The organism is Mesorhizobium tamadayense (assembly GCF_003863365.1).
Classification (GTDB): Bacteria; Pseudomonadota; Alphaproteobacteria; order Rhizobiales; family Rhizobiaceae; genus Mesorhizobium; species Mesorhizobium tamadayense.
In genome coordinates, this window is record NZ_RQXT01000028.1 from 1 (window position 1) to 89806 (window position 89806).

Consider the following 89806-nt stretch of genomic DNA (forward strand, 5'->3'; position numbering starts at 1 on the left):
CGTCAGCCGAGCGAAGCGGAGGCTGGGTGAGGGGAAACGCCAGATGCGATGGCCCTGCCACACAAGGGGCCAATTTTGTCAGACATAAGCCGCAAAATCCGCCGTTTCTCCCTTGCCCCCGGGGCCGGCATGGCTAGGATGCGCGCCGGCCAAGCGGAGAAAAAAGATCATGATGCCATCGGCGCGTTTCGCCGATCTCGACGGTGCCTCGGTGCTGATCACCGGCGGCGGTTCCGGCATCGGTGCCGCGCTGACCGAGGGCTTCATGCGGCAGGGCGCCAGGGTCGCCTTCATCGACATTGCTGACCGTCCGAGCACGGCGCTCGCCGATCGCCTGGAAAAGGAGCTTGGCCGGCGCCCGCTCTACCTCAAGACCGACCTGCGCGACGTCGAGGCGCTGCGCGCCGCGGTGGCAAAGGCAGCGGAAGCGCATGGCGATATCACGACGCTGGTCAACAACGCCGCGCTCGACGATCGCCATGAGGTGAAGGACGTCACGGTCGAGTTCTGGGACAACAACCTTGCGATCAACCTGCGGCCGCATTTCTTCACCGCGCAGGCGGTGGCGCCGGGCATGAAGCGCGCCGGCGGCGGCTCGATCATCAACTTCACCTCGACATCCTATCTCATCAACCATCCAGACATGCCGGCCTACACCGCCGCCAAGGCCGGCATACTCGGCCTCACCAAGGGCCTTGCCGGCAAGTTCGGCGCCGACGGCATCCGCGTCAACGCGGTCGCGCCCGGCTGGGTGATCACCGAGCGCCAGCGGGAGCTGTGGGTCACCGAAGAGGCGCTTGCCGCCCATGTCGCCAAGCAATGCATCAAGGATGCCATGCAGCCCGACGACGTTGTCGGCACCGTGCTGTTCCTAGCGTCCGACGCCTCGCGCATGCTGACGGCGCAGATGCTGATCGTCGACGGAGGCGTGCTGTGAGCGGCGCGCCTGCGGTCGCGGCGCTTGATTGGGGCACGACAAGGTTGAGGGCCTGGCTGCTCGACGGCGCCGGCAAGGTGCTTGCCGAGCGGCGCGGCGACGACGGACTGATTACCGCGCGCGAAAAAGGTTTTGCGACTGTGCTGGAAGGCCATCTCGCCGCCATGGGAGCGCCGGAGGCACTGCCCGTCATCATCTGCGGCATGGCGGGCTCGCGCCAAGGCTGGATAGAGGCGCCATACGTCACCGTGCCGTCGCCGATCGGCGCCATTCTTGCCGGCGCCGCCCGCATCGAGGGCCAGCGCCGCGATATCCGCATCGTGCCTGGCCTCGCCCAGCGCCTGGCCGACGCGCCGGACGTCATGCGCGGCGAGGAAACGCAGCTCGCCGGCGCCGGTTTGCCGGCAAAGGGCCGTCATCTCGTCTGCATGCCCGGCACGCATTCGAAATGGGTCGCGGTCGAGGATGGCGCGGTCGCCGGCTTCGGCACCTGGCCGACCGGCGAATTGTTTTCCGTATTGGCTTCGCATTCGATCCTGAAGCATTCGCTGGGCGAGCATCCGGCTGCCGTCGGCGCGGACAATCCCTTCTTCCACCAGTGGTGCGAGCGGGCGCTGGGCGAAGGCGGCGACGTCACTTCGAAACTGTTCGCGATCCGCGCCGCCGGGCTGCTGCAGGATTTGAAGTCCGACGAGGCGGCGGCCTGCCTGTCCGGACTGCTGATCGGCGGCGAGATCGCTTCGGCCAAGCGCCGCTATGGCGCCAGCGAAGCCCCGGTGGTGCTGATCGCCTCCGGCGCGCTGGTCGCGCTCTATGGCGCCGCTCTCGGCTTGGCCGGCCTTGCCTTTCGGGTTGTCGACGCCGATGAAGCGGTGCGCGCCGGCCTTGTCGAAGCCGCGCGCGAGAACGGCATGATTGGAGGCGCCGCATGACTGAGACTGCACCTTTCCCGAAACTCAGGCGTGGCCTCGTCGCCATCCTGCGTGGGCTGAAGCCCGGCGAGGCGGTGGCGATCGGACAGGCGGTCCATGACGCCGGCATCGAGGCGATCGAGGTGCCGCTCAACTCGCCGCAGCCGTTCGCCTCCATCGCGGGCATCGCCGAAGCGCTTCCCACGACCGCGCTGGTTGGTGCCGGCACGGTGCTGACGGCCGCCGATGTCGACGCCCTGCATAAGGCCGGTGGCCGTCTGTTGGTCAGCCCCAACGTCGATGCCGAGGTGATGGGCCGCGCGATGCACTACGGCATGGTCACCATGCCTGGCGTGTTCACGCCGACCGAAGCATTCCAGGCGATCCGGCTCGGCGCCTCGGCGCTGAAATTCTTTCCGGCCAGCGTGCTGGGCGCAGCCGGTATTGCGGCAATTCGCGCGGTGCTGCCGGCCACGACCCTGATCGGCGCCGTCGGCGGCGTTTCCGACAAGGACTTTGCCGGCTACAAGGCGGTTGGCGTCAGCGTGTTCGGTCTGGGATCAAGTCTCTACAAGCCGGGCGCCAGTGTCGAGGACGTGGCGCAGCGCGTGCGCGCCGCGGTCGCCGCCTGGGACGAAGCCTTCGGAGGAGCATGATGGATAGCGTTTCGGTTCTCAGCGACCATATCTGCGAGCTCGGCGAGGGTCCGAGCTACGATCCCGCCACCGACACGCTGTTCTGGTTCGACATTGTCAACGGCAAGCTTCTGGAAAAGCCACTCGCCGGCGCTCTGAAGATCCACGATCTCGGCGTGATGGCCAGCGCCATCGCGATCATCGACGATGCCCGCCAGCTCATCGCCACGGAGGTCGGCCTGCAGGTCCGCGATGTCGCGACCGGCAAGCTGACGCTGCATACGCCGATCGAGGCCGACAATCCACTCACCCGCTCCAACGATTCCCGCGTCCATCCCTGCGGCGCCTTCTGGACCGGCACGATGGGCAAGGCCGAGGAGAAAGGCGCCGGCTCGATCTACTGGTTCTTCAAGGGCGAGCTTCGCCGGCTGTTCTCCGACATCACCGTCTCCAACTCGATCTGCTTTTCCGAAGACGGAACGATCGCCTACTACACCGATACCTCGACCGGACTTTTGATGCGCGTCGCCTGCGATCCGGCAACCGGCCTGCCGACAGGTGAGCCGAAAGTGTTCGTCGATCACCGCTCGTCCAAGGGCTATGTCGACGGCTCCGTCGTCGATTGCGACAGCGTGCTGTGGAACGCGGTCTGGGGCGGCAAGGCGGTGAAGGCCTATGCGCGGGACGGCACGCTGCTGCGCGAAATCGCGATGCCGGTGACCCAGCCCTCATGCCCGGCCTTCGTCGGCCAAAAGGCCGACCGCATCGCTGTGACATCGGCCTGGAAGGGCAAGGACGAGAAACAGCGCAAGCTCGACCCGCAGGCCGGCATGACCTTCCTCCTCGATATTCCGGTCAGGGGCCGCTTCGAGCCGCGCGTGCTGATCGCCTGATCAAGCTTGCCACTGTCAAGCAATCGCCCGGCCCGGTCGATTTCCCGCAAGCCGATTGCAGTGGCCATGCGATGGTGGCGCCTGATTTTGCTGGAGCATACCAATCCATGCAGCCGACGCTGATCCTTGTCCATGAGCCGGAGAAGGCTTGCTTCGACCGGCTCGTCGCCGACGGCTACCCGGCGGAACGCGCCACCGAGATATCGTCCTATCTGGCGCAGTCGACCGACCTCGCGCCTGAATTCGACCAGCTCGCCGCCGCCTGCGAAAAGCGCGGCCTCGCCTTCGTTGCCGTCGAGCTGGACGCCGCCGCCACCGTGTTGGCAAAGGCCGATCCGGCCAAAACCCTGGTCTGGACGCTGACCGACGGCATCGCCTATTTCCGTGGCGGCGCAGCACCCGCTATGGCGCGGCTGAGCGGGCTCAAGACCATCGGCGCCGACGATTCGCTGTTCGCGCTCTGCCAGGACAAGTTCCGCTCCGGCGCGGTGCTCGGCGCGCTCGGACTGCCGGTGCCGACGGCAGGCTTGGCGCGAAACGGGGAATGGCTGGTCGAGCCGCCGGCCTCGCCCGCCGGCTGGTTCGTCAAACCCAACCGGCTCGGCGCCAAGATCGGCATCTGGCCGGATTCGCGCATCACCGAACTCGGCCATGCGCTGAACCTTAGCCGGCGTGTATTTTCCCATTACCGCGACGACGTCGTCGTCCAGCCCTATGTTGCCGGCCGCAATGCACGGGCAAGCTTCCTCGGGCTGAAACCCGAGACCGGGGTCGAGGCGCTCGGCGTCGCCTTCGTCGAGTCCCGCGGTGACTTCCAGACCATGGCCGACAGCATGGCGCTCTATGGCGATGCTGGCCGGGCCGCCAGGGCCGCGGGAGCCTATGCCGAGCCGGAGCTTCAGCCAGTCGCCGCCAGCCAGCCCGCGGCCGATCGGGCGATCCGCGTCCTGGTGCAAAAGCTGATAACCGGGCTTGGCCTCAAGGACGTCTTCTCCGTCGATCTCAGGGTCGAGGCCGACGACACCATCCACCTCATCGAGTTCGAAGTCTGTCCCGGCCTGCCCTGCTTCGATTTTCGCGATTATTGCCGCAGGCAATGGGGCATGAGCCTGGCGGACGCTATGGCCGAGACGGCTGCGAGCCGGTTGGGGTTATGACCTTCGAGATCGGCCGAAGCCGTCTCAGCGTCGTCGTCTCAGGGCGCAGCAGGAGCGGAGCTCCCATCAAACCCCTGCGCCGACGAACTAAATCCCCTCGACCAGCACGATCTCGCCGTCGGCCACTTTCTGGCGGATGGCGACGGCGCGCTGGTATTCCGGCGAGTGGTAGCAGTCATGCGCCGCGGCAAACGATTCAAATTCGATGATGACGTTGCGGGCGCGCCCGGGTCCCTCGGCCTTCTCGTGCTCGCCGCCGCGCGCCAGGAATTTCGCGCCGAAGCGGTCGAAGGCGAGCTTCGCGGCGGCGACATAGTCTTTGTAGCCCTCGGCATCACGAACATCGACGCGAGCGATCCAGTATCCCTTTGGCATGATTTTCTCCTTTTTGCCTTGCGCGCGAGGATCGGCGTTATGCCGACAGCATCTCTGCCAGGATCGCCTCGGCCGCAGCGCGCCGGTCCGGCGCCGCGACGATCGGCCGGCCGACGACCAGGTGGCTGGAACCGTTGCGGATCGCTTGCGCCGGGCTCACCACGCGCTTCTGGTCGCCATGGTCGCTGCCGCTCGGCCGTATACCCGGCGTGACGACAGCCATGTCGGGACCGACGATCCGGCGTACGGCTTCGGCCTCCTCGGCCGAGCAGACGATGCCGCCCATGCCGGCGTGCAGCGCCTGTTCGGAGCGCCTGAGCACCAGCGTGTGCGGATCGTATTCATAGCCGGCGTCGATGATGTCCTGCTCGTCCATCGAGGTGAGCACGGTCACCGCGAGCAGGCACAGCTCGCTGCCCCGCGCCGCTTCCACCGCCGCCTTCATGGCCTTGGGGTAGGCATGGAGCGTCAGCATCGTCACGCCCATTTTGACGATGTTCTCGACGCCCTTGGCCACCGTGTTGTCGATGTCGAGCAGCTTCATGTCGAGGAAGACTTTCGTGCCGCCGCTGACCAGCTCGCGCGCGAAATCGAGCCCGCCGGCAAAGGCGAGCTGGTAGCCGATCTTGTAGAAGGAGACGGTGCCTTCGAGCTCGCGCACCGCCTTTTCGGCGTCTTTTAGCGTCGGCACGTCGAGGCCGACGATCAGCCTGTCGCGCATGGTGTCGCCTTGTAGCAAGGTGCCGGGGTGCATCAGGCCTCGATCCGCACGGAGAGCATGCGCGAGGTTTCGATTAGTGTACGGCATAGGCGCTCCATCGATTGGTGTAGTCTGGCGTCCCTGAACTGCCCGTCCTCGGCGAAGGCTTCGCCGGCGCCGGAAACCGAGCATTCCGGTGTGATCACTTCCATCTGGCAGCGCACCAGCACCGCGCGCAGATGGTTGATGCAACGTATGCCGGCAAACTTGCCTTCGGAGGAGGAACAGAGCGCGACGGGCTTGCCGTAAAGTGGGCGGAACGAGCGGCTGTCGTCGCGCCGCAGCCGGCTCACCCAGTCTATCGAGTTCTTGAGCAGCGGCGGGATCGAGCCGTTATATTCCGGCGTCGCGATCAGCAAGCCGTCGTGAGCCGCAATCTGCCGGCCGAGCTTAACGGCGTTTTCGGGGACGCCTTTTTCCGTCTCCAGATCCTCGTCCATGATCGGCAGCGGATAGTCGCCAAGCGAGATGCGGGTCACCTCGGCGCCCTGCATGGCGAGCTCCTTCTGCGCCACGTCGGCCGTCCGGCCGCTGAAAGCGCCGGTACGGACCGAGCCCGCGAAGACGAGGATTCTTGGGATTACCGCCATTGGCCACCCTTGTTTCGGGACAGGTACAGCCAAGGGTCGCTCAAATCAACGCGCTGGAGCTAGAAAACGCTTAGGATTGGCCGAAGCCCTTGGGCGGAGCAGGAGCGAAGCTCCGTCGCGGAGACCCTGGGATCCATTCCGTTACCTGGCCATGGGAGAGCAGTGGAGCAGAATTCTGCACCGCAGCGGCGCCTAGAAGTCACGGCATGGATCCTCGGGTCTGCGCTGCGTCGCTGCGCTCCTTGCTCCGCCCGTGGATGACGATGGCAATCGCCGAGCGACCAGAGAAACTAATGCGCCTCGCGCCGGTAGATCCACAACTGCGTCGGCGGGATGTTGCGGAAGACGAAGTGGAAATGCTCGACCGTATAGTCGCCGCGGCCGGGGGGGATCGGCGACAGCGGACCGTAGGTCAGCTGCACGACCGGCCGGCCGGCCGGGATGCGGTCGAGCAGGCTTTCGAGATAGGCGATGCGCCGGGCGACCGGGAAGTTGAGCAGCGGCACGCCGGAAACGACCGAATCGAACACCATGCCGCGCCTGTCGCCGAGCGTGGCGTCGAGATTGAAGGCGTCGCCTTCGATGACGTTGACGCGCGGATAGAGCCGGCGCAGATGGCGCACGAAATCGGTCGAATATTCGACCGCGTAGAGATTTTCCGGCTTCACGCCCTGGGCCAGGATGGCGCGGGTGATGACGCCGGTACCGGGACCGACCTCGAGCACCGGCAGCCCCGATTTCGGGTTGACGATCGAGGCCATCTTGCGGGCGGTGATGGAGCTTGTGGGAACGATTGAACCGACGGCCTTCGGCTTGTCGATCCAGCCTTTGAAGAACTTCAGCTCGTCGTCGAACTTTTCCGCCAGCGCTTTGCGCAATCCGGGACCACGTGCCATGCGAGCTCTCCTCAACGCTCCCCGAACCGCTACTTATCAGCTAGGTGGGGCAACGCAAGATATCAATCTGGCATAAGGTGTTGATGACGCTCGGGAGCTTGCAAACCCAAGTCGCCCAAAACTGCGAGGCAATTTTGGGACAACGACTTGCGCCGGGAAAAATCAATGTTCGCCGAAAGACTCGAAAAAGTCCTTCATGCGGGCGAAGAAGCCGCTCGACTGGGGCGAATTGTCCTTCGAGGAGAGCTGCTCGAACTCTTCCAGGAGCTCGCGCTGGCGGCGCGACAGGTTCTGCGGCGTCTCGACCGCCGTCTGGATGTAGAGGTCGCCTATGTTAGGCTGCCGCAGTATCGGCATGCCCTTGCCCTTCAGCCGGAACTGGCGGCCGTTCTGGGTGCCTTCGGGCACTTTCACCTTGGTCTGCGTGCCGTCGAGCGTGGTGACCTCGAACGAGCCGCCCAGGGCGGCGGTCGTCATCGAGATCGGCACCTTGCAATAAAGGTCGGCGCCGTCGCGCTGGAAGAATTCGTGCGGCTTGACGGCGAGGAAGATGTAGAGATCGCCTGAAGGACCGCCGCGCAGGCCGGCCTCGCCCTCATTGGCAAGCCGGATACGGGTGCCGTCCTCGATACCGGCCGGGATGTTGACCGACAGCGACCGCTCCTCGGTGACGCGGCCCTGGCCGGCGCATTTCGGGCAGGGGTCCTTGATCGTCTGGCCGCGGCCCTGGCATTGCGGACAGGTGCGCTCGATCGAGAAGAAGCCTTGCGTGGCGCGCACCTTGCCGTGACCGTGGCACATGGCGCAGGTGACCGGCTGCGTGCCTGGCTTGGCGCCGCTGCCGGAGCATTCCGAGCAGGAGATGGAGGCCGGCACGCGGATCTGCGCCGTCTTGCCGGAAAATGCTTCTTCCAGCGTTATCTCCATGTTGTAGCGCAGGTCCGCCCCGCGCTCGCGGCCGCCCGACGAACGGCGCTGGCGGCCGCCCATCATGTCGCCGAAAATGTCTTCGAAGATGTCGGCGAAGCCGCCGGCGCCGAAGCCGTGCGCCGCGCCGTTCATGCCGCCCTGCTCGAAGGCGGCGTGGCCGAAACGGTCATAGGCCGCGCGCTTCTGCGGGTCCTTCAGCGTCTCGTAGGCTTCGTTGATTTCCTTGAACTTGTGCTCGCAGGCATGGTCGCCGGGGTTGCGGTCGGGGTGGAACTGCATGGCGAGCTTACGGAAAGCGCTCTTCAGCTCCTTGTCGTCGGCACCTTTGTGCACACCCAGCGTTTCGTAGAAATCAGCTTTCATTTTTTCCCGCTGTCCGGATGCTCAATGTCTTCAAGCATTGTTGCGTCGTCGCCGGCACGTTGTTCGATTTAGGAGCGATGCCGCCCGGATGCCAGAGCCAGCGCATGCCTGGCCTGTGTTTTCCGTCACTTTTTCGGTCAGGCCGGCACATTTTTGTTCAAGTTTGCAAAAAAGCCCGGCCTTGCGCCGGGCTTTTCGCATTATTTCTGCCGTCAGCCGGCTCAGGCCGACTTCTTCTTCTCGTCGTCTTCGTCGATCTCCTCGAAGTCGGCGTCGACCACGTCCGAGTCCTTGGCGGCGTCCGCCTTGGCGTCGGCTTCGGCCGCTTCCTTCTGCGAGGCCTCGTACATGGCCTGGCCAAGCTTCATCGAAACTTCGGCGAGCGTCTGCGACTTGGCCTCAATGTCGGCCGCGTCGTCGCCCTCGGCAGCAGTCTTCAGCGCCGCAATCGCGTCGGAAATCGCCGTGCGGTCGGCCTCCGAGACCTTGTCGCCATAGTCCTTCAGCGACTTCTCAGACGAATGCACCAGCGATTCGGCCTGGTTGCGGGCCTCGACGAGGGCACGACGCTTCTTGTCGGCGTCGGCATTGGCCTCGGCGTCCTTCACCATCTTCTCGATGTCGGCGTCGGACAAGCCGCCCGAAGCCTGGATGCGGATCTGGTGCTCCTTGCCGGTGCCCTTGTCCTTGGCCGAGACGTTGACAATGCCGTTGGCGTCGATGTCGAAGGTGACCTCGATCTGCGGCACGCCGCGCGGAGCCGGCGGAATGCCGACCAGGTCGAACTGGCCGAGCATCTTGTTGTCGGCCGCCATCTCGCGCTCGCCCTGGAAGACGCGGATGGTCACCGCCGACTGCGAGTCCTCGGCGGTCGAGAACACCTGGCTCTTCTTGGTCGGGATGGTGGTATTGCGCTCGATCAGCCGGGTGAACACGCCGCCCAGCGTCTCGATGCCGAGCGACAGCGGCGTCACGTCGAGCAGCAGCACGTCCTTGACGTCGCCCTGCAGCACGCCGGCCTGGATGGCAGCACCCAGCGCGACCACCTCATCCGGGTTGACGCCCTTGTGCGGCTCCTTGCCGAAGAACTGCTTCACGATCTCCTGGATCTTGGGCATGCGGGTCATGCCGCCGACCAGCACCACCTCGTCGATCTCGCCCGCCTTCAGGCCGGCGTCCTTGAGCGCCGCCTTGCAGGGGTCGATCGTGCGCTGCACGAGATCCTCGACCAGGCTCTCGAACTTCGCCCGGGTGAGCTTCATCGTCAGGTGCTTCGGCCCGCTGGCGTCGGCGGTGATGAAGGGCAGGTTGATCTCTGTCTGCGTCGTCGACGACAGCTCGATCTTGGCCTTCTCTGCGGCTTCCTTCAGACGCTGCAAGGCGAGCTTGTCGGCCTTGAGGTCGATGCCCTGCTCCTTCTTGAACTCGGACGCCAGGTATTCGACCAGGCGCATGTCGAAGTCCTCGCCGCCAAGGAAGGTGTCGCCGTTGGTCGACTTCACCTCGAAGACGCCGTCGCCGATCTCCAGCACGGAAATATCGAAGGTGCCGCCGCCAAGGTCATAGACGGCGATGGTCTTGCCTTCCTTCTTGTCGAGGCCATAGGCGAGCGCGGCGGCCGTCGGCTCGTTGATGATGCGCAGCACCTCGAGGCCGGCGATCTTGCCTGCGTCCTTGGTCGCCTGGCGCTGGGCGTCGTTGAAATAGGCCGGAACGGTGATGACCGCCTTCTCGACCTTCTCGCCGAGATAGGCTTCCGCCGTTTCCTTCATCTTCTGCAGGATCATGGCCGAGATCTGGCTGGGCGACAGCTTCTTGCCGCCGGCCTCGACCCAGGCATCGCCGTTGTCGCCCTTGACGATCTTGTAGGGGACAAGCTTCTTGTCCTTTTCCGTCACCGGATCCTCATAGCGGCGGCCGATCAGGCGCTTGACCGCGAAGATGGTGTTTTCAGGATTGGTCACCGCCTGGCGCTTGGCCGGCTGGCCGATGAGGCGCTCGCCGTCGCCGCTGATAGCGACGATCGAAGGGGTCGTTCGCGCGCCTTCAGCGTTCTCGATGACCTTTGAATCCTTGCCGTCCATGATGGCGACGCAGGAATTAGTGGTTCCGAGGTCGATACCGATTACTTTTGCCATTGTTCTAGTCTCTCCTCTAAGCAGGCTCTCAGGACCCTGATAAGGCGTTCCGACGAAAGCCCCTGTTCACAAGAAATTCCGCCACGGTCCCCGGTTCTAAAGGCCGGACGGCTGGCGCGTATATAAGAACAGGCGGCACGGGGCGCAAGCATTCTGCGCAAGGTGGCTGCTATCCGGCAGGGGCTCGGGAAACGGACAGGCCCGTCATAAGCCGGGGTCGAACCGGATTTGCCCTATCTAATTGTCCAGGCAGGCTTTTTCCCGAACGTAACATCGTCGTCATACGTCAGTCGCATGTCGGGCGGGGGGAAGCTTTGCCCTGGGGGCGTGACTTAGGGTCGCGAATAGGTCCGAAAACATCTTTTGCCGTCATGTGGCCGGCAATCAGCCGGCGGAGACAATGGAACGCTTGGCAAGAGAGGCATGCGGGACTACGAATAAGGCGAGATGCGGCAAATCGCTGGCACGAGCGCCGGCTTGGATCATGCGCGCGAAATCGATCCTGATCATGGTATTTGCCGGGATGCTCGCATTCTCCGGATGTACCGTCGGCGGCGGGCTGCAGAGTTCTCCCTTAGCCTATGGGGGCTTCACCGACGCTGGTTTCCGCATTCCGCCGGTTCCGATCTACAAGGTCGACCAAAAATTCCATCGGCAGACAGTGCCCTATGCGACCGACGAGGCGCCCGGCACCATCATTGTCGATACAGGAGCGAAATTCCTCTACTACGTGCTTGGAGACGGTCAGGCGCTACGCTACGGCATCGGCGTCGGCAAGGCGGGCTTCGAGTGGCATGGCACCGCCCACGTCGAGAGGAAGCGCGAATGGCCGGATTGGAGCGCGCCGTCGGCGATGATGGTGCGCGAGCGCAACCGGGGCCACATCATACCGGCCCATATGGAAGGCGGACTTATGAACCCGCTCGGCGCGCGGGCGCTCTATCTCTACAATGAGAAGGGTGACACGGGATATCGCCTGCACGGTAGCCCCGAATGGTGGTCCATCGGCAAGGCCGTGTCGGCGGGCTGCATTCGCCTCATGAACCAGGACATCATCGATCTCTACGACCGCGCCCCAATCGGCACCAAGGTGATCGTTATTTAGAGCAACTCCAAGAAAAGTGTGCCTTTTGCGCCGGCAATCACCAACGCTCCCTCCTGCAGCACGGTTTTCGGGTCGGGCCTCAAGCCGCTTGCGACAGCGATCTGTGCGCGTCCGCCAAGATTTCGAAGGAGCGCACCCGCGCCGCGTGGTCGAAGATTTGCGCCGTCACCATCAATTCGTCGGCGCCGGTGCGGCGCGCGAAGGCGTCGATGCCTTGGCGGACCGTTTCCGGCGAACCGACGACGGCGCAGGAGAGCGCCTGGGCAAGCATGGTCTTGGCGACCGGATCGAGGTCGCGGTCGTAGTTCTCGACCGGCGGCGGCAATTGCCCGGGCCGGCCGCTGCGCAGATTGACGAAAGCCTGCTGCAGCGAGGTGAACAAAAGCTTCGCCTCGGCGTCGGTGGGTGCGGCAAAGACATTGAGGCCCAGCATCACATAGGGCTTGTCGAGCCCAGCCGACGGCTGGAAACGCGTGCGATAGACCTCCAGCGCGTGGTCGAGCTCGGCCGGCGCGAAATGCGAGGCGAACGCGTAGGGCAGGCCAAGCAGTGCCGCAAGCTGCGCGCCATAGAGGCTGGAGCCCAGGATCCAGACCGGCACGTGCTGCCCTTCGCCTGGCACCGCGCGGATGCGCTGTCCATCCTCGGCCGGTTGGAAATAACCCATCAGCTCGACCACATCCTGGGGGAAGTTGTCGCTGGCCTCAAGATTGCGGCGAAGCGCCCGCGCCGTCATCATGTCGGTGCCCGGCGCGCGGCCGAGGCCGAGGTCGATGCGGCCCGGATGAAGCGCGTTGAGCGTGCCGAACTGCTCGGCGATCACCAGCGGAGCATGATTGGGCAGCATGATGCCGCCGGCGCCGACGCGGATGGTCTTGGTGCCGCCCGCCACATGGGCGATGACAACGGAAGTCGCCGCGCTGGCGATGCCCGGCATGTTGTGGTGCTCGGCGAGCCAGTAGCGCTTGTAGCCCAGCCGCTCGGCATGGCGGGCAAGGTCGAGCGAGTTGGCGAGCGACTGCGAGGCATTGCTGCCGAAGGTTATCGGCGACAGGTCGAGAACCGAAAGGGCCGTCATTGATCAGGTCTCCACGATTTGCTTCTGCCGCAGCCTCGCCTCGAAGGCGGCGCGGTCGGGGATGATGATGGCGAACTGGCTCTCCAGCACGTCGGCGAGTTCGGCAGCCGTTGCGATTTCCCGCTGCTCGGTGCGCCCGCCAACGTGATGCGTCGACAACCGGTTGTTGCGCAGCGCGTAGCGCCGGTCGGGCATGGCGCGCGCCGCGACCAGGGTCGATAGGAAATGCGAGCTCGGATGCGTCGACAGGAAATGGCTGCTCACCTGATAATCGACCTCGTAGGCCCGATGCATGTCGAAGCGGTAGAGCGTGCGCCAATCACCGCCGATATTGGCTTGCAGCCGGAAATGATCGGCCCCCTCGACGATGCGGAACATCTCATGCGGCGTCTGCTGCTCGCGATCCGGCTCCAGCAGCAGCGGCGCCGTCAGCGTCAGGCCGCCGAAGCCGACGTCGGCGATCCAGGTTTTTCCATCGAGCTCGACGCGCAGCAGCATGTGGCTGCGCGCCGTGATGGCGTCGTCCGGTTGGCCCCACAGCACGCGGGCGGCGAGCCCGCTGACGGTGAAGCCCAGCGCTTCAAGCGCATGCTTGAAGATCAGATTGTGCTCGAAGCAATAGCCGCCGCGGCCGCGTTTGAAGACCTTATCCTGCAGCGAGGCGGAATCGAGCCCGACCGAAACGCCCATCAGCGCATCGATGTTCTCGAACGGGATCGCCTGCGGATGGGCGGCGTGCAGCGATTTGAGCGTGGCGAGCGAGCGGTCGGCCGGCCCGCCATAGCCGATGCGGGTGAAATAACCATCGAGATCGAAGTCGCTCATGCATGCAGGTCCGGCTTGACCGGACCGATATAGGCACTCGCCATGGGTGCCGCAAACAACCGACCGGACACGGGATTGGGCCAGCTTCAGGCGGCGGACTTGTGGTTGCTTTCGGCAGCCTCGTCGTCGATCGCCATGGTCTGCTGCGCGGCCAGGAAATTGCCGACATGGCTGAGCCCGTCGAAATGGTCGCAGAACACCTTGATGACAACCAGCAGCGGCACCGCCATCAGCGCGCCGACGAAACCCCACAGCCATGACCAGAACGCGATGGCGATGAAGATCGCCACGGCATTGATCTCGAGGCGCCGGCCGACCACCGTCGGGGTCACGAACTGGCCCTCGACGATGTCGCACAACAAAACGAAAGCGGGCGCCAGCAGCGCGTAGGAGATCGTATCGAAGCTGATCAGCGCGATGACAGTGACCAGGAGGATAGTTATCAGCGCGCCGACATAGGGCAGAAAATTGAGGAGTGCCGCCGCGGCGCCCCAGACCATCGGATTGGGCATGCCGAGCCCCCACAGGCCGAGGCCGATAACCGTGCCGAGACCGGCATTGATGAGGGCGACGGTGAGCAGATAGTGCGAGATCTCCTGCTCGACATCATAGACCACACGCAGCGCCCGCTTCTTCTCGGTGAAGTTGGGGAAGGACTGGACGATCTTCTCGTAGAACAAGGTGCCCGACGCCAGCAGGAACAGCGACAGCACGAAGACGATGGTGATGCTGGTTCCCGCCGACAGGATATTGCTAGCTGCTGTGGACAGGACACCTGACGGCGCCACCGCGACTTTCTGCACGCCGGGTTCCTGCGCGGTCTCGGTCAGCGCTTCCAATTGGTGCGAGATCTCCATGATGCTTTCGAGCGGACGCTTGAACGGCGCCAGCCTCTCGGTCAGCCGGAGGCCGATCGACGAGCTGTTGTTGATGAGGTCGATGACCGGGCCGCTGAGCAGGTAACCGGCGCTGGCGAAAACGAAGACGGAGAGCAGCACCAGGAGCGTCGCGGAGACCACTTCCGAAATGCCGCGCTTGCGCAGGAAGCGCACGATCGGCGTCAGCGTCAGCGCCAACAGGAACGCAAGGATCACCGGCATGAAGAAGGCGCGAGCGAAATAAAGCGCGGCGACGGTCATCAGGATGAAGATGCCAATCATGAGCGATCGCATCAGCCGCAATTCGGCGCGTGCTCCGGCGCGCGAATCCGGGCTTTCGGCAACGCTCGCGCCCGAAGCGGTCGTTTCGGCTTTCATCGGTTTCCCCTCGCGATCGTCGAGCAAAACGTGCTTGCCGCGCCAAGGTTCCGTTAGCCGGCGGTTATAGAAGGCCTCGGCCGTCGGACGGGCGCCGGCACTGCCGGCTCGGCCTTCGCCGCTTCCCTGCGCACGATCGGCGCCACCTTGGTGCCGTAGAGCTCGATCGCCTTCATGATCTTGGCGTGCGGCATGGTGCCGATCGCCATCTGCAAGAGGAAGCGGTCGTTGCCGAAGATCTTGTGCTGGGCGACGATCTTTTCCGCCACCTGCTCGGGATTGCCGACGAACAAGGCACCACCGGGACCCCGCGCGTGGTCGAAATGCGCCCGCGAGGTCGGCCCCCAGCCGCGTTCGCGGCCGATGCGGTTCATCACCTCAGCCTGCGGTGCGTAGAAATCGTCGGCCGCCTTCTCCGTGGTCTCGGCGATGAAGCCGTGCACGTTGAGGCTGGTGGCGAGTGTGGCGGGATCGTTGCCGGCGCGCCTGGCCGCCTCGCGATAGATCTCGAACAGCGGCGCGAAGCGTGCCGGCTCGCCGCCGATGATGGCAAGCGCAAGCGGCAGGCCGAGTGCGCCTGCGCGGGCCGCCGATTGCGGCGTGCCGCCGATCGCAATCCAGACCGGCAGCTTTTCCTGGAAGGGCCGCGGATAGACGCCGCGGCCGTTGATCGGCGCGCGCAGCTTGCCCTGCCACGTCACCTTCACCTGGTCGCGGATGGCAAGCAGGAGATCGAGCTTCTCGGCGAAGAGCTCGTCATAGTCCTCGAGATTGTAGCCGAACAGCGGGAAGGATTCGATGAAGGAGCCGCGCCCGGCCATGATCTCGGCGCGGCCGCCGGACAGAAGGTCGAGTGTCGCGAATTGCTGGAAGACGCGCACCGGATCGTCGGAAGAGAGCACGGTGACCGCGCTGGTGAGCTTGATGCGCTTCGTCCGCTCCGCGGCAGCCGCAAGGGCAACGACCGGCGCCGAGGCCGCATAGTCGGGGCGGTGATGCTCGCCGAGGCCGAACACGTCGAGACCGACCTGGTCGGCCAGCTCGACCTCCTCGATCAGGTTGCGCAACCGTTCATGCGGTCCGATGGCGCCGGGGCCGGGTTCCGGGCTGACATCCGCGAAAGTATAGAGGCCGAGTTCCATTTTCATGCATCCTGATGCCCTGCTTGGGCGTTGATCGTTGGCGCTAGAGGTAGCGATCGGCCTTGCGAGCCGCCAGAGGCGCGATTTGTGAACGGTGCATCGCCTTTCGTGACGTAGCCTCGCGGCAACAGTGCAGATTTTCATGGCTGGCATACCGTTTTGGCGCTTGAACTCATCGCTTTCGCGCGTATGTAAGCGTCGCGAATTGACTTCAGGGAAGTGGACTTGGCTATCTACAGGGAAAAAGACATATTCGAACGGCGCAACGCCGCGAACGAGGCAAAGAAGGCGCTCCTGGAGCGCTTCAAGGCAAAGCCGGCGGCGGACGATCCAGAAGTGCTGGCGCGTCAGGCGGAACGCAAGGCGATTCTCGAGGCCCGTGCGATCCGCGAGGCCGAGAAGGCCAGGCTGAAGCAGGAGAAGCTGGCGCGCGAAGCGGCCGAGAAGGCAGAGCGCGAAGCCGCTGCGGAAGCGGCCCGCCGTGCCGCCGAAGAGGCGGCGGCTGCCGAGGCGAAGATCCGCGAGGCCGAAGAGACCGAGCGCATCGCCCGCGTGCTTGCTGAAGAGGCCGAGCGCAAGGCCAAGCGCGACGCGCGCTACGCCGCTCGCAAGGCTCGTACCGGCAGGGCGCCGCCGGGCTTCTCCGCCCGCTAACGAAGGTTTCGTTCCATGATGTTGCAGGGCCGCCAGGGGCGGCCCTGAGCGCGTGCGTCCTGTGTCAGGCGACAAGTTTGAGCCCGACGATGCCGCAGACGATCAGGCCGATGCAGGCAAGCCGCACGACGCTCGCCGGTTCGCCGAGCAGCCAGATGCCGAGCGCGGCCATGCCGACGGTGCCGATGCCCGTCCACACCGCATAGGCCGTGCCCACCGGCAGCGTCTTCAACGCCAGCCCGAGCAGGCCAAGGCTGACGACCATCGAGGCGACGGTTAGCACGGTCGGCAGCGGCTTCGAGAAACCATCGGTATATTTGAGGCCGATCGCCCAGCCAATCTCGAACAGGCCGGCGAAGAAGAGAAAGATCCAGGACATCGCAAACGCTCCATCGATCAAGCATCGAGCGCTCGATGCTTGACGCGGCGGGTCGTCCCGGCCGGTTTTTCGGGGAAGCGAGGTCGTCCTCGCGGCGCTGATATGGGGAGTTCTGGCCCCCGATCAACAAAACACCGGCAGCATTCGGCATGCCGCCGGTTCAAATCCGCATCGAGACGGATCGGCCGCGCTGGCGGCTTACTTCTCCTTGATGCGCAGCGCCTTGACCGGCGGCGCCTTCGGAGCCGGGGCCGCGGCTGGTTTCTTCGCGTCCTTCTTCGGCTTGCGGGCTTCCTTGCTCGCCTTCATCGCACCTTTAGCCATGATTCGCTCCTCCGATTGTGGGCGGCCCAAGTGAAACAAGAGAAGCGCCGGACCGCAAGAGGCCGCTTGCCGCTTCGAAAGCCGGCCTCCCTGATGTTAACCGTTTTCCCTTGATCCACCAGCCTCGAAACATGTTTCGGGCGTTGGGCGGGGTGCGTGTCTGTGAATCCTTGAACCTCGGAACGGCTGGCGCATTGTCTGTGGAGCTTCAGCCACCGGGTCGCTAAGCTCGATATGTCGGTGAGGGTCAGAATCGAATGGCAGGGCATGCCGGGTCGAAACGGGTGATCTACGCCGCGTTCGCCGGCAATCTCGCGATCGCGCTGACCAAGTTCGCCGCAGCAGCCTTTACCGGCTCCTCCTCGATGCTGTCGGAAGGCGTGCATTCGCTGGTCGACACCGGCAATGGCGCGCTTCTGCTTCACGGCATGCGTCGCGCCGCGCGCCCGCCCGACCGCACCCATCCGCTCGGCCATGGCCGCGAGCTCTATTTCTGGAGTTTCATCGTCGCGCTTCTGGTGTTCGCGTTGGGCGCCGGTGTTTCCTTCTATGAGGGCGTCATCCACATCATGGCGCCCGAGCCGGTCGTCAACGCCCGGATCAACTACATCGTGCTTGGTCTGTCCTTTCTGTTCGAGGGCAGTTCCTGGCTGGTGGCGCTGAAGGAGTTTCGCCAGCAGAAAGGCGAACAGGGCTGGTTCCAGGCGGTGCGTTCAAGCAAGGATCCGACCGTCTACACCGTGCTGTTCGAAGACAGCGCGGCGCTGCTTGGCCTGATCGTCGCGTTCGCGGGCATCCTTGCCTCCGAGCTGCTGGAAATTCCGGAACTCGACGGCGTCGGCTCGATCGGCATCGCGATCATCCTTGGCGCCACCGCGATCTTCCTGGCGCGCGAGAGCAAGGGCCTGCTTCTCGGCGAGCCCGCCTCGCCCGAGGTGCAGCGCAAGGTTCTGGCGATCGCCGAGCAGGATCCGGCGGTGCAGCGGGCGAACGGCATATTGAGCGTCCACATCGGTCCAGCGGAAATCGTCGCGGGCCTCAGCATCGAATTCGAGGATCATCTCAGCGCGCCTGATATCGAGGCCTGTGTCGAGCGCCTGGAGGCGCGGTTGAAGACGGAGATGCCTGAGATCGCCAGGCTGTTCGTCAAGCCGCAGGCAACTGGCACATGGGAGCAGCGGCACAAGGCCATCGCGGAAGCGCCCGGCGGGGATTAGGCTAAAGCATGTCTCCCGAAAGTGTGCTGCGGTTTCGGGACAAAGACATGCTGAAAATCAAAGACCTAAAGCAGGTCGTGTGAAACCTTTTTCACGCGACCTGCTTTAGGCGGAGAGAACTTTCCAAGGAGGAATGCCGATGAAAATCGACGGCGGGTGCCATTGCGGCGCCATCACCTATGAGGCGGAGGTCGATCCGGAAAAGACCTCGATCTGCCACTGCACGGATTGCCAGCAACTCACGGGCACAGCGTTCCGCGTCACGGTGCGGGTGCCGGAGGAGGATTATCGCATCACCAAGGGCGCGCCCAAGGTCTACATCAAGACCGGGTCGAGCGGCGCCAAACGGGCACAGGGCTTTTGCGGCGATTGCGGCTCGCACCTGTACGCCACGTCTGCGGGCGATGGGCCGAAAGTCTACGGCGTCAGGACCGGCACGGCCCGCCAGCGCGACCAGCTGGTGCCGAGAACACAGTACTGGCACCGCTCGGCGCTGCACTGGCTGCCGGAATTCGAGGGCACCAGGGTTATCGAGGAGCAGTAGCGATCAGTCGTCGCCCTCGACGACACGCAGCCTGAGCTGGCCTGTCTTGGAGTCGGCCACGCGCGCGCCGGCCTCCACCTTGGCCGGGCTGCGCGGCGGCTCGGCTTCCCCTTCGGAGAACTCCAGCGCCTCGATCCTCTGGCCGCGCTTGGTCACTTTCGATGTCGAGACGAGGATGTCGTCGATGTCCTTGGCCGCCTGGCCGAAATGCGTCTGCAGCCGGCGCACGCGCTCGTCGACGCGCGCCACGTCCTCCATCAGGCGGATGACCTCGCCCTGGATCAGATGCGCCTGCTCGCGCATGCGCGCGTCCTTTAGGATCGACTGGATGACCTGGATCGACAGCATCAGCAGCGACGGCGAGACGATGACGACGCGGGCGCGGTACGCCTTCTGCACCACTACTTCGAAATTCTCGTGGATCTCGGCGAATACCGATTCCGACGGAACGAACATGAAGGCGGTGTCCTGCGTCTCGCCCTGGATAAGGTATTTTTCGGCGATGTCGCGGATATGCACCTCGATATCGCGCCGGAACGCCTGCGCGGCCGCCTTCTGCAAGTCGGCGCCTTCGGCGGCGCGCATGGCGTTCCAGGCTTCCAGCGGAAACTTGGCGTCGATGGCGAGCGCGGGCGCGCCGTTCGGCATCCGCACCAGGCAGTCCGGCCGGCTGCCGTTCGACAGGCCCGCCTGGAACTCATAGGCGCCGTGCGGCAGTCCATCGGCGACGATCGCCTCCATGCGCGATTGGCCGAAGGCGCCGCGAGTCTGCTTGTTGGAGAGGATCGCCTGCAACTGCACGACCTGGCCGGCGAGCGACTGGATGTTGCCCTGGGCGGTGTCGATCACCGCCAGCCGCTCCTGCAGCTTGGCCAGGCTTTCATGCGTCGACTTGGTCTGGTCGGCCATCGTCTGGCCCAAGCGGCCGGTCATGGCGTCGAGCCGCTGTCCCAGCGACTGGGTGAGCTCGGCCTGCCTGGCGCCGAACACCTCAGCGATCGCGCCCATGCGCCCTTGCATCTCTGCCTGGGACTGGAGGATGTCGGCCATCCTGGCCTCGGTGTCGCGGGCATGGTCGGCGGTTTCCGCCGCCGCCACCATGCGCGCCTTCGCCGCGCGCCACAACGCCATGACGAGCGCCAGGAACAACGCCAGCAGCAGCAACGCACCGAAACCGAGCGCCTGGCCGAGCGTGATCGTGGTGGCGCCGAGCCGCGCGAGCGGTTCCGAAAGGATGGAGGTCATGTCGTTCATGTCGGCAGCATAACCGATTCGGCCCGCCGGCTCAGATCAAAACGTGAACAGGCGAAAGATGTCCCGGTTGACGCTTTTGTGGCGAGGTCTTAGGTGAGACGCCATGTCGATCAAGCCGCTCATCATCCTTCCCGATCCGATCCTGCGCCAGGTTTCCAAACCGGTGGAGCGCGTCGACGGCGATTTGCGCAAGCTCGCCGACGACATGCTGGAGACCATGTACGACGCGCCCGGCATCGGGCTTGCGGCGATCCAGGTCGGCGAGCCCAGGCGCTTGCTTGTCATCGACCTCGCCAAGGAGGACGAACCGCCGGCGCCGCATGTCTTCATCAATCCGGAAATCCTCGAAAGCTCCGAACAGCGCTCGGTCTATGAGGAAGGCTGCCTGTCGATTCCGGATTACTATGCCGAGGTCGAGCGTCCTGCCGCCGTGCGTGTGAAATATCTCGACCGCGACGGCAAGCTGCAGGAGATGCAGGCCGAAGGCCTGATGGCGACCTGCCTGCAGCACGAGATCGACCATCTCAACGGCGTGCTCTTCATCGATCACATCTCGAAGCTGAAGCGCGACATGGTGGTGAAGAAGTTCAAGAAGCTCGCCAAGGACAAGGCGCCGGGCAAGATGGTGGGGTAGGGGTTATGCCCCTCCGCGTCATCTTCATGGGCACGCCGGAATTTTCCGTGCCGACGCTGCGTGCGATCGCCGAAGCCGGTCACGACATCGCCGCCGTCTACACGCAGCCGCCGCGCGCCGCCGGCCGGCGCGGGCTGGAGCTGACGCCCTCGCCGGTTCAGCGCGAGGCGGAGCGGCTCGGCCTCGAGGTGCGAACGCCGGCATCGCTGAAGAGCGAGGCCGAGCAGCAGGCCTTTGCCGCCTTGCGGGCCGACGTCGCCGTGGTCGTCGCCTATGGCCTGCTCCTGGCGAAGCCCGTCCTGGAGGCCACCAGACTAGGCTGCCTCAACGGCCATGCCTCGCTTCTGCCGCGCTGGCGGGGTGCTGCCCCCATCCAGCGCGCCATCATGGCCGGCGATGCCGAGACCGGCATGATGGTGATGCGCATGGAGGAGGGTTTGGACACCGGTCCGGTGGCATTGGTTGAAAAATGCCCCATCGCACCCGATATGACCGCCGGTGAATTGCATGACAGGTTGATGGACATAGGCGCTTCGCTGATGGTGGAAGCGCTGACGCGGCTGGGGATAAATTGTCTGACATTTACCCGACAGGCGACGGCGGGGGTGACCTACGCCCGAAAGATCGATAAATCGGAGACACGCGTAGACTGGACGCGGCCTGCCGGCGAAGTCCACAATCACATCCGCGGCCTCTCGCCCTTTCCGGGCGCGTGGTGTGAGGTCGAAATTGGCGGCCGCATGGAGCGGCTGAAACTGCTTCGCTCGACGCTTTCCAACGGCGTCGGCGAGTCGGGAGGAATTCTCGATGACCGGCTGACGGTCGCCTGCGGGTCAGGCGCGGTCCGGCTGGTCGAAGTTCAACGGGCGGGCGGAAGGCCTGCCGCCGCGCAGGAGTTCCTGCGCGGGGCCAAGATCGAAAAAGGAATGAAACTCAAATGAGCATGATGTCGATACGCGCGGCGACGCCGCGGGATCGCGAGGCGATCCGCCTCGTCGAAGAGCATGCCTTCGGCCAGCGGACCGAAGCGGGTTTGGTCGATGCGCTGGTCGCCGGTGGCGACACCGTCGTCGAACTGGTCGCGGAAGAAGACGGCCAGGTCGTCGGCCACATCCTGTTTTCCAGGCTTTTCGTCCAGTCGGGCGGCAAGCGCTTCGCCGCCGTGGCGCTGGCGCCGCTGGCGGTCGAGCCGTCCTTTCACGGCACCGGCATCGGCGGCGCGCTGATCCGCGAGGCGCACATCCGCCTCAAGGAAGCCGGCGAGACGCTGGCCGTGGTGCTCGGCGATCCGGCCTATTACGGCCGCTTCGGCTACACCCACGCCCGCGCCGAGAAGTTCGAGAGCGAGTACCAGGGCGAGGCGCTGCAGGCGCTGGCCTGGGGCGACGCGCCCGAGACAGGCAAGCTGGTCTATGCTTCGGCGTTCACCGCGCTGGCCGCCTAGAGCATGATCCCGAAAAGTGGGAACCGGTTTTCGGGAAAGATCATGCTCGAACGAGAAGACAAGGCCTCGTTTCGATCGCAGGCAGTTGTCTGAGCATGCCGCGTTTTCGTCTCGACATCGAATATGACGGCAGCCAATTCGCCGGCTGGCAGCATCAGGCGGATCAGCCTTCCGTGCAGCAGGCGATCGAACAGGCGGTCGCGAAATTCTGCGGCGAAGAGGTAAGATTGCGTGCCGCCGGCCGCACCGACGCCGGCGTGCACGCCACCGCCCAGGTGGCGCATGTCGATCTAGCCAAAGCCTGGCCGGGCGACAAGGTGCGCGATGCCGTCAACGCCCATCTGCAGGCGGCCGGCGCGCGCATCGCCATCCTCAAGGCGGCGATCGTCGCCGACGATTTCGACGCGCGTTTTTCGGCCACCGGCCGCCATTATCTCTATCGCATCCTCAACCGCCGCGCGCCGTCGGCGCTGGAGAAGGGCAAGGTCTGGTGGGTGCCGAAGCGCCTCGACGCCGCGGCCATGCACGAGGCGGCGAAGCTGCTGCTCGGGCGGCACGATTTCACCACCTTCCGCTCCACCCAGTGCCAGGCCGAGAGCCCGGTGCGGACGCTTGACCGTCTCGATGTCAGCCGCGTAGGCGACATCATAGAGGTCAGAACCTCGGCGCGCTCCTTCCTGCATAACCAGGTGCGCTCGATGGTGGGCTCGCTCAGGCGCGTCGGCGACGGCTCCTGGAGCGCCGCCGACCTCAAGGCGGCGCTCGAAGCGCGGAACCGCGCTGCCTGTGGGCAAGTTGCCCCGCCCGATGGGTTGTTCCTCGTCGGTGTCGATTATCCCAAAACGGTCGACAATCTCGTCGTCACTAAGGACACCGACAGCTAGCCGGTCGTACCGTCCGGTATGTCGATGCCGAGCAGCGCCTGCAGTCCGAACAGCACCAGCAGCGACGCTACGAACATGCCGACGAACACGGCGGTGCCGGCCGCGGCGCCTTTGCCGATCGTCGTATTGGTCATACGCCAGGTCAGCACCATCGACAGCGCGAATAGGAGCAGCGAGACCAGACCGCTGATCTCGTTGGTCGACGGCAGGAACAGCCTCAGCAGCGCCGACGGCAGCATCAGCCAGGCGATGATGGCGGAGGCCCAGTTGGAGGCGACGACATAATGGACGAAGCGTCCGCCGATGCCGGCGCGCGGCGCGACCAGGGCAAGCGCCACCAGCGGCAGCACCCAGGAGCCGATGTCGACGGTTGCCAGCCGGATCAGCATGCTGAGCCGCCCGGCGAACGCGTTCGGGTCGCCGATCTCGTTGGCGATCCCGACCCAGCCGACGATCAGCGCCGGCGCCGCCACGACGATGGCGAAGAAGGAGTTCCAGAAACCGTCCGCCGAAAGGTCGAGCATACGAAGCCCGTCGGCGTTGCCGAGCATCAGCCGCCAGGCGCCGGCCAGCGAAGCAAAGGTTTCGTCCGTTGAGAGCATGGTCACGTCTGACCTTGTCCGAACCAGTCCTCGATAAAGCGCTCGTAGATACGCGTCAGCGTCTCGAGATCGGCGACCGCAACGCGCTCATCCACCATGTGCATGGTCTTGCCGACCAGCCCGAACTCGACCACCGGGCAATAGTCCTTGATGAAGCGTGCGTCCGACGTGCCGCCGGAAGTGGAGAGCGCCGGCGTCTTGCCGACCACGGCCGCAACCGATCCGCCCATCGTGTCGATCAGCTTCTCGTCGCGGGTAAGGAAGACATGGCTCGGCCGGTCGCGCCAGACAAGCTCGTAATCGACCGCGGTCTTCTTGCCCGGCCGGTATTTCTTGCGGCCCGCCGCCTGGTCGAGCCGGTTGTGGATCTCGGCCTGGATGGTCTCGGCATCCCAAGTGTCGTTGAAGCGGATGTTGAAGGTGGCGGTCGCCTTCGCCGGGATGACGTTGGTCGCCGGATTGCCGACATCGATCGACGTCACTTCCAGATTGGTCGGCTGGAAATCCTTGGTTCCCTTGTCGAACACCGGATGGAGCAGCGCGTCGACGAGGCTCATCAGCCCGCGCACCGGGTTGTCGGCAAGCTGCGGATAGGCGGCATGGCCCTGGCGGCCGTTGACGATGACGCTGCCGGAGAGCGAGCCGCGCCGGCCGATCTTGATCATGTCGCCGATCGCGTCCGGATTGGTCGGCTCGCCGACGATCGAGGCATCCCATTTCTCGCCCTTGGCGGCCGCCCAGACGAGCAGCTTCGTAGTGCCGTTGATGGCCGGCCCCTCCTCGTCGCCGGTGATCAGCAGCGAGACCGAGCCCTTCGGCCCGCCATTCTTCTCGACGTGGCGCGCCACCGCGGCGATGAAGCAGGCGATGCCGCCTTTCATGTCGACGGCGCCGCGGCCATACATCTCGCCATTGGCGATCTCGGCGCTGAAAGGCGGATGGGTCCAGGCTGCCTCGTCGCCGACCGGCACGACATCGGTATGGCCGGCAAACATCAGATGCGGGCCATTGCCGGAGCGGCGCGCATAGAGGTTCTCGATGTCCGGCGTGCCGTCCTCTGAGAACACCGGCCGTTCGACCGAGAAGCCGAGCGGCTTCAGCATGTCTTCCAGCGTTTGCAGCGCGCCGCCTTCGGCGGGCGTCACGGAAGGACAGCGGATCAGGGCGGCAAGGTTCCGGGCGGGATCGGTCGGCAATTTCATGGGCAAAGCGATAGTCGAAAGCAACGGGCCTGTCACGGTCGGACATGGTGGGCGATCACGCCGCCGACATTATGGTTTTCATGTCGTATAGTTGCGGCCAAGGCAGAGTGATTGCATGGCCGGGCAAGAAAAGACGATTGCGATTGCCGGCGCCGGCAGCATCGGCTGCTATGCCGGCGGCTGCCTGGCCCTCGCCGGGCGCAAGGTCGTCTTCCTGGGCCGCGGGCGCATCGTCGAAGCCATGCGCAAGGGCGGGCTGCGGGTCAGCGACCTCGACGGCCGCGACCGCCGCATCGCCGCGGACGCGCTTGTGGTCACCGACGATCCGGCAACTGCGCTGCGCGACGCAGATATTGTCCTTGTGGCGGTGAAGAGCGGCGCGACGCAGGAGATCGCGACTGAGATCGCCGCTCACGGGCGCCCGGACGCCGTTGTGATCAGCCTGCAGAACGGCGTCGACAATGCCGACCGGCTGCGCGCCGGGCTTCCCGGCCGGCGAGTGCTTGCCGGCATGGTGCTGTTCAACGTGGTTCAATCGCCGGATGGAGAGACACCGTTCCGGGTCCATCGCGCCAGCGAGGGCGAGGTGATGATCGAGGAGGGGGTCGACGGCCTCATCGACGCGCTCGATGTCGAGGGGCTTGCCGTCGAAGCCCGCGCCGACATGAAAGCGGTGCAGTGGAGCAAGCTGCTCTTCAACCTGAACAATGCGCTGGTGGCGCTTTGCGGCCTGCCGCTGGCCACGCAACTGGCCGACCGCCGATGGCGGCTGATCCTTGCCGGCCAGATCGACGAGGCGCTCGCCGCGATGAAGGCTGCAGGCATCAAGCCGGCGCGGATTGCCGCCCTGCCGCCGGCGCTCTTGCCGCTGGTGCTGAGGTTGCCGGACTGGCTGTTCAAGCTGCTGGCGCGGCGCATGCTTGCCATCGACCCCAACGCCCGCTCCTCGATGTGGGACGACCTCCAGCGCGGCCGGCCGACCGAGATCGGCGAATTGCAGGGCGCGATCCTGCGGCTCGCGGAAAAGACCGGCGCGCCGGTGCCTCTGACAAAGCGCGTCATCGCGCTGGTGCGTCAGGCGGAAGCGGCCGGGCGCGGTCCGCCCGGATTGACGCCCGACGAGGTCACTGGCGGTCCTCGATCAGCGTGATCTTCTGCCAGATCTTGCGCGACAGGTTCGAGCTCAAATTCTCGATGTCGTTGACGCCATGGATCACCACGTCGTCGTTGACCGACTGGGCGAACAGCGCCGCGATCTTGCCGGTGATCGACAGCATCTCCGAGCAATAGTCGAGATAGCGGGCAAGATCGGCGGCATTGGTCATGCGGGCGGGCGAGTGTGGCGTCGGCTTGAAGTCGGCCGACAACGCGGCCGGATCCTTCGTCAGCTGGTGCATATCTATGACATGGATCAGCGAGCGCAGCCCGTGCAGTTGCCGGAAGACCTTCTTGCGGTTTATCCGCTCCTCGGTGCGGATAGCGCCAGGAAGCCGAGCACCGCCAGGATGACCGTGTTGCGTCGCCTCGATGCCTTGCATCGACTGCACGGCATCGTCGGCACCCGAGATCCGGTCGAGCGGCAGGATGGTACCGACGAGCAGGAACATCGCCACTCCGGCAATGAAGGCCGCGACGATGACGCCGCGCAGCCACCAGATCGGCGCCTCCAGATCCTTGGCGGCTTTTGCCAGATCGCGCGACAGCGAGACCAGCTCGCCGGCGACGCCGCGCAGGCCGGCTTCCGGAAAACGCTCGGCGACCCGCTCTTCAAGCCGTTTGGCGGTCTCGATGATCAGCTGCGAATCGAGCATGCGGTAACGCATGGCCGCTTGGCGCTCAGCGGTCGGCCGGCGCGTTGGTGCGGCTGCCGTAGCGATTGGATCCCGGTTGTCCCGGAAACAGGCAGAGCACCAGGAAGGCGATGATCGACACGACGGGGACGAACAGCACCAGCGCCGCGATGCCGGGCTTGTCGAGGTCGTGCAGCCGCTTCACCGCCAGCACGATGTTCGACCATAGCGACGCGAGGAAGGTGAGGAAGAAGACGAACGACCACATGTTGCTCTCGGCCGAGCCTTCCGGCACCAGCGTGAAGCGGTAGAGCGGGAAAGCCTGGACGAGCGCCACCAGCAGTCCGCCGAGAAAATAGGCCGCGCGGCTGACGCGGCCCGAGGTTTTGAAGAAGAGCCAGATGAAGTCTGCTTTTTCAGGCAAGCGGGTCCGGTCCGTATTGATTGGCGCCTCTGGTGCCTTCGAGGATGCCGAGCTCGATCAGTAGCCAGATGCCGCCGATGATGGGGATAAGGCCGATCAGCGTCCACCAGCCCGACTTGTTACGGTCGTGCCAGCGTTTGGCATAGAGAGCAATCGCGAAATAGATCGATGCCAGCGCGACGAGGATGCCGACGACGCCGATCTGGGCGCCGCTGTCGGTGGTGAAACGTGTGCCCAGGATCGAATCGAGAATGAACGCAACGATGGCGACGACGATGAATATGCCGATGCCGGCCCAGAACTTGGCGCGGTTGATGCGGCCGTCGAAACTCGTCAGCAGATACTTCCAGTCCATGACGCCCCTCCGTTGAACCAGCGCGACCGAATGTCGCGCCGGCGGAAGGTGCGTCCGTTTGCGGAAAAGATCAATCGCGCAGCAATTCGTTGATCGAGGTCTTGGAGCGGGTCTTGGCGTCGACGCGCTTGACGATGACGGCGCAGTAGAGGCTGGGACCTGGCTCGTTGTTTGGGAACGGCTTGCCCGGCAGCGAGCCGGCGACCACCACCGAATTCGGCGGCACTTCGCCGTAGAAGACCTCGCCGGTGGCGCGGTCGACGATCTTGGTCGACTGGCCGATGAACACGCCCATGCCGAGCACCGAGCCTTCGCGCACGATGCAGCCCTCGACCACCTCGGAACGCGCGCCGATGAAGCAATTGTCCTCGATGATGGTCGGACCGGCCTGCATCGGCTCCAGCACGCCGCCGATGCCGACGCCGCCGGAAAGATGCACGTTCTTGCCGATCTGCGCGCAGGAGCCGACCGAGGCCCAGGTGTCGACCATCGTGCCTGTATCGACATAGGCGCCGACATTGACGAAGGACGGCATCAGCACCGCGCCGGGCGCCACATAGGCCGAGCGGCGCACGACCGAGGACGGCACGGCGCGGAAGCCGGCCTTCTCGAAATCGACGGCGCCCCAGCCGTCGAACTTCGACGGCACCTTGTCCCACCAGACCGCCTGGCCCGGACCGCCCTTGATGATCTCCATCGGGTTCAGCCGGAAGGAGAGCAGGACCGCCTTCTTCAGCCACTGGTTGACGTGCCACTTGCCGTCATCCTGCCGCTCGGCGACACGCGCCACGCCGCGGTCGAGCAGGTCGAGCGCCGACTGGATGGCGTCGCGCGTTTCGCCGCGGGTCGCGGTCGAAATCGTGTCGCGCTCCTCGAAGGCCTTTTCGATCGTCTTTTCGAGGCTCGCCAGATCGGGCTTCGACATGAAATTGCTCCATTACAAAGCTGTTAAGGGCTGCGCCTTAACCTGTTTTGAAATCGCGCGGACCCTATGTGAAGCCTTGATGAGGGTCAATCGCTGCTGCGTCACGGGACGGCGCAAGTAAGGGAATTGGAACGGTGGACTCAATGACACCCATGGAAAAGGCGGGCTGGACGCCGCTGCCGCATTCGGACGAGGATCTGGAGCGGTCGAAAAGCGTGCCGGACACGCCGCAGACGCGGGCTGAAACCTATCGCCTGGCCTGGAACGATCCCAACTTCATGACGCGGCGCGAATTGCGCCCGGTGCGCCTGCAACTCGAGCTGCTGAAGCCGGAGATGATCCTCGCCGAACGCGGCATCGATTCGACCGTCATCCTGTTCGGCGGCGCAAGGCTGCCGGAGCCGGGCGGCGTCGCCTGGGCGGCGAAGAACGAGACGCAGAAGACGAATCTCGAGCTGAACAGCAAATACTACGAAGAGGCGCGCATGTTCGCCCGCCTCTGCTCGCAGCAGTCGGCGACCTCCTACTACCGCGAATTCGTCGTCGTCACCGGCGGCGGTCCCGGCGTCATGGAGGCCGGGAACCGAGGCGCCGCCGATGTCGGCGCGCCGTCGATCGGCCTCAACATCGTGCTGCCGCACGAGCAGGCGCCGAACGCCTATGTGACGCCGGAGCTTTGCTTCAACTTCCATTATTTCGCGATCCGCAAGATGCACTTCGTCATGCGCGCCAAGGCGGTGGCCGTGTTTCCGGGCGGCTTCGGCACGATGGACGAATTCTTCGAGACGCTGACGCTGATCCAGACCGGGCGCATGGAGCGCGTGCCGGTGATCCTGTTCGGCAAGGCGTTCTGGGAAAGGGCGATCGATCTCGATTTCCTCGCCGAGCAGGGCACGATCTCGCCCGGCGACCAGGACATCATCGACTTCGTCGACACCGCCGACGAAGCCTGGGACATCATCCGTCGCTTCTACAGTCTGTGAGGCGGCGGACCATCCGCTATTGCAGTTCGGCCAGCCAGCCATTCGATTGCGCGAAGCGCACGATCGCCGCGCGGGAGTGGAGTTCCAGTTTGTCGGTTGCCCTGGTCCGGTAGGTTTCGATGGTTTTTATGCTGAGGTTCAGACGCGAGGATATCTCCTTGTTGCTGTAGCCGAGCGCAACCAGCTGGATCACCGACCGCTCCCGCTCGCTGAGATTCCCCGGGTCGCATTGTGTGCCATGGCGGGGGCTCAAGATGCGCGCGGCAAGCGCCGGGTCGACGTAGTTGTCGCCGGCCAGCACGCATCGGATGGCCTGCAGCAAATCCGTCGCGGTCGACCGTTTGAACACGAAACCGCGCGCATTGCGCCGAAGGGGCGGCTGCTCCTTCTGGCGTCGTGTCGGCAATCTGGAGTTGGTTCAGGCCGTGACCTCGACGATTGCCGACAGGAAGCCGGCGAGGTCGTCGGTGACGAAATCCACGTCGTCCTCATTCGCCGGATCGCGCTCCCAGATCTCCGAGAAAGTCGGCTCGAAATTGCGCGGCACAACCAGCACCGTCGTCATGCCGAGCGATTTCGGCACCGAGAGGTTGCGCGCCAGATCCTCGAACATCACCGCGTTGTGGCCGGTGACGGAATGCAACTCGGCGAACCGTTCATAGGTCTGGCGCGCCGGCTTGGGGTTGAGACCCGCCGCGACGATGTCGAAGATGTCGTCGAAATGGTCCAATATGCCGAGCTGGCGTGCCGTGCGCTCGGCATGCTTGCGGTCGCCATTGGTGAAAATGAACTTGCGGCCCGGCAATTGCCGGATCGCGGCGCCCAGCACCGGATCGGGCACCAGCCAGGAATAGTCGATGTCATGCACCTTCTCGAGGAAGTCGTCGGGGTCGATGCCGTGGCGCGTCATCAGCCCGTTCAGCGTCGTGCCATACTCCAGGTAGAGCTCTTTCTGCAGCTTGCGCGCCTCCTCGCGCGGGAGCGTCAGCAGCTCGCCGACATAGGCTGTCATCTTCACGTCGATCTGCGCGAACAGATTCGAATGATGCGGATAGAGCGTGTTGTCGAGGTCGAACACCCAATCCGTGACATGGGCAAAACGGGCGGGGTCGGGTGTCGTTGTCATGGCTTCCTTATGGCATGGGGGCGCAGACTTTATCCACAACTTCTGCGCGTCGCCTGTGGTGAAAATGGCCTCTCGCTTCAAATTTTAACCGTCCCGGAAAGGTCGCCTTCAGCGCTTGCTGGCACAGAGGCAGTCCCCTTGGGAGTCAGCGATGAGTCGCATAATTTTGAAGTCCGCAGCCGTAGCGTTCGCTTCGGTCGCCGTCTCGCTTTTGTTGACCCTGGTTGTGGTCCCGGCCATGGGCTTTGCGATCAGCCGCAGCGTTTGGCTGGCGTCCACGGTTTGCCCTTTGATGCTTGCCTGGGTCGCCAGCGCGGGCACCTTCTGGCAAAGCGACCGCCTGAAGAACGCGCATCGCGAGCTTGCCCGCGCGCACGCGCAGCTCGCCGCCGCCCACAGGCGCCTGTCGGAGAAGGCAAGCCGCGACGACATGACCGGCATGCTCAACCGCGAGACCTTCTTCGCCGCGCTCGACGGTTCGCGTCGCAAGGCCGATCGCGGCGCGCTGCTGATCATCGACGCCGATCACTTCAAGACCATCAATGACAATTACGGTCACCTGACCGGCGACGATGCGCTGCTTCTGATCGCCAGCGCCATCGAGCGCGGCGTGCGCAGCGGCGATGTGCTCGGCCGCATCGGCGGAGAGGAATTCGCCGCCTTCCTGGTCGGCGCCACCGAGCCGGAGGCGAGGCGTGTCGCCGAGCGCATCCGCCGCGAGGTCGAGCTGATCCGCTTCCGTCCGGTCGACGAGCGGACCGTGCCGTTGACCGTCTCGATCGGCGGCATCACCTGCGGCGAGAGCGCCACCGTGTCGGAGCTGATGCGCGCCGCCGACCGCAGGCTCTATGAGGCCAAGCATCGTGGCCGCAACCTGTCCATTCTCGACCGCGACATTTCGGAAGCCGCCTGAGGCCTTGGGTGGGCGTTAGCAAATTCCTAACCCTTTCCAAATTCAACCGCGGCGATTGCGCGGTTGAAACGGGGTTTTCATCTAGACTTGGCACGGAATTCGCCTCTTCGGCGGCATCTCGTGCCGTCCGGGAACGGCATGCGGATCGAGCCCCATCGAAAGACGTGTCATGAGCTATTTCATGAAAAGGATGTCGCGCCGCGCGATCGTTCAGGCGCTGATCGCGCTGTCCGCGCTGCCGCTGTTCCGCAACCGGCCCGCCGTCACCAACCCGAACGAGATCGCCCCAAACGCGATCGATCCTGACGAGATCGTCGAGATCAACGGGTGGATCCTGAGGCGGAGCGACCTCGCATGATCTTCAGCAGCTACGCGGCTTACAGGCAGGCGAGCTTCAAGCCCAAGGTCTGCATTCTCGGCTCCGGCCCCGCCGGCACCACGATTGCCAGGAAACTGGGCGCCGCCGGCATCCCGGTGGTCGTCCTGGAGGCAGGCTCGCGCGAATTCAGCGACGAGTCGCAGGATTTTTATCGCGGCAACACGGTCGGCGATTTCTATTTCGATCTCGACATCACCAGGCTGCGCTTCATGGGCGGCTCGTCCAACCATTGGGCCGGCTGGTGCCGTGTGCTCGACAAGCACGACTTCGAGCCCAAGGCCTGGGCGCCGGACACCGGCTGGCCGATCAGCCGCGCCCTATCTGGGCGAAGTCCACGACATCCTCGAACTGCCCGATTTCCGGCCGGATGTGCCGATTTCGGACGACATACGCTGGGTCCAGCTGATCAAGAGCCCGGCCGTGCGCTTCGGCGAGAAGTTCGCCGCCGAGCTCGACCGGAGCAAGAATATCGCGGTCGTGCTCAATACCTATGCGACCGAGCTTGCCGGCGACGGCAGGCGCGTCACCGGCGCCAGATTGTGGTCGAACGGACAGGACGCCGGCGCCTTCACGACCGATTACTTCATCACCTGCACCGGCGGGCTGGAGAACTCGAGGCTGCTTCTGTGGTCGAACCAGCGCTCGAACGGCAGCGTCGTGCCGAACGCCGCCGCGCTTGGCCGCTACTGGATGGAGCACCCGACCTTCCAGGGCGGCAACGCCATCCTCGCCAACTACGGCGAGTTCGAGGTGGACGCCTCGAAGGAAGCCTTCTTCTCGCCGACGCTCGCCGCGATGGAGCGGCTGCGGATCCTGAATTTCGGCATCCGCCTGATCGAGTCGCCTTATCCCCATGTCAAGCGGCTGATCGCCGACCTCGCCTGCACGGCTCCCGATATGGCGGAGTGGATGTCCTTCCAGCTTGACCAGCGCCTGCGTTGCGCAGCGCAGCTCTACGTCGCCTGGGAACAGGCGCCGCTCGCCTCGAACCAGATCGAGCTGTCGAAGAGCGATGTCGACCACGCCGGCGTGCCGCGCATCGAACTGCACTGGAAGAAGTCGCCGCTCGAGCGCCGCACGCTGCTTGAAGGACTGAGGCTCTTCGGCACCACATTGGCGCAGAAGAATGTCGGCCGCGTCCGCATCGACGACTGGATAAGCAATGGCGGCGATTACCCGACGAACGATGAGACGGCCGGCCACCACCATATGGGCGGCACCCGCATGGGCACCGATGTCCTGAAGAGCGTCGTCGACGCCAACTGCAAGGTGCATGGCATGGACAACCTCTATGTCGGCGGCTCTTCGGTGTTCTGCACCTCCGGGCAATGCAACCCGACGACCACCATCACCGCGCTCGCCTGCCGGCTGGGCGATCACCTGAGCAAGGTGATCACGGTTTGAACTCCAAAAAGCAGGCGGCGTCGGCGCCTGGAATGGCGCCGGCGCCGCCCCGGCGCGCCTTTCGGGGAATCGGACCTACAGCCCGTAAACGGCGACGCGCACCAGCACGGCGGCGGCGGCAAGCGCCACCAGCAGAATGCCGAGGCCGATGGGCGAGCCCCAGCCATACCATTCCATCGCCAGCTTGGCGTATTTGTACTCCTCCTCATTCGAGAGCGGGCTGCGCTGTTGAATCAAGCTCATTGTTCACTCCTTGTCGGCGACTTTGCCCTTGCCTTGCAAAGGCTGACGTCACATATTGATACCACAGTCTGAATATTCGACAAATTGATAGTTAGATTATCGAAATGAATTCGTCAAGAATGAATCGAGCTGAAATGACAAAGGCCGTCAGCCTCGCCATCATGCGCTGGCAGGATGCGACGCAGGCCTATGACGAGGCCGTGGGGGCGCGGCTCGGGCTGATCGCGGCCGAGCGTCATTGCCTGGCCCTTCTCTATGGCGGACCACAGTCTGCGGGGGCGGTGGCGACGGCAACCGGATTGACCCCGGCGGCCGTCACGGCATTGATCGACCGGCTGGAGGCGCGCGGGCTGGTCACCCGAACCCGCAGCCTGGAAGACAGGCGCAAGGTGGTGATCGAGGCAACAGGGCTGACCAGGGAATTGTCGGAGCGCTACTACGGCCCCATCGCGCGGGAAGGTGAAAAATTGGTCGCGAGCTTCAGCGATGCCGAGCTGGCGGCCGTGCTGCGCTTCATCAACGCCGCGCTCGATTTGCAGAACAAGCAGCTTGCAAGGTTGAAGGCCGAGCCGGCTTGATGCCGGCTAGTGCCGACAGATGCCGGACCGGCGAAGAAACGCCGGCGGCTTGTTTTCCGAAAGGACACAGAACGGTCCAGCCGCCGTGTCGGCAACTGGACCGCTCTGAAGGCCGGCTGGGCGAAAGCCGGCTTTGGCTAAACCGTGGCCGGATCGAGCGCCGGCTGGCCCTTGAACCGCGCGATGATGCCGGCAAGGTCGCCGCCGGCGAATGCATCGCGCAGAGCGTCGAAGGACGGCAGCACGAAATAGGCGCGCTGGAACTTGTCGATCTCATAGCCGGTGCGCATCACCGTCTCGAGGTCGAACGGCACATGGTGCGCGTCCTTGCTTTCGACCGCGAACTGCAGCTCGGTGAAGGACGACATCAGCCCGGCGCCGAAGGCCTTCAGCGGCTGGCCTGGTTCCTGGATGAGGCCGTATTCGGCGCTGTACCAGTAGAGCCGGGTAATCATCTCGTCGCCGCCGAGCGCGATCATGTCCTCTGACTTCTCGCCATACATCTGCATGAAATCGGCGAACACGGGCTGCGTCAGGATCGGCACATGGCCGAAGAAGTCATGGAACATGTCCGGCTCGACGATATAGTCGAGCTCCTGCCTGGTCCGCAGCCAGTTGGTGACCGGGAAGCGGCGATTGGCCAGATGCTCGAAGAACGGGCCGGCAGGGATCAGGCCGGGCACCGCCACGATCTTCCAGCCGGTCAGCTTGCTCAGTTTCTCGCCGACCGCGTCGAAATCCGGAATCCTGTCGAGCAGGCCAAGCGCCGCGACGCCGTCGAGATATGAGCGGTGCGCGAGCTTCTGGGTCAGTTTCGTCTGGCGGTCGCAGAGCGTGCGCCACACCGCCTGTTCCTCGGCCGAATAATTGTACCCTTGAGCCACAGTAAAGTCGGCGCGGCAAACCGAATAGTTGCCGCGAAGGCCTTGCGCCGCGCATTCGCGGGCATAGTCGGCAACGCTGATGGTCATGGCTGTTCCTCCTCAAAATCATGATCCGTCGATCTTGAGCCGATTGTATCGGCAGATGGCGGGGCAAATCAGCTTTGTTGGTGGCTTGATCGCTGGTTTTGAGATAAAGATCGCTCAAGGTGGCGGGGTAAGGAGCGGAAATGCCTCAACTTGACGATTTCGAAATAAGGATGCTCGACATCCTGCAGCGCGACGGCCGCAAGCCCGTATCGGAAATCGCGCAGGAGATCGGCCTTTCGACCACGCCCTGCGCGCGTCGCTTCGAGGCGCTGCAAGACGCCGGCTTCATCAAGGGCTTTGCCGCCGTGCTCAGCCGCCGCGCGCTCGGCCTCACGGTCGAGGTGTTCATCCAGGTCCGCCTGGTGAGCCACAGCGACGGCTCTCCGGAAAGCTTCATCGCCGCCGTGCAGCGCATGGATGAGGTTTCGTCCTGCTGGACGATGACCGGCGACCACGATTTCCTGCTGCATGTCATGGTGCCGTCGGTGGACGACCTCAACGCCTTCGTCATGCACCGGCTGATGCGGCTCCCGGGCGTCCGCGACGTCCACACCCAGCTCGTGCTGCAGAACATCAAGGGGCCAGGCCACGTGCCGCTCAGCCATCTGCGGCGTTAGATGGTGCCCGAAACCGGGTTTCTGCGAAAACGACCCGACAAAATGTCCGGCGTAAATTCAAATCCGAACGATTTCCCCGGTATTAACTGAAATTAAGGTTATGCAAACCTTAAGAAAAGACATGCCTGGTGATTTTCGCTAGCATTGACGTTACGTTCGTCTTCTTGCGAGCCGGAAGAAAGTATGACCGCGCATTATTCGGTAGCTCCAGATTGTTGCATGGAATCCTGGACGGTCGCCAGGCCGGCTCGGCCGCACAATCCGTTTACCGCCGGTTAGCAACATTAGTGTCTTATAATGGATCAGGCTTGCCTTCGTCCTTGCGTGAGGACTTGACGGACTTCGCTTGCTCGAACCGTTCATGCGGAGGACGATCGCACAGGAGCGTTGCATGCAACTGACGGAGGATGTGGCACAGAGGGTTACCGAAGCGATTTCACGCCCGCCGTGGAAATCCGCCGATCCCACGCTTTTTGCGATGTTGTTGCACAAAAACGCGGATCAGAATCGCAAGGTCGTGCGCTGGGGCATAGCGGCGGCCGTGCTGAGCTACATTTGCTACGGTGCCTTCGACTGGTTTCTTTTCCCGGACCTTGCGGACCGTCTGATCCTGACGCGCCTGACGTTGGGACTAACCTTCCTGGTGCTTGTCGAACTCGTTGCTCGACGCGGTTTTGCCGTCACCACTCTGCACTATGTTGCCGCACTGGCGATCGTGGCGGGCGCAATCGGCTGGCTGCTGTCGGCGCTCGGGACGACGCATCAGGAGGCGCTGTCCCATTTCATGATCTTCGGCACGGTGTTCATTCTCGGCGCCAATCTTTTCTTCAATTTCCGGCTATGGCTCTCGGCGCTGTCGTCGGCGACCGTGACGGTCGCCTTCGTAAGCGCAACGCTGTTCGTCCTTCAAGCCGACTTTGCTACCCGCCTGGTGCTTGCAACCTATTTCGCGAATTGCCTTGTTTTGTCGCTTTATCTCTCATGGCGCCTGAGCATGGAGCGCTACCAGACCTTCCTGCATGCGCTTCAGGCGCAGATCCAGGAGCAGGTTGCCTTCGAGAACGGTCAAAAGCTCATCGAGATCGCTGACACGGATCCGCTTACCGGACTTAAGAACCGCAGGGCGATCACGCGGGAATTCGCGGAGTTGTGCAGGGAATGGGCCACGGACAATGACGAGATAGGCGTCATTCTCATGGACGTGGACTACTTCAAGCGGTTCAACGACCGGCTCGGCCATCAGGCCGGCGACGACTGCCTGATCGAGCTCGCCCGCGCCTTCGACGAAACGGCGGCTTCCAACCATGCCATCGCAGGGCGCTACGGCGGCGAGGAATTCGTTGTGCTCTGCAAGGTCGCCGGACGTGATCATCTGCGCGAGGTGACGCATCAATTCTGCCGGGCCGTCGAGAATTTGAAAATCTCCCATCCCGACCGGGACGACAAGCTCAACATCGTCACCATCAGCGCCGGCGCCTCGTTGACGCGCGCCGACCAAAGCGTAGAGCTTCGGATCCTGCTGCAGGAGGCCGACCGCGCGCTCTATGCGTCGAAATTCTCGGGGCGCGCCACCTCCACCATCTATGATGCGCAAGCCATCGACCAAAAGCGCGCCAGCCAGAATCTTTCAGAACTGCTCAAGCATGCCGTTGCGGAACGACTCGTCTCCGTCGTCTATCAACCGATCTGCGATGCGACATCCGGCCAGGTGCTTGGTCACGAGTCGCTGATGCGGCTGCGCGACTTCGACGGCAGCGCGATCAGCCCGTCCGTGTTCATACCCGTCGCCGAGCAGACCGGCGGCATCGAGGAGCTCGGGATGTGGCTCATCGATCGGGCCTGCGGCGACATGGTCGAGCACGGATTGGGGGCGGTCGTGTCCGCGAATGTGTCGGTGGTCCAGCTCAAGGCGCCGAATTTCCCGCTGCACATCGCCGAGATCCTTGGCCGGCACGGTATGGCGCCTCAGAAACTGGCGCTCGAAGTCACCGAAGGCAGCGATATTTTCCTGGAGGCGCAGGCCGCCAGAAATATCGAGCAGCTACGAAACCTGGGCGTTCAAATCTGGCTGGATGATTTCGGAACCGGGTTTGCTGGCCTTGCGTGGCTCCGCCGGTTCAAGTTCGACGTCGTCAAGATCGACCGAAGTTTCTTGCACGACTGCCAGACGATTCGCGGCCTGAGCCTGTTGCAGGACATGGTCAGGCTTCTGCGCAACCTGGGCCATACGGTCCTGGTCGAGGGTGTCGAGACGAAAGAGCAGCAGAATTTGCTGCAGCACATGGGCATTCAGTCGGTCCAGGGTTTCCTCACCGGGCGCCCGGTTCCGATCGACGAGATCAAGCAGGCCAGGCGGGAACTCGTCGCTTAGAATTCCAGGAAAGTGTGAACAGTTTTTCCGTTCGGAATCGCGTCAAACAAAGAGATGGAGCGCGTCAAGGCTCCAATAAAAAAGCCGGGCCGTGAACGGCCCGGCATGAAAGCAGCTCCACTGTCCCCTATGCCGTCGCTGCGAAATCTCAACGCCTGCGGATCTTGCCGTAAACGATGTTCCTGTTCGACCCATAGAAGACCTCGGCATCGACGTGGTTCTTGTCGACCGCGGCATTGATGATGTCCCACATGTCGCTGGCCGAGCGCAGGATGAGCGGCCAGTCCATGAAGGTCTCCATGTAGCCGTCGGTCGTGATCTCGTCGCTGAAATTGGCGAAGAGGAATTCGCCGTCCGGCTTGACCAGCTCCATGGCTCGCTGAAGCAGGCGCGCGCCGACAGGGAGCGGCAGGTAGTCGTACAGGCCTGACGCATAGACGAGGTCGAACGTGCCAAGCGGGTAGGCGCGCCGCAAAAGGCCGCGCACGGATCCGTCCACGGCTTCCACCACCGTGCCGGCGAGGTCGCGGTTGACCGTGCCGACGCTCATCGGGTCCTGGTCGAGGCCGACCCAGCGCTTAAGTCTTTTCTCGGCCAGCGCCTTTGAGAGCTCGGCTTCCCGCAAATGGCCGCAGGCGATTGCCAGCACCTCCGCGTTCTCTGCCCGCGCAGCCGTTTCGTCGACCGTTCTGGCCAATATCTCGCGACGCTCGCGCCCCGCCACCGAACTTGCCGCCTCGCTCGTATAGGCAAAGATCTCGCGGCCAAGCTCGCTCGATGATGCCACGATCTCGTTGGCGCTCGGGTGCTTGTAGTAGATGTCCAGCAGCGTCGCGTCGCCCGAATAGCCGCGCGGCTTCTCGAAGGACCAGCGCGTGAACGGATCCTGTTTCAGATATGCCGCCACGCGATGCTGCTGAGCAATCGGGATTAGCTCCTGCCAGAGAGCTGGGGCGGCATCGCGGCGCAATTCGTGCAATCGACCCGCCAGGCGTTCGACTATTTGCCCTGCGGGCTCCTGGCGCGCGAAAGCCTGGTGGGCGAGGTCCAGCACAAGCGCCAGCTGGCCCGCTCGCGCCTTGAGCTCGACGGCGTCGACCGTCTCGCCGGACGCCGCCTTATGCTTCTTGATCAACGTCGATGTGATGAGGCTTGCTTCATCAATTTTCAGGTCAGGATTGAGCGCCATCTGGCAATTCCTTGTGGTCCCCCGGCGGCGATTATAAATACTTAGAGTTTTAATAAAAGTTTAGGACAGGCTGTATTAGAGATCGCTAAATAGATGATTATCCGGAGGTTTGAACCGCCGGGAGCGACGACCGCGCGACGTCGAGGGCGGCTCGTCAAATCTGCGGCAAAGCTGCGCCGAAACTGCTGAACCGCGCCAAGGCAGCCGCGACATTCGCGGCTAGGACCAGCGGACCGACACGGGAGGTCCGCCATGAACATCGTGCTGGTCAACCCGCCGCATACGGCCATCGGCAGCCGCGTGCCGGACGACCATCTGCCGCCTTTGGGTCTATTGGCGATCGGCGGTCCGCTGCTGGATACCAGCCATCGGGTGCGGCTGGTCGACGCGGAGTTCGGACCGATGCCGCTTTCCGTGCTCGTTGACGGCGCCTTGAGCGGCGATCCGGATTTCGTCCTCATCGGCCATTCAGGCTCGACCTCGGCGCACCCGACCGCGCTGCGGATCGCTGAGACGATCAAAGCCCGCGCGCCTGGCGTCATCATCGTCTATGGCGGCGTCTTCCCGACCTATCACTGGCGCGACGTGCTCGCCGCAACGGACGTCTTCGACTTCATCGTGCGCGGCGAGGGCGAGGCGACCGCGGCGGCGCTGGTCGAGGCGCTGGAAATGCGCCGGCCGGTGGCAAGCGTCGCCGGCATCGCCTATCGCGACGATCTCGGCCGCCCCTTCGCCACGCCGCCGGCCACGACGATCGCCGATCTCGACGCCTGTCGCGTCGGCTGGGAGCTGATCGACCATGGCCGCTACAGCTATTGGGGCGGCAAGCGCGCCGTGGTCATGCAGTTCTCGCGCGGCTGCCCGCATCTGTGCAACTATTGCGGCCAGCGCGGCTTCTGGACTCGCTGGCGGCATCGCGATCCGGTCAAATTCGCCAAAGAAATCGCCTGGCTGCACCGCGAGCACGGCGTCGAGCTGATCAACCTCGCGGACGAGAACCCGACCTCATCGAAGAAGGCCTGGCGCGCCTTCCTCGATGCCATGATCGCGGAGGATGTGCCGGTGCTGATCGTCGGCTCGACGCGCGCCGACGACATCGTGCGTGACGCCGATATCCTCAATCTCTACCGCAAGGCCGGCGTCATCCGCTGGCTGCTCGGCATGGAGAACACCGACGAAGAGACGCTGTCGTTGATCCGCAAGGGCGGCAGCACTAAGTCCGACCGCGAAGCGATCCGGCTGCTTCGCCGGCATGGCATCCTGTCGATGGCCACCTGGGTCGCCGGCTTCGAGGATGAAGGCTTTCGCGATCTCTGGCGCGGCTTCCGTCAGCTCATCGCCTATGACCCAGACCAGATCCAGGCGCTCTATGTCACGCCGCACCGCTGGACGCCGTTCTTCCGCATCGCGAGCAATCGCAAGGTGATCCAGAAGGATATCCGCCTCTGGGATTACAAGCACCAGGTCCTGCATATGACCAGGCTGAAGCCCTGGATGCTGTTCTTCGCCGTCAAGCTGATCGAGCTTGCCGTGCAGTCGCGGCCGAAGGCGCTGGCGCGCGTCCTCTTCCACCCCGACCCCGAGCAGCGCCATTCGATGCGCTGGTATACGAAAATGGGCCGCCGTGTCTGGTTCCGCGAGGTCTGGGGTTTTCTGGTCCGCGACCGCCGCCTGACGGACGGTACGACGCTCGCCGAATTCTGGGGCGCGCCGCAGGACGAGGAGGAAGAATCGATGATCTTTCAGCGCCCGGCGCGCAAGCCGGCCAGGCCCATCGTTGAAGACGCGCGCGTGTCGGATGAAAGAAGATTAGCCGGCTGATTATGGCAGTTCACCGCTTCATGGAAACGGTGAACTTGCCCTATCTCATTGTTCTGACGCAATTCCGGACGGAAAACCGTGTCACACTTTTCCTGGAATTGCTCTTGTTACGGCACGATCAGCGTGCCGGCGCCGTGCTCGGTGAAGAGCTCGAGCAGCACCGAATGCGGCGTCTTGCCATTGAGGATGACGACGCCTTCCACACCGCGCTCGATCGCCTCGATGCAGGTCTCGACCTTCGGGATCATGCCGCCCGATATCGTGCCGTCCTTGATCAGCGCCTTGGCTTCGGGGACCGTCAATTCGTCGATCAGCTTCTTGTTCTTGTCGAGCACGCCGGGCACGTCGGTGAGGAAGAGCAGGCGCGAGGCACGGCAGGCGCTAGCGATGGCGCCGGCAAACGTGTCGGCGTTGATGTTGTAGGTGTGGCCGTCGCGGCCAGGCGCTACCGGCGCCAGCACCGGGATCATCTCCGAGCGCGCCAGAAGGTCGAGCAGCGTGCGGTCGACCTCGACCGGCTCGCCGACGAAGCCGAGATCGAGCACCCGCTCGATGTTGGAATCCGGATCGATCATGGTCTTGCGCGCCTTTTCGGCGAACACCATGTTGCCGTCCTTGCCGCACAGGCCGATCGCCCATTCCCCCTCGGCGTTGATCAGCGCCACGATCTCCTTGTTGATCGAGCCGGCCAACACCATCTCGACGATCTCGACCGTCTTCTGGTCGGTGACGCGCAAGCCGCCCTCGAATTTGGATTCGATGCCCATATTGGAGAGCATGGCGCCGATCTGCGGCCCGCCGCCATGCACGACGATCGGGTTGACCCCCGATTGCTTCAAAAGCGCTATGTCCCGGGCGAAGGCCTTGCCGAGCTCGTTGTCGCCCATGGCATGGCCGCCATACTTCACCACCACGGTCTTGTTCTCGTAGCGCTGCATGTAGGGCAGGGCTCTCGAAAGCAGCGCGGCCTGCATTTCGGCGGTGGCGGCGATGTCCGTCATCGTGCGTTTCCCAAAGTGGCAAGGATGCGCGGCGTCTTAGCGGGAATTGCCGCAGGCCGCAAACGGCTTTGCGGTCACAATTGTGAAATCGTGCTCCGTCTTTTAAGCCGGCACCTTGAGCGGCGCGCGCCGCTTCAGCCATCCGGAAAGCTTCTCCATCTGCGCGGCAAGCGACAGCAGCGTCTCCTCGTCGCCGGGCCGCCCCGCGGCCTGGATGCCGAGCGGCAGGCCGCCCGCCGTGACATGCACCGGCAGCGCGATCGAGGGCTGGCCGCTGACATTGTGGATCGCTGGCCAATGGGTGAACCACAGGCTCTTGTCCATCAGCTGGCCGAACAGCGGCTTGATCCTGAGCAGCCCGGTGAGGCGCAATTTGTCGAGCATGTTTTCGATGAGTTCGTCTCCGCCCTTCGGGTCCATCGCGCCGCAGGCGAGCGGCGGGTGGGCAATGATCGGCATCAGCACGGCATCGAAGCGCGCGGTCTCTTCAATCATCCGTCGCGCGGTGGCGTTAAGCCGCTGCACCGCGTCATAGACTTCGCCGGCGGACAGCATTTCGCCGAGGCGGCCGAGCACGCGCGTGGCCCGCTCGACCTCGCCGGTGACGGGGCGGCCGACGCGCAGCGCCTCGGCCCGCATCATGCCTGCGACCGCCGAGGCGACGCTCTTGCAGAAGTCGGCCATGAAGTCGCGGCCGATATAGGGCAGGTCGATCTCTTCCACCGTGTGCCCGCCCTCGCGCGCCAGCGCCACCGCCGTGTCCAGTGCGGCAAGCGTCTCGGCCGAGATCGGCAGGCCGAGCGGCGACTTGCGATAGACGGCGAGGCTGAGCTTGCCGGGATCGCGCGCCGCGGCAACCGCGAAGGAGCCCTTCGGCGCTCGCGCCGCATAAGGCGACAGCGGATCGGCGCCATGGGTCAGGTCGAGCAGCAGCGCCGTGTCGCGCACCGAGCGGCTGACGGCGTGGTCGACGACCATGCCGTACCAGCTTTCGCTTACCAGCGGCGTCAACGGCACGCGGCCGCGCGAGGTTTTCAGCCCGACCAGCCCGCTGCAGGCCGAAGGCACCCGGATCGAGCCGCCGCCGTCGGAAGCGTGCGCTGCCGGCACCACGCCCGCCGCGACCAGCGCCGCCGAGCCGCCCGACGAGCCGCCGGTGGTGTGGCCGGTATTCCAGGGGTTGCGGGTGACGCCGAAGCGCGCCGATTCCGTCATCAGCCGCAGCCCATGCTCGGGCGAGGTGCTGGTGGCGATCGGGATCAAGCCGGCAGCCAGATACCGTTCGACCATCACTGAGTTGAAATCGGCGGTGAAGGCCGGAATGCGGCTGCCGCCATGGATCGGCACGCCCTTGATGCCGAGGCCGAGGTCCTTCAGCGCGAAGGGCACGCCGGCAAGCGGCAGCTTGCGGTCGACCGCTTTCGCCCGCGCCCTGGCGTCGTCATAGAGCGGCGTGGCTATGGCGTTGATGTCGGGCCTTGTCGCCTCGGCGCGCGCGATCGCTGCGTCGACCAGCTCCTGCGGCGAGATTTCCCCCTTGTGGACGAGCGCGGCAAGTCCAGTTGCGTCCTGTTCCCAAAGCACGCGCTCGATCGACATAGCCGCCCCCTCTTTGAAGGAAGGCTAGCCTATGACCTGGCAAATCGAAATCGATATTTGCTTCGCTGATCTTCGACGCGGAAGGTAAATCGCACGCGTGAGCGGCCGGCTGACGCCGCGGCAGCCTTTGGTGGACAATACCGCCGGCGCCGTTGCAAATAAATCGCAATCTTCTAATTTGCCCGCATGGGGCCTCAGGACATCAGCAAGCTGATTGTCCGGACTTCGATGAAGGACCGGGCTGCGTTCGATCTGCTCTACAAGCAGACCAGCGGGAAACTTTTCGGCGTCTGCCTTCGTGTATTGAGGGACAGGGGGGAGGCGGAAGAGGCGCTGCAGGAGGTCTTCGTCAAGATCTGGACGAAGGCGGACCGCTTCGCGGTTTCCGATCTGAGTCCCATTTCCTGGCTGGTGGCCATTGCGCGCAACCATTCGATCGATCGCATCCGGGCCCGGCGCGGCCCTTCTGCCAACATCGATGCGGCTCTCGACGTCGCCGACCCGACGCCGGGACCGGAGGCCATGGCTGTCGCGGGCGGCGAGACCGAACGCATCCACCATTGTCTCGACGAACTGGAGAAAGACCGGGCGGCGGCCGTCCGGGGCGCCTATCTCAACGGCGAAAGCTATGCCGAGCTGGCGGAGCGCCACAAGGTTCCGCTGAACACGATGCGGACCTGGCTGCGGCGAAGCCTGCTCAAACTTAGAGAATGTCTGGAAAGATGACGCTGGCGGAAGACAACGGACCGGAACGCGGAGGCGACGACCTGCTCGCCGCCGAATATGTTCTCGGCGTTCTGGCAGCCGACGAGCGCCAGATCGCGTCCCGCCGCATCGACACCGAGACGGCTTTTGCCCGCCTGGTCGATGCCTGGGAGGTCAACTTTGCGTCGATGGCGGCCGCCTATGCCACGGTCGAGCCGCCGGCCTCGGTAAAGACGGCGATCGACCGGCGGCTCTTTGCCTCTTCAGCTCCCACGTCCGCCGCGCCCAGCGCCGGCTTCTGGTCGAACCTTGCCTTCTGGCGTGGCCTTGCGGCCGCCGCGATTGCCGCTTTGGCGGTCTATGTCGCCCTGCCCTTCGTCAATCCGCCGGTCTCGCGGCCCGAGACCAGGCTGGTCGCCTCGCTCGCCGCCGACAACAGCAACGTCAAATACCTCGCCGTCTATGACGCGGCCCGCCACGAGGTCGACCTGTCGCTCGTTTCCGGCGAGCGCGGCACCGGCAAGGACTTCGAGCTGTGGATGATCGAGGGCAAGAATGCGCCGGTCTCGATGGGCGTCATCCCCGCCGGCCAGACCGCGCGCATGGCCGTCACGGCGGCCGTCCAGCACAAGCTGGCGCAGGGCGCCGTGCTTGCCGTCAGTCTCGAGCCGACCGGCGGTTCGCCGACCGGCCAGCCGACCGGCCCGGTCGTCGCCGCGGGTGACCTGAAGGGCATCTGATATTTTTCAAAGGTTAGTTAAAGTCTATCTGCCGATCGACTGCAGCCGCAATGCGCTTAAGCACGGTATATCAGGCTTCATAGCGGCGAAAAAAAACTTCGAGGTTCGCGAAACTAAGTTTTTTCGTGGTCCGTATTTCCTCGCGTTCCCAAGAACGGGAAAAACAAACCCGAGGAGACTGACACTATGCGTAAGCTCGCCACCCTTTTGCTCGCCTCTACGATCGGCCTTTCGGCGCTCGGCGCCGTTGCCTATGCCGCCAATCCGATGGTCGGCGGCGCGCCGATGTATGCCAAGAAGAACATCATCGAGAATGCCGTCAATTCGAAGGACCACACCACGCTGGTCGCCGCCGTCAAGGCCGCCGGCCTTGTCGACACCCTCCAAGGCGCCGGTCCGTTCACCGTCTTCGCGCCGACCAACGAGGCGTTTGCTGCGCTGCCTGCCGGCACGGTCGAAACGCTGCTCAAGCCCGAGAACAAGGACAAGCTGACCAAGATCCTCACATGCCACGTCATCGCCGCCAAGGCGCTGGCCGCCGACGTCGCCAAGATGGCCAAGGCCGATGGCGGCGCGCATGAGGTCAAGACCGTCGGCGGCTGCGCGCTGACGCTGAAGTCCGCAAAGGGCAAGGTCACCGTGACCGACGAGAACGGCAACGTCGCCCATGTCACTATAGCCGACGTCCGTCAGTCGAACGGCGTCATCCACGTCATCGACAAGGTTCTCTTGCCGAAGATGTAACAAAGCCCAGGCGGCCGACGAAGATAAGACTGTCCCCGCCGGCCGCAGGTCTTTCTCCCATGATCAGCGCTGCCGGCAAGCGCGCTCCGCATCGCCAGGGCTTGGGTCGATGCGGAGCAGCGCTACAACGAGCGTCACCGGCTTTTGATTTCCGGATGGCGCTGTAATTTGGCAGAAGACCTTAGGAGGAACGGCCAATGAACCGTCGCGACTTTCTCTGGGGCGGTACCGCCGCCACCGCTTTGATCATCGGAACCGGAGCGGCGTTGCGCATGGGCGGCGCGAAGCCGGCTTTAGCCGCCGAGACCTTCGAGGTCACCAAGACCGATGCCGAATGGCACGCCATCCTTTCTGACGCCGCCTTCGACGTGCTGCGCAAGGAGGGCACCGAGTATCCGGGCACCAGCCCGCTGCTCAACGAGCACCGCAAGGGCATCTTCGCCTGCGCCGGCTGCGACCTGCCGGTCTATCCGTCGGAGACGAAATTCGATTCCGGCACCGGCTGGCCGAGCTTCTGGCAGGAGATTCCCAACGCGATCGGCAAGACCGAGGATCGCTCGCTGGGCATGACCCGCACCGAGGTGCACTGCCGCCGCTGCGGCGGCCATCTCGGCCATGTCTTCGACGACGGCCCGCCGCCCACCGGCCTGCGCCACTGCATCAACGGTGTGGCGCTGAGCTTCAAGCCGGCCGCGGCCTGAGATTAGATTACGGTCTGTCCAAAAAATGACCCCGGAAATCTTGCCGATTTCCGGGGCCACGCTTTGAGGATGCCAGGCGGGGGTTCCGGCTCCTCAATGGCCTCCGCCGCCTCCGCCGCTCTGGTCGGCCGGCTTGTTGATGAACAGCACGAACAGTCCGAGCGTGGCGAACAGCGCCGTCAGCATGAAGAACACGTCCATGAAGGACAGCAGCGCCGCCTGCTGCTGGACCATTCCGGACAGCTTCGAGATCGCCGCGCTGCCCGCGTCGAGGCCGGCGGTCTGCTCGAAGTTCAGTGTCATGTTCTGCAGCTTGGCCTGGGCTGCCTCGCTGCCCCACTGCACATGCTCGGAGAGCCGTGCGTAGTGGAAGGCATTGCGGTCGATCAGCACCGTGTTGATGATGGCCAGGCCGACGGCGCCGCCGAGGTTGCGGGTCAGGTTGAACAGGCCCGACGCATTCTTCAGCCGCTCCGGCGGCAGCGTGCCGAGCGCGATGTTGTTGATCGGCACCATGCACAGCATCATCGAGCAGCCGCGCAGGATCTGCGGAACGAGCAACTCGTAGAAGTCCCAGTCGGCGGTCAGATGGGTCATCCACCACGTGCCGGTGGCGAAGCCGAAGAAGCCGATCATCATCATCAGCCTGAGATCCATCTTGCGCGACAGGATGCCGGAGATGGGCGCGGTGAAGAACATCGCCAGGCCGCTGACGAACAGCGCCTCGCCGATCATCATGGAATCGTAGCCGCGGATGCGCCCGAGGAACACCGGATAGAGATAGGTGAGCCCGTAGAGCCCGATGCCGATGACGAAGGAGAACATCGAGCCGAAGGCGAAGTTGACATTACTGAAGGCGCGAAGATCGACGATCGGCTCCTCGGCGGTGAACACACGCCAGAAGAACACGACCGCGCCGATGGTCATGATGACGGCGCAGATGAACACTGCCTGGTCCTGCAGCCAGTCGTTGTTCGGGCCTTCCTCCAGCACATATTCCATGCAGCCGAGGAAGGCGGCCATACCGGCCAGGCCCCACCAGTCGAACTTGCTGAACAGCTTGAGGTTCGGCTTGTCGAAGTCGATCAGCGACCAGGCCGCCGTCGTCACCAGGATGCCCGGCACGACATTGACCAGGAACAGCCAGTGCCAGGACATGGCGTGGCTGATATAGCCGCCGACCGTCGGGCCGATGGTCGGCGCCAGCGTCGCCACCAGGCCGATCATCGGCGAGACGACGGCGCGGCGGGACGGCGGGAAGATGGTGAAGGCGGCCGCGAAGACGCTCGGGATCATGCCGCCGCCGATAAAACCCTGGATGGCGCGGTAGACGATCATCTGATCGATGTTGGTGGCCGTCGCGGCAAGCGCGCTGGCCGCGGTGAAGCCGGCGGCGGCGATCGTGAACAGCACGCGCGTCGACAGCATGCGGCTGAGGAAGCCGGATAGCGGGATCATCACTACTTCGGCGATCAGATAGGCCGTTTGCACCCACGGGATCTCGTCGGAGCTGGCGCTCAGGCCCGCCTGGATCTCGGCCAGCGATGCCGAGACGATCTGGATGTCGAGGATCGCCATGAACATGCCGAACACCATCGCCAGGAAGGCGATGACGCGGCGCACCGGCATGTGGTCGGCGGGCGCGGCGGCTGCCGACCGTGCCGGCACCGATCCTGCGGTGATGGTTGTTGCGGTTGCCATTTCATGGCCTCCCTAAGGCAATTCCAGGAAAGGCGCGGAGCGGTTTTCCGTCCGGAATTGCGTCAAAACAAATGCTTAGAGCGGGTCGGCGATTCCGGGAAAATTTGAACCGCTCTGAAGCTTGGGCGGTTCAGCGCTCTATCGGCCGCTGAACCGCCCCCCAAAGTGCCTAGTTCGTGGTCGCTGTCGGCGCGGTGCGGCTGTCGGCGGCGACGATGACGCTTAGGCCGGCGCGCAGCTTGCCTGCCTTCAGCACGTCGGCCGGCACGTCGATGCGGACCGGAACGCGCTGCACGACCTTGGTGAAGTTGCCGGTGGCGTTTTCCGGCGGCAGCAGCGAGAACACCGCGCCGGAGGCCGGCGCCAGCGACGAAACCGTGCCTTCGAAGGTCTGGCCGTCGATGGCGTCGACCGTGATGCGGACCTTCTCGCCGGGCAGCAGCCGGCCAAGCTGCGTCTCCTTGAAGTTGCCGACGATGTAGAGCTTATCCATCGGCACGACGACGGCGAGCTTCTGGCCCGGGCTGACGAGATCGCCCTGCTCGACCGAGCGGTTGCCGACGACGCCGTCATAGGGCGCCTTGAGCACGGTGAAGGAAAGGTCGCGCTGGGCCTTGTCGCGGGTGAGCTGCAGCGAGGCGAGCGTGCTTGCCTGCTCCGCGCGCTGGGCTTCCAGCACGCCGATATTGGCTTGGGCCGCGGCGATCTGCGCGTCGGCGCCGGCAAGTGCTGCCTTGGCCTGGTCGAGCGCGGTCTGAGCGTCGTCGAGCTGCGCCTGCGTGCCGACATGGGTCTTGACCAGTTGCGCCGCACGGGCCTGGGCGCGCGCCGCATTGTCGGCCGCCGCCTGGTCGGCGATCTTCTGCGCTTGCGCTTGCGTCAGCGAGGCCTGCGCCGCCTTGGTCTGCGCGTCGATGCGGTCGAGCGTCTTCGCCAGCGTGGCGATCTGGGCCTCGGCCTGGGCGACGGCGATTTTGTAGTCGCCGTTGTCGATGACGAACAGCGGATCGCCGGCCTTGACCTTCTGGTTGTCGCTGACCAGCACCTTATCCACATAGCCGGAGATTTTCGGCGACACGAACGACATGTCGGCCTGGACATAGGCGTCGTCGGTGGAGATCATGAACCGGCCGTCGGCCCAGTAATTGTAACCATACCAGGAGCCGGCGCCGAGCAGGGCAAGCCCGATGATCGGCAGGAGCAGAGAACGAAGAGAGCGCTTCTTCTTGGCCGGCGCTTCGACAGGCGCGACGGGTGCGGGCTGCAGGGGCACTTCCGGCGCTTCGGTTGACGGCTGGACCTTGGCGGCGGGAAATGTGCGGACTTCGGCGGTGGCGGGCGCGTTCGAGGACATGATAATCTCTCTGGGTAGGTCAGTCAGACTGAACCGTTCGGTTCGAATTGGTGATTGACATAGCGCGGAAAGAGGCCCATATCAAGAGCAAATCGAACCGCCTGGTTCGAAATATTTCGTGAGGTGTGACTTTAATGGTCGAAACGACAGCAGACAGCGATCTGCTCGACCTGCGCAAAGGCCGCCCGGCGGCCGGGCAGGATCCGGTCAAGCGGGCCCAGATCATCGAAGGCGCGCGCCGCGTCTTCATCGATAAGGGCTTCGAGGCCGCCTCTATGAACGACATCACGCGCGAGGCAGGCGTCTCCAAGGGCACGATCTACGTTTATTTCGCCAACAAGGAAGAGCTGTTCGAGGCCCTCATCGAGGAAGAGCGCGGCAGCATCTTCAAGAACATGTATGAGGTGCTCGACCATTTCGACGATCTGCGCAAGACGCTGGTGAAGTTCGGCATGGTGCTCTCCGCCAAGATCACCTCGGCCAAGGTCATCCAGGCGCAGCGCACCGTGGTTGGTGCCTCCGACAGGATTCCCGAGCTTGGCGCCCGCTTCTACGAGCGCGGTCCGAAGCGCGGCCACGACAGGGTGATGGTCTTCCTCAACGAAGCCGTCGAACGCGGTCTCCTGAAGATCGACGATGTCGACCTCGCTGCCTATCAGTTCACCGAGCTGTGCCTCGCCGGCCTCTTCCGGCAGTGCATCTTCTCCTATCGCACCAAGGCGCCGAGCCCGACCGAGATCGAGCATGTCGTCCGCTCCGGCGTGAATGTCTTCCTGAAGGCCTACGGCACCGAGAAGCTTGCCGCAGAGGAGCAGGCGTCGGAACCCGCCTGACCGAGGCGCGCCTATCGCTAAGCGGAGCCCGTCGGAAGGGCTTGTTAACCATCGGTTCCTATGTCTCGGGACACGTTTGTTCGATGAGTCTCGAGTGTGACATCCATGCGTTTTTCCCGTGCCAATCCCTCCGGCGCTTCCGCCTACGGCGACGACGATTACAGCCATTCGGACGCGCGGGACCATGGCGCGGCCGCGGCGCCTCAGGGGCAAACCGGGCAGGTCGTCCCGCTGCGAGCCTCGGTCGAAGCCGAATCGAACGCCGCTGCCTCGTTCGATTCGACTGGCGAGTTCAGCCGTCCGGCCTGGCAGCAATATTTCTTCCTCGCGCCCAACGTGCGTTTCACCCGGACGCCGGATTCCGATAAACGGCCCACACAGCAGCCGGACGACGAAGCGCCGGCCAAGCCGCCGGTCTCCACCGGCGTTGCCATCCGCCCGGCTTCAGCGGCGCCTGCGGTGGTCAATCCGGTCCGGGCGGTTCCCGCCGCGGCCCACGCCGCCGCCCCTGTCATGCCGCCGCAGGCCGTCGCCACGCCGCCGCGGGCAGTCGCCACTCCGGCGCAAAAGCCGCAGCCGCCGAAGTTGCGCTGGTCCTATCTTTCCGATCATGCGTTTTTCGAGTTCAGCATGCCCTTGCTCGCCGAGCGCCTGGCGCGGGCACGCCTGAACGATCCGTCGCGGCTTCCCGCCGCTCCCGCGCCGGCGGCGGCGCAGCCGAGCCACTCACGCCCCATCGCCATGGGCGAGGCAACCTCGCTCTACCGCGTCATCGAATGGCGCTCGAATGGGCCGGCCGCAAGTCCTGCTACGGTGACAGCGCCGGCCGGCAGACCCACCGCCCGGCCCGCTCCGGTGGCGATCGAACCGCGCGCGCCCGAGGCGGCCGTCGCCGCGCCGGGCGCCAATGTAAGGAGCGCCCGGACCGCCAGGCCCGCGCCGTCCCTGCCTGTCGCCGGCAAGGCCGTGCCGCGGGCCGCCCCGGCCGGCTACGAGCTGCCTTCCGAGGACCTGCTGCAGATGCCGCCGGAAGGCCAGGGCTTCTACATGTCGCAGGAGCGGATGGAACAGAACGCCGACCTGCTCGAAAGCGTGCTGGAGGATTTCGGCGTCAAGGGCGAGATCATCCACGTCCGGCCGGGTCCGGTCGTCACGCTCTACGAGTTCGAGCCGGCGCCGGGCGTGAAATCCAGCCGCGTCATCGGATTGGCCGACGATATCGCCCGCTCCATGTCGGCCATCTCGGCGCGCGTCGCCGTCGTACCGGGCCGCAACGTCATCGGCATCGAGTTGCCCAACGAGACACGCGAGACCGTCTATTTCCGCGAGCTGATCGAATCGGCCGGCTTCCGCAACACCTCCTGCAAGCTGGCGCTCGGCCTCGGCAAGACGATCGGCGGCGAGCCGGTCATCGCCGAATTGGCCAAGATGCCCCATTTGCTGGTCGCGGGCACCACCGGCTCGGGCAAGTCGGTCGCCATCAACACCATGATCCTGTCGCTGCTCTACCGGATGAAGCCGCAGGAGTGCCGCCTCATCATGGTCGACCCCAAAATGCTGGAGCTGTCCGTCTATGACGGCATCCCGCATTTGCTCACGCCCGTCGTCACCGATTCCAAGAAAGCGGTCACCGCGCTGAAATGGGCGGTGCGCGAGATGGAGGAGCGCTACCGCAAGATGGCGCGCCTCGGCGTGCGCAATATCGACGGCTACAACCAGCGCGCCGCCGCTGCCCGCGACAACGGCGAGGTCGTGGTGATGCAGGCGCAGGTCGGCTTCGAGAAGGGCACCGGCGAGCCGCTGTTCGAGGAACGGGAGATCGACCTCGCGCCGATGCCCTACATCGTCATCATCGTCGACGAGATGGCCGACCTGATGATGGTGGCCGGCAAGGAGATCGAAGGCGCCATCCAGCGGCTGGCGCAGATGGCGCGTGCCGCCGGCATCCACCTGATCATGGCCACGCAGCGCCCGTCGGTCGACGTCATCACCGGCACCATCAAGGCCAATTTCCCCACTCGCATCTCCTTCCAGGTGACGTCCAAGATCGACAGCCGCACCATTTTGGGCGAGCAGGGCGCCGAGCAGTTGCTCGGCCAGGGCGACATGCTGCATATGGCCGGCGGGGGGCGCATCGTGCGCGTACATGGCCCCTTCGTCTCCGATCTGGAGGTCGAGCACGTCGTGGCGCATCTGAAGGCGCAAGGGCGTCCGGAATATCTCGATACGGTCACCGCCGACGAGGAAGCGGAGGAAGAACCAGCTGACGCGGGTCCGGTCTTTGACAAGGGCTCGATCGACTCCGAGGATGGCGACGCCCTCTACGAGGAAGCCGTCAAAGTGGTCAAGCGCGACAAGAAATGCTCGACCTCCTACATCCAGCGCCGCCTCGGCATCGGCTACAACCGCGCCGCCTCGCTGGTCGAGCGCATGGAGAAGGAAGGCCTGGTAGGCGCCCCGAACCATGTCGGCAAGCGTGAGATCCTAACCGGCCGGCGCGACCAGGCGCCAAAGCGCGACGAGGCGGATTGATGCGGATCGGGCGGGCGTTTCAGCCGCCGTTCGCCGCCAGAGCGATCGCCGCGCGCAAATCGTCGAGCCCCTCGGTCTTTTCTGATGATGTCGCCAGAACCGCCGGAAACGCCGCTGGCCGCTTCTTGATCTTGGCGAGCGTCTCCTCGACCAGTTTCGGCACGCCGGCCGCCTTGATCTTGTCGGTCTTGGTAAGCACGACCTGGTAGGAGACCGCAGCCTTGTCGAGCAGCGACAGCACCTCCTCGTCCTTGGCCTTGATGCCGTGGCGGGCATCGATCAGCACATAGACACGCTTCAGAGTGACGCGGCCTTGCAGATATTCGTAGATGAGTTTCGTCCACTCATCGACCTTGTCCTTCGGCGCGCTGGCATAGCCGTAGCCCGGCATGTCGACCAGCGCCATCGGCGGCAGGTCGGCGCCTTCGCCGGAGAACCCGTCCGGCACGAAATAGTTGAGCTCCTGCGTCCGCCCCGGCGTGTTGGAAGTGCGCGCCAGCCCCTTCTGGCCGACCAGCGCGTTGATCAGCGACGACTTGCCGACATTGGAGCGGCCGGCGAAGGCGATCTCCGGCGGTCCTTCCGGCGGCAGGAATTTCATCGAAGGCACGCCGCGGATGAAGATCCAGCCGCGGGTGAACAGCTCCGGCCCGATCTCCTGCTTGTCGGTTGTCGTGTTCAAGCTGAGGCCTCCAGCCTGGAAATGTCGGCGCCCCGTATGGCATCGAGGTTGCGGCTGATCTTGTCGACCGGCCAATCCCACCAGGCCGCTTTCAAAAGCCGCCGCACCGTGAACTCGTCGAAGCGCATCTTCACCACCTTGGCCGCGTTGCCCGCGACGATCGCATAGGGCGGCACGTCGTGCGTGACAACCGATTTCGCCGCGACGATGGCGCCATGGCCGATATTGATGCCCGGCATGATCACGGCATCCATGCCGATCCAGACGTCATTGCCGACGATCGTGTCGCCGCGGACCTCCGTCGACCAGGTCTCAGGGTCGAAACCTTCCTCCCAGCCATGGCCGAAGATGTTGAACGGATAGGTCGAGAAGCCGGACATCGCATGGTTGGCGCCGTTCATGATGAAGCGCGCGCCCTCGGCGATGGCGCAGAACTTGCCGATGATGAGCTTGTCACCGATGAAGGGATAGTGATGCAGCACGCATTTCTCGGCGAATTTGTCGGGACCGTCGGGGTCGTCATAATAGGTGAAGTCGCCGATCTCGATGTTCGGCGCGGTGACCAGCGGCTTCAGGAAGCCGACGCGCGGATGCATCGCAATGGGATGCTTGATGTGGGGATTGGGTCCGGTCATGGGCTGGCTCCGTCCGCCTTGCAGCGACAGCGGAGCTTATATGGACATGCGCCGGCTGGGTCTACCCGCGCAACCGGGGTCCCGCGAAGCAGCGCGGGACCCCGGTCTGCCGGACGACCTCCCAAACACCGGCGTCGCTGCGCCGGAAGCCGTCGCGGCGTTATTGGGGAGGACCGGAAAAGCTACGAGGAATGCCGGGCCCGAGTTTCCGGCGGCGACAAAAAACAGTTTCCGGCGGCAACAAAAAACCCCGGACCAGCCGGGGTTTTCGTTCTCGTGATGTGATGCCGGCTATTCCGCCGGCGATGGTTTCTTGCGGAACAGCGCCGCCAGATTGTCCCACAATTCGATCTTGGCGCCCTGGCGCTTCATGATCACGCCCTGCTGCAGCATCGACAGCGTGTTGTTCCAGGCCCAGTAGATGACCAGGCCCGCCGGGAAGCTGCCCATCATGAAGGTGAAGATCACCGGCATCCAGGTGAACACCGCGGCCTGCGTCGGGTCCGGCGGCGCTGGGTTCATGCGCATCTGCAGGAACATGGTGATGCCCATCACCACCGCCCAGGCGCCCATATGCGGCAGGAATGCCGGCGGAGCGAATGGCAGCAGGCCGAACAGGTTGAACAGCGAGGTCGGATCGGGGGCCGCCAGGTCGTGGACCCAGCCGAAGAACGGTGCATGCCGCATCTCGATGGTGATGTAGAGCACCTTGTAGAGCGAGAAGAAGACCGGGATCTGCAGCGCCACCGGCCAGCAGCCGGCCAGCGGATTGATCTTCTCCGTCTTGTAGAGCTCCATCATCGCCTGCTGCTGCTTCATCTTGTCGTCCGCGTATTTCTCGCGGATCTCCAGCATCTTCGGCTGCACCTTCTTCATGTTCGCCATCGACGCGTAGGACTTGTTGGCGAGCGGGAAGAAGATGGCCTTGACGATGACGGTGGTAGCGAGGATCGCCAGGCCGAAATTGCCGAAGAATTTGTACAGCGTGTCGATCAGCCAGAACATCGGCTTGGTGATGAAGTGGAACCAGCCCCAGTCGATCAGGAGGTCGAAGCGCTTGATGTGGCGGTCTTCCTCATAGGCGTTGATCTTGGTGACTTCCTTGGCGCCGGCGAACAGCTCGGTCTCGACGGTCGCCGACCGGCCGGCATCGACATTGATCGCATCGGTCATGAAGTCGGACTGGTAGCGGTGGCGGCCGTCCTCGAAATAGGCGTAGCGCGGCTGGAACGGCTGTTTTTCGGTCGGCACCAGCGTCACCGCCCAGTATTTGTCGGTGATGCCGAGCCAGCCGTCGGTCGACTTGCCGGGCTGGAACTGCTTGTCCTTCTCGATCGACGCGTATTTGTGCTCCTGCAGGCCTTCGGCGCCGGTATATCCGATCAGGCCTTCATGCAGCACATAGGTGCTAGCGACGGCCGGCTTGTCGTAGCGGGTGACGCGGCCGTAGTTGAACAGCGAGACGGGAGCGCTGCCCGAATTCTGCACGGTGTCGGAAACCGTGAACATATAGTCGTTGTCGACCGAGATGGCGCGCTTGAAGGTCAGGCCCTTGTCGTTGGTATAGGTGAGCGTCACCGGTGTCGTCGGCGTCAGCGTCGGGTTGCCGTCGACGGTCCACACCGTTTCGGAGCCCGGCACCGCTCCGGTCTTGTCGTTGCCGACGAAGCCGATCTCGGCGAAATAGCCATTGGGCAGCGACGAGGGGTTGAGCAGCTCGATCTCGGGTGAGGTCTTGTCGACCGTCTCGCGATAGTGTTTCAGCCTCAGGTCGTCGAGGCGCGCGCCGGTGAGGTTGATCGAACCCTCGAGGCTCGGCGTGTCGATCTTGATGCGCTTCGACGCCGCAACCGCCTGATCCCGGCCGGCCGCGGTGACGGCCTCGCTGCCCGGTGCGTTGGGAATGGTGCCTGGCGCCGGAGCCGGTGTCCCGGCCGCGCCGGAATTGGCGCTGCCGCCCGCTTCCTTCTTCTGCGCTTCGGCGCGCTGCTGCTCGATGCGGGCCTGCTCGCGCTGCTGCTCCATCTTCGGGTTCATGTAGAACACCTGCCACAGCGTGAGGATCAGCACCGACAGCGCGATGGTGATGAAGAAATTGCGGTTGTTTTCCATCGAAAGCCTTGGCCTATCGTGTTCCGCGCAGCCGGCGGGAGAGCTCGGCCTTCAACTGGCCGAACGGAATGGCAAGCACGTCTTCGCGCCCGACGATGACATAATCATTGCCGGGCGCCATGTCATCGGCGGCATGCGTTCGCACGGCTTCCCTGAGCCGCCGCCGGACGCGGTTGCGCACCACGGCGTTGCCGACCTTCTTGGTGACGGTGTAGCCGACGCGCGGCGCACCATCGTCGCCGCGGTCGAGAACCTCGACGAGAAAAAGCCGTCCGCGGCGCTTCTCGCCGCCGCGCGCAGCCAGGAAATCCGCGCGTTTCAGAAGCCGCCCGGGAGTTTGTCCCTTTGGCTTGCCGGTTGCGGGCAACGCTCTCGTCTTTCGTTCAGGCGCTGAGCCGCTTGCGGCCGCGGTTGCGGCGGGCTGCGACGACGCCGCGGCCACCCTTGGTAGCCATGCGGGCACGAAAACCGTGCCGGCGCTTGCGGACGAGTTTGGACGGTTGGTAGGTACGCTTCATTTGTTTTAATACCGCGGCGTGCGGCCCTTCTTGATTCTGTCACTTTGTAACAGGAGCTATGCCGGGCCGGTTTAGGCGCGATCGAAACCGCGCCGGGACGGATGGCCCGAGCGTGAGCGGGCTTATAGAAAGAAGGATTTTGGAAGTCAATCCAGCCCGCTCCAGGGCATTTATTTCACGGGGCAAGGGCGAATATTTCACGGGGCAAGGGCGAAATTGGCAAAAAAGCCGCAAATCGCATAATCTTGCCCTATCAAGCCTTCGTGAAGACCGCGTCATGACGAGTGAAGTCCTGTCCACGGATGAAAAGGCACGCCCGGAGGTGGTGGACTCGCCGCGCCGGGTGCCGCTGTCGCGCGGCCTGTCGACCAAGCTTCTGCTCCTCACCATCGTCTTCGTGCTGCTCGCCGAAATCCTGATCTTCCTGCCCTGGATCGCCAGCTACCGGGTGAGCTGGCTGAAGGAGCGGCTGGGCACCGCCGCAGCCGTCTCGATCGTCTTGTTGCAGGGCGAGGCCAACTCGCTGTCGCACACCGCCCAGAACGACGTGCTGATGGCGATCGGCGCCAAGGCGATCGCGGTGCGCGACGGCGGCGTCTCGCGCCTGCTTGTCGTGGCCGACATGCCGCCGCAGGTCGACGAGCATATCGACATCGCCAATGTCGGCCTGGTCAACGGCATGACCGGTGCGCTGGAGACGCTGTTCTTCGGCGGCAACCGCATGCTGCGCGTCTTCGGCCCGGTCGGCGACAGCGACAAGGAATTCGAGCTGATCATGCCGGATCGCAGCCTGCGCAATGCGATGCTGCGCTACTCGCGCAACGTCGCCGTCGTCTCGCTGCTGATCTCGCTGTTCACCGCCATGCTCGTCTATGCGGCGATCGACCTGATCATGATCGGGCCGATCCGCACCATGACGCGCTCGATCCTGTCCTTCTCCGAGGCGCCGGACGATCCCGGCCGCATCATCCGCCCCGGCGACCGTGCCGATGAGATCGGCGTGGCCGAGCGCGAGCTGTCGCAGATGCAGGAGCGGCTGCAGAAGATGCTCACCGAGCAGAAGCACCTCGCCGACCTCGGGCTCGCCGTGTCGAAGATCAACCACGACATGCGCAACATCCTCGCTTCCGCGCAGCTGATGTCGGACCGCCTGCGCCAGGTGAAGGATCCGACCGTCCAGTCCTTCGCGCCCAAGCTCTTGCGCGCGCTTGACCGTGCCGTCGCCTATTCCGAGGGCGTGCTCGCCTACGGCCGCGCGCAGGAGCCGGCGCCGTCGCGCCGCCGCCTGCGGCTGCGCCAGCTGGTCGACGACGTGCACGGCCTGCTCGACATCGAGGAAGGCATCGAGTTCATCAATGCCGTCGAGCACGCCTTCGAGGTCGACGCCGATTCCGACCAGCTTTTCCGCGTGCTCACCAATCTCTGCCGCAATGCCGTACAGGCGATGGCGGCGGACAAGGAGAGCGCCGTGGTGCGCCGGCTCGCCGTCTCCGCCGAGCGCCTGGGCAGCGTCAGCCGCATCGTCGTGACGGATACCGGCCCCGGCCTGCCGCCCAAGGCGCGCGAGAACCTGTTCGCGGCCTTCCGCGGCTCGGCGCGCAGCGGCGGCACCGGCCTTGGCCTGGCGATCGCCTATGAGCTGATCCGCGCCCATGGCGGCACGGTGGAACTGGTCGAATCGATCGGCGGCCGCACGGTCTTCGCCGTCACCATCCCCGACCAGCCGGTGCGGCTGGACCAAGCGCGCGGAAGTTTGCGCCGACCTGCCTAAGGTGTGCCGAGATTCAGGTGAGGCCGGTCTGCAAACGGCGGTTTCCTGCGCTTCCGGTGCTCACGTACTTCAAGTACGCTCCGCTCCGGTTCTCGGAAACCACCATTGTCGACTCGGCCTGACCTGAATCTCGACACACCTCAGCACTGGCGAGGTGCTTGCGACAAAACTTTTGCCGGGCCGGCTTGCTTTTCCGAAATTCAGTCGTTAGGGAACACTCCACATCGCGGCCGGCAGTCTCGACCGGATCGCGGGGCCATGTCGCACATGGCCTAATGCGCGCCCGTAGCTCAGCTGGATAGAGCACCAGACTACGAATCTGGGGGTCAGGAGTTCGAATCTCTTCGGGCGCGCCATTCCAACCACTTGAAATCTCTCAGTTTTTTGCGCTCGCAGGCGAGGCGGTGCCGGCTTAGTTTCCGGAATTCAGCCGGTTTTGGAAGGTCGGCGGCGCCCGGCGGCAAAAATCGCAGCGTGGGTGCGCGCTCTGCCTTGCGCCGCTACCTGAATGGACGCCCGGAGCGCAGCAGTTGGGAGGCGTTCGACAGGCCAAAATCAGGCGCAAAGCTGCCGTTGGTGTCGTGGATACGTGCTGAGCTTCGGGGGCCAACTGAAGCCTGTCCGTTTTCGCGAGAAAGCGGCCGATGCGTCCAGTGTATCGCGGGCTGTTTTGCACCACTGAAGCGAGTCATTCAGTGTGGCGACGCGATGCCGATCGAATAGCTGCAACCAAGTGGCTGTCTTCGAAGCGTTGCTGATCAAGGCCACGTCATGAGGACCATCGGACATCTTCGCGGCATCGGCTGTGACAGTAGCGCCTCGCTCACCCGCACCGGGTTCGCGCCACCTCTTTCGGCAAGGAGCAGCGCCTCCGCGACGGCGCAAATATTGCTGCTGACAATCAGCTGGTTGGCGAGCTTGGCAAGGCTGCCGGCGCCCACCGGGCCGACATGGTTGACGCAGCCGATCGAGGCAAGGATTGGCGACAGCGCGTCAATGCGGTTTGACTGGCCCGGTCCGACAAATCGAGCGCCGGCACTTCTTCCATAATTAGCGCTCGCTTATGGAACCTTCTGGCTGCTATTCCATTGCAATCTAATGCAAGAATCTGTCCAGCGCATCCGGACACGGGCACCGTCCCCACGCTACTCGTTGGTGCTGCCGATATACAATGAGGAAGAGGTGTTGTCCCGGCTGGTCGAGCGGATCAGCGCACTGATCGCAAAACTGGACGGAGAGACCGAGGTCATCTTCGTCGACGACGGCAGCCGCGATCGAAGCGTGAGCTACTTGCGCCGCATGGTCGCCGCCGAACCAAGCTTCCGCCTGATCGAGCTTTCCCGCAACTTCGGCCACCAGATCGCCATCACCGCCGGCATGGAAGCGGCCTCCGGCGAAGCCGTGATCGTCATGGACGCCGACCTGCAGGATCCGCCCGAGGTCGTTCTCGACCTGGTGGCAAAGTGGAAGGACGGATTCGAGATAGTCTACGCAAAGCGCGTCAGGCGCGAGGGCGAAACCTGGTTCAAGCGCTTCACCGCCAGCCTCTTCTACCGCCTGCTGGAGAGGATGACACCTGTCGACATCCCGCGCGATGTTGGCGACTTCCGCCTCGTCGGCCGCAAGGCGCTGGACACGTTCAGGCGCATGCCCGAGCACGACCGCTTCGTCAGGGGCATGTTCGGCTGGATGGGTTTCAGGCAGGCGGCGGTGCCGTTTGAGCGCCCCGCGCGGACGCTTGGCGAAACCAAATACCCATTCTGGAAGATGATGCGGCTTGCAATCCACGGCATCATCAGCTTTTCGGAGCGGCCTCTGCAACTGGCGCTGTTGACTGGATTGGCGATTTCCGCGTTCGCCCTGGCATTCGGCGGCTACGCCATCGTTGCCTGGATCCTCGATGCCGGTGTGATTGCCGGTTGGACATCGACGGTGGTGATCGTGTCGCTGCTCATCGGCATCAATCTCTTCATGACCGGCGTGATCGGGCTTTATGTCGGCAGCATCCATGCGGAGGTGAAACGGCGCCCGCTCTATGTCGTCGAAAGGCTGAGCGGCTTCGACCGGCCGATGCGCGTCGCCTCCCGCGGCAAGCGCGCATCGTTTCGCAAGTCCGGGAATGGGGTTACGGCTGATGTCCGAGCTCTTCGACAGCTATAGGTCCAGCTACGGCGAGGCGGTCGAGGGCTCGATCCGGTTCTCCGGGCTTCGGCATGATTTCTTCCTGCGTGCCAAGGCCGAGCTTCTGCGACGCCTGATCGTCGAGCAGGACCTCCGGCGGGGCAGTCCAGGCGTGCGCGCGCTCGATGTCGGCTGCGGCGTGGGCTCGCTTCATCCCTATCTCGCGGATGTCTTCGATCGCCTCGACGGCTGCGACGTGTCGGAGGAGTCGCTCTCGCGCGCCAGCAGGGAGAACCCGCGTGTCGCCTACAGCACGTGCACCACCTCGCACCTGCCTTACGCGGATGGCATGTTCGACCTGGCGTTCGCCAGCTGCGTCATCCACCACGTGCCGCCTGCGTCGTGGCTGGATTTCTTCCGCGAGATGCGGCGCGTCGTTCGGCGAGGCGGACTTGGCTGCATCATCGAGCATAATCCTTATAACCCACTGACGCGCATGGCGGTGTTGAGATGCCCGTTCGACAAGGACGCCGTCTTGCTTAGCGCGCGCAAGGCGGTATCGCTGCTTGGGCAGGCGGGCTTCCGCGACGTCCGCTGCGAGCATTTTCTGCTCCTGCCGTCGGCCAGGCCGCTTGCCCGGAAACTGGAACGCGCGCTCGCCGGGCTGCCGCTCGGAGCGCAATATGCCTGCGTTGCCCGTGCCTGAGAATCGTGCTGTCGCCGGCGCGAAGCTCCTGGCGCGCTTCGCTTCGGTCGGCCTTGTTGCCACGATCCTCTATGCCGTCCTGACCGCAGTCTTTGCCGGATCGGACTGGCTCGGCCTCGCGCCAGTGGAGGCCTCGCTCGCGGCTTACGCGGCCGCCGCCCTGTTTTCCTATCTGGCGCACAGATCCTTCACGTTCATGTCGGCCGGCTCGCACAGGTCGCAGGGGCCGCGTTTCCTGCTGCTGACGATCGCCGGCCTCGCCGTGGCTTACGCGGCGCCGTCCCTGCTAACGGTGACGCTTGGCCTGCCGCTCGCCGTTCCCATTCTCGTCACCTCCTTGGCCATCCCAGCGCTCAACCTTCTTATGCTCGATCGCTGGGTCTTTGCCGAGCGGCGCCGGCGGGATGACGGGCCGGCCTGAGGATCAAAGCGCATCCAGCCGGAAAGACCTCAGTTTGATGGCGCGGTTGTAGATGTTGCTCGCATCGGCGCTTTGCGGGATGGCGTCGGGATAGTCGAACCGCATGTCCAGCGTCGCCTTGCCGGCCAGCACGGCGTGCGGAATGACGAAAGACACCGTCGTCGCCAGGTCGCCCGACAGCATCGCCCGATACACGTCGGTGCCATTCGCCGAGATGACGATCCTCTGCCAGGTCTGCGGCGGGCGAATGACGGCGGCCATTTCCAGCGTCGCCCGAAGCCCATCGCGGAGCGGCGGCAGGGCAAGGCGCAGGCGCGAGCTCTCGCCCAGCGAATGGGTGCCGTCAGCCACCGGACCCGACCAGCCGCAGACCCTCATACCGGCTGTTTCCCTGGCATCGTCGGAGCGGAACGACACGGTCCGGCCTGGCGTGTAGCGTCCCACGGCGTCGCGGTTGAGGCAGGTCGTCGTCTTGTCTACGTAATAGGCGCGATAGTCCTCGTTGACATTAGGGTTGAGGGCAAGCCCGAGGATAGCGATCTCGGCCGCCGCTAGAGCGCCCGCCATCGCGTATCCGCAAAGCAGGACTGCGGGCCGGGTCGATTTCGTCAGCTCAGACCAGCGCAAGATAGCCTCCAAGCCACGCCACGGTCATGAAGTAGCAAGTAGCGACGAAGACAATCAGCACCACCACGAACGTCGGCTTCGAGGCCGACAGCAGCACGGCCGTCAGCATCGTCAGGGGCGCAAGGCCGACAACATAGCGGACCATTGAAGCCAGGTTCGAGGTTAAAGGCAAGATGAGGGCCATCGCGCAGAAGAGGGCCGCGCCAAATTGCCTGCGAACCGCCAGCACGGCCGACAGCGCCAGTGCCACGATTGCCGTCAACGCGCTCCATTGCGGCGCAGTGGGCTGCCAGCCAGGCCTGGGGTGATAGGACAGGCCCTCCCAGAGGAACAGCAATGGGTTGCCCGTCACGCGCCCGAACGCGCGCTGGACGTGGACGAACGCGAAGCCGTCCCCGACAGTGACGTAAAGGTAGAGGATGTAGGCGAACAGGCCGGCGGGCGAGATGAGTATGGCAATGATGAGATCCGGCCGGCCGAGCAGCCAGCGTGGAAAGCCGATGACCGATCCGCCCTTCGCGCGATGCTCCTCGAACATGCGAATGATGATCGCGAACACGGCCAGCACGCCAACGACCCTCGTTGCCGAGAGGAGCGCACATGACAGCCCGGCGGCGACATAGCTGGAGCGCTTGAGCGCCAGGAAAAGGCACGACGTCACAAGCACGAAGAGTGGCTCGGTGAGGAAGGTGGCAAAATAGAACGAGAACGGGCCGCTCAGCAGGAAGGCGCAATAGAGCACATAGGCTCGCATGTTCTTGTCCATGAGCGGCCATGCCACCAGGCACGAGAGATAGCCGAACGCCAATGATGCCACCGACGCGATCGCGATGGTGGAGAAAGGAAGAATGGTGCGGACCGCCGCCACCAGCATCGGATAGAGCGGAAAGAATCCCCAGCGTCCGACATTGCTGTGGCCCGGAATGGGAAAGCGCTCATAGCCCTGCTCGGATATGTCCACATACCAGGTGCAATCCCATTTGCAGAAAGCGCGGGCGTACACCGCGAGGCTCGGATCCGGCGACACCGACGCAAATGCGGCATAGCGGATGACAAGACCGCTCAACAGGAACAGCAGCGGCACTGTCGCCACCGCGATCACCGTGAGGCGAATGCCGCTCTTTGCACGCGCCAAATCTTCGACTGCCAAATCCGCCTCCACCCGTCCGGATGGCATCGCCAACGGCTCCGCATCGGCGCGGACTCCTAGCGAACTGGCCTAGCCTTCCGACACTGCATACGTAAAGCGGCGGTGGGATTTTTAGTTCCGCTGCGCGGAGCTTCAGCACTGCACCGAGCTGCAGGTTGCCGAGATCGGTTATCGGTGTGGATGCGCCAACCCTAGGACGTTTTTTCGCCAAGTCACAGGCTATTCTCTAAGTGCATCGCGCCTTCGGAAGAAGGATATCTCCGGGCTTGCGAATATGCCTTCTGCCGAGCGTCGCGACGGCATGTTACCAGTTTGCCGAGCGTCGCCGAGGTTCAATTCACCTGCGGCTCCATCCGCGCCTGTGCGACCAGCCGGCGTTCGAACTCCCATAGCAGGATCGGACACGCCAGAAGAGCGGCCGAGCCAAGGCCGAGGGCCGCGCCGGCGCTGCCTGCCCAAAGCGCAAACTTGCCACCGAGCCAGGGGGCGACGAGCATCATGGCGTAGTACACCGTGTAGAAGAGGCCCATTCCAAGCGCCCGGGTCGACGGCGTCAGCGCGCGTGTTGGCAAGCTCATGATCGCTCCGGCCGGCAGGCCGCAGACCAAGCCGAGCGCAACCAAGGAGGGCAGCGCCTCAGAACCGCGCCACAGCACGGGAACCAATGCCGCGAAGGCAAGACAGCCTGCCGCCAGCATGGCGTTACGGCTGGCGCTGCGATCCGCGAGGTAGCCCCCGATTGGAACAGACAGCGCGGCGAGCCACAGCACAATGCTGACCGCAGAGCCGGCCGCGGCGGTTGACCAGCCGCGTTCGACCAGCATCGACGGCGCGAAACTGAAGATCATGGCGAAGCCGACATTGTAGAAAGCCCATATCGAGCCTGCCAGCAGCACGGCCCAGACGGCCTGCTTCCCAAGCCGCGAGGTTTCCACCGAAACCGGAGCGGCGGGCTGACCGGGCCGCTGGTAGAAAAGGCCCACCAGTACCAGTGCCGCGGCGATGAGTGTCATCACCGCGATCCGGGTACCCGCTATGCCGAATTCCGCCTGGATCAGCGGCAGCACAATAAGCGTCAGGGCAATGCCCAACGGCCATGAGTTGATGAAGATCGCCATCGCCGTGGCGATCTGCCGGCCGGCGAACCAGTCGACGACCATCTTGGTCATCAACACGTTCAGCACGACGCCGCCCATACCGGAGATCAGCCTGCCGGTGACCTGCACGTTCCATGAAGACGAGGTGCACAGCAGGATTTCCCCGGCCAGCATCAGGGCTAGGCCGGCGAGCACGGTCGCCTTGTCGCCGAAGCGCTTGCCGATCGCGCCGCCGGGAAGCGCGAGCGCAACGCCCGGCGCGAAATAGAGGCCAATGAGCACGCCGATATCGGCGAGGTTCGCGTTCAGATCCTTGCCCAATTCCGGCGCTACGGCCCCGATGCTCTGGAACTGCGCTGCCATCGCCGTGCGGGCGACAAACAGCACGGCAAGGATCGTCCAGCGACTGCGCACGTTCCCCCCCACGGATTCCGAATTATCCAGGCCTGATGTTTTGGTTCAATCGGAAGAAATTGGTCGGGTCGTATTGCTTCTTGATAGCGGCGAGGCGCGCATAATTTCCGCCGTACGCATCACGCACGCGCTCGTCACCCTCATCACCAAGATTGTTGGCATAGACACCGCCGGTGGAGAATGGTCTGACCGCATTCCACAAGTCGCGCGCCCAGCGGATATTTGCCTCGTCGTCGGCCGGATTGTCCCAAATAGCGATCGGGAAGCAGTCAAGGGCCGCATCGCGATTGGCGTAGGGCGAATGTGACGCGGGCAAGCGAGCGATCGCTCCGCCGACTTGCTGGAAAACCAGCAGGGACGAGTGGTTGGGAGCCCTCGCGTAACTGTCGAGCAGCGCGTCGATCGCACCATCGCTGATTTCACGCAGGAATTGCGCCTTCCAGTAATAGCGTCGCCCGCGCGGAAAGAGGCTGTCGCCCGCCGATTGAATCTGGAGATAAGGAACGGCTTGAAGGCGGCTTTCGATGGGGGATCCGAATTTCATCAGCGGCGCGATAACGGGTTCGCCCGCCTCGGGTGACCCGACATAGCAAGCCGAGATGCTGAACGCACGGCCGCCCGAAGGCAGCGTGACGAGCGCGGCATCGACGCTCACCTCGTCCGGGGCGTCGCGGGAGAATTTGTCGTAAAATCGCATTGCCTCGCGCGCCTGCTCGTAGGCGTGAAGCACCGAGCCGACCAGAAGCGCCGGGCCGAGCGGGTGCAGCCGGTATTCGAACGCCGTCACTATGCCGAAATTACCGCCGCCGCCGCGCAAGGCCCAGAACAGATCGGGGTGCTCGCCGGCGCTTGTTCGCAACAGCCGACCGTCGGCCGTGACAATCTCGGCCGCGATCAGATTATCGCAGCTCAGGCCGTGCTTGCGCCCGAGCTTGCCGAAGCCTCCACCGAGCGTCAGGCCGGCAATACCGGTGTCGCTGTTGACGCCCATGGTCGTCGCAAGACCGTGCGCCTGTGTGGCGGCGTCGAACTCGCCGAGGTTCAGACCGGCTTCGGCCCTGGCGATGCGGCGCTCGGTATCGACGACGATCTTCTTCATGCGCGATAGATCGATCACCATCCCGTCGTCGCAGACGGACAGGCCGGCGACGTTGTGGCCGCCGCTGCGAACCGCCACGAGTGAGCCTTGCGACCTGGCATAGGTCACGGCATGGACAACGTCATCGGCATTGGCGCAAAAGACAATTGCGGCAGGGCGTTTGTCGATCGTTCCGTTCCAGACCCTGCGCGCCTGTTGGTAGGCAGCGTCTGTCGGCAACACCAGCTCGCCCCGTAAGAGCCGCCGTAGCTGTTCCATCGCCGTGCTCGAAGGATGGGATCGGCCCATTGGTGCATCGGTCTGTCGTGGAAGCTCCATCGCTGTCGCCCTCGGTTTCCGGCAGGACGATGGTCTCACAGGGGCGCAACCTTTTGCAAAAGCGAAATTCTTGGCTGCCGGATGAGTAGAATTCATCTACGCTGCCGACATGACAAACCGCCCGCCGCTGCGCGCTTTGCACGCCTTCGAGGCCGCCGCTCGGCACGGCAGCTTCAAGGCCGCGGCGGCTGAACTCGGCGTGACGCCGACGGCGATCAGCCACCAGGTCCGCTTGCTGGAAGACATATGCGGTCTCAAGCTGTTCCAGCGCCGGCCGCGCCCGCTCGTGCTGACGAGCGCGGGAGCGCGGCTGTTTCCTATCCTGCGCAACGGTTTTGATCTTCTCGCCGGCTCCCTTGCCGCGGTCGCGGAGCCGGATGTTCAAGCGCCATTGCGGGTGACAAGTCCGAACGCTTTCGCCAGCCGATGGCTGGTGCCCCGGTTGCCGAAATGGCGAGAGGCCAACCCGGCCGTGCCGTTGGAGATCATCGGGACGGACGCGCTGCTCGATCTGCGCGCCGGCGCCGCGGACGTGGCGATCCGCTACACACGGCGCCCGCCTGTGGGCTTTGCGGGGCAAGAGCTGTGCCGCGATTCCTTCTTTCCCATTTGCAGTCCGCGATTGCTGGCAAGCGATGGGCGCTCGATTGAGCGCGCCGCCGATCTCCTGCGCTATCCGTTGATCCATTTCGACTGGATGAACCGGGATCCGGATGCTCCCACCTGGCGCCGATGGCTGGCGACGGCCCGTTCAATCGATCCCGACCTGATCCCGGACAAAGCCTGGGATCTGAGCTTCCGCGAGGAGCTGCATGCGATCGATGCGGTTGTCGCCGGGCAAGGCATTGCGATCTGCAGCGACGTTGTGGTCGGCCGCGAGCTGGAAAACGGCTCGCTCGTCAAAGCGCATCCATTGTCCCTGCCGGGCTACGGCTTTTATGTCGTATGGATGCACCACAGCCCGCGATCCGCGGTGATAGAGTCCTTCCTGGCGTGGATGAGAACCGTCATTTGAGACTGTCGAACGTGGGATGAAGCGCCTCGAGCGCGGAGCCTTCAAATCGCGCTGAGCCCGTGCCCGTCAGTAGGTAATCTTCGGGTACCAATCTGTCCCGCGACCGTCCGGCGTCAGGTCCAGGACATTCCACAGGACCATCAGGTCTGGCGGCGTGGTCGGGTCCTGGCCCGGATCGGCCGTCTCGAAACCCAATTCGGCGCCCCAAAAGTGCCGGACGGTTCCATCGCGGCGGACAAAGACGTTCTGAGCGGCGGTGTCGGTCCCGTCCTTCATGATGGCATGGTAATCCTTGCTGAACTTCCCGTTCACGTCGGCGTAGAGCGGCAGGTTCTTCCAACCGCGCTCGACCTTGAAGGCGATCTGTCGCTCGATGGGCGAAAGGCCGACGACGGCCATGGCGATGCGCTGGCGGATGTGGTCGGCGTTGCCATCCAGGCAGCTCAGGAGCGCCGTGCACATGGGGCAGGGTCGCGCTCGCTTGGGACCGTACATCCAATTATAGACAAACAGCGTGTCCCTATCCCCGAAAAGTTCAGCGATGCCGACGGGATTGGCGCCGGCCACGCTGCTCGCTTCGCCCATGAACTGATAGTCGCCCTTCACCTCGCCGCCGGGCGGCAAGGTGCGGCGCAGCGCGGCGACGCGCGCGATATGCCGGCGAAGGTCGATTTCCTCGACCATCAGCGCCTCGCGGGCCTTGCGGTATTCGGCACTCTCATTCGGTTGACTGGCACCGTTCTTTCGAACTAGCGCTTCGGCGCACTGCAGGGCGGAACCGTTGGCCATGACCTTGTCTCCCAGTTAAACCGTGTTTAACGGGCCACCCGCCCTAGGGTTCCGCCTGGGATGAACCACTCTGCGAGGACGTCCGGGTCGAACTCGCCCAAGCGACGCGCCGGCCATGCGGTCTACGATTGGTCGTTGTAACTTCGGCGAGCGTCGCGTCAATCAGCCCAGAAATACCAAGCCGCGCATCCAAGCGAACAGAATTACCAGCAGTCCCGCTGCCATCGCGGCGGGCGAATGCAGCCAGGCACCGATCGCCATGACGATCATCCCGAGCAAGCGCACGGCCTCTGTGGCGCGCGTCATGTACCGCGCTAGATAGCGGCCGAAGGCGGACTGCTTCTGCCGCTCGAGATTGACAAAGCGGATGATCAGAAACGAGGCGATCGGGGGCGGGACCAGCATGACCAGCAGTCCGAGCAGCAACTGGTGCTGCCAGAGCGCATAGAGGGACCCCAGCCCGGCGGCCCGGTCCGTGGCAAGCTTTAGCGGCTGAGTCTGGTGATAAAGATATTTCTCGGCGTAGGTCATAGTCGCCCTTTTATCAGCGCCGGGAAGCTCCACGTCCGCAGTCAGGTCCGCTCGAACGTGCCAACGAGCTCGGCCTGCCCCAGTATGTGTGGCTTGGCTCTCTCCACCACGTCCTCGACCGGCGCTTTCTCGTCGAGATGCAGCGTCTCCACATCGAGCGCCAGAAGCCGGAAATGGTAATGATGAAGGCCATGTCCACGTGGCGGCTGGGGACCGTCGTAGTGGGGATTGCCGAAATCGTTGACGCCGTGACCGAGGCTTTCGGTCTTGGAGCCTGCTGTGGTGCCCTCCGGCAGAATGTTGCGCTGCGGGTCGATGTCGTAGATCGCCCAATGGCGGAATGTTCCCGACGGTGCGTCGGGATCCTCAACGACCAAGGCGAAGCTCTTGGCTCCCGGCGGTGCGTCTTTCCACTCCAGCGGCGGCGAGAGATTTTCGCCATCACGGGAATATCGCGGCGGGATACTTTCACCATTGGCGAAGGCGGGACTCTTCAGGGCAAAAGCCATAATCTCTGGTCTCCATGTCGGTCTGCTTGTCCGTATTCCTGAATAACAACGGCCGGCCGCTCCTGTTCCGGCCAGATTGGCGCTAACTCTTCCGAAGGACGCGACATCCAATTGGTGCCGTTGCGGCTCGCGCGCCGGCGTTAACGAATTCAGCGTCGGGCGAAACAATCCTCGCGGTCAGGTGTTCTACCTGCAACGGGCGTGTGGGCTGTTTATTCTTCTTTGGAGGCGAAGATGAGTGCAACCGGCCTCGATGTTTTCGACAAGACAGTGCAGACCACCAATATCTGGCTGAACGAGATCATGGACGATCTCGGCCCGGACCGGCACCTTGCATGGCACGTGCTTGGCGTGGTCCTGCGCGCATTGCGCGACAAGCTGCCCGCGGAGCTGGGAGCCAATCTGGGTGCCGAGCTGCCGCTCCTGATACGTGGTGCATATTACGACCAGTATCAGCCGTCCGTTCCGCCGAGCCGGGCTCGCTCGGTCGAGGAATTTGTCCATCCCATCGCGGAAGCCCTGAAATCCGGACGGCCGGTGGACGCCGGCAAAGCGTCAAGGGCTGTGTTCAAGACGCTTGCCCATCATGTCGATCTTGGCCAGTCGGCAAAGGTACGCGACGCTTTGCCGAGGGACATTCAGGCGCTGTGGCCAGACAGCGTCGGCGCGTAACGCCGCCTCGACCCGTTTCCTCACTTGGATGTGGCGCAACGAGGAAGTCGCCGCATGCGTCGAATGGCGGGCACAACGGTGGTCTGACAATGGAACGCCGGGCAGAGTCCGCGGCCTGGACGCCGATCCCCTGCGCGGCCTGATCGAGGCGGCGCCGACCATCTCGATCCGCCGGCTGCAAAACATGCGTGGCGCGGCATGCCATGCGTTTGCTTTCTGACGCATCTGGCGCGCCCGGAAAGGTGAGTGCGATGTTTCATGGCAGATCAATATTCAGAGATCGGACGGATGCGGGGCGCAAATTGGCCGAAGCGTTGGGCGGATTTGCAGATTCCGAGCCGCTTGTGCTTGCGCTGCCCCGGGGCGGCGTTCCCGTGGCCTTCGAGGTGGCCAAGGCGCTCCATGCACCGCTCGACGTGCTGCTCGTGCGGAAGATCGGGGCGCCTGGCCATGCCGAGTATGGCATCGGCGCCGTCGTTGACGGGAAGAATCCGCAACTTGTGCTCAACGATGAGGCGATCGCCCTCGTCCGTCCTCCACAGCATTACATCGAGGCTGAAAAGGAGCGGCAACTCGCCCAGATCGAACGTCTCAGAAGACTCTATCAGGGCGGCAAGCCCCCGCATTCGGTTGCCGGCCGGACCGTCATTGTGGTCGACGACGGCATAGCGACCGGGGGCACCGTCAGGGTGGCGCTCAAGGCCCTGCGTAAAGATCGGGCCGGCCGAATCGTCCTGGCAGTCCCGGTCGCTCCCCGCGAAACGCTGGATCTTATCGGTGAGGAAGCGGACGAGGTATTCTGCCTCGCCTCGCCCGACCCGTTCCTTGCGGTCGGGGTCCAGTACGAGGATTTCGAACAGACCACGGATGATGAGGTGATCAAGCTGTTGCAGGAGGCGGAGCGGTTCGGGAGGGAGCGATCAATTCGGCACATAATGTAGGGGCCGGCACATAGGGTGGGGTCGCGTCGTCGCCGGTCACCATCAAAAACGTCGCCATCAAAAGCGTTGCCAGGATCGAACATTCGATTTCGGAACGCCATTCATGAGATGACGCGAGACCAGGTGGCGTGGCGCCAACGCCGGCTGGCGAACCGTCGCCTAAACAAACTGGCTGAGGGAGACCGAACGCCTAGCGGGCGCCAGCGTTGGCCGACGCTTCGTGAAGCAATCCGGCGCCAGCTTGTCGCGGCTCCAGTCAGTGAGCTGTTTGCGAGTGCTCACCGCCCGGTTTCGAGATGCCGCTCAACGCCTCCCCGGCCTCTGTCGCTTCGCTATTCGTCGCGAGGTCGCCAAGAGAGATGATGCCGACGAGTCTCTTCGCACGGTTCAGGACCGGAAGCCGGCGCACCTGAAGGTCGCCCATGTTCTCAAGGACGTGCTCGATCTCTTCGTCTTCAAAACAATATCTAACCTCCGGGCTCATCAGATCGCGCACCTTGGTGTCAGGTCCCTTGCCCAAGGCCACGCCGCGGATGACGATATCCCGATCGGTGATCATGCCGACCAGCCGGTCATTGTCGCCAACGGGCATCACTCCGGCATCGAGCCTGCCCATCATGTGCGCTACGTCGCGAATTGATTGCTCGGGATTCGCGACCTGGACATTCTTTGTCATGCAGTTACCGACTTTCATGGCCATCTCCCGTCGCTTTGCAAGCCCGCCGCCGAACAGTTGTGGACTGATGGAACGAAATCCTCGGCCGTATCGTTCCACCGAATCCGGGATCGCCGGCCGGGAATCTTTGCATGCATTGCGAATACCTGGAAACGTGATGGCAAGCGACGCTGAGCGGAACGGCTCTTCAACTGAAAACGTCGTGACGGTGTTCGGCGGAACGGGCTTCCTTGGACAACGAATCGTGAGCGGGCTGCTGGACAAGAAGGTCGATGTTCGCGCGGTTTCACGCCATCCGAACAGAAATCAGCCGCACCCGTCGTCCCATGTGAAAATGCCTCAACGGATCGAGGCAGACATACTGAATCGATCCTCGATCGCCGCTGCCGTTGCTGGCTCTCGTGCGGTCGTGAACGCTGTCAGCCTCTATGTCGAGCGCGCGGGGCAGAGTTTCGAGCGCGTGCATGTGGAGGCCGCGGCGGACCTGGCTGCCGCTTCACGGGAAGCGGGTGTCGAGAAATTCATCCAGATTTCCGGAATCGGCTCGGACGCCAGGTCCTCTTCCGCTTACATCAGTGCTCGGGGCCGCGGTGAGGAAGCCGTGAAGACCGCATTTCCGCAGGCGGCTATCGTTCGGCCGGCGGTCATGATCGGCCCTGGCGATTCGTTTCTCGCGGCCGTCATCCGGCTGTTGCGCCTCCTTCCGGTCTATCCCCTGTTCGGCAGCGGCGATGTGCGGCTGCAACCCGTCTATGTCGGGGACGTCGCCGAAGCCGTCGCTCGGCTTGTTTCACGCCAATCCGACACGGACGCCAATACCTTCGAATTCGCGGGCCAGCGTGTCTACGCCTACAGGGATCTGGTTCGGGAAATCGCCGGCCTTCTTCGAATGCGAACCACACTGATGCCGGTCCCCTATTCGATCTGGATGTTGCTGGCGACGGCTGCAGAGTGGCTCCCGGGCGCGCCGCTCACGCGCAATCAGGTCGAGTTGATGCAGAACGACAACATCCTTTCCGGCAATTTGCCCGGACTCAAAGACTTGGGCATCGAACCATATGGCGTCGACCCAGTGGTCCGCATGATCGAGGAGGGGCATTGAGCAATCGCTCCCGAAGCGAACATATGCATTTGCCGGATGTGGTCATAAAAAATCGTCATCTTCTCGAAGTCGCTCGATCGGTGAAATAACCAGCCTAGGTCTCCGGTTGTTGTGGCGGGCCGCTGCGGCTAGCTGGGCCGATGTGAGCGCGTCTCGGCAGCCTTCTTCGCCGCCTGCTTTCTTCCGCTAGCGCCCTTGGTCTGCGCGGCTTTGCGTGCAGCGGCCGAGCGGCTGGATGCCCCTTTCGTTTCGGCGGCCTTCTTCGCTGCGGCCGAGCGCTCCTGCGCCGTCCGGCGTGATGCCGCCCCCTTGGTCTGCCGGGAAAGCGCCGCATGCGATGCCGTGTTCTTCGGCTCATGCTTAAGAACCTCGGAGACCGCTTTCGAGACCTTCGGGCGACGCTTCGGCTTACGCTCCCCCTGGCCGACCTCGTAAGCGTATTCGGCGCTCTCGCGCGTGCTCTCCTTGACCTTGCCTTTCTTGGGAGGCGGCAGGTCGACTCCGGCCCGACGTGCTTCGGAAAGGCCGATGGCGATCGCCTGCCTGGTGGAGCGCGCCCCGTGCTCGCCGCGTCGGACCTTGTCGATCTCCTCGTGCACGAACTCGCCGGCCTGTGTGCTCGGCGACTTGCCTTCGCGCTTGTCCTTTCGCGCCTTCTCAATGGTTTTCTTATCTGGCATCGCGTTTTCTCCGCTCTTGGGCGTCTGGATCGCGAATGCGGATCCTTCAAGGATGCCAACGCGCCAGCACTGCAATTGATCCCAGACAGCGTCGGCGCGTAGGTGCCGCCGCGCGAATACGAGGTTTCATCCCTTCCCGGTTTCATCCCAGGAGGCGGCGAAACGTTTCAGCGTGGCCTGAGCGGCGTTGTTTGAATATCCGACCGGCAGCCGGCCTATTTTCCGGTCGAAACCGTGGCTGCGGCTTTCAGCCAGCCCGCACCGTCCCGTTCGCTCCGTCGAGCAGCGCGATCAATCCCTTGAGGATCTCGAGCGGCGGCGGCGGGCAGCCTGGAATGTGCAGGTCGACGGGCACCACGTCCGACACGCCGCCCACGACCGCATAGCTGCCGGCAAAGCAGCCGCCGTCCTTGGCGCAGTCGCCGAGCGCGACCACCCATTTCGGGTTGGGCGTCGCGTCCCAGGTCCGCTTCAAAGCCTCGCGCATGTTTTTGGTGACCGGCCCGGTGACCAGCAGCACGTCGGCATGGCGGGGCGATGCGACGAAGCGGAAGCCGAAGCGCTCGATGTCGTAGAAGGCGTTGTTGAGCGCATGCATCTCGAGCTCGCAGCCGTTGCAGGAACCGGCGTCGACAGCGCGGATCGACAGGCTCCGGCCCAGCCTCTTGCGGGCGGCACCGTCAAGGGTGCGCGCCAACTCGTCGACCGCTGCGTCGCTCACTTGTGGCGAACGCTCCGTCAGCGGCGGGCGGATCAGGCTTTCGAAGAGGAGCTTGCGCATGACGGTGTGCCTTCGCCCAGCCTAGAGATCATGGCCGGAGTAGGAGCAGTTGAACGATTTGTTGCAGAGCGGGAAATCGGCGACGATGTTGCCTTCGATCGCGGCCTCCAGCAGCGGCCACTGGAACCATGAGGGATCGCGCAGGTGGCAGCGCTCGATGGTTCCGTCCGCGCCGACGCGCAGCCAGGCCAGGATGTCGCCGCGAAAACCCTCGACCAGCGCCATGCCCTCGCTCGGCCCGTCCGCAACATTGTCCGGCCGGGCAACCTCGTCGCGGATCGGACCGCCCGGCAGTCGCCCGAGAATCTGCTCGACCAGCGACAGGCTCTGCTCGACCTCCCGCACGCGGATCCAGACGCGCGCGTTGACGTCGCCCTCCTGGAGGACCGGCACATCGAAGGCGAGCTGGTCATAGGGCGCGTAGGCAAGATCGCGCCGCGCGTCGAAATCGCGGCCGGAGGCGCGGCCGACATAGCCGCCGGCGGCATATTGCCGGGCAAGCTCGACCTTGAGCCGGCCGGTCGCGACCGTCCGGTCCTGCAGCGACGCTGTGTTGTCGTAGAGCTCGACCAGATGCGGAAAGCGCTGCCTGACCTCCCCGATCAGCGATCGGATCGCGCTCGTCCCCGCTTCGGCGAGATCGCTCGCAACGCCGCCGGGCACGATGCGGTCGCGCATCAGCCGGTGGCCGAAGGCTGTATCGGCGGCGCGCAGCACGCGTTCGCGCAGCACACCGCAATGCGCGTGCATCAGCGCGAAGGCGGCGTCGTTGCAGATGGCGCCGATATCGCCGAGGTGGTTGGCGAGACGCTCGAGTTCCGCCATCAGCGCCCGCAGCCAGATGGCCCGCGGCGAAACTTCGATGCCGAGCGCGGCTTCGACGGCACGGGCAAAGGCCAGCGAATAGGCCACCGTGCTGTCGCCCGACGTCCTGCCTGCGAGCTTTGCGGCGCGGTCGATGGGCGCGCCCGTCATCAACCCTTCTATGCCCTTGTGCACATAGCCAAGACGCTCTTCCAGCCGCACCACAGTCTCGCCGCTTGCCGTGAAGCGAAAATGTCCCGGCTCGATGATGCCGGCATGCACCGGCCCGACCGCGATCTGGTGGAGGCTATCGCCCTCCGCCGCCAGGAACCGGTAGGAGGACGCGGCCGCCGGTCCGCCCGGCCGCGCCGCCAGCGGATGGCTGACGCCCCATTGGCCGTGGTCGAGCCAGCGGCGCGTGTCGGGAAGGCCTTGCGGCGCCAGCCCGAAGAGATCGGCGGCGGCGCGTTCCAGCCGCAGCGCCGGCGGGTGGTGCTGGCCGACCGACGGGTAGCGGCCGCCGCGGCAGTCGAGGCTGATGACGCCGATGTCACGCGCCTCGTCGAGAAGCGCCATGTGCACCTTGTCCGGCTCTCCCCACAGGCCGGCGAGGCTCCAGCGGCCGGCGGCGAGCTGTTCGACGGCAAGGCTCCAGGCCTTCGCGGTCACCGCCGCGCGCCGCCAGGGGGCATGATGCTCGATCCGGCGGCCGGCTTCGATGAGATCGCTGAGTGCGGGCGTGCCTTTCCTGCTCATGCGCGTCACCCCAGGATACCGGCGACATGCTGGAACCACGCGACCAGCGGCGCCGGCAGATAGATGCCGGCGGCAAACACCAAAGCGAGGTGCGAGTACATCGGCGCATAGGACGCCTCTACCGGCGCCGTGCCGCCGCGCGGCTCGCCGAAGGCGAGGCTGGTCAGCCGCAGCAACAGCGCGCCGAAGGCGATGAGGAGCCCGAACACCAGCGGGATCGCCAGCAGCGGATGCCTGGCGAAGGTCGAGCTCACGACCAGGAACTCGCTCATGAAGATGCCGAGCGGCGGCAGGCCGGCGATGGCGACGACGCCGATGACGAGCGCCCAGCCAAGCCCGGGATGGCTTTCCGTCAGTCCTTTGATCTCGGAGATCTTCTGCGTGCCCTTGACCTGCGCGATATGGCCGACGGCGAAGAAGATCGCCGACTTGGTCAGGCTGTGCATGACCATGTGCAGCAGGCCGGCGAAGTTGGCGAGCGGCCCGCCCATGCCGAAGGCGAAGACGATGATGCCCATGTGCTCGATCGAGGAATAGGCGAACAGGCGTTTGATGTCGCGGCGGCGGTAGAGCATGAAGGCGGCGAAGATCAGCGAGGTCAGCCCCATCGTGGCCATCAGCGGCCCCGGGCCGATCGCCTCGGGGCTCGCCGCAAGCAAGAGCTTGAAGCGCAACACGGCGTAGAGCGCGACGTTGAGCAGCAGGCCCGACAGCACCGCCGAGATCGGCGTCGGGCCCTCGGCATGCGCGTCGGGCAGCCAGGCGTGCAGGGGCGCGAGCCCGACCTTGGTCCCGTAGCCGAGCAGCAGGAAGATGAAGGCGACGCTGAGCAGGGCCGGGTCGAAATGCGCCGCCTTTTCAATGAGCACTGACCAGACCATGGCGTTGGTGCCTTCGCCAACGACCGGCTGCGCGGCCATGTAGACGAGGATGGTGCCGAAGAGAGCGAGCGCGATGCCGACGCTTCCCAGGATGAAATACTTCCAGGCCGCCTCCAGCGCCTCATGCGTGCGGTAGATGCCGACCATCAGCACGGTGGTCAGCGTGGCGAGCTCCACCGCGACCCACATCAGGCCGATATTGTTCGACACGAAGGCGAGGTTCATGCCGAACATCATGATCTGGTACATCGCGTGGTAGAATCTGAGGTTCGGCGCGGTCAGCCGGCCGGTCTCCAGCTCATGCGCGATATAGGAGGCGCTGAACACGCTGGTGGTGAAGCCGACGAACGTGTTGAGCACGATGAAGACGATGTTGAGGTCGTCGACGATCAGATATTGTCCCGGCGCCGGCCGCTCGGTGACGAGCAGCGACAGCGCGGCGAGCAAGGTCAGCAGGCTGGCTATGACGTTCACGACCGCCGTCATGCGGTAGTTCGGCAGCGCCGCCAGAATGGCCGCGGCAGCCGCGGGAATGAAAAGGATGGCGGCCACGGCATCGAAGGAGAAGGCGGTCACCGGCGCTCTCCCCGGTAGTCGTCGAGCGCGCCGACATCGACCGAATCGAAGCGCTCCCGGATGCGGAACAGGAAGACGCCGATGACGATGAAGGCGATCAGGATCGAGAAGGCGACGCTGATCTCGACGACCAGCGGCATGCCCTTGGCGCCGGTTGCGGCGAGCACCAGGCCGTTTTCCAGCGACATGAAGCCGACGACCTGGCTGACGGCGTTGCGCCTTGTGACCATCACCAGGAGCCCCAGCAGGATGATCGACAGCGCGAAGGCGAGGTCCTCGCGGGCGAGCGGGTCGGCCTCGGGCGTGACCCTGAGCATCAGCACCATGGAAAGCGTCACCAGCCCGATACCGGCGAGCATGGTCGGGCCGATGCCGACGGCGGTCTCGATGTCGCGGTGGATGCCGAGCCGCTGGATGATACGGTGCAGGCCGACGGGAATGACGATCGCCTTGAAGACCAGCGCTATTGCCGCGGTGATGTAGAGATGATGCGCGTCCTGGATATAGGCCTGCCAGGCCACCGACAGCGCAAGCACGACCGCATGCAGGGCAAAGACGTTTATCAGCGCGAACAGCCGGTCCTGGTAGAGCATCATGAAGGAGACCAGCACCAGGCTGCCGGCGAGCAGATGGGCGATGTCGAAGGTGAGACCGTTCATCACAGGCTCCGCGAGACGAACAGCAGAAGCGTGCCGAGCAGCGCCAGCATCAGCGCCGCGCCGAGGAAATCCGGCACGCGGAAGACGCGCATCTTGGCGACCGCCGTCTCGAACACGGCAAGCAGGATGGCAAGCACCGCGAGCTTGACCAGATAGGCGGCGGCGCCGATGGCCAGCGCTTTCGGCCCCGCTCCGGCATGCGCCAGCCCCCACGGCAGGAAGACGCAGGAGATCAGCGACACGTAGAGCAGCAGCTTGAGGAAGGTGGCGAGCTCGATCATCGCCAGATGGCGGCCGGAATATTCCAGGATCATCGCCTCATGCACCATGGTGAGCTCCAGATGCGTGGCCGGATTGTCGACCGGTATGCGCGCGTTCTCGGCGATCGCCACCATCACCAGTGCGATCAGCGACATGCCGAGCGACACCCGCAGTCCGACCTCGGGCGAGCCCATGAAGGCCGCGACCGTCGAAAGCTGCGTGGCGCCGGCCACCAGCGCCAGGCTGAACACGATGAGCAGCATCGCGGGTTCGGCCAGCGAGGCGATCATCACCTCGCGGCTGGCGCCGATGCCGCCGAAGCTGGTGCCGACGTCCATTCCGGCCAGCGCCTGGAAGAAGCGCGCGCTGCCGAGCAGCGCCACTATGACGATGAGATCGGCGGTCCAGCTGAACTGGAGGCCGGCGGCGAATGTCGGAACCAGCGCCGCCGCGACCCAGGTGGCGGCGAAGATCAGATAGGGCGTGACGCGGAACAGCCAGGACGCGTTGTCCGCCAGCACGACCTCCTTGCGCATCAGCCTGGCCAGATCGCGGTAGGGCTGGATCAGCGAAGGTCCCTGCCGCCTGACCAGCCTCGCCTTCACCTTGCGCACGAAGCCGATCAGCAGCGGCGCCAGCAAAAGCACCAGGAGCATCTGCGCGCCCTGCACGGCCAGCTCGAAGATCACGGCCATAGCGCAAGCACCAGAAGCAGGATGACGAGATAGAGGAAGACCAGCGTCAGATAGCGGCGGATGGTCAGGAACTGCAGGTGGTTCAGCCGTTCGGTGGCGAAATCGATCGCGCCGGAGATCGGTTGGTAGAACGTCTCCCAGGCCACGTCGTGTATGTCCACCTTGAGGCGTGCCGGTTCGAGCGCGCCCGGCGCCGGCATCTCCACCGTCTCCCGGGCGCGGAAGGCGAAGCCGCCGAAGACCCGGCGAATGGGCTGCGCGAAGCTGACGGCCGTGTATTGCGCGGCGGGCACTGCGTCCGCGAAGCCGCATCCCCATGCCGGGCCCCGGCGCAGCGCGTGCGAGGCGAAGCGGTGGATGACGAAGGCCGCCAGCGACGCCGAGATCGTGATGAAGACGAACACCAGCAGGCCGTTATAGGAGCTGCGGCTCTCGGCGATCGGCACGATCGACAGCCATGGCTGCGCCGTCTGCACCGGCATGCTCTCGCCGATGAGCGAAAGCGTCACCGGCGAGAGCCCGTCGATGACGAAGCCCGGCAAAATGCCGGCGAGCAGGCAGAAGACGGCAAGCACGGCCATCGCCGCCAGCGACGGGCGGTCGACCTCACGCGCCTGTCCCACCACCGCCGATCGCGCCCGGCCAAGGAAGGTGATGCCGAACGCCTTCACGAAGCAGGCCGCGGCCAACGCCGCCGCCAGCGCCAGCATGCCGCCGACAGCCGGCACGATGACCTTCAGCCCCCATTGCGGCAGCTCGGGACTTTGCAAAATGGCCTGGAAGACCAGCCATTCGGAAGCGAAGCCGTTGAAGGGCGGCAGCGCCGCGATCGAGACGCAGCCGACGAGGAAGACGAAGCTGGTCACCGGCATGCGATGGATGAGGCCGCCGAGCTTCTCCATGTCGCGCTCGCCGGTCGCGGTCAGCACGGCGCCGGCGCCGAAGAACAGCAGGCTCTTGAAGAAGGAATGGTTCAGCACGTGGAAGAGCGCCGCGGTGAAGGCCAGCGCCGCGGCCGACGGCATGGCGTTCGCCTTGAAAGCAAGCGCCAGGCCGAGGCTGGCGAAGATGACGCCGATGTTCTCGATGGTCGAGTAGGCAAGCAGCCGCTTGAGGTCCTTCTCCATCAGCGCATGGAGGATGCCGAGGACCGCCGTTACGCCGCCGATGAGAAGGACGACGACGCCAGACCACCACGCCGGCGCGCCCAGCAGGTCGAACACCACGCGGATGAAGCCGTAGACGGCGACCTTCGTCATGATGCCGCTCATCAGCGCCGAGACATGGCTGGGCGCGGCCGGATGGGCAAGCGGCAGCCAGGCGTGCAGCGGCACGAGGCCGGCCTTGGAACCGGCGCCGAGCAGCATGAGGGCGAGCACCGCGCCGGCGGTGAGCAGGCCGGGATGCGCCGTCCGCATCGCGTCGAACGCATAGGTTCCCGCCGGTCCGGCCAGCAGGCCGAAGGCAAGCAGCAGCGCCAGCGTGCCGAAGCTCGCCATCACCAGATAGATGTAGCCGGCCCGCCTGTTGGCCTCGTCGCGATGGTGCGCCATGACCAGTGCCCACGAGGCGAGCGACATGAATTCCCACGACAACAGGAAGCTGAAGGCGTCGTTAGCCAGCACGACGAGGTTCATGCCGGCGAGAAAGGCCGGATAGAACGGCAGCACCCGATGCGGTTGGGATTCGTGCCGGCCATAACCCAGGCCATAGAGGCTGGTGACGGCGCCGCCCAGGTTGACGACGACGAGGAAGAAGGCCGACAGGCCGTCGAGACGGAACCGGGCGCCTGTCCACGGCAGCCCGAGCGGCAAGGTGATGGCGGACACCTCGCCGGGATTGCCCGCGAGATGGCCCGCGACGATCGCGAGCACGGCGACCGAAATGGCGAGCGCCGCCCCATAAACCAGGCTCGTCGCCGAGGCGCGCCGGCTCACCGCTGCGGCCAGGATGGCTGTTCCCAGAAGCGCGGCAGGGCCGCACAACAGAAAAGCAACGATCGAAATCACGGCGGGCTCCCGCCGGGCTCGGCATCGCCGCCATCGGATGTCCTGGTCGGATCGAAGCCGGTCTTCAGCCGCACCCCGCGTCCGCCGCCCTGGCTGACCGCACCTTCCCCGATCAATTCGATGCCGGCCATCTCAAGCGCGGCGATCAGTTTCATCAGCGAATCGACATTGCCCCGGATGATCGACCCGCTGGCTTCCATGCGCTGGATCGTCGGCACCGAAAGGCCGGACAGTTCGGCAAGCCGGCGCTGGTCGATGCCGAGCAGCGACCTGGCGGCGCGCAATTGCGGTGCGGTTATCACCGGCGACCCTCTGGATCAGTTCTGAGATATGATGTCTACGCTCTCCAGCATACATAAGAGTGTTCCAGCGTCAATTACTGATGTTTCAAACATCTATGTTGGTGGCAATGCGCCCCGATGGGCGGAGTTCCTTGCAGCAGGAACGAGCAAGCTCTCTGTGTGGAAGCCAGGAGTGGGGAGCGTCCCGACACGGGTTTGTCTACCGAGGCTCTCGCCGAAGCCGAATCTTAAGACGTTAGCACCGTTGATCGGGCGCCGTCGCGAGCTGACCAAAAGGCCGTTCTTCTCGTGGATCGCTGGTGAGTTTGGGAGCGGCTCAGAATCGCGTTCCTGCCGCCAGCCACCGGTCGAGCCAGACCAGCACTTCCCCGGCCGCGGATAGGGGTTCTGCGTTCAATCGGCAAACAGGATTTCCGCCTCTGTGACACAGTAGGGCGCGTAACGGAAATCGCGGATCCCCGCGACCTCATCGCCGCGCCAGTCGATCAGCACGAAGCCGCGCACCGCATTGTCCGCCTGCGGGTTGCGTATCAGGATCGCCGGCCGGCCATCGATGAAGCCGAGCGACAGCGCCCAATCGCTGACGCGGTCGTAATTGCCGAAATAGGTCGAGGCTTCCTTCTTGCCGCTGAGGCGGGTCCGGTTCACGACCTCGAGCTCAATGTCTTCGGCGATCAGCGCCCTGACCCCATCGAAGTCGCGCGCGTTGAACAGGTCGATGTAGCGGCGCAGCCGGCGCTCCTCTTGCGGATCGAGCTTCGGCACGGGCGCTTCATCCGGCATCGCCGCCAGCGCCTTCAACTCCGCCCGGCCGCGATGCAGCGCCGCCTTGGTGGCGGCAAGAGTGGCGCCCGTCACCTCGCAGGTCTCAAACAGGCTGAGGCCGAGCACATCGACCAGGATAACCGCGCTGCGCTGCGCCAGCGTGAGCTGCATGAAGCTGCGCAGGCTCGTCGCAGCCGCGAGCCGCGCCTCCGCACTGGCGGAGAGATCCTCTATTCCGGTCATGTCGGCCTCGGTCATGCGGGAGCGCTCCCGCTGGCGGCGGCGCAGATGATCCTGAGCCGCATTGTGGGCGATCCGGAACAGCCACTGCTCGGGACGCTCGACAGCGGCGCCGCCGTCATGCGCGGCAAGCGCCTTCACCGCCGCCTCCTGCACGATGTCCTCGCCCTCGATGGCCGAGCCGGCCATGCGTGCGGCATAGCGGTGCAGTTTCGGCCGTAGGTCGACGAGCATGGCTTCGAGTGCCGCGCGGTCGAATGTCGCTGTGCTCATCGCCCTCGTTCTCTTAATCGCCGGCTCGGTTAGCCATACCACGTTCGGTCAAGCTGGCACGGCCTCGTCGGCGTTAGCCAGCATATGATAGTTGCCGATGATCCTCGCTGACGATCTGACGAGCGGTGTCGAGCGCCGCTCGGCGTGATCGGCGCCGAAGGCCTTGAATGCCTCGAGCCCGGTCAGCGCCGAGCTGTCCTTGTCGTAGCCGACCAGATGGACGAATTCGCCGTCCTCCAGCTCGAGCACCAGATAGCGCACGGATTGCGGCTTGGTTTGATCCAGCGCCTCGAACACCTTTGCCACCAGCGCCCGGTTCTCGGCGATGCTGGCGTCCTTCACGCCGTAGCGGATGAGATTGTAGGTCATGGTCGTCTCCTGGTTGGTGGGTCTGCGTGAGGAAGACGTTTCGTGCGGCCGAAAGGATTCTCACCGGCTCGCGAATCTTTTTGTCGGCCGACATCGTCTTACACGCGTGGAGGCCGCACCCGCGGCCTCCACGATGAGGAGAGACATCATGCATATCCAGTTTGCCGAACTTCCGGTGTTCGACCAGGACCGCGCCAAGGCGTTCTACACAGACAACCTCGCGTGCCACGTCATAGCCGACCAGTCGATGGGGGATGGTGGCTGGCGCTGGGTAGAGCTAGCGTTCCCCTACGCGGTCACCAACCTGCATTTCATCAAGCGCGCCGATGCAGCACCGAGCGCGGAGCCGGTGCTCGTCCTGGTCGACGATGATGTCGAGGCAAGGGTAGCATCGTTCAAGGCCAAGGGCGTCGAGATCGTGACCGAACCGCAGGAGGCGCCGTGGCAGCCGGGCCGAACCGTCGCCGAGTTCCGCGACAGTGAAGGCAATCGCATGGTGCTGGCCAGCCGGTAGTCGGCATCGCTTCGCGGTCGCCGACCTATGCGGTCAGGCGACCGCCTTCGCCGCCGCCCTTCCTGCGCCGCGTCCCGAAAAAATGCAGCCGCCGAGGAAGGTGCCTTCGAGCGCCGCATAGCCATGCACGCCGCCGCCACCAAAGCCGGCGGCTTCACCGACGGCGTAAAGCCCCGGCACCGGCTGGCCTGCGGCATCGAGCACGCGGCTGTCGAGATCGGTCTGCAGGCCGCCAAGCGTCTTGCGGGTCAGGATATTGAGGCGAACCGCGATCAGCGGGCCATTGGCCGGATCGAGCATCTTGTGCGGCTTGGCGGTGCGGATCAGCCTGTCGCCGAGATAGGCGCGGGCGCCGCGCAGCGCGGTGATTTGTGCATCCTTGGAGAACGGGTTGTCGAGCTGCATGTCGCGGGCTCGGATCTCGCGCTCGACTTGCGCGACGTCCAGCAGCGGCTCCCCGCCGGCCAGCGCGTTCATGCGCGCCACCAGCTTTGGCAGCTCGGCCTCGACGATAAAATCCTCGCCCTTTTCCATGAAAGCCTTCACCGGGCCGGGAATGCCCGACGTGGCGCGGCCCAGCACCTGCCGCCAACTCTTGCCGGTGAGATCAGGGTTTTGCTCGGAGCCCGACAGCGCGAACTCCTTCTGGATGATCTTCCTGGTCAGGATGAACCAGGAATAGTCGAAGCCCGTGCCCATGATGTGGCCGAGCGTGGCAAGCGTGTCGAAGCCGGGATAGAGCGGCACCGGCAGGCGCCGGCCACGGGCGTCGAGCCAAAGCGACGACGGACCGGGCAGGATGCGGATCGCGTGATCCGTCCAGATCGGCGCCCAGTTTTTTATCCCCTCGACATAGTGCCACATGCGGTCGCGGTTGATGATCCTGCCGCCTGCCGCTTCCGTGATCGCCAGCATGCGGCCGTCGACATGGTCCGGCACGCCGGTGATCATCCGCTTCGGCGGCGCGCCCAGGCGCTCGGGCCAATTCTGGCGCACCAGTTCGTGATTGCCGCCGATGCCGCCGGAAGCGACGATCACCGCTTGGGCGCTAAGCTCGAAATCGCCGGCCACGTCACGCGAGCTTTTATGCCCGCGCTCGATACTGCTCGGCTCGAGTACATCGCCGCGCACGCCGGTCACGGTCTTGCCTGTGCGGACGATCTCGTTGACCCGGTGGCGGAATCTGAAGCTGATCAAGCCACGCTTCTCTGACTCGCGCACGCGCAGGACGAACGGCTCGAGCACGCCGGGCCCGGTGCCCCAGGTGATGTGGAAGCGCGGCACCGAATTGCCGTGGCCGGAGGCATTGCCGCCGCCGCGTTCGGCCCAGCCGACCACGGGGAAGAATTTCAAGCCCCTCTCGATCAGCCAGGAGCGCTTCTCGCCGGCGGCGAAGCCGACATAGGCCTCCGCCCATTTGCGCGGCCAGAAATCCTCCGGGCGGTCGAAGGCGGCGGTGCCCATCCAGTCCTCGATCGCGAGGTCGTAGGAATCGCGGATGCGCATGCGCCGCTGCTCGGGCGAATCGACCAGGAAGAGCCCGCCGAACGACCAGAAGGCCTGGCCGCCCAGCGACTGCTCCGGCTCCTGGTCGACGACGATGATCTTTCTGCCGGCCTCCGCCAGCTCGACCGCGGCGACGAGCCCGGCGAGCCCGGCGCCGACGATGATGACGTCCGCGTCAGCCATGTTTTTCTCCCCCCAAGCAGCCGTTTGGCGACGTGTCAGACTGGTTCCCAGCCGTCCTTGTTGCCGGCCCGGAAGGTGGCGTCGATGACCTTCTGGTTGAGCACCGACTCTTCCAGCGTGAAGACGCGGTCCTTGCCGCCCTGGGCGGCGCGCACGAAGGCCTCGCATTCGAGGCGGTATTGCTGCGTGCCCGGGAAGCGGAACACCTGCGCCTCGGTGTGGTTCTGGTTGTGCAGCTCGACGCGGTGGTGGTCGTAGAGCCCTGCATTGAATGGGGCAAAGACCTCGATGAATCCCTTCTCGCCGTGGAACACCATCACCTGTCGCGCCGCCATCTGCGTCGAGAGGTAGAAGGAAAGCTCGAAGTCGCCGAAATCGGCGCGGATGGAGGAATAGATGTCAGTGCCGAAGGTCTTGTCGCGCTCGATCGTCGCCTGCACCCGGAGCGGTTCCTTGCCGGTCGAGAACCGCGTCGACACCGTCGGATAGACGCCGATGTCGGGCAGCGCGCCGCCGCCGAGGTCGAGCTGGTTGCGCATGTTCTTCGGATCGACATTGTAATAGGAGAACGCGCCCTGCACGTGGCGCAGCCGGCCGATGGCGCCGCCGGCGATGAGGTCGCGCACCTTGATCCATTGCGGATGGTAGACGACCATGAAGGCTTCGCAGACCAGCACCTTCTTCTGGTCGCGTAGCTTGATCAGCGGCGGGATGTCCTTGGCGTCGAGCGCCAGCGGCTTCTCGACCAGCACATGCTTGCCGGCCTCGATCGCCTTCGCCGCCCATTCGACATGCTGCGAGGTCGGCAGCGGGATATAGACGCCGTCGATCTCCTTCGAGGCGAGCAGGTCCTCATAGGAGCCGAAGGCATGGCGAGCGCCGAAGCGGTCGGCCAGCGCCCGCGCCTTCGACAGGTCGCGGCTGGCGATCGCCGACAGCACGCCGTTTTCCGAATCCACGATCGCCGGCAAAAGCTGCTCGCGGCCGATCTTGGCCGTCGACAGAACACCCCATCGGAACATCGCGCTTCTCCATGTCGATTTTACAGGCAACGAGGTTTGCCCGAAATCGGCGGAAAAGCCAATGCAAGTACCTCCTTTCCTCGCCCCACCAAGTGGGGAGAGGCCACCTCTGCCCCGCTTTGCGGGGGCGAGGAAGGTCAGCCCCTCTTGCCCGTCAGCGTCATGTCGAAATCGACGACGTTGGAATAGAGCGGCGTGCCGACATCCATGCCGTAGCGCGACCTGAGCACCTTGCCCGTGACATGGAACTTGATCGTGCCGGACTTCAGTCCGTCGAGCTCGGCGGTGAACTTTTCCGGGAACGTCTTGCCGCGCGCCGTCAGCCGGCCGGTGACCAGGGCCGTCGTGTCGCCGGTGCGGGTCACGCTGGTCGAACGGAACTGGATTTCCGGGTTGTTGGCGGTGTCGAACACCGCGTCGGAGCGCAGGAAGGCATCGATGCGGCCCTGACCGGTGCCGACGCTCTCGGGATAGATGGTGAGGTTGACCTTCGAGCGGCCGACATCGCTGTTGTCGATGCGGATCGTGCCCTTGAAGCGGGCGAAGGCGCCGTCGAAGCCGCCGCCGCCGGCCTTGCCGATGGTGAAGCGGATGCTGGATGCTGCCGGGCTGATCGTGTAGCTGCCGGCGGCGGCGCTCAGCGCCACTGCCGCGTATACCGGCACGGCGAGGCAAGCGGCAATCGCCGCCAGGCCGAAGATGCGTGCATTCATAGGGTTCTTCCTTTTTCTTGGAGGCATCGCTTTTGCGTCCTCGCAGCGATGAACGAATGAACGGCCCGGCCTATTCCTGGTCTGACGAAGGCGTGATCATGCGCATGAGCACGCTGTCGCGCAGCCAGAAATGATGGCGCAGCGCTGCCGCGATGTGCAGGACGACAAGCGCGATGCCTGCATAGGCAAGATACCAGTGCGCCGCGGTCCAGAAGCTTTCGGCAGCGTCCGACTCGGCAAGCGGCAGGTCGGGCATGACGAAAAGGTTGAACGGCATCGTCGGGATCTCCAGCGTCGAGACCGAGACCAGCGCCCAGCCGGAGAGCGGCAACGCGACCTGGAAGGCGTAGAGCGCGAAATGCGCGAGCGGCGCCGTCCGCCGCTCCAGGGCTCCGACCGAAGGCGGCAGTGCCGGCGCCTGATTGCCGAGCCGCCAGGCGACGCGCAGGATGATTAGCCCAAGCAGCAGGAAGCCGAGGGATTTGTGCAGCTGGATCAGCTCGAAGGCGGTGCGCTGGCTCTCTATCCGCATCATGACGAAGCCGAGCACGAACTGGCCGATGAAGATCGCCCCGATCAGCCAGTGGAGGACGATCATCGCCCAGCCATAGCGTTTCGCGGTGTTGGTGATGGACGACTGCATGGGAGGCGAACGCTGGCGGGTCCGGGTTTCTTCCACCCCTCCCACAAGGAGGAGGCTAGCCTACGCTCCCACCCTGAAGAAATCGACGAAAGCCCTGAGCGCCGGACGGATCTGGCGACGGCTTGGATAGTAGACGAAGAAGCCGTCGAAGGAAGGGCACCAGTCCTCCAGCACGCGGATCAGCCGGCCGTCGGCGCGCGGCGCGCGCACATAGTCCTCGAAGACGAAAGCGAGTCCGGCGCCGTCGACCGCCGCTTGGGCGATCAGATGGTCCTCGTCGAGGATCAGCGGTCCCTCGACCGCCATCTCGATCTCCTCGCCGTCCTTCTCGAATTCCCAGCGGTAGAGAATGCCGCTGGAGAAGCGGAAGCGGATGCAGCGGTGGCCGGCAAGCTCGCGCGGATGACGCGGCCGGGGCATGGTTTCGAAATAGGATGGCGCCCCCGACCACTGCGCCGCGAATCTTCGGCCCGATGCGCACCGCGATCATGTCGCGCTGCAGGCTTTCGCCGAGCCTGACGCCTGCATCGAAGCCGCCTTCGACCACGTCGGTGAACCGGTCCTCGATAACGATCTCAAGCACGATGTCGGGATAGGCGGCGGCAAAGGCACCGAGCCGCGGCGTCAGCACCAGATGCGCGGCGGTGCGCGGCACGCTGAGCCGGAGATTGCCGGCCGGGCGGTCGCGCGCCTCGACCGCCGTTTCCAGCGCCAGATCGATCTCCGACAATGCCGGCCGCAATCGCTCCAGGAGCTGCGCGCCCTCCTCGGTCGGCGCGACGCTGCGCGTGCTGCGCGCGAGCAGCCGCACGCCGAGGCGCGCCTCCAGGCTGGAGACCGCGTGGCTGACCGCCGAAGGGGCGATGCCGAGCTCGCGCGCGGCGCCGCGGAAGCTGGCGCATTGGGCGACGGTGGCAAGCACCGCAAGCTGCGAAAGGTTCGTCCGATTCATTGATCTATTTTCTAGAACAAGCCGTGCAAAAGAGACATGACTATCGAACGTGATGCAAGGCGCTATCTCCTTCTCATCGCAACAGATCGCAACAACGAGACGCGTGATGCAAACCCGCAAGCTAGGAACTGAACTCGAAGTCTTCCCCGTCGGCCTCGGCTGCATGGGCATGAGCTTCGGCTATGGCGGCCAGCCGGAAGCCGAGGCGATCGCCACGCTGCGCCGCGCCGTCGAGATCGGCGTCAATTTCTTCGACACGGCCGAAGTCTAGGGCCCCTATGAGAACGAGATCCTGCTCGGCAAGGCGCTGAAGCCGGTGCGCGATCATGTGACCATCCACCAAATTCGGCTTCAAGATCCTGGAAGAAGGCACGGGCACCGACCGCATGGCCGGCGTCGACAGCCGCCCCGAGCACGTCAAGGCGATGGCGGAAGCCTCGCTGAAGCGCTTGAACACAGACGTCATCGACCTCTACTACCAGCATCGCGTCGACCCGAACGTGCCGATCGAGGACACCGTCGGCGCCATGGCCGAACTGGTGCGTGAGGGCAAGGTGCGTGCGCTCGGCCTCTCGGAGGCAAGTGCCGCGACCATCCGCCGGGCGCATGCCGTGCACCCGATCGCCGCCGTGCAGAGCGAATATTCGCTGTGGAGCCGCGATCCCGAGGACGAGGTGTTCGCGGTCTGCCGTGAACTCGGCATCGGCTTCGTGCCTTACAGCCCGCTCGGCCGTGGCCTGCTGACCGGCGCGATCAGCAAGCCCGGCGCGATCAGCAAGCCCGACGCGCTCGGCGCCGGCGACTGGCGCCTGGGCCTGCCGCGCTTCCAGGCCGAAGCCATGGAAGCCAACAACGCCGTCATCGCCGTGTTGGAGAAGATGGCGGCGGAAAAGGCGTGACATCGGCGCAGCTGGCGCTCGCCTGGGTGCTGCACCAGGGCGATTTCATCGTACCGATCCCCGGCGCGCGAAAGATCCGCCACCTGGAGCAGAACACTGCGGCGGCCGGGATCGATCTGAGCGCCGCCGAGGTCGCCGCGATCGGCGACGCGCTGTCACCCGACAAGGTGGTCGGCGAGCGTTACACCGAGGAGCTGCTGGCGTTGGTGAAAGGGTGAGTCTTAAGGGGCGCTTCGGCGCCCCTTCTATTGAGAGGTAGGCGCGAGGCACCCCCCTCTGTCCTGCCGGA

Annotated in this window: 94 protein-coding genes, 1 tRNA gene and 3 pseudogenes; 41 read left to right on the forward strand and 57 right to left on the reverse strand. The window is 64.5% G+C overall.

Features of this window, described 5'->3' with window-relative positions:
* Positions 1 to 169 precede the first annotated feature (169 nt).
* The 5 genes from EH240_RS21110 to EH240_RS21130 all read left to right on the forward strand — a co-directional run bounded on the left by EH240_RS21110 (position 170) and on the right by EH240_RS21130 (position 4533).
* Positions 170 to 937, forward strand: coding sequence for an SDR family NAD(P)-dependent oxidoreductase (locus EH240_RS21110; RefSeq protein ID WP_125002217.1), 768 nt, complete (start codon positions 170 to 172; stop codon positions 935 to 937).
* Positions 934 to 1869, forward strand: a complete 936-nt coding sequence (locus tag EH240_RS21115; protein ID WP_125002219.1) for a 2-dehydro-3-deoxygalactonokinase — start codon at positions 934 to 936, stop codon at positions 1867 to 1869. Before EH240_RS21110 ends, EH240_RS21115 begins: the two co-directional genes overlap by 4 nt.
* Positions 1866 to 2504 carry a 2-dehydro-3-deoxy-6-phosphogalactonate aldolase gene (locus tag EH240_RS21120; protein ID WP_125002221.1) on the forward strand — a complete coding sequence of 213 codons (639 nt, stop codon included), beginning with the start codon at positions 1866 to 1868 and terminating at the stop codon, positions 2502 to 2504. Before EH240_RS21115 ends, EH240_RS21120 begins: the two co-directional genes overlap by 4 nt.
* Positions 2504 to 3376 (forward strand): SMP-30/gluconolactonase/LRE family protein, encoded by an 873-nt coding sequence (locus EH240_RS21125; protein ID WP_425374818.1) that lies wholly within the window; start codon positions 2504 to 2506, stop codon positions 3374 to 3376. The genes EH240_RS21120 and EH240_RS21125 overlap by 1 nt, the downstream gene beginning before the upstream one ends.
* 107 nt (positions 3377 to 3483) lie before the next feature.
* Positions 3484 to 4533 (forward strand): D-alanine--D-alanine ligase family protein, encoded by a 1050-nt coding sequence (locus EH240_RS21130; RefSeq protein ID WP_245436245.1) that lies wholly within the window; start codon positions 3484 to 3486, stop codon positions 4531 to 4533.
* A gap of 87 nt (positions 4534 to 4620) precedes the next feature.
* Here the strand turns inward: EH240_RS21130 and EH240_RS21135 are convergent, their stop codons facing one another.
* The 6 genes from EH240_RS21135 to dnaK form a co-directional block, all read right to left on the reverse strand.
* Positions 4621 to 4908 carry a DUF1330 domain-containing protein gene (locus EH240_RS21135; RefSeq protein WP_125002228.1) on the reverse strand — a complete coding sequence of 96 codons (288 nt, stop codon included), beginning with the start codon at positions 4906 to 4908 and terminating at the stop codon, positions 4621 to 4623.
* Between the two features lie 37 nt (positions 4909 to 4945).
* Complete coding sequence (gene pyrF, locus EH240_RS21140; RefSeq protein WP_125002230.1) at positions 4946 to 5662, reverse strand: orotidine-5'-phosphate decarboxylase; 717 nt, start codon at positions 5660 to 5662, stop codon at positions 4946 to 4948.
* On the reverse strand, positions 5662 to 6258 hold the full coding sequence (locus EH240_RS21145) for an NADPH-dependent FMN reductase (protein ID WP_125002232.1): 597 nt from the start codon (positions 6256 to 6258) through the stop codon (positions 5662 to 5664). The genes pyrF and EH240_RS21145 overlap by 1 nt, the downstream gene beginning before the upstream one ends.
* 290 nt (positions 6259 to 6548) lie before the next feature.
* Positions 6549 to 7154, reverse strand: coding sequence for a phospholipid N-methyltransferase PmtA (gene pmtA / locus EH240_RS21150; protein WP_125002234.1), 606 nt, complete (start codon positions 7152 to 7154; stop codon positions 6549 to 6551).
* A 162-nt stretch (positions 7155 to 7316) separates the two neighbouring features.
* Positions 7317 to 8447 (reverse strand): molecular chaperone DnaJ, encoded by a 1131-nt coding sequence (dnaJ, locus tag EH240_RS21155; protein ID WP_125002236.1) that lies wholly within the window; start codon positions 8445 to 8447, stop codon positions 7317 to 7319.
* A gap of 221 nt (positions 8448 to 8668) precedes the next feature.
* Positions 8669 to 10585, reverse strand: coding sequence for a molecular chaperone DnaK (gene dnaK, locus EH240_RS21160; RefSeq protein WP_125002238.1), 1917 nt, complete (start codon positions 10583 to 10585; stop codon positions 8669 to 8671).
* 484 nt (positions 10586 to 11069) lie between these two features.
* On the opposite strand from dnaK, the gene EH240_RS21165 reads away from it, so the two are divergent.
* Positions 11070 to 11690 carry a L,D-transpeptidase gene (locus EH240_RS21165; RefSeq protein ID WP_125002240.1) on the forward strand — a complete coding sequence of 207 codons (621 nt, stop codon included), beginning with the start codon at positions 11070 to 11072 and terminating at the stop codon, positions 11688 to 11690.
* A 79-nt stretch (positions 11691 to 11769) separates the two neighbouring features.
* Here the strand turns inward: EH240_RS21165 and EH240_RS21170 are convergent, their stop codons facing one another.
* From EH240_RS21170 to EH240_RS21185, 4 genes are all read right to left on the reverse strand, one after another.
* A complete protein-coding gene (locus tag EH240_RS21170; protein WP_125002242.1) occupies positions 11770 to 12768 on the reverse strand; it encodes an LLM class flavin-dependent oxidoreductase in 999 nt (332 codons plus the stop codon).
* Between the two features lie 3 nt (positions 12769 to 12771).
* Positions 12772 to 13593: an arylamine N-acetyltransferase family protein gene (locus tag EH240_RS21175; RefSeq protein WP_125002244.1), complete on the reverse strand. Its 822-nt coding sequence runs from the start codon at positions 13591 to 13593 to the stop codon at positions 12772 to 12774.
* A gap of 86 nt (positions 13594 to 13679) precedes the next feature.
* Positions 13680 to 14849, reverse strand: coding sequence for an AI-2E family transporter (locus EH240_RS21180; RefSeq protein ID WP_125002246.1), 1170 nt, complete (start codon positions 14847 to 14849; stop codon positions 13680 to 13682).
* Positions 14850 to 14902: 53 nt separating this feature from the next.
* Entirely contained in the window at positions 14903 to 15991 is a 1089-nt protein-coding gene (locus EH240_RS21185) for an LLM class flavin-dependent oxidoreductase (protein ID WP_125002248.1), read from the reverse strand.
* 225 nt (positions 15992 to 16216) lie between these two features.
* Here EH240_RS21185 and EH240_RS21190 point away from each other — a divergent pair, with 225 nt between their 5' ends.
* Complete coding sequence (locus tag EH240_RS21190) at positions 16217 to 16645, forward strand: DUF6481 family protein (RefSeq protein WP_125002250.1); 429 nt, start codon at positions 16217 to 16219, stop codon at positions 16643 to 16645.
* Between the two features lie 64 nt (positions 16646 to 16709).
* Here EH240_RS21190 and sugE read toward each other — a convergent pair whose 3' ends face one another.
* Both sugE and EH240_RS39680 read right to left on the reverse strand, forming a co-directional pair.
* The gene (gene sugE / locus EH240_RS21195) at positions 16710 to 17024 is read right to left on the reverse strand and encodes a quaternary ammonium compound efflux SMR transporter SugE (protein ID WP_125002252.1); all 315 of its coding nucleotides are present in this window, start codon (positions 17022 to 17024) and stop codon (positions 16710 to 16712) included.
* Positions 17025 to 17222: 198 nt separating this feature from the next.
* Positions 17223 to 17348, reverse strand: a complete 126-nt coding sequence (locus EH240_RS39680; RefSeq protein ID WP_125002254.1) for a hypothetical protein — start codon at positions 17346 to 17348, stop codon at positions 17223 to 17225.
* 257 nt (positions 17349 to 17605) lie between these two features.
* On the opposite strand from EH240_RS39680, the gene EH240_RS21205 reads away from it, so the two are divergent.
* Positions 17606 to 18565, forward strand: coding sequence for a cation diffusion facilitator family transporter (locus EH240_RS21205; protein WP_125002256.1), 960 nt, complete (start codon positions 17606 to 17608; stop codon positions 18563 to 18565).
* A 139-nt stretch (positions 18566 to 18704) separates the two neighbouring features.
* On the forward strand, positions 18705 to 19109 hold the full coding sequence (locus tag EH240_RS21210; RefSeq protein WP_125002258.1) for a GFA family protein: 405 nt from the start codon (positions 18705 to 18707) through the stop codon (positions 19107 to 19109).
* 3 nt (positions 19110 to 19112) lie between these two features.
* On the opposite strand, the gene EH240_RS21215 is transcribed toward EH240_RS21210, so the two are convergent.
* Positions 19113 to 20363 (reverse strand): DNA recombination protein RmuC, encoded by a 1251-nt coding sequence (locus EH240_RS21215; protein ID WP_125002260.1) that lies wholly within the window; start codon positions 20361 to 20363, stop codon positions 19113 to 19115.
* 103 nt (positions 20364 to 20466) lie between these two features.
* Here EH240_RS21215 and def point away from each other — a divergent pair, with 103 nt between their 5' ends.
* From def to truA, 4 genes are all read left to right on the forward strand, one after another.
* Positions 20467 to 20997, forward strand: a complete 531-nt coding sequence (gene def, locus EH240_RS21220) for a peptide deformylase (protein ID WP_125002262.1) — start codon at positions 20467 to 20469, stop codon at positions 20995 to 20997.
* Positions 20998 to 21002: 5 nt separating this feature from the next.
* Positions 21003 to 21938 carry a methionyl-tRNA formyltransferase gene (gene fmt, locus EH240_RS21225; protein ID WP_125002264.1) on the forward strand — a complete coding sequence of 312 codons (936 nt, stop codon included), beginning with the start codon at positions 21003 to 21005 and terminating at the stop codon, positions 21936 to 21938.
* The gene (locus EH240_RS21230) at positions 21935 to 22441 is read left to right on the forward strand and encodes a GNAT family N-acetyltransferase (RefSeq protein ID WP_125002266.1); all 507 of its coding nucleotides are present in this window, start codon (positions 21935 to 21937) and stop codon (positions 22439 to 22441) included. Before fmt ends, EH240_RS21230 begins: the two co-directional genes overlap by 4 nt.
* Positions 22442 to 22536: 95 nt before the next feature.
* Positions 22537 to 23325: a tRNA pseudouridine(38-40) synthase TruA gene (truA, locus tag EH240_RS21235; RefSeq protein WP_125002268.1), complete on the forward strand. Its 789-nt coding sequence runs from the start codon at positions 22537 to 22539 to the stop codon at positions 23323 to 23325.
* On the opposite strand, the gene EH240_RS21240 is transcribed toward truA, so the two are convergent.
* Positions 23322 to 23927 carry a transporter gene (locus tag EH240_RS21240; protein WP_125002382.1) on the reverse strand — a complete coding sequence of 202 codons (606 nt, stop codon included), beginning with the start codon at positions 23925 to 23927 and terminating at the stop codon, positions 23322 to 23324. The two genes, truA and EH240_RS21240, sit on opposite strands and share 4 nt — an antisense overlap.
* A 2-nt stretch (positions 23928 to 23929) precedes the next feature.
* A complete protein-coding gene (gene dapE / locus EH240_RS21245) occupies positions 23930 to 25129 on the reverse strand; it encodes a succinyl-diaminopimelate desuccinylase (RefSeq protein ID WP_125002270.1) in 1200 nt (399 codons plus the stop codon).
* A 115-nt stretch (positions 25130 to 25244) separates the two neighbouring features.
* Here dapE and EH240_RS21250 point away from each other — a divergent pair, with 115 nt between their 5' ends.
* A complete protein-coding gene (locus EH240_RS21250; RefSeq protein ID WP_125002272.1) occupies positions 25245 to 26279 on the forward strand; it encodes a 2-dehydropantoate 2-reductase in 1035 nt (344 codons plus the stop codon).
* Here EH240_RS21250 and EH240_RS21255 read toward each other — a convergent pair.
* The 4 genes from EH240_RS21255 to dapD all read right to left on the reverse strand — a co-directional run bounded on the left by EH240_RS21255 (position 26254) and on the right by dapD (position 28623).
* A complete protein-coding gene (locus EH240_RS21255; RefSeq protein WP_245436247.1) occupies positions 26254 to 26940 on the reverse strand; it encodes a hypothetical protein in 687 nt (228 codons plus the stop codon). The genes EH240_RS21250 and EH240_RS21255 overlap by 26 nt on opposite strands.
* Positions 26941 to 26965: 25 nt before the next feature.
* Entirely contained in the window at positions 26966 to 27343 is a 378-nt protein-coding gene (locus tag EH240_RS21260) for a DUF805 domain-containing protein (RefSeq protein ID WP_167484095.1), read from the reverse strand.
* Complete coding sequence (locus EH240_RS21265; protein WP_125002276.1) at positions 27336 to 27698, reverse strand: DUF805 domain-containing protein; 363 nt, start codon at positions 27696 to 27698, stop codon at positions 27336 to 27338. The genes EH240_RS21260 and EH240_RS21265 overlap by 8 nt, the downstream gene beginning before the upstream one ends.
* Before the next feature lie 70 nt (positions 27699 to 27768).
* Positions 27769 to 28623, reverse strand: coding sequence for a 2,3,4,5-tetrahydropyridine-2,6-dicarboxylate N-succinyltransferase (dapD, locus tag EH240_RS21270; RefSeq protein WP_125002278.1), 855 nt, complete (start codon positions 28621 to 28623; stop codon positions 27769 to 27771).
* 143 nt (positions 28624 to 28766) lie between these two features.
* Here dapD and EH240_RS21275 point away from each other — a divergent pair, with 143 nt between their 5' ends.
* Positions 28767 to 29606 (forward strand): LOG family protein, encoded by an 840-nt coding sequence (locus EH240_RS21275; RefSeq protein WP_125002279.1) that lies wholly within the window; start codon positions 28767 to 28769, stop codon positions 29604 to 29606.
* Positions 29607 to 29622: 16 nt separating this feature from the next.
* Here EH240_RS21275 and EH240_RS21280 read toward each other — a convergent pair whose 3' ends face one another.
* Together EH240_RS21280 and EH240_RS21285 are read right to left on the reverse strand one after the other, a co-directional pair.
* Positions 29623 to 30012 (reverse strand): LuxR C-terminal-related transcriptional regulator, encoded by a 390-nt coding sequence (locus EH240_RS21280; protein WP_125002281.1) that lies wholly within the window; start codon positions 30010 to 30012, stop codon positions 29623 to 29625.
* Between the two features lie 12 nt (positions 30013 to 30024).
* Positions 30025 to 30732 (reverse strand): pyrimidine 5'-nucleotidase, encoded by a 708-nt coding sequence (locus EH240_RS21285; RefSeq protein WP_125002283.1) that lies wholly within the window; start codon positions 30730 to 30732, stop codon positions 30025 to 30027.
* 151 nt (positions 30733 to 30883) lie between these two features.
* On the opposite strand from EH240_RS21285, the gene EH240_RS21290 reads away from it, so the two are divergent.
* From EH240_RS21290 to EH240_RS21300, 3 genes and pseudogenes are all read left to right on the forward strand, one after another.
* Positions 30884 to 31645, forward strand: a complete 762-nt coding sequence (locus EH240_RS21290; protein ID WP_125002285.1) for a GGDEF domain-containing protein — start codon at positions 30884 to 30886, stop codon at positions 31643 to 31645.
* A 181-nt stretch (positions 31646 to 31826) separates the two neighbouring features.
* Positions 31827 to 32003 carry a hypothetical protein gene (locus tag EH240_RS21295; protein WP_342634100.1) on the forward strand — a complete coding sequence of 59 codons (177 nt, stop codon included), beginning with the start codon at positions 31827 to 31829 and terminating at the stop codon, positions 32001 to 32003.
* A pseudogene (locus tag EH240_RS21300) lies at positions 32000 to 33428 on the forward strand (GMC oxidoreductase). The gene EH240_RS21295 and the pseudogene EH240_RS21300 overlap by 4 nt, the downstream one beginning before the upstream one ends.
* A 75-nt stretch (positions 33429 to 33503) precedes the next feature.
* Here EH240_RS21300 and EH240_RS38065 read toward each other — a convergent pair.
* Positions 33504 to 33671 (reverse strand): hypothetical protein, encoded by a 168-nt coding sequence (locus EH240_RS38065; protein WP_167484096.1) that lies wholly within the window; start codon positions 33669 to 33671, stop codon positions 33504 to 33506.
* Positions 33672 to 33805: 134 nt separating this feature from the next.
* On the opposite strand from EH240_RS38065, the gene EH240_RS21305 reads away from it, so the two are divergent.
* Positions 33806 to 34249, forward strand: a complete 444-nt coding sequence (locus EH240_RS21305; RefSeq protein ID WP_245436251.1) for a MarR family winged helix-turn-helix transcriptional regulator — start codon at positions 33806 to 33808, stop codon at positions 34247 to 34249.
* A gap of 137 nt (positions 34250 to 34386) precedes the next feature.
* On the opposite strand, the gene phhA is transcribed toward EH240_RS21305, so the two are convergent.
* On the reverse strand, positions 34387 to 35220 hold the full coding sequence (gene phhA, locus EH240_RS21310; protein WP_125002291.1) for a phenylalanine 4-monooxygenase: 834 nt from the start codon (positions 35218 to 35220) through the stop codon (positions 34387 to 34389).
* Here phhA and EH240_RS38070 point away from each other — a divergent pair.
* The 3 genes from EH240_RS38070 to EH240_RS21320 all read left to right on the forward strand — a co-directional run bounded on the left by EH240_RS38070 (position 35213) and on the right by EH240_RS21320 (position 38208).
* Positions 35213 to 35374, forward strand: coding sequence for a hypothetical protein (locus EH240_RS38070; protein WP_167484097.1), 162 nt, complete (start codon positions 35213 to 35215; stop codon positions 35372 to 35374). The genes phhA and EH240_RS38070 overlap by 8 nt on opposite strands.
* Positions 35361 to 35837 (forward strand): Lrp/AsnC family transcriptional regulator, encoded by a 477-nt coding sequence (locus tag EH240_RS21315; protein ID WP_125002293.1) that lies wholly within the window; start codon positions 35361 to 35363, stop codon positions 35835 to 35837. Before EH240_RS38070 ends, EH240_RS21315 begins: the two co-directional genes overlap by 14 nt.
* Positions 35838 to 36228: 391 nt before the next feature.
* Positions 36229 to 38208 (forward strand): putative bifunctional diguanylate cyclase/phosphodiesterase, encoded by a 1980-nt coding sequence (locus EH240_RS21320; protein ID WP_125002295.1) that lies wholly within the window; start codon positions 36229 to 36231, stop codon positions 38206 to 38208.
* Positions 38209 to 38356: 148 nt separating this feature from the next.
* Here EH240_RS21320 and EH240_RS21325 read toward each other — a convergent pair whose 3' ends face one another.
* Positions 38357 to 39397: a class I SAM-dependent methyltransferase gene (locus EH240_RS21325; RefSeq protein ID WP_125002297.1), complete on the reverse strand. Its 1041-nt coding sequence runs from the start codon at positions 39395 to 39397 to the stop codon at positions 38357 to 38359.
* A 252-nt stretch (positions 39398 to 39649) separates the two neighbouring features.
* Between EH240_RS21325 and bchE the strand changes: the two genes are divergently transcribed.
* The gene (bchE, locus tag EH240_RS21330) at positions 39650 to 41218 is read left to right on the forward strand and encodes a magnesium-protoporphyrin IX monomethyl ester anaerobic oxidative cyclase (protein ID WP_125002299.1); all 1569 of its coding nucleotides are present in this window, start codon (positions 39650 to 39652) and stop codon (positions 41216 to 41218) included.
* Between the two features lie 107 nt (positions 41219 to 41325).
* On the opposite strand, the gene argB is transcribed toward bchE, so the two are convergent.
* A complete protein-coding gene (gene argB / locus EH240_RS21335; protein WP_125002301.1) occupies positions 41326 to 42219 on the reverse strand; it encodes an acetylglutamate kinase in 894 nt (297 codons plus the stop codon).
* A gap of 102 nt (positions 42220 to 42321) precedes the next feature.
* Positions 42322 to 43818, reverse strand: coding sequence for an amidase (locus EH240_RS21340; protein ID WP_125002303.1), 1497 nt, complete (start codon positions 43816 to 43818; stop codon positions 42322 to 42324).
* A gap of 186 nt (positions 43819 to 44004) precedes the next feature.
* Here EH240_RS21340 and EH240_RS21345 point away from each other — a divergent pair, with 186 nt between their 5' ends.
* The 4 genes from EH240_RS21345 to msrB all read left to right on the forward strand — a co-directional run bounded on the left by EH240_RS21345 (position 44005) and on the right by msrB (position 46708).
* Positions 44005 to 44544, forward strand: coding sequence for a sigma-70 family RNA polymerase sigma factor (locus EH240_RS21345; RefSeq protein WP_125002305.1), 540 nt, complete (start codon positions 44005 to 44007; stop codon positions 44542 to 44544).
* Complete coding sequence (locus EH240_RS21350; protein WP_125002307.1) at positions 44541 to 45263, forward strand: anti-sigma factor; 723 nt, start codon at positions 44541 to 44543, stop codon at positions 45261 to 45263. Before EH240_RS21345 ends, EH240_RS21350 begins: the two co-directional genes overlap by 4 nt.
* A 186-nt stretch (positions 45264 to 45449) precedes the next feature.
* Positions 45450 to 46007, forward strand: a complete 558-nt coding sequence (locus EH240_RS21355; RefSeq protein ID WP_125002309.1) for a fasciclin domain-containing protein — start codon at positions 45450 to 45452, stop codon at positions 46005 to 46007.
* A 197-nt stretch (positions 46008 to 46204) separates the two neighbouring features.
* Positions 46205 to 46708 carry a peptide-methionine (R)-S-oxide reductase MsrB gene (gene msrB / locus EH240_RS21360; RefSeq protein WP_125002311.1) on the forward strand — a complete coding sequence of 168 codons (504 nt, stop codon included), beginning with the start codon at positions 46205 to 46207 and terminating at the stop codon, positions 46706 to 46708.
* Positions 46709 to 46801: 93 nt separating this feature from the next.
* Here msrB and EH240_RS21365 read toward each other — a convergent pair whose 3' ends face one another.
* Together EH240_RS21365 and EH240_RS21370 are read right to left on the reverse strand one after the other, a co-directional pair.
* Positions 46802 to 48409, reverse strand: coding sequence for a DHA2 family efflux MFS transporter permease subunit (locus EH240_RS21365; RefSeq protein WP_125002313.1), 1608 nt, complete (start codon positions 48407 to 48409; stop codon positions 46802 to 46804).
* A gap of 169 nt (positions 48410 to 48578) precedes the next feature.
* Entirely contained in the window at positions 48579 to 49763 is a 1185-nt protein-coding gene (locus tag EH240_RS21370) for an HlyD family secretion protein (RefSeq protein WP_125002315.1), read from the reverse strand.
* Between the two features lie 134 nt (positions 49764 to 49897).
* Here EH240_RS21370 and EH240_RS21375 point away from each other — a divergent pair, with 134 nt between their 5' ends.
* Together EH240_RS21375 and EH240_RS21380 are read left to right on the forward strand one after the other, a co-directional pair.
* Positions 49898 to 50596, forward strand: coding sequence for a TetR/AcrR family transcriptional regulator (locus EH240_RS21375; protein WP_125002317.1), 699 nt, complete (start codon positions 49898 to 49900; stop codon positions 50594 to 50596).
* Positions 50597 to 50701: 105 nt separating this feature from the next.
* Entirely contained in the window at positions 50702 to 53128 is a 2427-nt protein-coding gene (locus EH240_RS21380; RefSeq protein WP_125002319.1) for a DNA translocase FtsK, read from the forward strand.
* 19 nt (positions 53129 to 53147) lie between these two features.
* Here the strand turns inward: EH240_RS21380 and yihA are convergent, their stop codons facing one another.
* From yihA to rpmH, 5 genes are all read right to left on the reverse strand, one after another.
* Positions 53148 to 53810, reverse strand: coding sequence for a ribosome biogenesis GTP-binding protein YihA/YsxC (gene yihA / locus EH240_RS21385; RefSeq protein ID WP_125002321.1), 663 nt, complete (start codon positions 53808 to 53810; stop codon positions 53148 to 53150).
* On the reverse strand, positions 53807 to 54445 hold the full coding sequence (locus EH240_RS21390) for a CatB-related O-acetyltransferase (protein ID WP_125002323.1): 639 nt from the start codon (positions 54443 to 54445) through the stop codon (positions 53807 to 53809). The genes yihA and EH240_RS21390 overlap by 4 nt, the downstream gene beginning before the upstream one ends.
* Positions 54446 to 54736: 291 nt before the next feature.
* Positions 54737 to 56557, reverse strand: coding sequence for a membrane protein insertase YidC (yidC, locus tag EH240_RS21395; RefSeq protein WP_125002325.1), 1821 nt, complete (start codon positions 56555 to 56557; stop codon positions 54737 to 54739).
* Between the two features lie 13 nt (positions 56558 to 56570).
* Positions 56571 to 56924 carry a ribonuclease P protein component gene (gene rnpA / locus EH240_RS21400; protein WP_125002327.1) on the reverse strand — a complete coding sequence of 118 codons (354 nt, stop codon included), beginning with the start codon at positions 56922 to 56924 and terminating at the stop codon, positions 56571 to 56573.
* 16 nt (positions 56925 to 56940) lie between these two features.
* Entirely contained in the window at positions 56941 to 57075 is a 135-nt protein-coding gene (gene rpmH / locus EH240_RS21405; RefSeq protein ID WP_008833937.1) for a 50S ribosomal protein L34, read from the reverse strand.
* A gap of 277 nt (positions 57076 to 57352) precedes the next feature.
* On the opposite strand from rpmH, the gene EH240_RS21410 reads away from it, so the two are divergent.
* On the forward strand, positions 57353 to 58846 hold the full coding sequence (locus tag EH240_RS21410) for a sensor histidine kinase (RefSeq protein WP_125002330.1): 1494 nt from the start codon (positions 57353 to 57355) through the stop codon (positions 58844 to 58846).
* A 279-nt stretch (positions 58847 to 59125) separates the two neighbouring features.
* Positions 59126 to 59202 (forward strand) — tRNA-Arg (locus tag EH240_RS21415).
* Between the two features lie 402 nt (positions 59203 to 59604).
* Here the strand turns inward: EH240_RS21415 and EH240_RS21420 are convergent.
* Positions 59605 to 59787: an NAD-binding protein gene (locus tag EH240_RS21420; RefSeq protein WP_425374819.1), complete on the reverse strand. Its 183-nt coding sequence runs from the start codon at positions 59785 to 59787 to the stop codon at positions 59605 to 59607.
* Positions 59788 to 59944: 157 nt separating this feature from the next.
* On the opposite strand from EH240_RS21420, the gene EH240_RS21425 reads away from it, so the two are divergent.
* From EH240_RS21425 to EH240_RS21435, 3 genes are read left to right on the forward strand one after another with little or no spacing between them, the layout of a single operon-like run.
* Positions 59945 to 61006, forward strand: a complete 1062-nt coding sequence (locus tag EH240_RS21425; protein WP_125002332.1) for a glycosyltransferase family 2 protein — start codon at positions 59945 to 59947, stop codon at positions 61004 to 61006.
* Positions 60981 to 61673, forward strand: a complete 693-nt coding sequence (locus EH240_RS21430; RefSeq protein WP_125002333.1) for a class I SAM-dependent methyltransferase — start codon at positions 60981 to 60983, stop codon at positions 61671 to 61673. Before EH240_RS21425 ends, EH240_RS21430 begins: the two co-directional genes overlap by 26 nt.
* Positions 61651 to 62094, forward strand: a complete 444-nt coding sequence (locus EH240_RS21435) for a GtrA family protein (protein ID WP_125002335.1) — start codon at positions 61651 to 61653, stop codon at positions 62092 to 62094. The genes EH240_RS21430 and EH240_RS21435 overlap by 23 nt, the downstream gene beginning before the upstream one ends.
* A 3-nt stretch (positions 62095 to 62097) precedes the next feature.
* On the opposite strand, the gene EH240_RS21440 is transcribed toward EH240_RS21435, so the two are convergent.
* The 4 genes from EH240_RS21440 to EH240_RS21455 all read right to left on the reverse strand — a co-directional run bounded on the left by EH240_RS21440 (position 62098) and on the right by EH240_RS21455 (position 66799).
* Positions 62098 to 62661 carry a hypothetical protein gene (locus tag EH240_RS21440; RefSeq protein ID WP_125002337.1) on the reverse strand — a complete coding sequence of 188 codons (564 nt, stop codon included), beginning with the start codon at positions 62659 to 62661 and terminating at the stop codon, positions 62098 to 62100.
* 46 nt (positions 62662 to 62707) lie between these two features.
* Positions 62708 to 63898, reverse strand: a complete 1191-nt coding sequence (locus tag EH240_RS21445) for a hypothetical protein (RefSeq protein WP_245436257.1) — start codon at positions 63896 to 63898, stop codon at positions 62708 to 62710.
* 305 nt (positions 63899 to 64203) lie between these two features.
* A complete protein-coding gene (locus EH240_RS21450; RefSeq protein ID WP_125002387.1) occupies positions 64204 to 65382 on the reverse strand; it encodes an MFS transporter in 1179 nt (392 codons plus the stop codon).
* 22 nt (positions 65383 to 65404) lie between these two features.
* A complete protein-coding gene (locus EH240_RS21455) occupies positions 65405 to 66799 on the reverse strand; it encodes an FAD-binding oxidoreductase (protein WP_206075305.1) in 1395 nt (464 codons plus the stop codon).
* A gap of 109 nt (positions 66800 to 66908) precedes the next feature.
* Between EH240_RS21455 and EH240_RS21460 the strand changes: the two genes are divergently transcribed.
* A complete protein-coding gene (locus EH240_RS21460) occupies positions 66909 to 67814 on the forward strand; it encodes a LysR substrate-binding domain-containing protein (protein WP_125002341.1) in 906 nt (301 codons plus the stop codon).
* Positions 67815 to 67880: 66 nt separating this feature from the next.
* Here the strand turns inward: EH240_RS21460 and EH240_RS21465 are convergent, their stop codons facing one another.
* The 3 genes from EH240_RS21465 to EH240_RS21475 form a co-directional block, all read right to left on the reverse strand.
* Entirely contained in the window at positions 67881 to 68603 is a 723-nt protein-coding gene (locus EH240_RS21465) for a DUF899 family protein (protein ID WP_125002343.1), read from the reverse strand.
* 162 nt (positions 68604 to 68765) lie between these two features.
* A complete protein-coding gene (locus EH240_RS21470; RefSeq protein ID WP_125002345.1) occupies positions 68766 to 69134 on the reverse strand; it encodes a hypothetical protein in 369 nt (122 codons plus the stop codon).
* 41 nt (positions 69135 to 69175) lie between these two features.
* The gene (locus EH240_RS21475) at positions 69176 to 69643 is read right to left on the reverse strand and encodes a YbhB/YbcL family Raf kinase inhibitor-like protein (protein WP_125002346.1); all 468 of its coding nucleotides are present in this window, start codon (positions 69641 to 69643) and stop codon (positions 69176 to 69178) included.
* A 234-nt stretch (positions 69644 to 69877) separates the two neighbouring features.
* Here EH240_RS21475 and EH240_RS21480 point away from each other — a divergent pair, with 234 nt between their 5' ends.
* A complete protein-coding gene (locus tag EH240_RS21480; RefSeq protein ID WP_125002348.1) occupies positions 69878 to 70315 on the forward strand; it encodes a DUF2267 domain-containing protein in 438 nt (145 codons plus the stop codon).
* A gap of 251 nt (positions 70316 to 70566) precedes the next feature.
* Positions 70567 to 71256, forward strand: a complete 690-nt coding sequence (locus EH240_RS21485) for a phosphoribosyltransferase (protein ID WP_125002351.1) — start codon at positions 70567 to 70569, stop codon at positions 71254 to 71256.
* Between the two features lie 256 nt (positions 71257 to 71512).
* On the opposite strand, the gene EH240_RS21490 is transcribed toward EH240_RS21485, so the two are convergent.
* Positions 71513 to 71950 (reverse strand): CBS domain-containing protein, encoded by a 438-nt coding sequence (locus EH240_RS21490; RefSeq protein WP_125002353.1) that lies wholly within the window; start codon positions 71948 to 71950, stop codon positions 71513 to 71515.
* A gap of 139 nt (positions 71951 to 72089) precedes the next feature.
* Here EH240_RS21490 and EH240_RS21495 point away from each other — a divergent pair, with 139 nt between their 5' ends.
* A complete protein-coding gene (locus EH240_RS21495) occupies positions 72090 to 73034 on the forward strand; it encodes a complex I NDUFA9 subunit family protein (protein ID WP_125002355.1) in 945 nt (314 codons plus the stop codon).
* Between the two features lie 128 nt (positions 73035 to 73162).
* On the opposite strand, the gene EH240_RS21500 is transcribed toward EH240_RS21495, so the two are convergent.
* The 10 genes from EH240_RS21500 to EH240_RS21545 form a co-directional block, all read right to left on the reverse strand.
* Positions 73163 to 73714 (reverse strand): DUF6496 domain-containing protein, encoded by a 552-nt coding sequence (locus EH240_RS21500; protein ID WP_125002357.1) that lies wholly within the window; start codon positions 73712 to 73714, stop codon positions 73163 to 73165.
* A gap of 247 nt (positions 73715 to 73961) precedes the next feature.
* Positions 73962 to 74495 (reverse strand): NADH-quinone oxidoreductase subunit B family protein, encoded by a 534-nt coding sequence (locus tag EH240_RS21505; RefSeq protein ID WP_125002359.1) that lies wholly within the window; start codon positions 74493 to 74495, stop codon positions 73962 to 73964.
* A gap of 21 nt (positions 74496 to 74516) precedes the next feature.
* On the reverse strand, positions 74517 to 76055 hold the full coding sequence (locus EH240_RS21510) for a hydrogenase large subunit (protein ID WP_125002361.1): 1539 nt from the start codon (positions 76053 to 76055) through the stop codon (positions 74517 to 74519).
* A 5-nt stretch (positions 76056 to 76060) separates the two neighbouring features.
* On the reverse strand, positions 76061 to 77512 hold the full coding sequence (locus EH240_RS21515; protein ID WP_125002363.1) for a hydrogenase 4 subunit F: 1452 nt from the start codon (positions 77510 to 77512) through the stop codon (positions 76061 to 76063).
* On the reverse strand, positions 77509 to 78171 hold the full coding sequence (locus EH240_RS21520; RefSeq protein WP_059186827.1) for a hypothetical protein: 663 nt from the start codon (positions 78169 to 78171) through the stop codon (positions 77509 to 77511). Before EH240_RS21520 ends, EH240_RS21515 begins: the two co-directional genes overlap by 4 nt.
* Positions 78171 to 79127 carry a respiratory chain complex I subunit 1 family protein gene (locus tag EH240_RS21525; protein ID WP_125002365.1) on the reverse strand — a complete coding sequence of 319 codons (957 nt, stop codon included), beginning with the start codon at positions 79125 to 79127 and terminating at the stop codon, positions 78171 to 78173. The genes EH240_RS21520 and EH240_RS21525 overlap by 1 nt, the downstream gene beginning before the upstream one ends.
* Complete coding sequence (hyfB, locus tag EH240_RS21530; RefSeq protein WP_125002367.1) at positions 79118 to 81136, reverse strand: hydrogenase 4 subunit B; 2019 nt, start codon at positions 81134 to 81136, stop codon at positions 79118 to 79120. Before hyfB ends, EH240_RS21525 begins: the two co-directional genes overlap by 10 nt.
* Positions 81133 to 81438: a helix-turn-helix domain-containing protein gene (locus EH240_RS21535; RefSeq protein WP_125002369.1), complete on the reverse strand. Its 306-nt coding sequence runs from the start codon at positions 81436 to 81438 to the stop codon at positions 81133 to 81135. The genes hyfB and EH240_RS21535 overlap by 4 nt, the downstream gene beginning before the upstream one ends.
* Before the next feature lie 393 nt (positions 81439 to 81831).
* The gene (locus EH240_RS21540) at positions 81832 to 82716 is read right to left on the reverse strand and encodes a sigma-70 family RNA polymerase sigma factor (protein WP_125002370.1); all 885 of its coding nucleotides are present in this window, start codon (positions 82714 to 82716) and stop codon (positions 81832 to 81834) included.
* A gap of 48 nt (positions 82717 to 82764) precedes the next feature.
* Positions 82765 to 83085 (reverse strand): hypothetical protein, encoded by a 321-nt coding sequence (locus tag EH240_RS21545; RefSeq protein ID WP_245436253.1) that lies wholly within the window; start codon positions 83083 to 83085, stop codon positions 82765 to 82767.
* A gap of 148 nt (positions 83086 to 83233) precedes the next feature.
* Between EH240_RS21545 and EH240_RS21550 the strand changes: the two genes are divergently transcribed.
* A complete protein-coding gene (locus EH240_RS21550; protein WP_125002372.1) occupies positions 83234 to 83599 on the forward strand; it encodes a VOC family protein in 366 nt (121 codons plus the stop codon).
* A gap of 33 nt (positions 83600 to 83632) precedes the next feature.
* Here EH240_RS21550 and EH240_RS21555 read toward each other — a convergent pair whose 3' ends face one another.
* The 5 genes and pseudogenes from EH240_RS21555 to EH240_RS21575 form a co-directional block, all read right to left on the reverse strand.
* Complete coding sequence (locus EH240_RS21555) at positions 83633 to 85288, reverse strand: FAD-binding dehydrogenase (RefSeq protein WP_125002374.1); 1656 nt, start codon at positions 85286 to 85288, stop codon at positions 83633 to 83635.
* A 35-nt stretch (positions 85289 to 85323) separates the two neighbouring features.
* On the reverse strand, positions 85324 to 86310 hold the full coding sequence (locus tag EH240_RS21560) for a Gfo/Idh/MocA family protein (RefSeq protein ID WP_125002376.1): 987 nt from the start codon (positions 86308 to 86310) through the stop codon (positions 85324 to 85326).
* A 137-nt stretch (positions 86311 to 86447) separates the two neighbouring features.
* Positions 86448 to 87023 carry a YceI family protein gene (locus tag EH240_RS21565; protein WP_125002378.1) on the reverse strand — a complete coding sequence of 192 codons (576 nt, stop codon included), beginning with the start codon at positions 87021 to 87023 and terminating at the stop codon, positions 86448 to 86450.
* Positions 87024 to 87093: 70 nt separating this feature from the next.
* Positions 87094 to 87666 carry a cytochrome b gene (locus EH240_RS21570; protein WP_125002380.1) on the reverse strand — a complete coding sequence of 191 codons (573 nt, stop codon included), beginning with the start codon at positions 87664 to 87666 and terminating at the stop codon, positions 87094 to 87096.
* Positions 87667 to 87726: 60 nt separating this feature from the next.
* Positions 87727 to 88618: pseudogene (locus EH240_RS21575) on the reverse strand (LysR family transcriptional regulator).
* 106 nt (positions 88619 to 88724) lie between these two features.
* Here EH240_RS21575 and EH240_RS39685 point away from each other — a divergent pair.
* Both EH240_RS39685 and EH240_RS21580 read left to right on the forward strand, forming a co-directional pair.
* Positions 88725 to 88889 carry an aldo/keto reductase gene (locus EH240_RS39685; RefSeq protein ID WP_281035146.1) on the forward strand — a complete coding sequence of 55 codons (165 nt, stop codon included), beginning with the start codon at positions 88725 to 88727 and terminating at the stop codon, positions 88887 to 88889.
* A gap of 115 nt (positions 88890 to 89004) precedes the next feature.
* A pseudogene (locus EH240_RS21580) lies at positions 89005 to 89735 on the forward strand (aldo/keto reductase).
* Positions 89736 to 89806: the final 71 nt, after the last annotated feature.

Coding starts and splice junctions, on each gene's coding strand:
- EH240_RS21110 (WP_125002217.1), top strand. CDS start 170: ATGATGCCATCGGCGCGTTTCGCCGATCTCGACGGTGCCTCGGTGCTG.
- EH240_RS21120 (WP_125002221.1), top strand. CDS start 1,866: ATGACTGAGACTGCACCTTTCCCGAAACTCAGGCGTGGCCTCGTCGCC.
- EH240_RS21125 (WP_425374818.1), top strand. CDS start 2,504: ATGGATAGCGTTTCGGTTCTCAGCGACCATATCTGCGAGCTCGGCGAG.
- EH240_RS21130 (WP_245436245.1), top strand. CDS start 3,484: ATGCAGCCGACGCTGATCCTTGTCCATGAGCCGGAGAAGGCTTGCTTC.
- EH240_RS21135 (WP_125002228.1), bottom strand. CDS start 4,908: ATGCCAAAGGGATACTGGATCGCTCGCGTCGATGTTCGTGATGCCGAG.
- pyrF (WP_125002230.1), bottom strand. CDS start 5,662: ATGCACCCCGGCACCTTGCTACAAGGCGACACCATGCGCGACAGGCTG.
- EH240_RS21145 (WP_125002232.1), bottom strand. CDS start 6,258: ATGGCGGTAATCCCAAGAATCCTCGTCTTCGCGGGCTCGGTCCGTACC.
- pmtA (WP_125002234.1), bottom strand. CDS start 7,154: ATGGCACGTGGTCCCGGATTGCGCAAAGCGCTGGCGGAAAAGTTCGAC.
- dnaJ (WP_125002236.1), bottom strand. CDS start 8,447: ATGAAAGCTGATTTCTACGAAACGCTGGGTGTGCACAAAGGTGCCGAC.
- dnaK (WP_125002238.1), bottom strand. CDS start 10,585: ATGGCAAAAGTAATCGGTATCGACCTCGGAACCACTAATTCCTGCGTC.
- EH240_RS21165 (WP_125002240.1), top strand. CDS start 11,070: ATGCGCGCGAAATCGATCCTGATCATGGTATTTGCCGGGATGCTCGCA.
- EH240_RS21170 (WP_125002242.1), bottom strand. CDS start 12,768: ATGACGGCCCTTTCGGTTCTCGACCTGTCGCCGATAACCTTCGGCAGC.
- EH240_RS21175 (WP_125002244.1), bottom strand. CDS start 13,593: ATGAGCGACTTCGATCTCGATGGTTATTTCACCCGCATCGGCTATGGC.
- EH240_RS21180 (WP_125002246.1), bottom strand. CDS start 14,849: ATGAAAGCCGAAACGACCGCTTCGGGCGCGAGCGTTGCCGAAAGCCCG.
- EH240_RS21185 (WP_125002248.1), bottom strand. CDS start 15,991: ATGGAACTCGGCCTCTATACTTTCGCGGATGTCAGCCCGGAACCCGGC.
- sugE (WP_125002252.1), bottom strand. CDS start 17,024: ATGTCCTGGATCTTTCTCTTCTTCGCCGGCCTGTTCGAGATTGGCTGG.
- EH240_RS39680 (WP_125002254.1), bottom strand. CDS start 17,348: ATGGCTAAAGGTGCGATGAAGGCGAGCAAGGAAGCCCGCAAGCCGAAG.
- EH240_RS21205 (WP_125002256.1), top strand. CDS start 17,606: ATGGCAGGGCATGCCGGGTCGAAACGGGTGATCTACGCCGCGTTCGCC.
- EH240_RS21210 (WP_125002258.1), top strand. CDS start 18,705: ATGAAAATCGACGGCGGGTGCCATTGCGGCGCCATCACCTATGAGGCG.
- EH240_RS21215 (WP_125002260.1), bottom strand. CDS start 20,363: ATGAACGACATGACCTCCATCCTTTCGGAACCGCTCGCGCGGCTCGGC.
- def (WP_125002262.1), top strand. CDS start 20,467: ATGTCGATCAAGCCGCTCATCATCCTTCCCGATCCGATCCTGCGCCAG.
- fmt (WP_125002264.1), top strand. CDS start 21,003: ATGCCCCTCCGCGTCATCTTCATGGGCACGCCGGAATTTTCCGTGCCG.
- EH240_RS21230 (WP_125002266.1), top strand. CDS start 21,935: ATGAGCATGATGTCGATACGCGCGGCGACGCCGCGGGATCGCGAGGCG.
- truA (WP_125002268.1), top strand. CDS start 22,537: ATGCCGCGTTTTCGTCTCGACATCGAATATGACGGCAGCCAATTCGCC.
- EH240_RS21240 (WP_125002382.1), bottom strand. CDS start 23,927: ATGCTCTCAACGGACGAAACCTTTGCTTCGCTGGCCGGCGCCTGGCGG.
- dapE (WP_125002270.1), bottom strand. CDS start 25,129: ATGAAATTGCCGACCGATCCCGCCCGGAACCTTGCCGCCCTGATCCGC.
- EH240_RS21250 (WP_125002272.1), top strand. CDS start 25,245: ATGGCCGGGCAAGAAAAGACGATTGCGATTGCCGGCGCCGGCAGCATC.
- EH240_RS21255 (WP_245436247.1), bottom strand. CDS start 26,940: ATGCTCGATTCGCAGCTGATCATCGAGACCGCCAAACGGCTTGAAGAG.
- EH240_RS21265 (WP_125002276.1), bottom strand. CDS start 27,698: ATGGACTGGAAGTATCTGCTGACGAGTTTCGACGGCCGCATCAACCGC.
- dapD (WP_125002278.1), bottom strand. CDS start 28,623: ATGTCGAAGCCCGATCTGGCGAGCCTCGAAAAGACGATCGAAAAGGCC.
- EH240_RS21275 (WP_125002279.1), top strand. CDS start 28,767: ATGACACCCATGGAAAAGGCGGGCTGGACGCCGCTGCCGCATTCGGAC.
- EH240_RS21285 (WP_125002283.1), bottom strand. CDS start 30,732: ATGACAACGACACCCGACCCCGCCCGTTTTGCCCATGTCACGGATTGG.
- EH240_RS21290 (WP_125002285.1), top strand. CDS start 30,884: ATGAGTCGCATAATTTTGAAGTCCGCAGCCGTAGCGTTCGCTTCGGTC.
- EH240_RS21295 (WP_342634100.1), top strand. CDS start 31,827: ATGAAAAGGATGTCGCGCCGCGCGATCGTTCAGGCGCTGATCGCGCTG.
- EH240_RS38065 (WP_167484096.1), bottom strand. CDS start 33,671: ATGAGCTTGATTCAACAGCGCAGCCCGCTCTCGAATGAGGAGGAGTAC.
- EH240_RS21305 (WP_245436251.1), top strand. CDS start 33,806: ATGACAAAGGCCGTCAGCCTCGCCATCATGCGCTGGCAGGATGCGACG.
- EH240_RS38070 (WP_167484097.1), top strand. CDS start 35,213: ATGGTCATGGCTGTTCCTCCTCAAAATCATGATCCGTCGATCTTGAGC.
- phhA (WP_125002291.1), bottom strand. CDS start 35,220: ATGACCATCAGCGTTGCCGACTATGCCCGCGAATGCGCGGCGCAAGGC.
- EH240_RS21315 (WP_125002293.1), top strand. CDS start 35,361: ATGCCTCAACTTGACGATTTCGAAATAAGGATGCTCGACATCCTGCAG.
- EH240_RS21320 (WP_125002295.1), top strand. CDS start 36,229: ATGCAACTGACGGAGGATGTGGCACAGAGGGTTACCGAAGCGATTTCA.
- EH240_RS21325 (WP_125002297.1), bottom strand. CDS start 39,397: ATGGCGCTCAATCCTGACCTGAAAATTGATGAAGCAAGCCTCATCACA.
- bchE (WP_125002299.1), top strand. CDS start 39,650: ATGAACATCGTGCTGGTCAACCCGCCGCATACGGCCATCGGCAGCCGC.
- argB (WP_125002301.1), bottom strand. CDS start 42,219: ATGACGGACATCGCCGCCACCGCCGAAATGCAGGCCGCGCTGCTTTCG.
- EH240_RS21340 (WP_125002303.1), bottom strand. CDS start 43,818: ATGTCGATCGAGCGCGTGCTTTGGGAACAGGACGCAACTGGACTTGCC.
- EH240_RS21345 (WP_125002305.1), top strand. CDS start 44,005: ATGGGGCCTCAGGACATCAGCAAGCTGATTGTCCGGACTTCGATGAAG.
- EH240_RS21350 (WP_125002307.1), top strand. CDS start 44,541: ATGACGCTGGCGGAAGACAACGGACCGGAACGCGGAGGCGACGACCTG.
- EH240_RS21355 (WP_125002309.1), top strand. CDS start 45,450: ATGCGTAAGCTCGCCACCCTTTTGCTCGCCTCTACGATCGGCCTTTCG.
- msrB (WP_125002311.1), top strand. CDS start 46,205: ATGAACCGTCGCGACTTTCTCTGGGGCGGTACCGCCGCCACCGCTTTG.
- EH240_RS21365 (WP_125002313.1), bottom strand. CDS start 48,409: ATGGCAACCGCAACAACCATCACCGCAGGATCGGTGCCGGCACGGTCG.
- EH240_RS21370 (WP_125002315.1), bottom strand. CDS start 49,763: ATGTCCTCGAACGCGCCCGCCACCGCCGAAGTCCGCACATTTCCCGCC.
- EH240_RS21375 (WP_125002317.1), top strand. CDS start 49,898: ATGGTCGAAACGACAGCAGACAGCGATCTGCTCGACCTGCGCAAAGGC.
- EH240_RS21380 (WP_125002319.1), top strand. CDS start 50,702: ATGCGTTTTTCCCGTGCCAATCCCTCCGGCGCTTCCGCCTACGGCGAC.
- EH240_RS21390 (WP_125002323.1), bottom strand. CDS start 54,445: ATGACCGGACCCAATCCCCACATCAAGCATCCCATTGCGATGCATCCG.
- yidC (WP_125002325.1), bottom strand. CDS start 56,557: ATGGAAAACAACCGCAATTTCTTCATCACCATCGCGCTGTCGGTGCTG.
- rpmH (WP_008833937.1), bottom strand. CDS start 57,075: ATGAAGCGTACCTACCAACCGTCCAAACTCGTCCGCAAGCGCCGGCAC.
- EH240_RS21410 (WP_125002330.1), top strand. CDS start 57,353: ATGACGAGTGAAGTCCTGTCCACGGATGAAAAGGCACGCCCGGAGGTG.
- EH240_RS21425 (WP_125002332.1), top strand. CDS start 59,945: ATGCAAGAATCTGTCCAGCGCATCCGGACACGGGCACCGTCCCCACGC.
- EH240_RS21430 (WP_125002333.1), top strand. CDS start 60,981: ATGTCCGAGCTCTTCGACAGCTATAGGTCCAGCTACGGCGAGGCGGTC.
- EH240_RS21435 (WP_125002335.1), top strand. CDS start 61,651: ATGCCTGCGTTGCCCGTGCCTGAGAATCGTGCTGTCGCCGGCGCGAAG.
- EH240_RS21440 (WP_125002337.1), bottom strand. CDS start 62,661: ATGGCGGGCGCTCTAGCGGCGGCCGAGATCGCTATCCTCGGGCTTGCC.
- EH240_RS21445 (WP_245436257.1), bottom strand. CDS start 63,898: ATGCCATCCGGACGGGTGGAGGCGGATTTGGCAGTCGAAGATTTGGCG.
- EH240_RS21455 (WP_206075305.1), bottom strand. CDS start 66,799: ATGGAGCTTCCACGACAGACCGATGCACCAATGGGCCGATCCCATCCT.
- EH240_RS21460 (WP_125002341.1), top strand. CDS start 66,909: ATGACAAACCGCCCGCCGCTGCGCGCTTTGCACGCCTTCGAGGCCGCC.
- EH240_RS21465 (WP_125002343.1), bottom strand. CDS start 68,603: ATGGCCAACGGTTCCGCCCTGCAGTGCGCCGAAGCGCTAGTTCGAAAG.
- EH240_RS21470 (WP_125002345.1), bottom strand. CDS start 69,134: ATGACCTACGCCGAGAAATATCTTTATCACCAGACTCAGCCGCTAAAG.
- EH240_RS21475 (WP_125002346.1), bottom strand. CDS start 69,643: ATGGCTTTTGCCCTGAAGAGTCCCGCCTTCGCCAATGGTGAAAGTATC.
- EH240_RS21480 (WP_125002348.1), top strand. CDS start 69,878: ATGAGTGCAACCGGCCTCGATGTTTTCGACAAGACAGTGCAGACCACC.
- EH240_RS21485 (WP_125002351.1), top strand. CDS start 70,567: ATGTTTCATGGCAGATCAATATTCAGAGATCGGACGGATGCGGGGCGC.
- EH240_RS21490 (WP_125002353.1), bottom strand. CDS start 71,950: ATGAAAGTCGGTAACTGCATGACAAAGAATGTCCAGGTCGCGAATCCC.
- EH240_RS21495 (WP_125002355.1), top strand. CDS start 72,090: ATGGCAAGCGACGCTGAGCGGAACGGCTCTTCAACTGAAAACGTCGTG.
- EH240_RS21500 (WP_125002357.1), bottom strand. CDS start 73,714: ATGCCAGATAAGAAAACCATTGAGAAGGCGCGAAAGGACAAGCGCGAA.
- EH240_RS21505 (WP_125002359.1), bottom strand. CDS start 74,495: ATGCGCAAGCTCCTCTTCGAAAGCCTGATCCGCCCGCCGCTGACGGAG.
- EH240_RS21510 (WP_125002361.1), bottom strand. CDS start 76,055: ATGAGCAGGAAAGGCACGCCCGCACTCAGCGATCTCATCGAAGCCGGC.
- EH240_RS21520 (WP_059186827.1), bottom strand. CDS start 78,171: ATGAACGGTCTCACCTTCGACATCGCCCATCTGCTCGCCGGCAGCCTG.
- EH240_RS21525 (WP_125002365.1), bottom strand. CDS start 79,127: ATGGCCGTGATCTTCGAGCTGGCCGTGCAGGGCGCGCAGATGCTCCTG.
- EH240_RS21540 (WP_125002370.1), bottom strand. CDS start 82,716: ATGAGCACAGCGACATTCGACCGCGCGGCACTCGAAGCCATGCTCGTC.
- EH240_RS21545 (WP_245436253.1), bottom strand. CDS start 83,085: ATGACCTACAATCTCATCCGCTACGGCGTGAAGGACGCCAGCATCGCC.
- EH240_RS21550 (WP_125002372.1), top strand. CDS start 83,234: ATGCATATCCAGTTTGCCGAACTTCCGGTGTTCGACCAGGACCGCGCC.
- EH240_RS21555 (WP_125002374.1), bottom strand. CDS start 85,288: ATGGCTGACGCGGACGTCATCATCGTCGGCGCCGGGCTCGCCGGGCTC.
- EH240_RS21560 (WP_125002376.1), bottom strand. CDS start 86,310: ATGTTCCGATGGGGTGTTCTGTCGACGGCCAAGATCGGCCGCGAGCAG.
- EH240_RS21565 (WP_125002378.1), bottom strand. CDS start 87,023: ATGAATGCACGCATCTTCGGCCTGGCGGCGATTGCCGCTTGCCTCGCC.
- EH240_RS21570 (WP_125002380.1), bottom strand. CDS start 87,666: ATGCAGTCGTCCATCACCAACACCGCGAAACGCTATGGCTGGGCGATG.
- EH240_RS39685 (WP_281035146.1), top strand. CDS start 88,725: ATGCAAACCCGCAAGCTAGGAACTGAACTCGAAGTCTTCCCCGTCGGC.